Annotated in this window: 110 protein-coding genes (1 of these 110 cut by a window edge); 67 read left to right on the forward strand and 43 right to left on the reverse strand. The window is 67.0% G+C overall.

The window, feature by feature from the left end:
* The 5 genes from EII34_RS04860 to fusA all read left to right on the forward strand — a co-directional run.
* A protein-coding gene (locus EII34_RS04860; RefSeq protein WP_124843506.1) for an LCP family protein crosses the window boundary here: on the forward strand, positions 1-409 show its 3' portion. It extends 494 nt beyond the left edge of the window; the window shows 409 of its 903 coding nt (coding positions 495-903); its start codon lies beyond the left edge, outside the window; it ends in the stop codon at positions 407-409.
* A gap of 87 nt (positions 410-496) precedes the next feature.
* The gene (locus EII34_RS04865) at positions 497-1,255 is read left to right on the forward strand and encodes a hypothetical protein (protein ID WP_124843508.1); all 759 of its coding nucleotides are present in this window, start codon (positions 497-499) and stop codon (positions 1,253-1,255) included.
* A gap of 327 nt (positions 1,256-1,582) precedes the next feature.
* Positions 1,583-1,954, forward strand: a complete 372-nt coding sequence (rpsL, locus tag EII34_RS04870) for a 30S ribosomal protein S12 (RefSeq protein ID WP_124843510.1) — start codon at positions 1,583-1,585, stop codon at positions 1,952-1,954.
* Entirely contained in the window at positions 1,954-2,424 is a 471-nt protein-coding gene (gene rpsG / locus EII34_RS04875; RefSeq protein WP_124843512.1) for a 30S ribosomal protein S7, read from the forward strand. The genes rpsL and rpsG overlap by 1 nt, the downstream gene beginning before the upstream one ends.
* A gap of 72 nt (positions 2,425-2,496) precedes the next feature.
* Positions 2,497-4,596 (forward strand): elongation factor G, encoded by a 2,100-nt coding sequence (gene fusA / locus EII34_RS04880; RefSeq protein ID WP_124843514.1) that lies wholly within the window; start codon positions 2,497-2,499, stop codon positions 4,594-4,596.
* Positions 4,597-4,649: 53 nt separating this feature from the next.
* Here the strand turns inward: fusA and EII34_RS04885 are convergent, their stop codons facing one another.
* Positions 4,650-5,267, reverse strand: coding sequence for a tetratricopeptide repeat protein (locus tag EII34_RS04885; RefSeq protein ID WP_185711181.1), 618 nt, complete (start codon positions 5,265-5,267; stop codon positions 4,650-4,652).
* Positions 5,268-5,310: 43 nt separating this feature from the next.
* Here EII34_RS04885 and rpiB point away from each other — a divergent pair, with 43 nt between their 5' ends.
* Together rpiB and tuf are read left to right on the forward strand one after the other, a co-directional pair.
* Complete coding sequence (gene rpiB, locus EII34_RS04890) at positions 5,311-5,778, forward strand: ribose 5-phosphate isomerase B (RefSeq protein ID WP_124843518.1); 468 nt, start codon at positions 5,311-5,313, stop codon at positions 5,776-5,778.
* A gap of 189 nt (positions 5,779-5,967) precedes the next feature.
* Positions 5,968-7,167: an elongation factor Tu gene (tuf, locus tag EII34_RS04895; protein ID WP_124843520.1), complete on the forward strand. Its 1,200-nt coding sequence runs from the start codon at positions 5,968-5,970 to the stop codon at positions 7,165-7,167.
* A gap of 268 nt (positions 7,168-7,435) precedes the next feature.
* Here the strand turns inward: tuf and EII34_RS04900 are convergent, their stop codons facing one another.
* From EII34_RS04900 to EII34_RS04945, 11 genes are all read right to left on the reverse strand, one after another.
* Positions 7,436-8,692, reverse strand: coding sequence for a mechanosensitive ion channel family protein (locus tag EII34_RS04900; RefSeq protein ID WP_124843522.1), 1,257 nt, complete (start codon positions 8,690-8,692; stop codon positions 7,436-7,438).
* A 2-nt stretch (positions 8,693-8,694) separates the two neighbouring features.
* Positions 8,695-10,377 (reverse strand): glutamine--tRNA ligase/YqeY domain fusion protein, encoded by a 1,683-nt coding sequence (locus EII34_RS04905; protein ID WP_124843524.1) that lies wholly within the window; start codon positions 10,375-10,377, stop codon positions 8,695-8,697.
* A 273-nt stretch (positions 10,378-10,650) separates the two neighbouring features.
* Positions 10,651-12,051: an ABC transporter ATP-binding protein gene (locus tag EII34_RS04910; RefSeq protein WP_124843526.1), complete on the reverse strand. Its 1,401-nt coding sequence runs from the start codon at positions 12,049-12,051 to the stop codon at positions 10,651-10,653.
* Positions 12,048-12,728: an energy-coupling factor transporter transmembrane component T gene (locus EII34_RS04915; RefSeq protein ID WP_124843528.1), complete on the reverse strand. Its 681-nt coding sequence runs from the start codon at positions 12,726-12,728 to the stop codon at positions 12,048-12,050. Before EII34_RS04915 ends, EII34_RS04910 begins: the two co-directional genes overlap by 4 nt.
* Positions 12,729-13,307, reverse strand: coding sequence for an MptD family putative ECF transporter S component (locus EII34_RS04920; RefSeq protein ID WP_185711182.1), 579 nt, complete (start codon positions 13,305-13,307; stop codon positions 12,729-12,731).
* Between the two features lie 31 nt (positions 13,308-13,338).
* Positions 13,339-14,073, reverse strand: a complete 735-nt coding sequence (locus tag EII34_RS04925; protein WP_124843532.1) for a thioesterase II family protein — start codon at positions 14,071-14,073, stop codon at positions 13,339-13,341.
* On the reverse strand, positions 14,070-15,074 hold the full coding sequence (locus EII34_RS15900) for a Gfo/Idh/MocA family oxidoreductase (protein WP_185711183.1): 1,005 nt from the start codon (positions 15,072-15,074) through the stop codon (positions 14,070-14,072). Before EII34_RS15900 ends, EII34_RS04925 begins: the two co-directional genes overlap by 4 nt.
* Positions 15,071-16,156: an NAD(P)H-binding protein gene (locus EII34_RS16690; RefSeq protein ID WP_185711184.1), complete on the reverse strand. Its 1,086-nt coding sequence runs from the start codon at positions 16,154-16,156 to the stop codon at positions 15,071-15,073. Before EII34_RS16690 ends, EII34_RS15900 begins: the two co-directional genes overlap by 4 nt.
* Positions 16,153-21,603: a non-ribosomal peptide synthetase gene (locus tag EII34_RS04935; RefSeq protein WP_124843534.1), complete on the reverse strand. Its 5,451-nt coding sequence runs from the start codon at positions 21,601-21,603 to the stop codon at positions 16,153-16,155. Before EII34_RS04935 ends, EII34_RS16690 begins: the two co-directional genes overlap by 4 nt.
* The gene (locus tag EII34_RS04940; RefSeq protein WP_124843536.1) at positions 21,600-28,517 is read right to left on the reverse strand and encodes a non-ribosomal peptide synthetase; all 6,918 of its coding nucleotides are present in this window, start codon (positions 28,515-28,517) and stop codon (positions 21,600-21,602) included. The genes EII34_RS04935 and EII34_RS04940 overlap by 4 nt, the downstream gene beginning before the upstream one ends.
* Positions 28,518-28,731: 214 nt before the next feature.
* The gene (locus tag EII34_RS04945) at positions 28,732-29,223 is read right to left on the reverse strand and encodes a DUF4112 domain-containing protein (RefSeq protein WP_124843538.1); all 492 of its coding nucleotides are present in this window, start codon (positions 29,221-29,223) and stop codon (positions 28,732-28,734) included.
* Between the two features lie 56 nt (positions 29,224-29,279).
* On the opposite strand from EII34_RS04945, the gene gltX reads away from it, so the two are divergent.
* Complete coding sequence (gltX, locus tag EII34_RS04950) at positions 29,280-30,734, forward strand: glutamate--tRNA ligase (protein WP_124843540.1); 1,455 nt, start codon at positions 29,280-29,282, stop codon at positions 30,732-30,734.
* Positions 30,735-31,178, forward strand: a complete 444-nt coding sequence (locus tag EII34_RS04955) for an SUKH-3 domain-containing protein (protein WP_124843542.1) — start codon at positions 30,735-30,737, stop codon at positions 31,176-31,178.
* Between the two features lie 220 nt (positions 31,179-31,398).
* On the opposite strand, the gene EII34_RS04960 is transcribed toward EII34_RS04955, so the two are convergent.
* Complete coding sequence (locus EII34_RS04960; protein WP_124843544.1) at positions 31,399-31,740, reverse strand: hypothetical protein; 342 nt, start codon at positions 31,738-31,740, stop codon at positions 31,399-31,401.
* Positions 31,737-31,991 carry a hypothetical protein gene (locus EII34_RS04965; RefSeq protein WP_124843546.1) on the reverse strand — a complete coding sequence of 85 codons (255 nt, stop codon included), beginning with the start codon at positions 31,989-31,991 and terminating at the stop codon, positions 31,737-31,739. The genes EII34_RS04960 and EII34_RS04965 overlap by 4 nt, the downstream gene beginning before the upstream one ends.
* A gap of 50 nt (positions 31,992-32,041) precedes the next feature.
* Here EII34_RS04965 and EII34_RS04970 point away from each other — a divergent pair, with 50 nt between their 5' ends.
* Both EII34_RS04970 and EII34_RS04975 read left to right on the forward strand, forming a co-directional pair.
* The gene (locus EII34_RS04970; RefSeq protein ID WP_124843548.1) at positions 32,042-32,797 is read left to right on the forward strand and encodes a MerR family transcriptional regulator; all 756 of its coding nucleotides are present in this window, start codon (positions 32,042-32,044) and stop codon (positions 32,795-32,797) included.
* Between the two features lie 152 nt (positions 32,798-32,949).
* Positions 32,950-33,141, forward strand: a complete 192-nt coding sequence (locus tag EII34_RS04975; RefSeq protein WP_124843550.1) for a hypothetical protein — start codon at positions 32,950-32,952, stop codon at positions 33,139-33,141.
* A 79-nt stretch (positions 33,142-33,220) separates the two neighbouring features.
* Here EII34_RS04975 and EII34_RS04980 read toward each other — a convergent pair whose 3' ends face one another.
* The 4 genes from EII34_RS04980 to EII34_RS04995 are packed head-to-tail and all read right to left on the reverse strand — an operon-like array spanning position 33,221 to position 36,158.
* Complete coding sequence (locus tag EII34_RS04980; protein ID WP_124843552.1) at positions 33,221-33,985, reverse strand: amino acid ABC transporter ATP-binding protein; 765 nt, start codon at positions 33,983-33,985, stop codon at positions 33,221-33,223.
* A complete protein-coding gene (locus tag EII34_RS04985; protein ID WP_124843554.1) occupies positions 33,976-34,650 on the reverse strand; it encodes an amino acid ABC transporter permease in 675 nt (224 codons plus the stop codon). Before EII34_RS04985 ends, EII34_RS04980 begins: the two co-directional genes overlap by 10 nt.
* Entirely contained in the window at positions 34,631-35,290 is a 660-nt protein-coding gene (locus EII34_RS04990) for an amino acid ABC transporter permease (RefSeq protein ID WP_124843556.1), read from the reverse strand. The genes EII34_RS04985 and EII34_RS04990 overlap by 20 nt, the downstream gene beginning before the upstream one ends.
* Before the next feature lie 4 nt (positions 35,291-35,294).
* Positions 35,295-36,158, reverse strand: a complete 864-nt coding sequence (locus tag EII34_RS04995; RefSeq protein ID WP_124843558.1) for a transporter substrate-binding domain-containing protein — start codon at positions 36,156-36,158, stop codon at positions 35,295-35,297.
* A 334-nt stretch (positions 36,159-36,492) separates the two neighbouring features.
* On the opposite strand from EII34_RS04995, the gene EII34_RS05000 reads away from it, so the two are divergent.
* Complete coding sequence (locus EII34_RS05000) at positions 36,493-38,691, forward strand: sialidase family protein (protein WP_221620201.1); 2,199 nt, start codon at positions 36,493-36,495, stop codon at positions 38,689-38,691.
* A gap of 69 nt (positions 38,692-38,760) precedes the next feature.
* Here EII34_RS05000 and EII34_RS05005 read toward each other — a convergent pair whose 3' ends face one another.
* The 9 genes from EII34_RS05005 to uidA all read right to left on the reverse strand — a co-directional run bounded on the left by EII34_RS05005 (position 38,761) and on the right by uidA (position 49,426).
* Positions 38,761-40,182, reverse strand: coding sequence for an FtsX-like permease family protein (locus tag EII34_RS05005; RefSeq protein WP_124843562.1), 1,422 nt, complete (start codon positions 40,180-40,182; stop codon positions 38,761-38,763).
* A complete protein-coding gene (locus EII34_RS05010; RefSeq protein ID WP_185711185.1) occupies positions 40,179-40,877 on the reverse strand; it encodes an ABC transporter ATP-binding protein in 699 nt (232 codons plus the stop codon). The genes EII34_RS05005 and EII34_RS05010 overlap by 4 nt, the downstream gene beginning before the upstream one ends.
* Before the next feature lie 87 nt (positions 40,878-40,964).
* A complete protein-coding gene (locus EII34_RS05015) occupies positions 40,965-42,362 on the reverse strand; it encodes a mannitol dehydrogenase family protein (protein WP_124843564.1) in 1,398 nt (465 codons plus the stop codon).
* Entirely contained in the window at positions 42,359-43,801 is a 1,443-nt protein-coding gene (uxaC, locus tag EII34_RS05020) for a glucuronate isomerase (RefSeq protein ID WP_124843566.1), read from the reverse strand. Before uxaC ends, EII34_RS05015 begins: the two co-directional genes overlap by 4 nt.
* Positions 43,798-44,841: a LacI family DNA-binding transcriptional regulator gene (locus EII34_RS05025; RefSeq protein WP_124843568.1), complete on the reverse strand. Its 1,044-nt coding sequence runs from the start codon at positions 44,839-44,841 to the stop codon at positions 43,798-43,800. The genes uxaC and EII34_RS05025 overlap by 4 nt, the downstream gene beginning before the upstream one ends.
* Entirely contained in the window at positions 44,834-46,159 is a 1,326-nt protein-coding gene (larC, locus tag EII34_RS05030) for a nickel pincer cofactor biosynthesis protein LarC (protein WP_124843570.1), read from the reverse strand. The genes EII34_RS05025 and larC overlap by 8 nt, the downstream gene beginning before the upstream one ends.
* Positions 46,159-46,821: a nickel pincer cofactor biosynthesis protein LarB gene (gene larB, locus EII34_RS05035; RefSeq protein ID WP_124843572.1), complete on the reverse strand. Its 663-nt coding sequence runs from the start codon at positions 46,819-46,821 to the stop codon at positions 46,159-46,161. The genes larC and larB overlap by 1 nt, the downstream gene beginning before the upstream one ends.
* Positions 46,822-46,826: 5 nt before the next feature.
* Positions 46,827-47,657: an ATP-dependent sacrificial sulfur transferase LarE gene (gene larE, locus EII34_RS05040; RefSeq protein ID WP_221620202.1), complete on the reverse strand. Its 831-nt coding sequence runs from the start codon at positions 47,655-47,657 to the stop codon at positions 46,827-46,829.
* Positions 47,658-47,665: 8 nt separating this feature from the next.
* Positions 47,666-49,426, reverse strand: a complete 1,761-nt coding sequence (gene uidA / locus EII34_RS05045; RefSeq protein WP_124843576.1) for a beta-glucuronidase — start codon at positions 49,424-49,426, stop codon at positions 47,666-47,668.
* Between the two features lie 191 nt (positions 49,427-49,617).
* On the opposite strand from uidA, the gene EII34_RS05050 reads away from it, so the two are divergent.
* The gene (locus EII34_RS05050; protein WP_221620203.1) at positions 49,618-51,045 is read left to right on the forward strand and encodes an MFS transporter; all 1,428 of its coding nucleotides are present in this window, start codon (positions 49,618-49,620) and stop codon (positions 51,043-51,045) included.
* Between the two features lie 116 nt (positions 51,046-51,161).
* Here the strand turns inward: EII34_RS05050 and EII34_RS05055 are convergent, their stop codons facing one another.
* Genes EII34_RS05055 through gndA form a run of 3 tightly spaced genes read right to left on the reverse strand, consistent with a single transcriptional unit; the run spans position 51,162 to position 54,998 of the window.
* Positions 51,162-52,460 (reverse strand): lactate racemase domain-containing protein, encoded by a 1,299-nt coding sequence (locus EII34_RS05055; protein WP_124843578.1) that lies wholly within the window; start codon positions 52,458-52,460, stop codon positions 51,162-51,164.
* 10 nt (positions 52,461-52,470) lie between these two features.
* Positions 52,471-53,547: a sugar kinase gene (locus tag EII34_RS05060; RefSeq protein ID WP_124843580.1), complete on the reverse strand. Its 1,077-nt coding sequence runs from the start codon at positions 53,545-53,547 to the stop codon at positions 52,471-52,473.
* A complete protein-coding gene (gene gndA / locus EII34_RS05065; RefSeq protein WP_124843582.1) occupies positions 53,544-54,998 on the reverse strand; it encodes an NADP-dependent phosphogluconate dehydrogenase in 1,455 nt (484 codons plus the stop codon). The genes EII34_RS05060 and gndA overlap by 4 nt, the downstream gene beginning before the upstream one ends.
* Positions 54,999-55,180: 182 nt before the next feature.
* Between gndA and EII34_RS05070 the strand changes: the two genes are divergently transcribed.
* The 17 genes from EII34_RS05070 (at position 55,181) to rpsQ (ending at position 67,054) form a co-directional block, all read left to right on the forward strand.
* Entirely contained in the window at positions 55,181-56,944 is a 1,764-nt protein-coding gene (locus EII34_RS05070) for a glycoside hydrolase family 3 protein (protein ID WP_124843584.1), read from the forward strand.
* A gap of 8 nt (positions 56,945-56,952) precedes the next feature.
* Complete coding sequence (locus EII34_RS05075; RefSeq protein WP_124843586.1) at positions 56,953-57,864, forward strand: HAD family hydrolase; 912 nt, start codon at positions 56,953-56,955, stop codon at positions 57,862-57,864.
* Positions 57,865-57,978: 114 nt separating this feature from the next.
* On the forward strand, positions 57,979-58,692 hold the full coding sequence (locus tag EII34_RS05080) for a sensor histidine kinase (RefSeq protein ID WP_124843588.1): 714 nt from the start codon (positions 57,979-57,981) through the stop codon (positions 58,690-58,692).
* On the forward strand, positions 58,689-59,357 hold the full coding sequence (locus EII34_RS05085) for a response regulator transcription factor (RefSeq protein WP_124843590.1): 669 nt from the start codon (positions 58,689-58,691) through the stop codon (positions 59,355-59,357). Before EII34_RS05080 ends, EII34_RS05085 begins: the two co-directional genes overlap by 4 nt.
* A gap of 236 nt (positions 59,358-59,593) precedes the next feature.
* On the forward strand, positions 59,594-59,986 hold the full coding sequence (locus EII34_RS05090) for a hypothetical protein (protein ID WP_124843592.1): 393 nt from the start codon (positions 59,594-59,596) through the stop codon (positions 59,984-59,986).
* Between the two features lie 45 nt (positions 59,987-60,031).
* Positions 60,032-61,042 carry an SMI1/KNR4 family protein gene (locus EII34_RS05095; RefSeq protein ID WP_124843594.1) on the forward strand — a complete coding sequence of 337 codons (1,011 nt, stop codon included), beginning with the start codon at positions 60,032-60,034 and terminating at the stop codon, positions 61,040-61,042.
* Between the two features lie 435 nt (positions 61,043-61,477).
* Positions 61,478-61,789: a 30S ribosomal protein S10 gene (gene rpsJ / locus EII34_RS05100; protein WP_015071250.1), complete on the forward strand. Its 312-nt coding sequence runs from the start codon at positions 61,478-61,480 to the stop codon at positions 61,787-61,789.
* Between the two features lie 8 nt (positions 61,790-61,797).
* The gene (gene rplC / locus EII34_RS05105; RefSeq protein ID WP_124843596.1) at positions 61,798-62,460 is read left to right on the forward strand and encodes a 50S ribosomal protein L3; all 663 of its coding nucleotides are present in this window, start codon (positions 61,798-61,800) and stop codon (positions 62,458-62,460) included.
* Entirely contained in the window at positions 62,457-63,419 is a 963-nt protein-coding gene (rplD, locus tag EII34_RS05110) for a 50S ribosomal protein L4, sunset domain variant (RefSeq protein ID WP_124843598.1), read from the forward strand. The genes rplC and rplD overlap by 4 nt, the downstream gene beginning before the upstream one ends.
* Complete coding sequence (gene rplW, locus EII34_RS05115) at positions 63,416-63,724, forward strand: 50S ribosomal protein L23 (protein ID WP_185711186.1); 309 nt, start codon at positions 63,416-63,418, stop codon at positions 63,722-63,724. Before rplD ends, rplW begins: the two co-directional genes overlap by 4 nt.
* Positions 63,725-63,741: 17 nt before the next feature.
* Complete coding sequence (rplB, locus tag EII34_RS05120; protein WP_124843600.1) at positions 63,742-64,578, forward strand: 50S ribosomal protein L2; 837 nt, start codon at positions 63,742-63,744, stop codon at positions 64,576-64,578.
* 18 nt (positions 64,579-64,596) lie between these two features.
* Positions 64,597-64,878: a 30S ribosomal protein S19 gene (gene rpsS / locus EII34_RS05125; protein WP_124843602.1), complete on the forward strand. Its 282-nt coding sequence runs from the start codon at positions 64,597-64,599 to the stop codon at positions 64,876-64,878.
* A gap of 25 nt (positions 64,879-64,903) precedes the next feature.
* Entirely contained in the window at positions 64,904-65,305 is a 402-nt protein-coding gene (gene rplV, locus EII34_RS05130) for a 50S ribosomal protein L22 (RefSeq protein WP_124843604.1), read from the forward strand.
* Between the two features lie 2 nt (positions 65,306-65,307).
* Positions 65,308-66,120: a 30S ribosomal protein S3 gene (gene rpsC / locus EII34_RS05135; RefSeq protein ID WP_124843606.1), complete on the forward strand. Its 813-nt coding sequence runs from the start codon at positions 65,308-65,310 to the stop codon at positions 66,118-66,120.
* A 3-nt stretch (positions 66,121-66,123) separates the two neighbouring features.
* The gene (gene rplP / locus EII34_RS05140; protein ID WP_124843608.1) at positions 66,124-66,543 is read left to right on the forward strand and encodes a 50S ribosomal protein L16; all 420 of its coding nucleotides are present in this window, start codon (positions 66,124-66,126) and stop codon (positions 66,541-66,543) included.
* On the forward strand, positions 66,543-66,776 hold the full coding sequence (gene rpmC, locus EII34_RS05145) for a 50S ribosomal protein L29 (RefSeq protein WP_124843610.1): 234 nt from the start codon (positions 66,543-66,545) through the stop codon (positions 66,774-66,776). Before rplP ends, rpmC begins: the two co-directional genes overlap by 1 nt.
* A gap of 2 nt (positions 66,777-66,778) precedes the next feature.
* Entirely contained in the window at positions 66,779-67,054 is a 276-nt protein-coding gene (gene rpsQ, locus EII34_RS05150) for a 30S ribosomal protein S17 (protein ID WP_124843612.1), read from the forward strand.
* Positions 67,055-67,146: 92 nt separating this feature from the next.
* Here rpsQ and EII34_RS05155 read toward each other — a convergent pair whose 3' ends face one another.
* On the reverse strand, positions 67,147-67,650 hold the full coding sequence (locus EII34_RS05155; RefSeq protein WP_124843614.1) for a CinA family protein: 504 nt from the start codon (positions 67,648-67,650) through the stop codon (positions 67,147-67,149).
* Between the two features lie 241 nt (positions 67,651-67,891).
* Positions 67,892-68,398: a ferritin gene (locus EII34_RS05160; protein WP_124843616.1), complete on the reverse strand. Its 507-nt coding sequence runs from the start codon at positions 68,396-68,398 to the stop codon at positions 67,892-67,894.
* A gap of 265 nt (positions 68,399-68,663) precedes the next feature.
* Here EII34_RS05160 and rplN point away from each other — a divergent pair, with 265 nt between their 5' ends.
* The 17 genes from rplN to EII34_RS05245 all read left to right on the forward strand — a co-directional run bounded on the left by rplN (position 68,664) and on the right by EII34_RS05245 (position 79,817).
* A complete protein-coding gene (gene rplN, locus EII34_RS05165) occupies positions 68,664-69,032 on the forward strand; it encodes a 50S ribosomal protein L14 (protein ID WP_124843618.1) in 369 nt (122 codons plus the stop codon).
* 1 nt (position 69,033) lies between these two features.
* On the forward strand, positions 69,034-69,405 hold the full coding sequence (rplX, locus tag EII34_RS05170; RefSeq protein WP_124843620.1) for a 50S ribosomal protein L24: 372 nt from the start codon (positions 69,034-69,036) through the stop codon (positions 69,403-69,405).
* On the forward strand, positions 69,405-70,022 hold the full coding sequence (gene rplE, locus EII34_RS05175) for a 50S ribosomal protein L5 (RefSeq protein WP_124843622.1): 618 nt from the start codon (positions 69,405-69,407) through the stop codon (positions 70,020-70,022). The genes rplX and rplE overlap by 1 nt, the downstream gene beginning before the upstream one ends.
* 9 nt (positions 70,023-70,031) lie before the next feature.
* A complete protein-coding gene (locus EII34_RS05180; protein ID WP_124843624.1) occupies positions 70,032-70,217 on the forward strand; it encodes a type Z 30S ribosomal protein S14 in 186 nt (61 codons plus the stop codon).
* 85 nt (positions 70,218-70,302) lie between these two features.
* Complete coding sequence (rpsH, locus tag EII34_RS05185) at positions 70,303-70,707, forward strand: 30S ribosomal protein S8 (protein ID WP_124843626.1); 405 nt, start codon at positions 70,303-70,305, stop codon at positions 70,705-70,707.
* 28 nt (positions 70,708-70,735) lie between these two features.
* On the forward strand, positions 70,736-71,278 hold the full coding sequence (rplF, locus tag EII34_RS05190) for a 50S ribosomal protein L6 (RefSeq protein WP_124843628.1): 543 nt from the start codon (positions 70,736-70,738) through the stop codon (positions 71,276-71,278).
* On the forward strand, positions 71,278-71,661 hold the full coding sequence (gene rplR, locus EII34_RS05195; RefSeq protein WP_124843630.1) for a 50S ribosomal protein L18: 384 nt from the start codon (positions 71,278-71,280) through the stop codon (positions 71,659-71,661). The genes rplF and rplR overlap by 1 nt, the downstream gene beginning before the upstream one ends.
* Positions 71,662-71,685: 24 nt before the next feature.
* Complete coding sequence (gene rpsE / locus EII34_RS05200; RefSeq protein ID WP_124843632.1) at positions 71,686-72,291, forward strand: 30S ribosomal protein S5; 606 nt, start codon at positions 71,686-71,688, stop codon at positions 72,289-72,291.
* Positions 72,291-72,473, forward strand: a complete 183-nt coding sequence (gene rpmD / locus EII34_RS05205; RefSeq protein WP_124843634.1) for a 50S ribosomal protein L30 — start codon at positions 72,291-72,293, stop codon at positions 72,471-72,473. The genes rpsE and rpmD overlap by 1 nt, the downstream gene beginning before the upstream one ends.
* Entirely contained in the window at positions 72,473-72,913 is a 441-nt protein-coding gene (gene rplO / locus EII34_RS05210) for a 50S ribosomal protein L15 (RefSeq protein ID WP_124843636.1), read from the forward strand. The genes rpmD and rplO overlap by 1 nt, the downstream gene beginning before the upstream one ends.
* A gap of 396 nt (positions 72,914-73,309) precedes the next feature.
* Complete coding sequence (locus EII34_RS05215; RefSeq protein WP_124843638.1) at positions 73,310-73,876, forward strand: arsenate reductase/protein-tyrosine-phosphatase family protein; 567 nt, start codon at positions 73,310-73,312, stop codon at positions 73,874-73,876.
* A gap of 135 nt (positions 73,877-74,011) precedes the next feature.
* On the forward strand, positions 74,012-75,316 hold the full coding sequence (gene secY, locus EII34_RS05220) for a preprotein translocase subunit SecY (RefSeq protein WP_124843640.1): 1,305 nt from the start codon (positions 74,012-74,014) through the stop codon (positions 75,314-75,316).
* Positions 75,313-75,891 (forward strand): adenylate kinase, encoded by a 579-nt coding sequence (locus EII34_RS05225; protein WP_124843642.1) that lies wholly within the window; start codon positions 75,313-75,315, stop codon positions 75,889-75,891. The genes secY and EII34_RS05225 overlap by 4 nt, the downstream gene beginning before the upstream one ends.
* 1 nt (position 75,892) lies before the next feature.
* Positions 75,893-76,720, forward strand: a complete 828-nt coding sequence (gene map, locus EII34_RS05230) for a type I methionyl aminopeptidase (RefSeq protein ID WP_124843644.1) — start codon at positions 75,893-75,895, stop codon at positions 76,718-76,720.
* Positions 76,721-76,744: 24 nt separating this feature from the next.
* Complete coding sequence (locus tag EII34_RS05235) at positions 76,745-77,680, forward strand: neutral zinc metallopeptidase (protein ID WP_124843646.1); 936 nt, start codon at positions 76,745-76,747, stop codon at positions 77,678-77,680.
* A gap of 1 nt (position 77,681) precedes the next feature.
* Positions 77,682-78,878 carry a neutral zinc metallopeptidase gene (locus EII34_RS05240; protein WP_124843648.1) on the forward strand — a complete coding sequence of 399 codons (1,197 nt, stop codon included), beginning with the start codon at positions 77,682-77,684 and terminating at the stop codon, positions 78,876-78,878.
* Between the two features lie 9 nt (positions 78,879-78,887).
* Entirely contained in the window at positions 78,888-79,817 is a 930-nt protein-coding gene (locus tag EII34_RS05245) for an alpha/beta hydrolase (protein ID WP_124843650.1), read from the forward strand.
* Here the strand turns inward: EII34_RS05245 and EII34_RS05250 are convergent.
* On the reverse strand, positions 79,795-80,079 hold the full coding sequence (locus EII34_RS05250) for a YciI family protein (protein WP_124843652.1): 285 nt from the start codon (positions 80,077-80,079) through the stop codon (positions 79,795-79,797). The genes EII34_RS05245 and EII34_RS05250 overlap by 23 nt on opposite strands.
* A gap of 119 nt (positions 80,080-80,198) precedes the next feature.
* Here EII34_RS05250 and infA point away from each other — a divergent pair, with 119 nt between their 5' ends.
* From infA to EII34_RS05290, 8 genes are all read left to right on the forward strand, one after another.
* Complete coding sequence (gene infA, locus EII34_RS05255) at positions 80,199-80,420, forward strand: translation initiation factor IF-1 (RefSeq protein WP_068749455.1); 222 nt, start codon at positions 80,199-80,201, stop codon at positions 80,418-80,420.
* Between the two features lie 217 nt (positions 80,421-80,637).
* Positions 80,638-80,751: a 50S ribosomal protein L36 gene (rpmJ, locus tag EII34_RS05260; RefSeq protein WP_020575560.1), complete on the forward strand. Its 114-nt coding sequence runs from the start codon at positions 80,638-80,640 to the stop codon at positions 80,749-80,751.
* A gap of 249 nt (positions 80,752-81,000) precedes the next feature.
* Entirely contained in the window at positions 81,001-81,375 is a 375-nt protein-coding gene (gene rpsM / locus EII34_RS05265; protein WP_124843654.1) for a 30S ribosomal protein S13, read from the forward strand.
* Between the two features lie 35 nt (positions 81,376-81,410).
* The gene (gene rpsK / locus EII34_RS05270) at positions 81,411-81,818 is read left to right on the forward strand and encodes a 30S ribosomal protein S11 (RefSeq protein ID WP_124843656.1); all 408 of its coding nucleotides are present in this window, start codon (positions 81,411-81,413) and stop codon (positions 81,816-81,818) included.
* 30 nt (positions 81,819-81,848) lie between these two features.
* Positions 81,849-82,454, forward strand: a complete 606-nt coding sequence (rpsD, locus tag EII34_RS05275) for a 30S ribosomal protein S4 (RefSeq protein WP_124843658.1) — start codon at positions 81,849-81,851, stop codon at positions 82,452-82,454.
* A gap of 124 nt (positions 82,455-82,578) precedes the next feature.
* On the forward strand, positions 82,579-83,628 hold the full coding sequence (locus EII34_RS05280; RefSeq protein WP_124843660.1) for a DNA-directed RNA polymerase subunit alpha: 1,050 nt from the start codon (positions 82,579-82,581) through the stop codon (positions 83,626-83,628).
* Between the two features lie 45 nt (positions 83,629-83,673).
* Entirely contained in the window at positions 83,674-84,165 is a 492-nt protein-coding gene (gene rplQ / locus EII34_RS05285; RefSeq protein ID WP_124843662.1) for a 50S ribosomal protein L17, read from the forward strand.
* A gap of 82 nt (positions 84,166-84,247) precedes the next feature.
* Positions 84,248-85,090 (forward strand): metallophosphoesterase family protein, encoded by an 843-nt coding sequence (locus tag EII34_RS05290; RefSeq protein ID WP_124843664.1) that lies wholly within the window; start codon positions 84,248-84,250, stop codon positions 85,088-85,090.
* Positions 85,091-85,388: 298 nt separating this feature from the next.
* Here the strand turns inward: EII34_RS05290 and EII34_RS05295 are convergent, their stop codons facing one another.
* Positions 85,389-85,622 carry a nucleotidyltransferase family protein gene (locus tag EII34_RS05295; RefSeq protein WP_124843666.1) on the reverse strand — a complete coding sequence of 78 codons (234 nt, stop codon included), beginning with the start codon at positions 85,620-85,622 and terminating at the stop codon, positions 85,389-85,391.
* Between the two features lie 35 nt (positions 85,623-85,657).
* On the opposite strand from EII34_RS05295, the gene EII34_RS05300 reads away from it, so the two are divergent.
* Together EII34_RS05300 and EII34_RS05305 are read left to right on the forward strand one after the other, a co-directional pair.
* Positions 85,658-86,794 (forward strand): glycosyltransferase, encoded by a 1,137-nt coding sequence (locus tag EII34_RS05300; protein WP_124843668.1) that lies wholly within the window; start codon positions 85,658-85,660, stop codon positions 86,792-86,794.
* Entirely contained in the window at positions 86,791-87,408 is a 618-nt protein-coding gene (locus EII34_RS05305; protein WP_124843670.1) for a transglutaminase domain-containing protein, read from the forward strand. The genes EII34_RS05300 and EII34_RS05305 overlap by 4 nt, the downstream gene beginning before the upstream one ends.
* Positions 87,409-87,414: 6 nt before the next feature.
* Here the strand turns inward: EII34_RS05305 and EII34_RS05310 are convergent, their stop codons facing one another.
* The 9 genes from EII34_RS05310 to EII34_RS05350 form a co-directional block, all read right to left on the reverse strand.
* A complete protein-coding gene (locus tag EII34_RS05310) occupies positions 87,415-87,882 on the reverse strand; it encodes a hypothetical protein (RefSeq protein ID WP_124843672.1) in 468 nt (155 codons plus the stop codon).
* Complete coding sequence (locus EII34_RS05315; protein WP_124843674.1) at positions 87,879-88,175, reverse strand: hypothetical protein; 297 nt, start codon at positions 88,173-88,175, stop codon at positions 87,879-87,881. Before EII34_RS05315 ends, EII34_RS05310 begins: the two co-directional genes overlap by 4 nt.
* Before the next feature lie 952 nt (positions 88,176-89,127).
* On the reverse strand, positions 89,128-89,487 hold the full coding sequence (locus tag EII34_RS05320; protein ID WP_260425057.1) for a hypothetical protein: 360 nt from the start codon (positions 89,485-89,487) through the stop codon (positions 89,128-89,130).
* Positions 89,488-89,496: 9 nt separating this feature from the next.
* On the reverse strand, positions 89,497-90,741 hold the full coding sequence (locus EII34_RS05325) for a hypothetical protein (protein ID WP_124843676.1): 1,245 nt from the start codon (positions 90,739-90,741) through the stop codon (positions 89,497-89,499).
* 63 nt (positions 90,742-90,804) lie between these two features.
* Positions 90,805-94,749: a type VII secretion protein EccCa gene (gene eccCa / locus EII34_RS05330; RefSeq protein ID WP_124843678.1), complete on the reverse strand. Its 3,945-nt coding sequence runs from the start codon at positions 94,747-94,749 to the stop codon at positions 90,805-90,807.
* Positions 94,746-95,450 (reverse strand): hypothetical protein, encoded by a 705-nt coding sequence (locus EII34_RS05335; protein WP_124843680.1) that lies wholly within the window; start codon positions 95,448-95,450, stop codon positions 94,746-94,748. Before EII34_RS05335 ends, eccCa begins: the two co-directional genes overlap by 4 nt.
* Entirely contained in the window at positions 95,447-96,757 is a 1,311-nt protein-coding gene (gene eccD, locus EII34_RS05340; RefSeq protein WP_185711187.1) for a type VII secretion integral membrane protein EccD, read from the reverse strand. The genes EII34_RS05335 and eccD overlap by 4 nt, the downstream gene beginning before the upstream one ends.
* Position 96,758: 1 nt before the next feature.
* The gene (locus EII34_RS05345) at positions 96,759-97,265 is read right to left on the reverse strand and encodes a hypothetical protein (RefSeq protein ID WP_124843684.1); all 507 of its coding nucleotides are present in this window, start codon (positions 97,263-97,265) and stop codon (positions 96,759-96,761) included.
* Positions 97,262-98,005: an RDD family protein gene (locus EII34_RS05350; RefSeq protein ID WP_185711188.1), complete on the reverse strand. Its 744-nt coding sequence runs from the start codon at positions 98,003-98,005 to the stop codon at positions 97,262-97,264. The genes EII34_RS05345 and EII34_RS05350 overlap by 4 nt, the downstream gene beginning before the upstream one ends.
* A gap of 105 nt (positions 98,006-98,110) precedes the next feature.
* Between EII34_RS05350 and EII34_RS05355 the strand changes: the two genes are divergently transcribed.
* The 10 genes from EII34_RS05355 to EII34_RS05400 all read left to right on the forward strand — a co-directional run bounded on the left by EII34_RS05355 (position 98,111) and on the right by EII34_RS05400 (position 106,472).
* A complete protein-coding gene (locus tag EII34_RS05355) occupies positions 98,111-98,512 on the forward strand; it encodes a hypothetical protein (protein WP_185711189.1) in 402 nt (133 codons plus the stop codon).
* A gap of 43 nt (positions 98,513-98,555) precedes the next feature.
* Entirely contained in the window at positions 98,556-98,861 is a 306-nt protein-coding gene (locus EII34_RS05360; RefSeq protein WP_124843690.1) for a hypothetical protein, read from the forward strand.
* A gap of 2 nt (positions 98,862-98,863) precedes the next feature.
* The gene (locus EII34_RS05365) at positions 98,864-99,925 is read left to right on the forward strand and encodes a DUF6177 family protein (protein ID WP_124843692.1); all 1,062 of its coding nucleotides are present in this window, start codon (positions 98,864-98,866) and stop codon (positions 99,923-99,925) included.
* A 6-nt stretch (positions 99,926-99,931) separates the two neighbouring features.
* Positions 99,932-100,267, forward strand: coding sequence for a hypothetical protein (locus tag EII34_RS05370; protein ID WP_124843694.1), 336 nt, complete (start codon positions 99,932-99,934; stop codon positions 100,265-100,267).
* 2 nt (positions 100,268-100,269) lie between these two features.
* Positions 100,270-100,647 carry a DUF6507 family protein gene (locus tag EII34_RS05375; protein ID WP_124843696.1) on the forward strand — a complete coding sequence of 126 codons (378 nt, stop codon included), beginning with the start codon at positions 100,270-100,272 and terminating at the stop codon, positions 100,645-100,647.
* A gap of 32 nt (positions 100,648-100,679) precedes the next feature.
* Entirely contained in the window at positions 100,680-104,108 is a 3,429-nt protein-coding gene (locus EII34_RS05380; RefSeq protein ID WP_185711190.1) for a hypothetical protein, read from the forward strand.
* A 9-nt stretch (positions 104,109-104,117) separates the two neighbouring features.
* Positions 104,118-104,588 carry a DUF6301 family protein gene (locus EII34_RS05385; RefSeq protein ID WP_124843700.1) on the forward strand — a complete coding sequence of 157 codons (471 nt, stop codon included), beginning with the start codon at positions 104,118-104,120 and terminating at the stop codon, positions 104,586-104,588.
* Between the two features lie 91 nt (positions 104,589-104,679).
* The gene (locus EII34_RS05390) at positions 104,680-105,753 is read left to right on the forward strand and encodes a DUF6177 family protein (RefSeq protein WP_124843702.1); all 1,074 of its coding nucleotides are present in this window, start codon (positions 104,680-104,682) and stop codon (positions 105,751-105,753) included.
* A 4-nt stretch (positions 105,754-105,757) separates the two neighbouring features.
* Positions 105,758-106,093 (forward strand): hypothetical protein, encoded by a 336-nt coding sequence (locus EII34_RS05395; RefSeq protein WP_124843704.1) that lies wholly within the window; start codon positions 105,758-105,760, stop codon positions 106,091-106,093.
* 1 nt (position 106,094) lies between these two features.
* Positions 106,095-106,472, forward strand: coding sequence for a DUF6507 family protein (locus EII34_RS05400; RefSeq protein WP_124843706.1), 378 nt, complete (start codon positions 106,095-106,097; stop codon positions 106,470-106,472).
* The last annotated feature ends 93 nt before the right edge of the window (positions 106,473-106,565 follow it).

Consider the following 106,565-nt stretch of genomic DNA (forward strand, 5'->3'; position numbering starts at 1 on the left):
GGACGGGCCCGCCCACCTGGAACTCGGTGCCGGGGTGCAGCGGGTCGACGGGCGGACCGCGCTGGCGCTGGTGCGGAGTCGGCAGGGTGAACTCCTGGTCGACGGGCAGTGGCAGCCGGAGACCCGGGGGGCCGAGGGACGGCAGCATCGGGCGGGAACGGTCCTGACCCAGGTGGTGCATGCGATGCGGCAGGCGGGACCGGGCCGCGCGTGGGAGGCGGCGGACGTCGCGAGAAGACGACTCGCGGTGGACCCCGGGACCGGGGTGCTGGACGTCCTGTCGCTGCGGGACCTCGAGCTGGTCCCGGAGGTGCTGGTGACCGAACCGGTCGCCGAGGAGGACCTCATGACCGGGATCGAGCCGGAGGGGCAGCAGCAGTTGGACGTCTTCCGGGACGGAAGCTGCTGATCGTCACGGGCGATGAGGGAAACGAGCCCCCGGGCTGTTAGGATCGACAGCGGCTTGGAAGTTCCTGTCCCCGATACGAGGAAACCCATGAAAACGAAGAAGATTCTTGCCACGTTGGCAGCAGCTGCACTGGTGATGGTGGGCGCACAGACCGCAGGTGCCGACGAGGGCACCAAGGCGACGACCCCCACCGTCACCATCGACGTGAAGGGTGGCAACCACCAGGGCGCAGAGCTCACCCAGGGCAAGCCGTTCATCGCCAAGACGGTGTGCTCGAGCGAACACAAGGGCTACCAGCTGCGGCTGGGCGACAAGGTGGTCGGAAGTGGCACCGTCGCCGAGGGTGCTGCCGGGGTGAAGGTCCTGGCAGCGGCCGAGCAGGTCGGCAAGCAGACCCTGACCGCGCTCTGCGTGAGCTACAACGGCTCGGATGCCACCGCGGCGCTGGACGTCACCATCAAGCCGACCCTCCTGTTCTTCGAGCCCACCTCGTGGCGCGCCGGTGACCAGATCACGATCACCGGGTACGGTTTCGAGCCGGGCGAGTCCGTGTCGTTGAACATGGTGCGTGACGCGGACGGCAAGTCCTACTGGAGTGCGGCGAACGTCGGCACCGCGGACGCCAACGGTGTCTTCACCCACAAGCTGGTGCTGAAGAGCGATGTCCCGCTGGGCAACTACACGCTGAGCGCCAAGGGTGAGAAGTCCAACCTCTCCCTGTCCCGGATGTTCTACTGGGGACGTCCTGACTCCGACTCCAAGGCACCGGGCAAGACCGCTCCCGCGCCGGGCGTCGGTGCCAGCAAGGGTGCCAAGAAGGTCGGCCTCCCCAGCACCGGGGCCTGACCCACATCACTGCATGACGGTGGGGTCGAGAGCGTGGTCTCTCGACCCCACCGTCATGTCCGGGACCGGTGTGTGCGGCGTCGTGTTTTGACCCTCCCGGTCTGCTGGAGTACCCTTGCCGGGTGCGTCCGCCTCACGCGGGCGCAGTGTGCGTGCCCTGGCATGACCGGTGGATCCTTGAGTTGCGAAGACGTCCATGGGTCGGTGCGGAGTTCGCACAGCAGCCGCTGACGACGCAGCCGGTACGGAAACGGTGACCCGGAAAGCACGACGACGGCGGCCGCGAGCCAGGGATACCCGTCCAAACTACGAAAGTGATGCCAACAGGTGCCAACAATTCAGCAGCTGGTCCGCAAGGGCCGCACCGACAAGGTCAGCAAGAACAAGACGCCCGCTCTCAAGGGCTCCCCGCAACGTCGTGGGGTGTGCACCCGTGTGTACACCACCACCCCGAAGAAGCCGAACTCCGCCCTGCGCAAGGTGGCGCGTGTGCGTCTGTCCTCCGGCATCGAGGTCACCGCCTACATCCCAGGTGTGGGCCACAACCTGCAGGAGCACTCGATGGTGCTCGTCCGTGGCGGTCGTGTGAAGGACCTGCCCGGTGTCCGTTACAAGATCGTCCGTGGCGCCCTTGACACCCAGGGTGTCAAGAACCGCAAGCAGGCCCGCAGCCGCTACGGCGCGAAGAAGGAGAAGTAATGCCTCGCAAGGGTCCCGCGCCGAAGCGCCCCATTCTCGTCGACCCGGTCTACGGCTCCCCACTGGTGAGCCAGCTGGTCAGCAAGATCCTGCTCGACGGCAAGAAGACCGTCGCCCAGTCGATCGTCTACAACGCCCTCGAGGGCACCCGCGCCAAGACCGGTCAGGACCCCGTCCAGACCCTCAAGCGCGCCCTCGACAACGTCAAGCCCTCCATCGAGGTCAAGTCCCGCCGCGTCGGTGGCGCCACCTACCAGGTGCCGATCGAGGTCAAGCCCGCTCGCCAGACCACGCTGGCCATGCGCTGGCTCGTCTCCTTCTCCCGCGCCCGTCGCGAGAAGACCATGACCGAGCGCCTCATGAACGAGATCCTGGACGCCTCCAACGGTCTCGGCGCCTCCGTCAAGCGTCGCGAGGACACCCACAAGATGGCCGAGGCCAACCGCGCCTTCGCCCACTACCGCTGGTGATCTCCCAGCCCCCGGGGCCTCCCCGGGGGCTGATCACCGTTTTCTCCCACAGACTTCAGCAAAGGACTGACAGTGGCCAAGATTGACCTGTCCAAGGTGCGCAACATCGGCATCATGGCGCACATCGACGCCGGAAAGACCACCACCACCGAGCGCATCCTCTTCTACACCGGCAAGTCCTACAAGATCGGCGAGGTCCACGAGGGTGGCGCGACGATGGACTGGATGGAGCAGGAGCAGGAACGCGGCATCACCATCACGTCGGCCGCCACCACCTGCTTCTGGCACGACACCCAGATCAACATCATCGACACCCCCGGGCACGTCGACTTCACCGTCGAGGTGGAGCGCTCCCTGCGTGTGCTCGACGGTGCCGTGGCCGTGTTCGACGGCGTGGCCGGTGTCGAGCCGCAGTCGCAGACCGTGTGGCGTCAGGCCTCCAAGTACGGCGTGCCGCGCATCTGCTACATCAACAAGCTCGACCGCACCGGTGCCTCCTTCGAGCACTGCGTCAAGACCATCCGGGAGCGGCTCAACGCCACCCCGGTGCTGCTGCAGCTGCCGATCGGGGCCGAGGCCAACTTCCGTGGTCAGGTCGACCTGGTCACCATGAAGGCCAACATCTGGCCCACCGAGGTGACCAAGCCGGACGTCAACGACTACGAGATCGCCGAGATCCCCGAGGACATGGTCGAGGCCGCTGAGCTGGCCCGTGCCGAGATGCTCGAGACCATCGCGGAGCACGACGACGAGTTCATGGAGCTGTGGCTCGAGGATCCCGAGTCGATCACCGTCGAGCAGATCAAGGCTGCGATCCGTCGTGGCGTGCTGGCCAACGCCTTCACCGCTGTGGTCTGCGGCACGTCGTTCAAGAACAAGGGTGTCCAGCCGGTGCTCAACGCCGTGGTGGACTACCTGCCCTCCCCGCTCGACGTGCCGGCCATCGACGGCTTCAAGCCGGGGGACGAGTCCGTCCACCTCGAGCGCAAACCGTCGGAGGACGAGCCGCTGTCGATCCTGGCCTTCAAGATCGCCGCAGACCCGCACCTGGGCAAGCTGACCTTCATCCGTGTCTACTCCGGCGTGCTGCAGGCGGGCTCCCAGGTCCTCAACGCCACCAAGGGCAAGAAGGAGCGCATCGGCAAGATCTACCAGATGCACGCCAACAAGCGTGAGGAGATCGAGTCGATCGGTGCGGGCATGATCTGCGCCGTCATGGGGCTCAAGGACACCACCACCGGTGAGACCCTGTGTGATCCTGCCCACCCGATCATCCTCGAGTCGATGGAGTTCCCGAACCCCGTCATCGAGCAGGCCATCGAGCCGAAGTCGAAGTCGGACCAGGAGAAGCTCTCGGTCGCCATCCAGCGACTCGCCGAGGAGGACCCGACCTTCCGCGTCCACACCGACGAGGAGACCGGCCAGACCATCATCGCCGGGATGGGCGAGCTCCACCTCGAGGTCCTCATCGACCGCATGAAGCGTGAGTTCAAGGTCGAGGCCAACATCGGCAAGCCGCAGGTGGCCTACCGCGAGACCCTGCGCCGCAAGGTGGAGAAGGTCGAGTACACCCACAAGAAGCAGTCCGGTGGTTCCGGCCAGTTCGGCCGCGTCATCATCGATCTCGAGCCCACCGAGCCCGGTTCCGGTTACGAGTTCGTCAACGCCGTCACCGGTGGCCGCATCCCGAAGGAGTACATCCCGGCCGTCGATGCGGGCATCAAGGACGCCATGCAGTTCGGTGTGCTCGCCGGTTACCCGGTCGAGGACATCAAGGTCACCCTCACCGACGGTGCCTACCACGATGTCGACTCCTCCGAGCTCGCCTTCAAGCTGGCTGGTTCCATGGCCTTCAAGGAGGCCGCGAAGAAGGCCGACCCGGCCATCCTGGAGCCGATGATGGCGGTCGAGGTGACCACGCCCGAGGACTACCTCGGCACCGTGATCGGTGACCTCAACGCACGTCGTGGGCACGTGCAGTCGATGGACGAGCAGCACGGCAACCGCATCGTGCGGGCGCTGGTGCCGCTGTCGGAGATGTTCGGCTACGTCGGTGACCTGCGCTCGAAGACCTCAGGCCAGGCCTCCTACTCGATGGAGTTCCACTCCTACGCCGAGACCCCGAAGAACGTCTCGGACGAGATCGTGGCCAAGGCCCGCGGCGGCGAGTGATCCGCTGAGCACCAGAAGGCCCGGCCCCCGGTGGGGGGTCGGGCCTTCGCCGTTCAGCGGAGCGTGGTGTCGGGGACGGCCCACTGCTCCAGGTTGCGACGGATCGGTGGTGGGGCCTTGAGCCCGACCTCGGCCAGCGTGGCCAGGACGAGGTCCGCCAAGGGCGCGGTGCGGGGATCCTCGGCCCGGTGCAGGTCCTCACACTGTGCGGCGAGGTTCTCCAGCGCCTCCTCGACGCCGTGACGCATCGCCTGAAGCCACCAGCGTTCCGCCTCCTCGGCCCGGCCCTCCCGGTCGGCGAGTTGGCCGAGGTTGTACATCGCGTCCGCGTCGCCGTCCCGGGCTGCGGAGTCCCACCACGTCGTGGCCCGCTCGAACGCCCCCTGCTCGGCCAGCAGCGCGCCGGCGTTGACCTTCGCCTCCAGGTGGCCCGCGGTGGCCGCCTGCTCGTACCAGGCCAGGGCGGCCTCGGGGTCGTCGTCCTCCAGCATCGAGCCCAGGTTGAAGGCAGCCTCAGACTCACCCGCCTCTGCTGCGCGTCGCCACCACGACATCGCCTCGTCCTCGAGGTCGGTCTCGTCGTGGAGCCGGTTCGCCAGCTCGAGCATGGCGGCGGAGTCCCCGGACTCGGCCCGGGAGCGCAGCTGCGTGACCAAGGTGTGGGGGTTCATGGTCCAAGGGTAGTCCGACAAGGGCCGGGAGTAGGGTGGTGGCATGAAGATCGGCATCACCAGTGACCATGCTGCCCATGACCTCCGGGTCGACCTCATCCCTCGCCTGCGTGACCTCGGGTACGACATCGTCGATCGCGGCCCGGCGACGGCGGAACGCACCGACTACGCGGCGTGGGGTGCCGGCCTCGCGCAGCAGGTGGCGGCGGGGGAGTTCGATCTCGGGATCGCGATCTGCGGCTCCGGGATCGGGATCTCGATCGCCTGCAACAAGGTGAGGGGCATCCGGGCCGCCTGCGTGTCCGAGAGCTACTCGGCACGCATGTCCCGTGCCCACAACAACGCGAACATCCTCTGCTTCGGGGCACGTGTCGTCGGCCCCGACGTCGCACTGGACCTGTGTCGGGAGTTCCTCACCACCCAGTTCCAGGGCGGCCGTCACACCGGACGCGTGGCCCAGCTGGGGCAGCTCGACGAGGGGGACACCTCGTTCATCCAGGACGTCTGCTGACCCCGTCACGGCCGAGTGCGTGAAGGACACGCACCCGGAGTTTGACTTAGCGGGAGGTCCCGATAGCATTACTTCGGTATGCGCCCGGGAAACACTCCTGAGCGTCGGACCCCTGGTGTACCACTGCGCAGGGGTGCACCAGAAACAGGCCACGCACGGTGCGTGGTGAGACCCAGAAGGAGCCCTTAAGTGGCAAAGGCCAAGTTTGAGCGGACTAAGCCGCACTGCAACATCGGCACCATTGGACACGTCGACCACGGCAAGACCACTCTGACCGCGGCGATCACCAAGGTGCTCCACGACAAGTACCCGGAGCTGAACGAGCTGTCGCCGTTCGACAGCATCGACAAGGCTCCCGAGGAGCGTCAGCGCGGTATCACCATCTCCATCGCGCACGTCGAGTACCAGACCGAGAAGCGTCACTACGCCCACGTCGACTGCCCCGGTCACGCCGACTACGTGAAGAACATGATCACCGGTGCTGCCCAGATGGACGGCGCCATCCTCGTCGTGGCCGCCACCGACGGCCCGATGGCGCAGACCCACGAGCACATCCTCCTGGCCCGCCAGGTCGGCGTGCCGGCCATCGTCGTCGCCCTCAACAAGTGCGACATGATCGCCGAGGAGGACGCCGACCTGATCGACCTCGTCGAGATGGAGCTCCGCGAGATCCTCTCCGCCCAGGAGTTCGACGGCGACAACCTGCCGATCGTCCGCATCGCCGCCTACCCGGCGCTGAACGGCGACGAGAAGTGGGCCAACTCCATCCTCGAGCTCATGGACGCCGTGGACGAGTACATCCCGCAGCCGGAGCGTGACACCGACAAGCCGTTCCTCATGCCCGTCGAGGACGTCTTCACGATCACCGGTCGTGGCACCGTCATCACCGGTCGTATCGAGCGCGGCATCGTCAAGACCGGCGACACCGTCGACATCGTCGGCATCCGCGACGAGAAGCAGACCACCACCGTCACCGGTGTCGAGATGTTCCGCAAGATCCTCGACGAGGGTCGCGCCGGTGAGAACGTCGGCCTGCTGCTGCGTGGCACGAAGAAGGAGGACGTGGAGCGCGGCATGGTCGTGATCAAGCCCGGTTCCACCACCCCGCACACCGACTTCGAGGCCACCGTCTACGTGCTCAACAAGGAGGAGGGTGGCCGTCACAAGCCGTTCTTCTCCAACTACTCCCCGCAGTTCTACTTCCGCACCACCGACGTCACCGGTGTGGTCCAGCTGCCGGAGGGCACCGACATGGTCATGCCCGGTGACAACACCGAGATGACCGTTCACCTCAACAAGCCCATCGCCATGGAGGAGAACCTCAAGTTCGCCATCCGTGAGGGCGGCCGCACCGTCGGCGCCGGCAAGGTCGTGAAGATCCTCAAGTGATCTGAGCAGTCATGTGGAGGGGCCCGCACCAGGAGGTGCGGGCCCCTCTGCTGTGCTCCGTGCCACGACCTGCGATCGGTTCGACCATCGAAACCGGACCGGGCCACGAATCGTCGGGAAGAGACGCTGGGACGGTCGCGACACGACCGAGGGTCTGTCGTCCTTCACCTGCGTTTCGTCCCCGGGAAGGTGCCCTTCAGGACGGTCCACGCTGGTGGATGCCTGCGCCGCACCGAGGCGGTGACCGGGAGAGCCGGGCTCACAGCTCTCAGCTGAGACTGCGACGGAGGGCCTTCAACCAGCTGTGACGCCCCGTCTCCTCCTCCTGCGGGACCGGAGGGCCGTCCTTGGTGGGAGGCAGCACCTGGGTCTCGGTGAGGTCCGCCTGCTCGGCCTCCCACTCGGCTCGGGTCTGCTCCAGGAAGTCCCGGCGCACGTCCTGCGACGGGGCCGTCGTGGTCTCCGGCTCCAACCGGGTGCGGGGCAGGGCGTAGACCGCCTCGGACTGCAGCCAGTGGATCAGCCGCTCCCGGACGTGGCAGCGGAGGTCCCACAGCTTGTCCGCCGCGCTGGCGGAGACCACGGCGCGCAGCCGAACCGTCCCGCCGACGGCATTGGTCACCTGCAGCTGGCACTCCCGCCCGTCCCACAGCGGGCTGGCCTGGAGGATGCGCTGCAGCTCGATCCGCATCGCCTCGACGGGGGCGAGCCAGTCCAGGTCGAACTCCACGACCCCGAGCAGCTTCGGCTCCAGTCTGGTCCAGTTCTCGAAGGTCTGACTGGTGAACAGTGTCGACGGCATGATCCAGCGACGCTCATCCCAGCTCTTGATGACCACGTAGGTCAACGTGATCTCCTCGACCTTTCCCTGGTTGCCGTCGGCCACGACGATGTCACCGACCCGCAGCGCATCGGTCATTGCGATCTGGATGCCGGCGAAGACATTGGTCAGCGACGACTGGGCGGCCAGACCCACGACCAGGGAGAGCACACCGGCCGAGGCCAGCACGGAGGCCCCGATGGCCCGGAACTGGTCGAAGGTCAGCAGGGAGGCAGCACACGCTCCGAGCCACACCACACCGACCCCGACACGGGAGATCACCTGCATCTGGGTGCGTACCCGTCGGAAGTGGGTGGTCTCCACGGCATCGCTGTTGCGGGCGATGATCCCGTCCTGGATGGTGCCGATCACCCCGGAGAGCACGGAGGCGGTGGCGAGGATCATGACGATGAGGAAACCGTGCATGAAGTACGGCCGCCAGCCAGGGGACGGCTGGAACGGCAGCGGACCCGTCGCCACGGCGATGCCGAGACCGGTGCCGAGCAGCAGCAGGAAGACCCGTTGCGGGGTCTTGAGGTTCCTGCTCAGGTAGCTCAGACGGTCGTTGCGTCGCACGAGACGGCCCATCACCACCGAGATGACGATGGAGGCCACGGCCCCGATCAGGAACCCGGCGATGGCGTGGCCGACGACCGAGAGCAGATCCAGCGCCACCTCGGCGGGGGAGTCGTCCTGTGGCCACATGGTCAGCTGCGTTTCTGGATGCTGGCCCACTCGTCCTTCAGCCCGACGGTGCGGTGGAAGGTCATGGGGACCTCGTCGTCGACGGCGAAGTAGCCGAGACGCTCGAACTGAACCACCTGACCGGGCCGGGCGTGCTCGAGCGAGGGCTCCACCTTGGCGTTCGTCAGCAGTTCACGCGAGTTCGGGTTGAGGTCATCGAGGGCCTCACCGGTGCGCTCCCCGGGGGCCTCGGCCGTGAACAACCGGTCGTAGAGGGCCACCGTCGCATCCAGGGCGTGCGGGGCGGAGACCCAGTGCATGGTCGACTTCACCTTGCGGCCATCGGTCGGTGTGCCACCGCGTGACTCCGGGTCGTAGCTGCACCGGACCTCGACGATGTCGCCCGCCGCGTCCTTGACCACCTCCTGGGCGGTCACCAGGTAGGCGCCACGCAGCCTCACCTCACGTCCGGGTGAGAGCCGGAAGTACTTCGGGGGAGGGACCTCGCGGAAGTCGTCCTGCTCGATCCACAGTTCGCCGGTGAAGGGGACCCTGCGGGTACCGTCGGCCTCGTCCTCCGGGTTGTTGACCACGTCGAACCACTCGACCACCGGGGTGCCGTCGGCGTTCGTGGGCCAGCCGTCGAGGACCACCCTGAGGGGGCGCAGCACCGCCATCCGGCGCTGCGCGGTGGCGTTGAGCTCCCGGCGGACGTAGCTCTCCAGTTCCTCGATGGCCTTGCGGGAGTTGGTGCGGGTGGTGCCGACCTCCCGGCAGAACGCCCGCAGCGCGGCAGCCGGGTAGCCGCGACGGCGCAGCCCCCGGATGGTGGGCATCCGGGGATCGTCCCAGCCGTCGACCACGCCGTCGGCGACGAGCTTCTTCAGCCGTCGTTTGGAGGTGACGGTGTGGGTCAGCTCCAGCCGGGCGAACTCGTACTGGCGGGGCGGGGCGGTCTCCAGGTCCAGCTGGGCGAGGAACCAGTCGTAGAGCGGACGGTGGGACTCGAACTCGAGGGTGCAGATGGAGTGGGTCACCCCCTCGAAGGCGTCGGACTGGCCGTGCGCCCAGTCGTAGGTGGGGTAGATGCACCACCGGTCCCCCGTGCGATGGTGGTGGGCGTTGCGGATCCGGTACATCACCGGATCACGAAGCTGCATGTTCTCGTGGGCCATGTCGATCTTCGCCCGGAGCACCCTGGCCCCGTCGGGGAACTCCCCGGAGCGCATCCGCGCGAACAGGTCGAGGTTCTCGGCCACGCTGCGGTCCCGGAACGGCGAGTTGGTGCCGGGCACCCCGAAGGAACCACGGGTGGCGGAGATGGTCTCCCCGTCCTGGTCGTCGACGTAGGCCAGTCCCTTCTCGATGAGCAGCACCGCCCAGTCGTGCAGCTGGTCGAAGTAGTCGGAGGCGTGGCGTACATCCGCGGGCTCGTAGCCCAGCCAGCGGATGTCCTCGATGATGGAGTCGACGTACTCCTCCTCCTCGGTCTCCGGGTTGGTGTCGTCGAGCCGCAGCATGCAGGAGCCGCCGAAGTCCTGGGCGGTGCCGAAGTCCACGACGACGGCCTTGGCATGGCCGATGTGGAGGTAGCCGTTCGGTTCGGGGGGGAACCGGGTCTGCACCCTGCCGCCGTATGTGCCCGCCTCGTTGTCGCGACGGATCGCATCGGTGATGAAGTTGCTGGGGACGACCGGTTCGCTCATGGATGCGAAGGTATCACTTTCTCGAGGACGACTGACCGCCCACCATCCGTTGCGACGCACCGGGGGAGGACCCGTCCTCCCGGCCCCGGTGCACTGCACCGTCGATGGCGCGCGTCACGGGAGTCGTCTCGGTGTCGCCCCGCACGGGATGCCGGCGGAGACGATCACGGCCACCTGTCCTCGCGGCGGCAAAGGGGTGCGGCCCGGCTCCGTTCCACGGGGGAAGCTCCCGGGCCGGGACCGGACACGCCCCGCGAACGGCGACGTGGATGATCATCCCGTCCCCAGGGGAAGCACGACGTCCCCGCACTCCGCAGCGAGTTCCCGGTCGTGGGTGACGACGGCGACGATCCGGTTGTCGGCCGCGAGATCGTGCAGCAGCTCACCGATCGCGTGCATGCCATCGCGGTCGAGGCCGGAGGTGGGTTCGTCGAAGAACACGAGATCGGAGTCAGCCGTCACGGCGGCTGCGACGGCGACGCGCTGACGTTGCCCACCCGAGAGCGCCATCGGGTGATGGTCCTGGAGCCCGGCCAGGCCCAGATCCTGCAGCACGTCGGTGACGTCGGTGGCGGTGACCCCGTTGGTGAGCTCGCCGTGGACCGTGTCGAAGAACAACTGCCGGTTGACGTCCTGCATGACGACATGGCTGCGCTGCAGCAGGGCACGACGGTGGATGGGGCGGCCGTCGAGCAGGATGGTTCCCCGGGTGGGGCGACTCAGTCCCGAGAGCACCCGCACCAGGGTTGACTTCCCGGCGCCGTTGCGGCCGGTGATGACGGTGACCTTCCCGCGGGGCAGCTGGAGGCTCGGGAGGTCGAGGACGGGATCGAGGCCGCGGCCGTGTCTGAAGACCAGATCGGAGACCGACAGCCCCTGCGAGACGTCGTGGTGGGCCGAGGCCGGGGGCATCGACTGCCACCGGGGCTCGTGGAGTTGCCGAAGGCCGAGCCGACGTCGCCGGGACTCGTCCATGGCGTAGAACTCGGCGGCAGGCAGATCCAGCCGGACCCTGCCCTGCTCCAGCACGATGACCCGGTCCACGAGGTGCCGGAGAAAGGCCAGACGGTGCTCCGCGATGAGCACGGTCGCCCCTTCGGTCCGCAGCTGGCCGAGCAACTGCTGCACGGCCAGGACACCGGTGTCGTCGAGGTTGGAGGTGGGTTCGTCGAGGACGTGGATCCGGGGTTCGTTGACAGCAGCGGCGGCGATCGCGATCTGCTGTTTCTGGCCTCCCGAGAGATGGGCCATCCGACGATCCAGCAACTGTGTCATGCCCAACCGCGTGGTGACGGTGCGGATCCGCTCCCGGATGAGCTGTGGCGCCAGCCCTGCGTTCTCGCCGGCGAAGGCCAGCTCAGCGGTGGAATCTGCGCAGAAGAACTGGGTACGGGGGTTCTGGAAGACCGTCGAGACGATCCGCCCCATCGCATGGAGTTCGTGCTCGGCCGGGCGCAGCCCCGTGACCTCGACGATGCCGCGAACGGTCGCCTCGTGCAGGTGGGGGATCAGGCCATTGACCAGTCTGACCAGTGTGGACTTGCCACAGCCGCTACGTCCGGTGACGAGGACGACCTGGCCGGGCTCGAGGGTGAGGTCGACGTCCTGGAGCGCGTCGACCGTGGCCCCGGGGTATCGGACGAAGACCCCGTCGAGGCGTACCGCCGGGCTCATGGGAGGATCCCGAACGCATGGGCGGCCACGACGGCGACCACCACGGCCAGCAACAGGTCGGCGAGGCCGAGCCGCAGGTCGACGATGGTGGTGCGGCCCGACGAGGAGCCGAATCCCCGGCTCAGGGCGGACGCGGTCAGTTCGTCCCCTGCCCTGACCGCGGCCGCGAGAAGAGGGATGACCAGGTGTTCGGAGGTTCTGATGGGGTGTCGGACCATGGACCAAGGCCCTGTGACCAGGCCACGCATGCGCATCGCGTCACCGATGGCCCGGGCCTCGGTCGCCACGGTCGGGATGAACCGGAGCACCACCGCGATCGGGACGAGGAGGAACCGCGGAAGACGCAGCCGCGTCATCGCCGCCACGAACTCGGTGGGACGCACGACGGTGATCAGGAACCAACCGAATGCCCCCGCCAGACAGTAGCGCCACACGAAGGTCACCGCGATGCCGAGAGCACCGGCAACCGGCCCCTGGAGCAGTCGCAGGACCTGGGCGGTGCCCAGCAGCAGGGCGGCGGTGACCAGCAACCAGGCGAACTGACGCCACAACCGGTGCAGGATGAGCAGACCGATCAGCACCAGGGCGGCGATGAGATCGACATGGCGGGGAAGGCTGGCGAGCACCAGGGCGTCCATGAGAACCACGGACACCACCAGGACACGGACGTCGAACACTCAGGCCAGACCAGCCCGCTCGAAGTGCTTCGACAGGGCGCGTCGACCGATGAAACCGCCGACCAGCCCGACGAGGAAGGTGAGCAGGATCATGAGGATGACCACCGGAGGGCTGAACAACGTGGCGAAGGCCTCCGCCCAGTCGGGCCCCATCTGGTCGCGGTAGCTGGCCAACAACTCGTCACGCATGAACAACAGGGGCAGATAGGCCCCGACCACCCACAGGCTGAACACACCGTAGGACGAGATGGTCGCCAAGGGAGCACGGAAGTCGCCACGTGAGGCGAGGGCATCGGCTCCCAGACCGGCCAACAGCGCGGTGATCATGCTCACGGGATGGTGGCCAGTCAGGGTGACCAGGAGACCCAGCAGGACAGCGAACAACGTGATGAGACCGAAGTGTCGGACCCGGGTCAGGAACAGCATGAAGGTGATGCCGTTGACGATGATCCCCAGGTTTCCCCCGATCAGCTGGAGCGCCGGGGTGATGGCACCGAGCATGTTGAACACGTAGTGGATCACGGTGAACACGGCGGTGAAGATGCCCAGGGAGATGAGCTCTTTGGACGTGAATTTCATGGATTCTCCTTCTCGGTGAGGACGTGAGGTCTCAGGGTGTGGCGACGCGTCGCCTCGCGATGTGGTCGCCGACCAGGCGGCAGCACTGCAGCCGTGGTGCCGCATGGTGGAAGTGCCCGCCGTCGACGAGCTGCACCCCGTCGAAACGAGCGGCATGACGACACCAGGCGGCGGCCCCCGTCGCGGTGACCTCTGGATCGTGGTCACCGTTGATCACGAGGATGCGCGGGATGCGTTGTCTGGTGACGGTGCGATGGGTCTCGACCATGCGGTAGTCCTCACGAATGGCGGGAAGGAACAGATCGGCGAGCTCTCGCAGCGCGAAGACCTCGGCGTTGTGATGATCGAGGCGCACCAGGTCGGCGATCAACTCATGGTCCGGACGGTTGTGCAGGATGGAACGGCGAGGAGCGCTGCAGGGGGCGTCATGCCCGGAGACGACCAGCTCCGGAGCACCCCCGGACCCAGTCAGCAGGCCAGCGACCTCGTGCGCGACGAGCGCGCCCATGGAGTGCCCGAACAGCACGGGGTCAGGCAGGTGGCGAAGGTGGTGGGCGACCTCCTCGGCCAACTCCGTCAGGGAGCCGGGATGCGGTTCGTCGATCCTGTGATCGCGCCCGGGATAGGTGACTCCCAGCAGATGGACGCCGGGGATCCTGCCGACCCAGTGGCGGAAGAACCGGGGGCTGCCCCCGGCATGGGGGAACAGGACCAGGGCACGTCCCGCTGGGCAGGCGCCGGGAAGAGTGGCGACGACCCTGCTCATCGGATCGCCGCCAGCAGGTCGATCCTGTCGGTCGGGGGTTCGGCGGTCACCGGCACGGGGGGTGGCAACTCAGCTGAGATCGTCTCCCACAGCCGCAGCACGCCGAGCGTGCGTTGGGTGGGCAGGGCGCGCGGTGCGGTGAGCAGTTTCGAGATCGCCCGGTGGATGGCGCTGGGCCACAACCGGCCCAGCGCGTCCTGGATGCTGGGCTCCTGTTCGGGAGGCAGGACCACGGCTGCAGGAACCGTCAGGGCCGGGGGGAGGTTTCCCGTCATGTGGATCCGGGGCTGCCACCTGGTGGGGCCGTGAGGGTGGTCGATGTGCAACTCGCCGTCGCCACAGCTCACCGTGACGGACATCAGGGGTTGTGCCAGGTTGTCCGGATCGGCGGGGTCGAGCCGGGCCCCGATCACGAGGTCGACCTCCGTGCCCGCCCAGTCCAGTCGTGCCAGGTGACCCTCGACACCGGGAAACACCTCGGCCTGACGTGGGGGCGGACCCTGGAGCAGTTCCGCCAGGACGAACAGGGTGGAATGCATGGTCTGCCCGCAGCTGCGGGCCACCACTCGATGGGCGGGGGAGTGACGCTGCAGTTCCTGTCCTCGGGCGATGAAACGGCGCATCGGGTCCAGGTGGAGATAGAACGGGTTGACGTCGAATCCGGCGTTGCCGCGGCGAGCCGCGCGCAACGACTCGGCCAGATCGCGGGTGTGCACGGGAAGCTCCTGCAGCACGGGAATCCCACGGCTCAGCAACGTGGCCGCGATCTCGTCCCCGGCACCCCCGATCACCGAGGCACGCACGGCCACGACCGCGGCATCGACGTCGGTGACCTCCGCGAGGGGGCGCAACGGTACCCCACACTCATCGGCCAGGTCACGGGAATGACGCCCCCCGGCACCCACGATGCAGGCCAGCTCCGCGGGGGCCGCGGGGTGGCGCAGTGCTCTGGCGTAGTGGGCCCCGAAGGTCGCCCCCACCACCGCCACGCGCGCGCTCACAGCTCCCCCTCCTCGATCGTGGCGGTCTCGCCGAAACCGGGACCGACTCCGAGACTGAGGCGAACCCGTGGGGCGAGCATGTCCGCCAGTCGGTTCCACGATGCGGCAGGGTCGGTGTGGGAGCAGGCGTTGTGGGCGCCGGGAGGTGCGTCGGTGACCAATGCGGTCGCGGCGCAGACGGCTCCGGTCGCGGCGTAGGAGTCGGTGCACGAGACCCTGGCCCAACTGCGTTCCCGACCGTCGGTGGCCTCGACCAGGATGTGGAAGTACGGTTGCCGACCGAACAGGTCGGTACGGGCAGCGGCGATCGCCTCCTGAACGCTGGCATCCCCGCCCAGACAACGTCCCAGGACCGTCGCGGTCACGGCCCCGTCGGTGACATTGGCCCAGTGCAGGTGCTCCGAACCGGATGCCCTGGCCCTGTCCTCCGCCTCCTCGTCGAGGTGGCTGTGTGCGACAGCGCTCGGTGGGAACGGTGCGGGGGGCGGCGGGGTCTGTTCGGGACGCACGGCCACGTGCCGCCCCCTGGCCAGCATCGTGCCCACCCGGTTGCCCTGCTGGGCGGCATGCAGGTACTCCTGGATCCCGGCCAGTGTGAGGGGCTGGAGGCCACCGCACCAGCCATGGACCTGCCGGGGTGGCTGCCCGAGGCGAGCCGTGGCCACGGTGACCGCGAGTCCGACCAGCCCGGGCTGCACCCCGGCACCGAGCAACGCACTCGTCCCCGATGCCGCCGCCAGTGGTGAGAGCACCGGGACGAGCCCCTCCGCTCCGGGATCCACGAAACGCACCCCTGCCTCCAGCACCAGCCGGGCCACGGCCTCGGAGTAGCGGTGTGACGGCCCCGCGCAGCACACCACCACATCGGCATCGACCAACAGGTCGGCGATGGCCCCGGACGACTGGTTCCCAAAGAGCAGGTCCTCCAGGTCCAGACCGGGGTGGATCCTCGCCCCGGGGCAGGCCGCGGCGACCTGTGTGGCGTCACGCCCCACCGCGAGGACCTCGACCCCGGCGGTGAGCAGCTGCGCCACGCAGGAGCGTCCCACGGCTCCTCGTGCCCCCAGGACCACGGCCCTCATCGTTCCCACCTCCGGTTCAGGATCGTGACGACACCGTCGGCGTTGTCGGGGCCGAGACAGTCGAAATGGGTTCCCTCGATGTCCTGCACGTCGAGTTCACCGAGGCAGAACGTCGACCAGAAATCCGTCATGTCCTCGCGAAGGGTGGGCAGGAAGTGCAGGTCGCCACGCTGACGCAGGAAGCAGATGTCGCCCAGGTAGGCGGGGGCGTCCCACTGCGCGACCGCTGCCATCGACTGTCGGAAGACCTCCTTGACCAGTGCCAGGGTCTCGGGGGTCCAGGTGCTCCGGGGATCACTCACGGCCAGACGCCGCAGCCTCTCCCCGGAGTCGGCCGGGGCGCGATCCAGTGCCGCTGCCAGTTCCGGCTCGGCCACCTCCCGGATGGCACCCGGGGCGATCCGCGTGGGGGAGTGCCGACGCACCTCGGTCAGGGCCCGACCCAGGGCGTGTTCGTCGACATCGATGCCGGCATCGGCGGGGTCGAGGTGGAGCAGTTTCGCGAACGAATGATCCAGCATCAGTTCGTCCTCGACGGCGAACGGGATTCGGTAGGAACTCACCACCGTGCAGCCCGTGACCTCGATGTCGGCCTCGGCGAGCCGAGTGGCCACGCCGGCCGCGATCAGGCCACCCATGCAGTAGCCGAACAGCTGCACCCGTGAGACCCCGAGCGAGATCAACTCGGTGGCGTAACGGTCGGAGAGCTGATCCAGGAGCTCGGCGGGAGGGGTCTCCAGGTAACCGTCGTCCGTGGTTCGTCGAAGGCCGAGGACACGGGGCCGAGGTGTGGTGCGCCGCAGGACCTCGATCACGTCCTGATAGGGCGCCAGTCCCCCCGAGCCGTCATGGACCAGCACGAGGACCTCGTCCCCGACACCGTCGGCCGGCAGCAGCTCGGTCACCGCGGACTGTGCGGCCCCACCGGGACCGGTGTCCTCCTCGGAGGTGAACGTTCGGGCACACCCGGCGATGGTCGGGTCCGCGACGATGCGGCGCAACGCGTCGTCCCACGCCACGGCCTCGCCGCCGGGCAACTCCCTGCGGAGCCGCCCGATGCTCCGGGCGAGCAGCAACGAGTCACCCCCGAGGTCGAAGAAGTTCGAGCCCGGGTGAAGCGGGGTTCCGGGCAGCCCCAGCACCTCCTGCCAGATGGCGGCCACGCGCTGCTGGCAGGGATCCAGTTCGGTGGCGGTGCTGCTCGTGGAGAGGGAGAGCCCCGGCTGGTCGGTCAGGGCCGCCACCCTCGCCCGGTCGATCTTGCCGTTGGCCGTCAGCGGCAGTGAATCGAGGATCGCGACGGTGCGGGGCACCATGTAGTGCGGTAGCGTCGAGGCGAGATGGGCGATGATCCGATCGGGATCGAGCGGAGCCTGCCCACCGCCGGTGGTCGCCCAGAGGGCGTGCTGGTTCCCGATCCGCATCGGATGGTCCGGTCCTTCCGGGAAACACCCCGCCAGGGTGAACGGGGACTCGGCCAGGACCTGGACCCACTCCGTGAGATCGAGGAAGGGCTTTCCGGTCTCGTTGCGCAGATCCGTGAAATCGGACAGACCTTCCTTGAACTCCATCGTGGTCATGAGGGTCGGGTTCACCACGGTGGAGTCGATCGCGGCCAGCACGCCCCCGGGGACCAGCAGTCCTGCCAGTCCCTCCAGGACCTGGGGGATGTGACGGGCGTTGTGCAGGACGTTCGCCGAGAGGATGACATCCACCGAGCCGGGGACCACACCGTCGGGTGAATTGATGTCGAACAGGCCGGTGCGCAGGCTCGGCCATCGTGTGGTGACCTCCTCGAAGAAGAACCGCGACACATCGGTGAACAGGTAGTCCACGCCGGTGAGGTCGTTGCCCAGCACGGTGCCGAGGGCTTCGAGCACCGCATCCGTCGTGCCTCCGACACCCCCACCGATCTCCAGCACCCGGAGGGTTCTCCCGGCCTCCTCGGCCCGACGGGCCAGCTCCGCGATCCCGGTGGCGACCACGGTGTTGATCCACCTGGCGAACAGGTTCTCGCCGTAGGCGGCCCGCGCGACATGGGTGTTCCCCTCCGGGAACAGCAGGGCCAGGGGATCGACGTCCCCGCGCAGCAGGCCCGGTAGTTCGTCGAGACAGCGACGGACATAGGCGAGGTGTTCGCTGCCGTACCCGATGTGCCGATCCAGCTGCTGGATCCGGTCCCAGCGTGCCTTCTCCTCGGCCACGTCCGGGGTGCGCAGCAGCTGGACGGTCTGGTCGGCCATGGAGACCCAGCCCCTCTCACAGAGCATGGCGACCCAGCGCTGCACGAGATCGGCATGCCGACCGGCGCCCAGGGTGTCGATCAGCCCGGTCATCCCGTGCCCCTCACCCCGTGCCACCTGGACCGCCATCCGGTGCAGCGCCGACTCCTCGACGAGCGCGGCCAGCTCGAGCATCGATTCGACGTCCAACCCGGCGGTGAAGTCCCGGTCCGCGGCGCTCATCACGCCGGTGACGGCCGCCGCGCGTTCGGCATGGAACAGGGCGTGATGGTCACCGGTCTCCGGCAGGACCGCCGCGACCAGGGTGCCGCTGCCCGAACCCGAACGGTTGACGGCGGCGACGGCCCGGGCGACCCCGGGGATGGCCCCCAGCACGGATTCGATCTCCCCGAGTTCGATCCGGTGGCCACGGATCTTGACCTGCCCGTCGATCCGTCCGAGGAACTCGATCCGGCCATCGGGAAGCATCCGCCCTCGGTCACCGGTGCGGTAGCACCGTTCCCCGGTGGCGGGGTGGGTGAAGAAGGCAGCAGCCGTCAGCCCCGGATCCCCCAGGTAGCCGGCGGCGACACCGTCGCCCCCGATCACGATGTCTCCGATCTGGCCGATCGTCGCCGGTTCGTCCTCGGCGTTGAGGACCCAGATGCCCTGGTCGTCCATCGCTGTCCCGTAGGGCACCGAGCGTGCGGTCTCGGGCAGTGGGGCAGTGACCTCGTTCAGGACCGACCAGATGGCTGCCTCGGTGGCACCACCGAGTGCCCAGAACCGTGTGTTCGGGGCGTGGCGCCATGTCTGGGCGGGCTGCCCGACCGGAACCCAGTCCCCCGAGACCAGAACCACCCGCAGGGCGAGTTCCGCGGTCGGTTGTCGCCCCTCGAGGTGGTCGAGCAGCAGCTGCAACTGGGCGGGGACGGAGTTCCACACGCTCACCCGGTGTTCCACCAGGGAGGCGGCCCAGGCACTCGGATCCGCAGTCGTGCCGCTCGTCGGGATCACCATGCGTCCACCGACGCCGAGGATCCCGAACATGTTGAACACCGACAGGTCGAAGCTGTGCCGGGACACCGCCAGGACGGCATCGGTGGACCCGAGCCCGAGGCGTGCCTCAAGATCAGCGAGAGTCGTGCGGGCCTGCCGGTGCGTGACCACGACTCCCTTGGGGTGCCCCGTCGATCCCGAGGTGAAGATGACGTAGGCCTCGGCGTCGGGAGGGACCGTGCCGGACGGCAACTCCACGGGCCGGTCCGCCCGGCCCCGCAGGACCTCGTGCAGCTCATCCATCAGTTCGGTGCCGGAGTCGATCAGCATCGTCTCGCCCTCGCGTCGCAGGACCTCGAGCACCGCCTGACGTCTCGCCTCGGGCCAGTCGGGCTCCAGGGGGACGTAGCATCCCCCTGCCAGCAGCACACCGAGCTCGACCGCGACCTGCGCCGCACCGGGCGGCAGCACCACCGCCACCCTCGGAGCTCCCCCTGCCGTGAGGACGTGCCGACTCACCGTCGTCGCCGCTGCCATGAGCTGCCCCCGGGACACCACGTGATCGCCGTCGATGACGGCAGGGGCGGTCGGGTCCTCACGCCACCGGGCGATGAGGGGCTCGTGCAGGGTGGCTGGCAGGACGTCCAGACGCCCGGTGCGCTCGATGGCCGCAGGGGCGCGTCGTCGCAGCGGGTCGGTGGCAGGGATCCCGTGGCGGCTGATCGTGTCGACGAGGTCGGAGAAGTCGGCGAAGGCGGCATCCAGCACGGTGGCCGAGATCCCACCGTCCCTGCTGTCCCAGTCGATGCTCACCCCACCCTGTCCGGGGACGGGGGAGAACTGGATGTCCAGGAGCACCTGAGGGGTCTGGCTCAGACCGTGTCCCGGACGTGGGCGCAGCACCGGGTCGGGGAGCACCGCGGCCCCGGCACCGATGGTCGAGGTGATCACCACCGGCACCTGGAAGCGTTCTCCACCCTGCCCGGCCGCGATGAGCCGGGACAGTTCGACACCGGAGAGGGCATTGTGCTGCAGGGCCTCGAAGGTCGCTTCCTGGGCGGTGGCCGCCAGCTCGGTCAACGAGACATCGGCGCGGCCGTCCACCTCGACCAGGAGGGTGCTGGTGAAGTCCCCCACGATCCGGTTCACGTCAGGGACCACGGGCTTGCGATCCGCCAGGGTCATCGCGACGAGACCGCGGTCGGGGCCACCGTGACGGTGCAGCACCCGCGCCACTCCTGCCACCAGCAGCGAGGTCGTCGTGACACCACCGTCCCGGGCTGCGGTCTCGACTCCCTGCCACTGTTCGTCGGACAGGTGGTGACTGCGTCGGGTGAAGCGGATCGTGGCGTCATGGTGTCCTGTCGGGGCCGTCGGGTCCCCGGACTCCGGGGAGAGGGTGATCGGCTCCGCGAGGGTGGTGGCCCGCTCGCTCCAGAATTTCTCTGCCCGGTCGTGCTCGGCCCTTCCCCGGGGTGAGGCGGCCTGTTCCCGGACCGTCGCGAGGTAGTCACGGAATGTCAACGACGGCGGCTGGACCGGGCGTCCCGACAGCACCGAGGCCAGGTCGCCCAGGATGACACCCAGGCCGATGAAATCGGTCAGGAGCAGATCCACGGAGACGTGCAGGACGATGTCCTCCACACCGACGGTGACGACCACGTCGATCAGCGGTTCCAGGGTGCTGACATCGGTGATCGACCCAGTGACGACGGGGTGGGTCCGGGTCTGCAGCTGCTCCCTGACGGTCTCCCTGTCGGATGCGCTCCTGACCCGGAGCGGGACCTCGAGGTCAGGGACCACCTGTTGCCACCCCTCGCTGTGGACGATCGCCCTCAGCATCGGGTGACAGTCGACGACCTGGCGCCAGGCGTCGCGGAGACGGCCGACGGGATCCTCGCCCAGGACCGTGGGGTCGACGTCGAACTCGGCGTAGCCGTGGCAGCCGACACCACCGTCGCTGAAGGCGCTGGTGCGTCCCACCAGGTAGGACCCCTGCACATCGGTGAGGGGGAACGGGTCATGGGCGCCGTCCGGATCACGCCGTACCTGGTCCTGACCCCGGTGCCGCAGCAGATCCATGATCTGGGCCCGGGAGTCCTTGATGCGATTCCTGAGGTCGACGGTGAGCGCCCCTTCGGGAGCACGGAACCGCAGCGTCTCGCCGTCCACCCACAGGGTCACCCCGATGGCGTCGAGATGTTCGATCAGTGCCGTGGGTGTCACAGTGTTCCCTCCTCGATACCGGTGGTGGAGTCGTCAATGGTGGATGGATGGGGGGACAGGCCGCTCACAGCGGTGACGAACCTGTCCAGATCGGGATTGACCAGGAGCATTCGCAGGTCGATCCCCGGATGGATCCGTTCGCGGAGCAACCGGACGCACCGGGTCGCCCGCAGCGAGTCACCACCCGCGGTGAAGAAGTTCAGTCCCTGCCCCCCCGGTGGGAGATCCAGGATCTCCCGCCAGATGTCGTGGATCTGATCGTGCAGCGTTGCCCCGGCCTGGGAGGGGGGCGTGGCGACCGGGGCGACCGAGGCCGCCAGCCGGGTCACGATCCCGGACACGTGGTGCTGCACCTCGGTGCTGCCCAGCAGCTCGGTGACGTGGTCAGCGGTCAGGTGCAGCCCGTGTGCATCGGCCGAGACCTGGAGGTCGAGCATGGTCTGAGGGGTCTGTGAAGCGGCATGGACCAGCCGACCGAAGCCGAAGTCGTCGAGGCGGGTGCCCTCGGGCGCGAGACCCAACCCGCAGGTGAAGACCACGGGGAGGAGCGCGGCCACGGGGTCCCCGGTGCGCTGCAGCACCCGACGTTGCACCCACAGGGTTCCTGCGGTGTCGTGGTCCCCTGCTTCGGCGAGCTGGGTCTGGATGCGGGCAGCCAGGTCCCACAGTTCCTCGTCGGGTCGGACGTGGCAACCGACCGGAACCAGGGAGGTGAAGTCCCCGACGACCCGGTCGATGCCCGGTTGGGTCGGGTCACGATCGAATCGGGTCACGTTGACGGTGAGTTCCTGCTGGCCTGACCAGGCCGCGAGTTCGCCCGCGTAGGCGGCCAGCACCACCGCGGCAGGAGTCACCCCGTTCCTCGCCGCAACCGTGCGGACCTGCTGCCACGTCGAGGGGTCCAGATCAGCTGCGACACGTGCGAAGGTGGGCCCGTCCACCCGGGTGAGTCGTTCCCGGGGCACCAGGTCGGGGGCCGCAGGCAGGCGTTGCGCGACCTGGTCCCAGTACTTCCGGTCCTCCTCGACCCGGTGTCGTGAAGCGGCATCGGTGGGTGACTCACCGGTGACCCAGGGGTGGGCGGCAACGTGATCCGCGAAGGAGGGGCCGGGGGGAAGCGGGCTCGTGTCACCGCCGTAGCGCCGCCCGATGTCTGCGAGCACGAGCAGCATCGATGCGCCGTCGAGCACGGCGTTGTCCATGCCGATCCCGATCGTGGCGGCCTCTCCCGGCTCACGCCGGAAGCGGATCACCAGCGCCGAGTTCCGGCTGAGATCGACCACCTCGGTCCTGGTGGCGCCGCGGGGATCCGGGTGTTCGGTGACCACCGACGGCACGGTGTCGACGATCCGGGCCTCCTGGTCGACGAGGGTGCGCAGCCCCGGATGGTCCCGGACGACGGTCTCGACCGCGGCCGTGAAACGGGCGGCGTCGAAGTCGTCGCACCGGAACTCGTAGTAGCAGTGCGCTGAGACCCCACCCAGCAGCTGTTGGGGAGCTCGCCCGGCCAGATAGGCCTGCTGCACCTCGGTGAGGCGGTGTCCTGGGCGGGGGGTCTCGGGCGAGGGGACCGGTCCCGGTCCAGCAGGGGTGGGTGGACTGCTCGTGTCGCGGGTCGACAGCAGGGCGGCGAGATCTGCCAGGCGCGGGTGGTTGAACAACTCCACCAGCCGTGGCCGATGTCCTGCCGCACGAAGGTCGGCCAGGACACGGGTCGCCGTCAGTGAGTCCCCACCGAGGGCGAAGAAGTCCGAGTCGTCATCCACCCCGGAGACGCCGAGATGACGCTGCCAGAGGTCGCGCAGCAGGTTCCGGACCCCGACGGCCGGTGGACTCGACGGTGCGGGTTCCGGCGCTGCTGCGATGGTCGGGGCCGGTGCTCGTGAGACGGTCGGGGAAGGGGCCTTGGCCCGGGCATGCAGGATCAGGAAGGCGGGGTCGTGTGCAGTCACCGACACCGGACGCCATCCGGCCTCCTCCACCATCCGCCACCAGTGGGGCAGCCCTTTCAACGGACCGTCGGCCTTGACGACGTCCGGGTTCACCAGGGCTGCGGACAGCAGTGAGGTGATCTGGAGGTCGGGGATCTCGAGGACCCAGCAGCGCCCACCGGAGATCCGGGTCAGTTCGGTGCGTAGCCGAGGGTCCCGGTGCAGCGACGCGCAGGCCACCACCAGGTCGACGGGCTCCACCGGAGCACTCTGGAGGGCACGCACACCGCGGTCGAGAGCCAGGTCACGCAGCAGGGCGTCGGGCTCGACGCTGATCCATCGGAGTCGGTCGGCACGTCCCGGGTCCGTGGTCCGCAGCGCGGCGAGAACCACATCGCGGAAGAGACCGATGCCACAGCCGAGCTCGACCACGGTGGCAGGATCGGGCAGCCCCCGGATCACGGAGACCAGGTCCTGCAGCACCGCGTCGATGCCGGGACTGGCCAGCAGGAGGGCCTGAGGCGACAGATCGGGGTGCTCCAGCAGCGTCGTCGCCCGGGAACGCCCGGTGATGCAGTCCGCCAGCAGCCCGGCGAGGTCCGGAGGTACAGGGACGGGGGCGGTGGTGGGCTGGTATGCGTGCCAGGCCGCCGCAACCGCCTCGAGCCCCGGCCGGACTGGATGATCCGCGGCTGCTTCACGGGCACTCACCAGGAGGGATTCCTGCCAGGCCAGGTCACCGGGTCCCGGGGAGGAGGCCTCGGGTGCGGAGGGAGCGACACCGAGGGCTTCGGCCATGCCGTGCAGGAGCAGGTCGATCACGTCGCCGTCGACGATTCCCTCGGGGTGGTCGAGGCGGATCTCGAGGCCGTCGTCGCGGGACTCCACCTGACAGTCGACGAGGACACCGGGGGTGCTGGTCAGGGACCACACCGGCCGGAGGTGACCGACGGTGGCGTCCCGGGCCGTCGCCACCCCGATGGTGCTGGTGAAGACCACCGGGTACGCTGCCCGGCCCGCGTGGACGATGCGGTTCCCATCCGGCGCGATCCCGCCGGCGGCCCGTCCGAGTGCACTGTGCACCTCGGCGAGGTCCACCCCGGGGCCCGCAGCACACAGGGACAGCGTGGTGAAGTTCCCGAGCACCTCGTGGTCGAGATCTGCGGGGCGGTAGGACACGGGCACGATGATCCCCATGCGTTCCTGACCGGTGACCCTGCCCAGCTGCTCGGCGAATGCGTGCAGCAGCAGGGCCGATTCGGTGACCCCGAGTTCGCGGGCACGTCGGGTCAACTGGGCCACCTGGGCGGTCGGGACGTGGAGGCGACGGCTGGCCGCCCACACCGGTTCGCCGGAGGGGTGGCGGTGGGCCAGGGTGGGTGCCGGGGGCAGTGCCGGGGCGTCCTCGGGAACCGGGTCCTCCTCGATGGCCGCCTGCTGGGCGCAGTGTCGCCGGAATGCCGTGAGGTCTGGTGCCACGCTCAGGCGACGGGCAACGCCGGCGGCGTCATCGAGCAGACAGGAGAGGACGCAGGCGAGTGAGCGGGCGTCCAGCGGAAGATAGCTCAGGCGCAGGCCGACGCGTCCTGGGGTCCCGTCGGTCAGCAGCTCCAGCACCGGTGAGTGTTCCAGGTCCAGGACCGGGTCACGGAGCGCCGTGGTGAGGTCCGCCACGTGACGAGGGACCACAGGGCTGCTGGCAGCCACGTCCTGGCAGGTGTCCTCGACCCTGCGACAACGCAGGACGTCGAGTTCGGCGACGAGGTCGGTCGCCGTGGCGGCCAGCCTCGCCAGATCGATCGCGGAGCCGTCGCGGGTCTCCAGGATCGTGGCGAACAGCGGTGAGGTGCGCACCACGCCGACCATGCCGTCGGCTCCCAGGGCGTAGGCCCGCTGCAGGGGGGTCAGCGGGAACGCTCCTGTCGGGGTCACCGTGGTCGTGGTGGTGGGGGAGGGGACACGAGTCCTGCGACAGAGCTGCTCCAGGTCTGTGAACCGAGGTGCTGAGAAAAGATCTGCGACGGTCACGTCCAGGCCATGACGTCGTAGCCTGGAACACAGGTCGGTCGCCATGAGGGAGTCTCCGCCCACTGAGAAGAAGTTCTGTTCCACGTCGACGTGGTCGACACCGAGCACCGCCATCCATTCCTCGGCGACCGGGGAGTCGACGGGGTCGGCGTGGCCGCCAGGACGTCCTGCCTCCAGGAGCTCTCTGGCCCAGCGGCGGTCCGTCTTGCCATTGCTCGTCAGGCGCAGTTCCTCGGCCCGGGCGAACACGGCGGGGATCATGTACCCGGGAAGACGTTCACGAAGTGCCGCGATGATGGTCTCGTCGTCAGGTCCTTCCCCGACGAGGACCGCACCCAGGGCCGACCGGTTCCGGATCGGGGTCACCACGGTCTCCTGCACCCCGGGGAGCTGATGCAGGGCATGCTCGACCTCGCCGCACTCGATACGGTGTCCTCGCACCTTCACCTGGGTGTCGGCACGACCGAGGAAGATCAGCAGTGGGCCAGGGAGCCACATCCCGAGGTCCCCGGTCCGGTACCAACGCTCGCCGTCGACCTCGACGAACCGGTCCGCGGTCAGCTCCTCGGCGGCGTGATATCCGGCCGCCACCCCGACCCCGCCGATCCACAGCTCACCGGTGACCCGGTCGGGACAGTCACGACCCGAGGGATCGGCGACCCGGTAACGCTGGCCGGACAGCGGGATCCCGTAGGGGATCGAGGCCCAGGCCGGGTCAAGGTCCTCCGGAGCGGTGACGACGAACTCGTTCGACCAGATGGCGGCCTCCGTCGCCCCTCCCATGGCCACCAGGCATGCCCCGGGAGCGACATCGGCCAACCGAGCGGGCAGCCCCGGGTCGATCCAGTCCCCCGAGCACAGCACCCGACGCAGTCCAAGCGGCTGGTCCGCGGCCACGCACAGCATCTCCGCCAGGTTCGGCACCGAGTTCCACACGGTGACGGCGTGTCTCCTCACCAGATCCGCCCAGTGGAAGGCGTCGCGGCGAGAAGCCTCGGAGATCAGCACGACCGCGCCACCGACGGAGAGGGGACCGAAGATGTCGTAGACGCTCAGGTCGAAGTCGAGGGCGGAGACCGCGAGGGTTCGGTCCGCGGGGCCCACGTCATTGCGGGAGTTGACGTCGGCCACGGTGTTCGCGGCACTGTGGTGCCGGATCGCCACCCCTTTCGGTTCACCCGTGGAACCTGAGGTGTAGATGATGTACGCCACCTGGTCCTCGTCCACGTCGACCGGGGAGCCCAGCTCGTGGCCGTCCTCGCTCGCGATGACATCCGAGTCGACGAGCAGGGCCATGCCCGATGCGTCACGGATGCGGGCCACCCGCTCCTCGGGTTGGTCGACCCCCAGCGGCAGGTAGCAGCATCCGGCGTACAGCACGGCGAGGACGGCAACCACCTGATCGGGTCCCTTGGGCAGACGGATCCCGACGACGGAGCCCGGGGCGACCGTGGCCGCGATCCGGCCGGCCAGCCCTCTCACCCGGGCCATCAGGTGCCGGTAGGTCATGACGCCCGTGGGGTGGGCCGGGTGCTGTGCGGGGTCCCACAGCAGTGCGGGGGCATCCGGGGTCCGCGTCGCCGCAGCGATGACGGGGGCATGGAGCAGACCTCCAGCGACTCGTGGGACGGAGTTCACCCTCGCTCGGGCATCGAGGGTGTCCTGGGGGAGGGTGATCAAGCTCTCCAGGGTGGGGTCGAGACCGTCGCGCCCGGCGGCTGCCAGCCTCAGCAGGGCGTTGATGAAGGTCGTGAACAGCTGCTCGGCGACATGAGGGTCGAGGGCTCCCCGCCGCACGTCGAAGGAGACGGTGACCCCGGCGTCGGTGATGCGGATGATCTGGCAGTCGATGATGACCTGTGGTGTGGAGGAGCGTGGGGTCTGGGCCTCACCGAGGGTCTCGATCACCTCGGCGGGGAACAGCGGTGTGTCCGGTGCGTAGGTGAAGACGTAGGGCGACATCCCGCTGTGACCTTCCTCAGCGAGCGCACGTCGGAGTTCCTCCGTGGCCTCGACGCCTCGTGAGAGACGGCACCGGAGCTCCTGTCCTGCTTCGGCCGCCAGGGTGGCCAGGTCAGACGCCGGGAGGGAGCGGTGCAGGAAGGTGCGTGTCCGGTCGGCGACGTGGTCCTCGGTGCCTCGGGTGTCCACCCCGGTGACGGTGACGATGAACTCCGGGACCGTCGACCAGCGACGCAGGCACTCCTCGAAGACCCCGAGCACCAGGGCGGTCGGGGAGACCCTCAGCCGACGGGCGTGTCCGGCGATGTGGCGCCAGGTCCCATCAGGGATCAGGTGGAGCAGCCGATCAGTGGTGGCCGTGGGGGTGGGTGTGCCTTCGGGGAGCTCGGGGGCGGGGAGGACCGGTTCGCGTCGTGGGTCAGGGTCACGTCTTGCCGACGGTGCAGGACGTCGTCCCAGCGCTGTGCTCAACTCCGGGAAGGTGTACCGGGTCAGTGGGGACGAGGGGTGGGCGAGACCCGCCGCGAGGTCAGCTGCCATCCGTCCGATCCCGGCGAGATCGGTGACGATGAGTGAGGCCAGGATGTGGACGATCGTCGTGCCATCCGGCAGCAGGGTGGCCTCGACGCTCCAGGTCCGTCCGGTGGTGAGGTCCACGGGGAAGTGGTTGAGCCGATGACGGATGGCCGTGAGTTCTTCCTCAGGCGTGGGACAGGAGCGCAGATCGTTGACCGTCAGGGTGGCGGGAGCAGGCCGACGATCCTTCAGGTGACCCGGGTCGGGCATCGTCGCCCGCAGCGAGGGATGTCGGTGGAGGCCACGTACTGCTGAACCCAGACGGTCGATGTCGATGGTTCGGCCTGCGAATTCCACATATCCCAGACAGTGTTGGCCACCGAGGGGTTGGTGTGGGTCGGCGCCGATGGCGTACGCAGCCTGGATCGGTGAGGTGGGAAGCGTGTCGGTCATGTCAGAGCTGGTCAACGAGGTCATCCGGTGGAGTCGAGGTGTATCAGGTTTGCTTAGGCTTTCAATGGTGTTGATGGGAATCGTAATCGATTGGTGGTCGTGCCTCGCACCGGGGGGTGCATTGGGAGAGGCCCGGCCGACCCAACAGGGTCGACCGGGCCTCTCGGCGTGGTCGGTGTGGAGGTGAACCGCTGCTTCGTCGGTGCGCCTCAGGGGTGTTGTGGCCGGTGGTGGGGGATCATCGGTTGCCCAGCAGCCAACCGAGGAACCAGACCACGAGCGTGATCGAGAGCACCAGGAGGCCGATGAGGCTGCCCACCACCAGGACCAGGGCGGTGATCCAGTACTTCACCGTCGCCCTGCGGACCTGTTCGCGGTCGGCGAGGGTTCGTTCCAGCAGTTTGACGTTCTTCGTGTTCGACCGCCAGGTGAAGTCGAAGATGTTCCCGATCAGGGGGATGGAACCGATGATCCAGTCGATCCCGTAGTTGAGGACCATGCGTGCCAGGACCGGCAGCGGGGCGCGCAGCCGGATGGCGTCGAACAGGATGGTGGAGCCCAGCACGGCCGGGACGGCACTGCCGGCGAGGGGGATCAACGACAGCAGCGGGTCCAGGCCGAACCGGAAGTTCGTGCCCGGGACCTGGAAGGCCTCGTCGAGCCACCGGCTGAGGCCCTTGCTGAGGGAGGAGGGGGCATCCGGCCGGGATGCGGGGTGCGGTGTCGTCACCCGGCCAGCTTGCCATGAGGTGCAGAAGCGAGGCGAACGACTAGGCTTGGAGCACTATGACCGAGCTTCAGCCTGCCCGTACCCGCGTCGCCCCCTCGCCGACCGGTGATCCGCACGTCGGCACCGCCTTCATGGCGCTGTTCGACAAGGCCTGGGCCGCCAGGACGGGCGGCGCCTTCGTGCTCAGGATCGAGGACACCGATCAGAACCGGTTGGTCGAGGGCAGCGAGCAGCAGATCCACGACTCCTTGACCTGGCTGGGACTGGCCCCTGACGAGGGGCCGGGGATCGGTGGTGAGCATGGTCCCTACCGACAGTCGGAGCGGCTGGAGACCTACCGTCCCTTCGTCGAGCAGCTGATCGCCGACGGCCACGCCTACCACTGCTGGTGCTCCTCGGAGCGGTTGGCGGAGCTGCGCAAGGAGCAGGAGGCCGCCAAGTCTGCGAAGACGGGCTACGACCGGCTGTGCCTGGGGAAGACCCGTGAGGAGCGGGCTGAGCTGCCCGGGTTCTCCGAGACCCCGGTGGTACGGATGCTCATCCCCGACGACGCCCCGCTCACCTTCACCGACATCATCCGCGGTGAGGTCAGGGCCCCGTTCCCGGACGACCAGGTGATCCTCAAGGCCGACGGCTTCCCGACCTACCACCTGGCGGTCGTCGTCGACGACCACCTCATGGGGATCACGACGGTGGTGCGAGGGGAGGAGTGGATCAGCTCCACCCCGAAGCACCTGCTGCTGTACCGGTGGCTGGGCTTCCCCGAGCCGCAGTACGCGCACATGCCGTTGCTGCGCAACACCGACAGGTCGAAGATCTCGAAGCGACGCAACCCGGCTGCCCGTCTCATGTGGTTCCGGGAGCAGGGCTACCTGCCGGAGGCGGTGCGCAACTTCCTGCAGCTGTTGGGCTATCCACCCGCTGACGACGGCGCCGAGGTCGCCAGCTTCGAGGAGTTCGTCGCCGATTTCGCCTGGGACAAGGTCGCCACCACCGGCCCGGTCTTCGACGTGAAGAAGCTGGACTGGCTGAACGGGCACCACATCCGCAGTCTCGGCACCGAGGAACTTGCCGACCGGATCATCGCCTTCCACGCCGAGCGGGGGGACTGGGACGGCAGCATCGACCGTGACGTGCTGCGTCAGGCGGTGCCGCTGGTGAGTGAGCGGATGGTGCTGCTGGGCGATGCCCTGCCGAAGCTCCAGTTCCTCTTCACCGACGAGGTGGAGGTCGCCGACGATGCGCGCGCCTCGCTGCCCGACAACGCCGCGGAGGTCCTCGACGCCGGGATCGCGGTGCTGGAGACGGTCCCGTTCGACGCGGAGTCGATCCAGGCGGGGCTTCGTGCCAAGCTCGTCAACGACATGGGCATCAAACCGAAGTTCGCCTTCGGACCACTCCGGGTGGGGCTCACCGGGTCGAAGGTCTCGCCCCCGCTGTTCGAGTCGATGGAGATCCTCGGCCGCGAGGTGACCCTCGCCCGGCTGAAGGCCCTGCGTGGAACGTTGTGAGTGTCCACCGCGATGCACTTTCCCGATGACATCAGACGCATCCTCTCGGGTGCGGGATGGTCACCGAACCGCCGCGTCGATGCCTCCGCGTGGGAGGCCGTCGCCGCGGCCGAGGAGTGGGAGGTGGTCAAGCCGGCCAGGAGTTTCCTGTCCCGGTTCGCAGGACTGACCATCACCTGGCCGGCGCCTGATGGCAGCGACCGTGAGGTGCTCCTCGGCATCGGCCGGGAACTCGAGGATCCGTCGAGGTACGAGGAGGTGGTGGGGGCGAGGTTGACCCCGGTGGGGCTCGGCTTCAACCGTCACCACACCTTCTTCATCGGCGCCGACGGTGCGATGTACGGGGCCTTCGACGGGGATCTCGTTCGTTGGGGAACGGACACCGTGGCAGGACTCACCGTCGTCCTGCGCAACGGCAGACCCGTCCCGCTCGCGGGGTTCTGAGGGTGTTGTTTCTCGATCCCCTCCCCGCTGGCCGAGCCGATGCTGCCTGCCACCTGAGCTCTCGAGACCTCTGGCGCGTGGTGCGAGGACCCACGTGGGGTGGTCATGGTGACCGGGTCCCGATCCCGAGCGGCTCGCGAGTTCGCGCCCCGGTGTGTGCATCGGACAAGCGGACGACCTTCCCGTCAGATCCCAGAGGGAGATGCCTGTGCGTGCCCTCTCAGGGGACCTTGGGGCGAAGTGCGTCTCCCACCGGGGCGTCCAGGGTCTTCAACCGGCCGTGGAGTTCCGGGTGGCCGAAATCGATGTAACGCACCTGAACCTGTGAGCGGCTCGCCTCGACGATCTCAACCGTGACCTCCTGCCCCGCATGGTCCAGGACCCAGCGCTCGGCCAGGAGGGGCAGTCCCATGGTCATGAGGACCTCCGTCGCGTCCTCCCTCGGCAGCGCAGGTCCGATCGGTGCGCCGAACACCGTGTGCGGCTGCCAGCTGTTCTCGTCGTCCGAGGTGATGTACCCGACCGTCTCACCGTCCTCCCGGAACACCTCGAACCCGCTCATCTCCATCCTTTCGAGCTCCCGGGCGCCATGGCGGGCATCCTGTCCGGCACCCGTGCTGTTGGTCCCGGCAGGTAGTGAGGTCCGGTGTTCCCGGCTTCTGGTCCGACGTGCTCGTCGCCGACGAGGTCATCCTGCCGGATGGTGCTCTCGTCGCTGACCGCCACCACGAAGAAGTCCTCGAAGCGGACGGTGGAAGCCGCCGTCAGGTGCTCACCGTCAAAGATGCGGGCATGCGTGATTGTCGTGGTCATGCTCGAACCGTAAGAATTGACATCATGTCAAGGTCAAGCCGAGGAGGAGAATGACAGAGTTGTCGATCAGTGAGGTTGCGGAGCGGGCGGGGGTGTCGGCGCGGATGCTGCGCCACTACGACAAGCTCGGTCTCTTCCGGCCCACGAGGGTGAGCGGCAACGGGTACCGCTGGTATGACAGGCGCTCCTTGCCGCGCCTCCATCGCATCGTCGCCCTCCGTCGTGCCGGACTCGGGCTGGAGGCGATCGCCGAGATCGTCACGGATGAGGAGTCCGAACTGGAGGCGCTGCGTCGACACCTCGTGGGGCTCCGCGCGGAACGTGACCGCATCGACTCCCTCATCGAGTCGATCGCCGGTCTGATCGACGAACTGGATCGGGTGGGGTCCGAGGTCCCGGGACGGGCCCGGTTCGAGCGGGAGAAGGAGGCCTTCGCGCAGCGGCTGGAGCAGAGGTTCGGACCGGAGGCCGGTGCCGCCCTGCGGGACGACCCCCTGGACCCCCTCACGGATGCCGACGTCGCGCACACCACCGCGGTCATGCGCCAGCTGCTGACCCGTTTCGCGGACCTCATGAACGGGGGTCACGCGCCCGATTCCGCGTCGGTTCGGGCGCTCGTGAGGCAGCATCACGACCTGACCACCCGGTACTGGTCCGCGGATCTCGCCTCCTATCGACGTCTGGGGGCGCTGCTCGAGTCGGATCCCTTGCAGTGCGGCATCACGGGGGCGGTGGACCCCGGGCTTCCCGCCTGGATCGCCCGCGCCATCGAGGCCTATGTCGATCGGCGGGAACCGCTGAACTGAGCAGGGTGAGGGATGTCCCGGACAGTCCGCTGAAGAGCTGACTGCGATGTCGTCGGTGAGGTGCGTAATGTTGCCGTGTTGCAGCAGATCGCGACGTGGTGTCTGCACCTGTGATGCTGTGACACACTTCACGAGGTGGTGAGGAGGTTCACATGAAGCGGCCCTTGGTGCGGGTGGGCCTGTCGCGTCTGGTGCTGGAGTTCACACTCGCCGGAGCTGCGCTGGTGCTGTGTGTCCCCTTGGTCCTGACCCAGCCCAGTGTCGAGTCCCTCACGTTGTTGGCGGTGCTGCTGGTGTTGGCGATCCTGCTGGTCGGCACCCTCTCAGGAGGGGCCAGGCCCTGACCCATCCTGGCGACTGCCCCGTCGAGTGCCCGTCCCGGGGGACAGACACCTCACGTCGAGGCGGGTGAGCCGGGTGGTCTCAGGGTCGGTGGGGGCGCTCGGGAAACTCGAACGTGCTCAGGAAGTCCCGGGCCCGTTGTGTCGCCGGGGCGGTGAAGAACTGCTCCGGCGGGGCCTGTTCGACGATCCGGCCGTGGTCCATCAGCACCACGCGATCGGCGATGGCCCGTGCGAAGTTCATCTCGTGGGTGACGATGAGCATGGTCATGCCGTCGGCGGCGAGTTCCAGCACCACGTCGAGCACCTCCCGCACGATCTCCGGGTCCAGGGAGGCCGTGATCTCATCCAGGAGCAGCACCTCCGGGTGCATCATCAGTGCACGCACGATGGCGACCCGTTGTTTCTGCCCGCCGGAGAGCTGGCGTGGCAACGAGCCGTCGCGGCCGGCCAACCCCACCCGTTCCAGCAGGGCCAGGGCCTCAGCCCGTGGTTCCTCGCCCACCCGTTTCTGCACCAGCCTCGGTCCGAGCAGCAGGTTCTCCAGCACGGTGAGGTGCGGGAACAACTCGTAGCTCTGGAACACCATCCCCACCCGGGCGCGGATCTCCCGCCAGTTCGTTCCCGTGCGGGAGACCGGGACGCCGTCGAGCTCCAGGCTTCCCGAGGTCAGTTCCTCCAGCCCGTTGAGGCACCGGAGCAGCGTCGACTTCCCGCAGCCGGAGGGGCCGATGAGGGCGATCACCTCGCCCTCGGCGACGTCGAGACTCACGCCGTCGACGGCACGCACCCCGTTCGGGTACTCCTTGACGATGTCGGTCAACCTGAGAACGGGGGTCACGACCATCTCCTTTCCAGAAGCCGTGCCACCCGGGAGATCGGGAAGCACAGCGCGAAGTAGAGCAGCAGGATGGCGCCGTAGATCCACAGGGCACCATCGGGATGGGTGAAGCGGTTCGGGTCGATGATCTGCTGGCCGGTCTTCAACACCTCCACCACCCCGATCAGGGCCACCAGGGGAGTGGTCATGATCATGCGGTTGGTGAGGTTGATGGTGGTGGGCAGCAGTCGCCGCACCGCCTGGGGCAGGATCACGCTCCGCTGCACCTGCCATGGGCTGAGCCCCAGGGCGCGGGCACTGTGGTACTGGTGGCCCGGGATCGAGGTGATGGCGGCACGCACCAGATCCCCCATCTCGGCCGTCCCCCAGAGGGTGAAGACGATGACCGCAGCCGTCCAGCCGTCGAGATTGATGCCGAAGTAACGGGTGAGGTCGAAGAAGACCACGAACAGCAGCACGATCTGCGGCATGATCCGCATGGTCTCCAGATAGGTGCGGGTGATCAGGCGTACCACCGGGCGCCTGGAGGTCATCACGACCCCCAGGAGCGTCCCCAGCAGGATCGACACCCCCATAGCGACCAGCGCGATGGAGGCGCTCACCCACAGCCCCTCCAACAGGCGCAGGAGGTTGCGGCCCTGGAACAGCAGGTCAATCCCCGAACGTCGCACGACGCATCCTCCTCTCCAGCCATCCGGCGCCCAGGGAGATCGGCAGCAGGATCAGCAGGTAGAACACCACCAGCAACAGCAGGGCCTCCGCCGTGGTGTAGTCCGAACCGATCTGCTCCTTGGCGACGTGGACCAGGTCCGGCAGGGCGATGATGCTCACCACCGAGGTCTCCTTGACGAGGAAGATCACGTTCGCGGTCAGCGCAGGCATCGAGATCGCCGTCGCCTGGGGCAGCACCACGTGGCGCAGGGTCTGGGTGCTGCTCAGCCCCAGGCTCTGCGCGGACTGCCACTGGATGGGCTCAATGGCGTCCAGACCACTGCGCAGCGCCTCCGCCATGAAACTTCCGCCCAGGAAGGTCAGGCCGATGACGGCACACTGCTCGGCCTCCAGCTTCACCCCCAGCTTCGGCAGACCGTAGTAGAGGAAGAACAGCTGCACCAGCAGGGGCGTGTTGCGGGACACGGCGACGTAGCCTGCCACCAGGGTGCGGAGCACCGGAATGCGCAGCTGGGTGATGGCGGCACAGCACGACCCGACGAGCAACGCCCCGACGATGCCGAGGGCCGCCACCCGCAGTGTCAACAGGGCTGCCTCGGCGAAGACCGGCACCGAGGCGTGGACCACGTCCCAGTTCATCCGATCAGACCTGGCCGCCCTCGACGACGAGCTCGTCCGCCGGGACGGCGTCGCCGTAGACGGGGCGCAGGGTCTGTTCGAAGTCGGCGTGGAAGAACTGCTCCTTGCCGAGCTCGACCAGGTGCTGGTTCAGCCACTCCAGCAGCGTCGTGTTGCCCTTGGGGACCGCGCCGGCGATGGTGTCGGGATCACCCAGGCTGGTGATCCCGGCGCTGAATCCCTCGGCGCCGAGCGCCCAGGCCAGGGCCTCGGTGTTGTCCGTGACCCAGGCGTCCCCGCGGCCGTCGGTGAGGGCGCTGGTGGCCTCGGTGTACTGCTCGTACTTGGTGAGCTCCACCTCTGGGTGGTTCTTCTCCAGGAAGGTCTCGGCGGTGGTGCCCTTGACGACGATGACCTTCCTGCCGGCCAGCTCGTCGGCGGTGGTGATCGGGGCGGCATCGGGGGAGACCACTCCGAGGGAGACCTTCATGTACGGGTTCGCGAAGTCCACCTTGGCCTTGCGTTCCTCCGTCACGGTGAAGTTGGCCAGGATGAGGTCGACCTTCGCGGTCTCGAGGAATTCGACGCGGGAGGCGGCCTCCACGGGCACGTACTCCACCTCGAGGGCCAGGTCCTCGGCGATCCGTTCTGCGTAGACGACGTCGTATCCGGCGTAGCCGCCGTCTGCGTCGACGTAGCCGAAGGGGGCCTTGTCACTGAACACGCCGATGCGGATCCTGCCGGAGGACCTGATCTGCTCGAGGGTGCGGAACGACCCGGAGCCTGTCGGGGTGGAGGTCTTGGGCGACGAGGCGCCGGAGCAGGCGGCGAGGCCGAGGGGTGCGGCGGTCAGGGCGGCACCGAGCAGGGTACGACGGGAGATGGGCATGGTGACTCCTGGGTGTGTGGAGTGGTGAAGGGTGCGGCGGAGGACCGCCGGGGCGGTCATGTGGTTCGCGTGGGGCGCGGGGGCGCGGGGCTCGTCAGAACTGACGGCTGCGGCAACACCGGCAGGACGACGCGGTGAAGTGCGCGCCGAGCTGCATCATCCGGGGGTGTTCCATGTCCTTGAACCTATGCGGCCCCGACGGGGGAGTCAACCACCCGCGCCCAAGGTCCACATGCTGAAAAGGTCTGGCCATTGGTCAGGTGTGTCGGCCATGAAGATCATGTAAAGTTCTCAGACGTCTGATGTCTGAGCAATGAAGCTTGAAGGAGAGCTGATGTCTCAACCACTGAAACTGATACGTCTGCTGGTGACCTGCATCGCCGTCACCGCGGCGACCCTCCTGGGGGCCGTCACCGTCCGGGCCGACGAACCGGGACGCACCGGGCTGCAGTCCTTCGACCTGGATCGGGACCTCGACCTGGGGTGGACCAGTCAGAAACTCGCCGACGGTGGGACCGCAGGATTCACCTGCTCCCGCATCCCGGCCCTGACCACGGCCAACAACGGGTGGGTCATCGCCGCGTGGGACGGCCGTCCCGGTACCTGTGCCGACGCGCCCCAGCCGAACTCCATCGTCTACACCGTCTCCAAGGACGACGGGGCCACGTGGAGTGAGGTCAAGGTCATGGCCCAGGGCAACCCCGATCCCGAGCAACGCGGTTTCTCCGACCCCAGTTTCGTCGTGGACCGGGAGACCGGACGGATCTTCGCATTCTTCGTCATGAGCTACGACTGGGGGTGGCCGCAACGTGACCGCACCATCACCGACCCCAGGCACGTCATGCACGCCGTCCACTTCCACTCCGACGACAACGGCGAGACCTGGGAGGGGCCCACGGAGGTGACCGACGCCCTCAACCCGGCCCCGAGGAACGAGGTCTGGACCGGGCGTTTCGCGGCCTCCGGTGAGGGCATCCAGCTGAGGTACGGCACCCATGCCGGACGACTGATCCAGCAGTACACCGTCTACAACACGGTCACCGACGACTACTGGGCGGTCTCGCTGTACTCCGACGACCACGGCGCCACCTGGCAGGCCGGAGCCCCCGTCGGCCCCGGCATGGATGAGAACAAGGTGGTGGAGCTCTCCGACGGCACGGTGATGCTCAACTCCCGCAAGTCCGACGGGACCGGCGGCCGCTACGTCGCCCGGTCCACCGACGGGGGTGAGACCTGGTCCGAGCGCACCACCGACCACACCCTCATCGACCCCCAGAACAACGCCTCCATCATCCGCGCCTTCCCGAACGCCCCCGAGGGATCGGCCGACGCGAAGGTATTGCTGTTCTCGAACTCGGCGGCGTCCTCGCGCACCAACGGCACCATCAGGGTGTCCTTCGACGACGGCCGTACCTGGAGCGATTCCACGGTCTTCGAGCCCGGGGCGATGTCCTACTCCACGATGACCACGCTCGCCGACGGGTCGCTCGGGATCCTCTACGAACGGTCCCATCCCACCATCTGGTTCGGGAAGCTGTCCTGGAAGTCGCTGGGGGCCACCGGCATCACGATGACCTCGCCGACGGTGCTCCACCGTGGTGAGAACCAGGTCGAGATCACCATCGCCAACCCCGTCGGTGAGGCCCTGCCCGCCGGGCAGCTGCACCTGAGCACCCGTGGCGGCCTGACGGGTGATGCCATCCAGGTGCCGACCGTCCCGGCTGGTGGAACGGTCACCGTCATGGTCCCGCTCACCCTGCCCGCCGACGCCAACCCGGGACCCCTCACCCTCCAGGGCAACTACGTGGTGGAGGGCCGCACCGTGGTCAAGGAGATCCCGGTCACGGTCGAGCTGCGCGACGGCGAGGAGATCACCGACAAGCTGCTGGAGGTGCTGATCAATCGCAAGTCGGAGCCGCAGGAGTCCTACCAGGCGGGCGACAAGGTGTCGTTCTGGGTGCGGGTCAGCAACCGGGCCGACCACGCCATCACCGCCTACCCCGTCGGCGACGGCTGGGAGAACCTCTTCCCGACCTGCCGGTGGGCCAACCTGCCCACCCAGCCACGCGGCAACTACAACTGCGGGCTGACCGGCAACTCCGGGAACAACCCGCCCACCTACACCATCACCGCCCAGGACATCGAACGTGGCTGGTTCATCCCCACGATGACCTGGAAGGTGGCGGCGGCGAACGACCGGGAGGCCAGGAACCCGATCCAGACCCTCACCTTCACCGGTGAGAAGGTGCTGTTGCCCACGTCTCCGCAGGAGACCCCGGAGCCGAAGCTGGAGCTCTCCACCGCGGTGGTGCCGTACCGCACGATCCTGATCGCCAGGCTGAGCGGTTTCCAGCCCGAGGAGCAGGTGGCCCTCCAGGTCGGCACCCGTCGGGCCCGCACCGTGACGGCGGACGCCGAGGGCAGGGCCACCCTGCACCAGGCCATCGACCGCCGCAGCTGCCCTGAGACCTGCACGGTCACGGCGACCGGGGAGGCCTCCGGCCAGGTCAGCGCCGAGTTCCGTCGAGGCTGAGCAGCACGCAGTGGTCGTGAACCGTCATTTCTGCGACGGTTCACGACCACTGTGCTGTCCGGTTGGGGATCAGTCGTTGCGACGGCGCTGCGTCCCCAACACCTGACGCTGCAGGGGCTGGACGGCCACCAGGCTGAGCATGGCCAACAGGAAGCCGCCGGCCAGCACCCCGATCATCACCCAGTTGCTGCTCAGATCCGACTCGAGCCCCAAGCTGTTGGCCAGATGCATCACCGGGTAGGCCATGCCGAAGCCCAGCAGGTAACCGACGCCGAGGACCACCACCAGCGGGCCGAGGTTCTGGACCCACATCACGCGGGTGTGGAGGGAGGCCGGGGCGCCGATGCGATGCAGGGCACGACTCAGCTCGGCCCGCTCGAACACCTCGGAGGCCTGGGAGATGAGCACCGACGTCGCCGTGAGGATCAGTCCCGCGGTGAGCATCACGATCACCCCCTTGGTGAAGTCCCACCGGGTGGCATCGGCGAAGTTCAGCTCGGCTCCCGTGGTGTCGACGTTCACCTCGATGGGCATGGTGGCGATGTACCCGCCGATCAGGGCCAGGAAGCCGAGCCCGCCGACCTGCCGCCACGTGGCGCGGGCATCGGCCTGGATGCGCCGGGAGGCCAACAGCACCGAGGTGCCGGGCAGCATCGCATAGCCCCTGGCCAAGGTCTGCAGCACCCATGGACCGGCCAGGTTGAACACCGTCACCACCATCAGGCAGGCCCCGGCCACCAGCAGGAAACCCCAGAGGTCGCGGCCGAGCTTGACGTGCTGCAGCCCGAACCGCAGACCGACGATGACGATGACGAAGACGACGGCACGCAACCAGGTGACCTTCGGCTTCGCGGCCTGTCGGGCCACACCGAGCGGGGAGATGCGCACCTGACGCAGACCCCACCAGGTGGCGAGCAGCGCGATGGCCACGTTCGCCAGACACACCGCGGCCGCCATCCACCACGGCAGGAAGAGATCGGTGTCGGTCAGGGCCACGCCCTGGAGCTCCGCACCCGCCCACAGGGGTACCGTCGCCAGGTACAGGACCAGCCCGCACGCGGTACCGATCACCGACTGGATCAGGGAGTCGAGCAGCGACATCCGGGTGATGTCGCCGGAGCTCAGCCCCAGCAACCGCAGCGCCGACAGTCGCTGTTCGCGGCCCCGGGCCCCCAGCACGGCGGCCGAGGCCGACAGCGAGACCATCGCGGGCAGCAGCAGGGCCATGGCCACCACCCCCAGGACGAAGTAGACCATGAGGATGGTCTCGAGGTCAGGGGCGATGGCCCGGGCCTCGGCCAGCAACGGGGGCGGTGCGACCCAGCGGCCGTGCAGCATCACGGTGCCGCCGAGGACGGTGAGCGCCAGCACGGAGGAGACCGCACAGGCCAGGATCGAGGCGAAGTAGAGCAGGGTCTCACCCTGTCGGGAGGCGAACCGTCCCCGGGTGAGCTGCATGGTCAGGGAACCGAGACCGGTGACGGCACTCATCGCGCCACCTCCACATCGAGCATCCGGTCGGCGTGGATCAGGCCGTCGCGGATCTCCACCAACCGGGAGCACCAGCGGGCGACGGTGGAGTCGTGGGTGACCATCACCAGCGAGGCCCCGGACTGGGCGGTGACGGTGGTCAGCAGCTGCATCATCCCATGGCCGGTGGCCTGGTCGAGGGCGCCACTCGGCTCGTCGGCGAAGATGACCTTCGGGTTTCCTGCGAGCGCCCGGGCGATGGCGACACGCTGCGCCTGACCTCCGGACATCTCCGGTGGGCGTCGGCGCGCCAGATTCGGCAGACCCAGACGCTCCAGCAACTCGTCGGCCCGACGCAGCGCGGCCGGGCGGCGGGTCCCGGTCAGCAGCAGCGGCAGGGCGATGTTCTCCCTGGCCGGGAGTTCAGGGATGAGCTGGCCGTCCTGGAACACGAAGCCGAACTCGGTGAGACGCAGGTGCGAGCGTTCCGTGTCGGAGAGCCGGGTCAGGTCGCGCCCGTCGAAGGTGACCGTCCCGGCCTCCGGGGTGAGCACCCCGGACAGGCAGTGCAGCAGTGTCGACTTGCCGGACCCGGAGGGGCCCATGATGGCCACGCTCTGTCCGGCGGGGATGGTGAGCGAGACCCCGGCCAGAGCCTGGACCGAGCCGTAGCTCTTGGTGATGTCGTGCGTGGTCAGTATGGCTGAATTCATCATGTCTCCATTCCACCCCGGAGCCATTCGACACAACACAGCGCAGGCACCCGAACCGGGGTAGTGCCAGCACTACCCTCCATCGCATGGTCAGGGCTGGTCAGCGACCAGGGCCTCGGCGGTGTGGGCGATCGTCTCGACGAGCTCCCGGTCGTTCCGCAGATCGGGGGCCAACCAGCCGAGCACCCGGGCGGCGTCCTCGACGAAGGAACCACCCACCAAGGCCCGCACCTCTGGCTCCGCGCTGTCCTTCAGCGGGGCACCGTGGCCTCGCAGATGCAGCAGCCACGCGGCGAGTGCCGTCACAGCGGCCCGGGGAAGCTGTCCCCGCTCCCGCCAGGCACGCACCGTCGGCATGATCCGCACCGGGAGCTTCTGAGATCCGTCGGCAGCGATCTGGGCCAGCAGATGCCGGATGTTGGGGTTCTCGTACCGGGAGACCAGAGCCCTGGTGTACTCCTCGTGGGGAACCCGAAGTCCCGGTGCGGCCTCTTCCCACCAGCTGTGGACCAGATCCCGCAGCCGGGGGTGAGCGATCGCCTCCGCGACGGTGGTCACCCCGAGCAGCGGACCCGTGTAGGCGAGCAGGGTGTGGGAACCATTGAGCAGCCACAGTTTGCGTTGCTCATAGGGCTCGACGTCGTCGACGATCATCGCCCCAGCCGACTCCCAGTCCGGGCGACCGGCAGGGAAATCACCGGAGATCACCCATTCACTGAACGGCTCGGTCGGCACCGGTGCACGGTCCAGGTATCCCTGCGTGGTCTGCACGGCAGTGATCTCCGCATCCGTGGTGGCAGGGGTGATCCGATCCACCATGCAGGTCGCCCAGCTGACGTTCTCCGCCAGCCAGGGCAGTACATCCGGTGCCGCAACGGCCGCGGCATCGGTGACCACACGGGCGAACGACGGCCCGTTGTCCGGCAGGTTGTCGCAGGGCAGGATCGTGATGGCACCGGCATCCGCGGTGGCACGTGCCACGAGTCCGGCCAGGAGCCGAACCGGTGCGGTCCCGAGCGTCAGGGAACCCAGCCGGGCCGGATCAACACCTCCCGTGAGAGCCGTGGCCAGCACCTCCAGGTCCGTGGCCACCGGGACGGCGGAGACATCGAGTCCTCCATCCGGGCGACGCCAGTACCCGGCCTCCGTCACCGTCGAGGTCACCACCGTCACGTCGGGGTCGGCCAGGTACCGCACCAGGGCCTCCAGGTCGTCCGCCGGATGGACCCGTGAGATCGAGGAGATCACCTCGAAGCCGTCCCCGTCGGCCCGTTTCGTGATGAGTGTGTAGAGCCCGTCCTGCGGGGTCAGCCACTCCGCGACGGTGGGGCGACGGCCTGTGAAGGCGGCGATGCCCCACCGGTCACGATCCGAGGCGTGCTCGGTGTACCAGGCCTGATGGGCACGGGTGAAGTTCCCGAGACCGAGGTGGACCATGCGGATGGGTCCGGCCGGTCGGCCATGGGTGTCACGGGTGAGTTCAGTCATGGGAGTTCTCCTTGCTGGTCCAGTTTGAAGACGTGTCGGGGTTGGGTGGTCACGAGGTCGATGGCGGTCTCCAGGGCCTCTGCCTCCTCCAGACGGTGCTCGGTCACCAGGCCCGCCAGGAAGGCGCAGTCGACACGACGTGCCGCGTCGTGCCTGGCGGGGATGGAACAGAACGCGCGGGTGTCGTCGATGAATCCGGATCCCTTGCGGAGGCTGCCGTATCCCGTGACGGCACGGCGATGGCGCATCATCGCGTCGTTCTCATCGATGAACCACCAGGGTGCTCCGATGAACAACCCCCGGTACCAGCCCGCCAGGGGGGCGAGTTCACGGGAGAACACGGTCTCGTCCATGGTGAACACCACGAGGTGGAAACCGTCAGCATTGCCGTAGGTGTCCAGGATGGGGTGCAGCGCATTCGCGAACTCGACGGCGATGGGGACATCCCCGCCGACATCGGCTCCGTAGCGCTCGAGTGTCGCCGTGTCGTGATTGCGGAACACCGCAGGATGGAGGGTCATCACGAGCCCGTCCTCGACGGCCAGGCGAGCCTGGTCATTGACCATGTGGCGTCGCAGCGCATCGGCCTCATCGGTGGTGATGACACCGCCGAGGGCACGGCGGAACAAGATCTCGGCGGTTCCCTCGTCGAGTCTCTCGCAACGGGCGTCGCGGTGTGAATGATCCGAGGAGACGGCGCCGTGCTCCCGGAAGTACTGCCGACGTCGACGCATCGCCTCCAGGTGCTCGGCGTAGCCGGTGATCTCGATCCCGGCGCTCTCACCCAGCCGTTGGGTGAGCTGCACCCAGTCGGCGCGGGCCGGCTCCAGGTAGCGGTCAGGACGGAAGGTCGGCATCACCCGCGAGGTCCACGACGGGTCATCAGCCAACCGGTCGTGTCCATGAAGGTCATCACACGGATCGTCGGTGGTGGCCAGGGCCTCGATGTTGAACCTTTCGTAGAGGGCGCGAGGACGGTACTCCGGGCGCTCCAGACAGGCGGCGATGTGGTCGTAGATCAGGTCTGCGGTCTCGGCGCTCGGGACAGCCGTGATGCCGAAGACCTCGACGAACTGCGACGCGAACCAGTAGGCGACCTGGGTGCCGCGGAAGATCGGCCAGTGGGTGCAGAACTGCCGGAACGCCTCGCGGGCCCGGGTGGGCGACAGTGGTGTCCCGACCGGGACCCCGAGCTGCGACAGCTCGATGCCGGCGATGCCGTGGAGCAGCCTGTTGGTGTAGTGGTCCGGGGTGAGCAGCAACGATGTCGGATCCTGGAACGGTCGGTCCTCGGACAGCCATTCCACGGGGACGTGGCCGTGCGGGGAGATGATCGGCAGGTCCTTGACCGCTGCGTAGAGCTCGCGTGCCACGGCACGGGTGGTCGGGTCGGCGGGGAGGAGCCGATCGGGATGGATGGACAGGGTGGCAGGGGTCATCTTTGGGCCTTCCGTCTCGTGGTTCTCGTTCCAGCAGGGGCGATGCTGTCCCTGAAATGGGCATGCATGGGGACGACGATCCGTTCCGCCCGTGAGGAGGAACGGTGACGGAGTTGATTGACCAGGGCCCGGGCCGCGCGGGAGCCCAGATCGTGCAGCAGGGGAGCCACACTGCTCAGCTTCGGTGTGGTGATGACCGAGGAGATGGAGTTGTCGATGCCGACCACGGAGACGTCAGCGGGGATGTTCCACCCCGATCGTTGGGCAGCGTGCATGAAGCCGATCGCCATGAGGTCGTTGTAGGCGATGACCGCCGTGGTCGGACTGGACTCCCAGTCGTTGTGGGCCGCCACCCCACCTTCCAGGGTGGGAGGGTACGCCTTGACCCTCCGGATGCTCAGCTGCAGCTCATGGCAGGCCTCCGAGATGGCCCGCCAACGCATCCCGTCAGCCCAGGAGGCAGGTGGGCCGGAGAGGTAGGCGAAGCTGACGTGTCCCAGCGAGGCCAGGTGTTCCACGACACGTCGCATGCCACGACCGGTGTCGGCGACCACGCTCGTCAACCCTGAGACGATCCGGTTGATCGAGACCACGGGACGCACCTTGGCCAGTTGCAGGATCGCCTGGTCACTGAGTCGTGACGCGGCGAGGGACAGGCCATCGACGAAGGGTGAGATCCGGGTGATGTGCTCCCTCTCGATCTCAGCGCTCTCCCGGGTGTCGATCGCGATGACGGCGAAGCCGTACAGCTCCGCCTCAGCCTCGAAGCCGCGGAGCACGTGTGCGAAGACCGGGTTCGCCGCATCGGCGATGGACATCCCCAGCACCTGTGTCGCCGTGCCCGGTTCCCCGGTCCTGACCGCCTTGGCGCGGTAGCCGAGTTCGTCGGCCACCCGCCGAACGTGCTCCGCCGTGTCCTGGTTGACCCGACCGGGACGGGCGAAGGTCCGGGACACGGTTGACGGGGCGACTCCCGCAGCCCTGGCGATGTCGTAGATGGTGACCCGCTTGCGGCGTGACCCCTCGGGGTCGTCAGTCATGGTCGACCTCCTCGGGCCAGTGCTCCCCCGGCCGGAGCCCTGCCCGCTGTGCCTGTCGTTGCGCGGTGGCCAGGGCGATGCGCTGCGACCAACCGGTCAGCTCGGCCAGCCGTTCGACATCCTTGAACTCGATGGTGGCGTGTCGGATCAGGTGCCCGTCCCCGGCGATCTTCACCTGCACGTCGAGTCCCTCGACCTGGATCCGGCGGAAATCACGACGCAGCAGCCGACGCTGCTGCGGGGGGCTGATGCGCACTCCCAGGGTGCTGGTGTGCTCGAGCATCGCCCGGGTGAGATCGTCGACGTCGCGGGGATGGGCGAGGACGCACAGTGTGTGGGCGGGGCGGCCCTTCTTCATCACGATGGGCACCAGCCAGGCGTCGAGTGCGCCTGCACCGAGAAGTGTCTCGAGCACCCCCGGCCACAGCCTGGGGTCGAGGTCATCCACGTTGGCGGCGATCTCCTGCACCTCGTCCATCAGGTGCACGTCCCGCAGGGGTGTTCCGAGGACAGCTCTCAGCACTCCTGCCCGATCGGTCCGTTCCCTGCTGCCCGCGCCGACCCCGGTGGCATCGACGCGCATCGGGGGCAGGTCCGTGACCCCGGAACACAGTGCCCGGATCAGGGCCATCCCGGTGGGGGTGCACAGCTCACCGACCTCGGCAGGGCCACCGGCGTCGACCAGCCATCCGGTCGCGAGTTCCAGCACGGCCGGCGGAGGCACGCTCATCACCCCGTGCTGGGTGCGGACCGTTCCGGCCCCCAGGGCCGTGACCGAGGACGTGGCACGAATGACCCCGAGGGTGCGCACCGCCTCGCACACGGCGACGATGTCACCGATCGAGTCGAGGGCGCCGACCTCGTGGAAGTGGACCTCCTCGACGGTGACCCCGTGCACCTTCGCCTCGGCCTCCGCCAGCAGGGTGAAGGCCAGCGTGGCCGTCTCGCGGGTCGTCCCAGGGATCGCGGAATCCTCGAGAAGCTCCAGGACGTCACCCAGGTGTCGTACCGGAGGATGGGGCTCGTCCGCCAGCACGTCGACCTTGCAGGCGGTGAAGGGGCCCCGTCGGAGTTGCCGTCGTTGGAGACGGAGCCGTCCCGGGGCGACGAGCTCGAGAACCGCAGCGACGCTGCCGGCGTCGGCCCCGGCGCCCAGCAGGGCAGCGAGCAGCATGTCCCCGGAGGCTCCCTGGGAGGTGTCCAGCCACAGCAGTCGCTGAGGTGTCGGCGATGGTCGGATGACGCCCGGAAGGATCGCCTCTCCTCGGGGCACCTGCTGTCCGTCCGCCGTGGGCAGGGTGGTCAGGTGGTCGTGCATCAGGACTTCCTGTCCGCGGCGATCTGAGCCGCCAGGTGACCGGCACCGTAGCCGTTGTCGATGTTGACCACCCCCACCCCGGGGGCGCAGGAGCTGAGCATCGCCAGGAGGGCAGCGACCCCGGAGAACGTGGCACCGTAGCCGACGGAGGTGGGAACCGCGACGACGGGGCACCGGCTCAGTCCTGCCACCACGGGGACCAGTGCCCCGTCCATGCCCGCGACGACGATGATGACCGTGGCCTCCTCCAGCGCCCCACGGTGGGCCAGGATGCGGTGCAGACCAGCCACTCCGACATCGGAGATCTCCTGCACCGGTCTTCCCAGGTGGGAGGCGGTCAGGGCCGCCTCCCGGGCGACCGGCAGGTCGGAGGTGCCGGCACACACCACGAGGACCTGCCCACCGGTGGGCGGGGGTGGGGCGGGTGGCCACACGACCATGCGGGCATCGAGATGATGAGCCGCCTCGGGAAGGATGTCCGCGATCCCGGCGGCCTGTTCCTCCTCGACCCGGGTGAACAGCAGCGGACCGAGCTCTTCGGTTGCCGCACGCTCCCGCCAGAGGGTGGCGATCTGCCGGAGTTGTGCCACGGACTTGCCACTGCACAGCACTGCCTCGGGAAAGCCTCGACGCTCGAACCGGTCGAAGTCCAGATTGGGCATGTGGGTCACGGTGTTCCCCCTGACTGCAGCTGGAGCGTGAACACCCCGGAGCGGATCCCGGCCAGATCCACGGTGACATGGGTGAACCCGACCTCCCGCACGGAGCGGAGCACGGAGCTTCGCACCTGTGGGTCGGCGAGACGGTGGAGTTCTCCCTCGGGGACCTCGATGCGTGCGGTCTCCCCGTGGTGTCGAACCCGACAATCGGTGAAACCGGCGGTGAGCACCGCATCCTCGGCGTGGTCGATCTGGGCGAGCTTCTCGGGGGTCACTGGGTCGCCGTGGGGGATCCGGCTCGCCAGGCAGGGTGATGCGGGTTTGTCGGCGCTCGGTACCCCGAGAGCGCGTCCCAGTTCCCGGATCTGGGCCTTGGTCAGGCCGGCATCCGCCAAGGGGTGGCAGACGGCGTGTTCGATCGCGGCCCGACGGCCGGGGCGGTCCGGGCGGGCCAGGTCGTCGGCGTTCTCCCCGTAGGCCACGGCCTGGATCCCGAACTCCGCCAGGCGGTTCCCGATGTCCACGAACAGGGTGTTCTTGCAGTGGTAGCAACGGTCCAGGTCGTTTCGGGCGTAGCGGGGATCCGTGACCTCCTGCGTCGCCAGCTCCACCAGCTCGAGCCCGAGATGGCGGGCCTGCCGCACGGCGAGGGTGTGTTCACGTCGTGCCAGGGACGGGGAGACCGCCAGCAGCAGGAGCACGGCATCGGCACCCCGAAGCCGTGCGATGACGGTGGCCAGGACACTCGAGTCCACGCCGCCGGAGTAGGCCACGCCGATCCTGCCGTGGGGCAGGGCCTGCTCGACGTCGTGCACCCATCGGCGTTGCTCAGAGGTCAAGGGAGTGCTCATCCGTTTTGCCCACCGAGCCAGCGTTCGCGCACCTTGTACGCGGCGGCCTTCGGGGTCCTGTCCCGGGTGAACATGCCCTTGCGATTGCCTCCCACACGCATGATGCCAGGGATGGTCTGGAAGTCCGCGAAGTTCCACGTCTGCTCTCCGACCACCTCCGGGAACTCGTCGAAGACCCGGTGATACATGTCGAAGAACTTCTCCTGGTAGTCCTCCGACCAGGGACGCGCCTGGAGGTCACGCATCCCGGCGAGGGTGTCCGGACCGTACTCGGTGAAGATGACCGGTTTGCCGGGACACAGGCTGATCCACCCCTGGATCTCCTGTCGCAGGAGGGACTCGGCCAGGACGAGGTCGTTGTTCTGCCAGTACCAGCCGTAGTAGCGGTTGAGCATCACGACGTCGAACAGGTCGATGATGCGCTCCTTGTCCGGGGTGGAGATCATGACGTTGACATAGCCGACGGGTCGGCTCGGGTCCGCCTCCCGGGCAGCGGCCGCGAGGGGCTCGAAGTAGCTGCGTGAGGCATCCGTGTGGGACTCCGGCTCATTGGCGATGGACCACAGCACCACGCTGGGGTGGTTCTTGTCTCGCGCAATCAGTTCCCGGATGTGGGCCTCGTGGACCCGCTGGGTCTCGGCGTTGATCGTGTCCTGGCTGAAGGTCACGGTCGGTTGGTTCGGGCTGCCGAAGATGCCTCCGCTGATGCCGATGTTGAGGCCGACGGCGGCGGTCTCGTCGATGACGACGATGCCCTGCTGGTCCGCGAAGTCCATGACCTCATCGGCGTACGGGTAGTGGGAGGTGCGGAACGAGTTGGCCCCCTGCCAGCGCATCAGCTCGAAGTCGTGGACCATCATCACGTCGTCGTGGCCCTTGCCCCGCACGAGGTTGTCCTCGTGCCTGCCGTAGCCCTTGAAGTGGAACGGGCGGCCGTTGATGAGGAACTGGGAGTCCCTCACCTCGACGGTACGGACCCCGAAGGGTTGGGGGTAGAGGTCGTCATCGGCGATGACCTCGAGGGTGTACAGGTAGCCCCGGCCGGGCTCCCACAAGGTGACCTCCGGGATCTTCACACGCCCCTCGGCCCCCTCGGCCCGGGCCACGACCTGCTGCTGTGCGTCGAGGATCCTGACCCCGATCTGCCGGGCACCGTCGGCGACCACCCGATAGTTGACGGTGCCATCCAGCTCAGTGGTGATCGTGACGTCACTGACGGCGACGGCCGGGCGGGTGATGAGTTTCACGCCGCGGTGCAGGCCCGCGTAGTTGTAGAAGTCGTGGAAGTAGCGTTGGTGGATTCCGGACTCCTCAACCTCGAGGTAGCCGGGAGGAATGCTCTGCCAGGACAGCCGGTTGTCCACGGCGACCGTGAGCAGGAAGGATTCTCCCGGGACCACGTGGTCGGTGATGTCGGCCTCGAAGGGCAGGTATCCGCCGACGTGCCGTGCGACCTCCTGGCCGTTGACCCACACCGTCGCGGCATGGGTGGCGGCCCCGAACCAGAGGTGCAGTCGGTCCCCGTCATGGAGCCGGGGAGCCTGGACGCGACGCTGGTACCAGACCTCCCCGACGTGGTCGTGGACGTGAGGCGAGACCGTCACGTCGTTGTACGAGGAGGGGACGGGCATCGGTCGCGGCTCGGGCAGGGGATTCCCGGCCCAACCGGCCTCGCGACCATCCGCGTCGAGTTGGAACTCCCACACGCCGTCCAGTGGGGTCACGGTTCGAGACGGAGAGGTACGGGGGAACAGCATGGCACTCCTTCGGGTCCGGTGGGCTGTTTTCATTGGATCAAGTCCGGCGATCCACCCCGCCAGATTGCCATTTGTTGCCGGCCTGGTCCGGGGAGCGCGGCAACATTCGGCAAGTCAGGGGATCCGAGTCGCCGGGGTGGGAGGGTGGGCACCACGCCGCGACGCTGCGGCAGCCGCGAGAGGAACCACAGATGACACCCACCACGTCGGGGACCACCAGACGCCCCTTCGGAATGCGCGACAAGATCGGGTACATGTTCGGTGATTTCGGCAACGATTTCACCTTCATCCTGCAGTCGGCGTTCTTCATGCTCTTCTACACCAACGTCGTCGGGATCAATCCCGGCCACGTCGGGCTCCTGCTGCTGACGGCACGGGTGCTCGACGGCTTCACTGATGTCGGCATGGGAATCCTCGTCGATCGCCTACCGGTCAAGGCCGGCGGGGCGAAGTTCAAGCGGTGGATCAAGTTCATCGCCATCCCGGTGGCGGTTGCCTCTGCGCTGATGTACATGGCCTTCGTCGCCGACTTCGACTCCTACACCGCGAAGTTGGTGTGGATGTGCGCCACCTACATGTTGTGGGGGTCGGTGTGCTACACCGCGGTCAACATCCCCTACGGTTCGATGGCCTCGGTGGTCTCCGACAATCCCGACCACCGCGCAGAGTTGTCGGTGTTCCGTTCCACCGGTGCCACCCTTGCGCAGCTCATCATCATGGGGGCGCTTCCCCTGCTGGTCTACACCACGAACGAGGCTGGGGTCTCCGTCCTGTCCGGGCCTCGGATGAGCATCGCGGCCGCCGTGTGCGCGGTCCTCGCGGTCGGATGCTACGCCCTGTGCTATCGGCTGGTCGAGGAGCGCGTCCCCTCCGGCTCGGGCAAGGACGGGACCAGCCCCGGGATCGCGACGATGCTGCGCGCGGTCTTCACCAACCGTGCGTTGCTGGGGCTCATCGTCGCAGCCATGCTCCTGCTGCTGTCGATGCTCTTCCTGGGCCAGATGGTCAGCTACCTGTTCCTCAACTACTTCGGGGACGGCAAACTGTCCTCTCCCGCCTCGATCGCGGGCATCGCCCCGGCGTTGCTGCTGATCGTGCTCGCACCGATGCTGTCCAGGCGGTTCGGCAAGGCCGAGACCGGGATGGTCGCGATGTTCGGTGCCGGGGCCCTGTTCGTGCTGGCCTTCTTCATCAAGATCCAGAACCCGGTGTGGTGGATCGTCGTCTATGCCGTCGGGATGTTCGCCATCTCGGTGTTCAACTACCTGGTGTGGGCCTTCATCACCGATGTGATCGACTTCCAGGAGGTCCGCAGCGGCTCCCGTGACGACGGGACCGTCTATGCGATCTACTCCTGGGCACGCAAGCTCGGTCAGGCACTGGCCGGCGGTCTCACCGGATGGTCGCTCGGACTCATCGGCTTCGACGCGCAGGCCGCGAAGCAGGGGATGGCCCAGACGCCGGAGGTCAACGAGGGGATCTACATGCTGGCCAACCTCGTCCCCGGTGTCGGGTGCCTGCTGGTCGGGGCAGCCCTGTTGTTGCTCTACCCGCTGAAGAAGTCCGTGGTCGAGGAGAACACCAGGACCCTGCGGGAGCGTCGTGCCGCCAAGGCCTGATCCGGACCGCTGTGTGGCCCGCCCCGGCTCCGGGGCGGGCTACACCATGTGTGCCGGGAGCACACGTCGTTGTCGGGCGGGTTCTCGCAACCACGTGCTGAGCCTCGCGGCCCGGCTCAACCCTGGGCCCCGGACCGGACCCGGTGCAGCAGTTCCCCGGCGTTCGGCACGACGAGGGTGTCGGGATCGGCCTCGAGAGCGAGGAGGTCGACCTCCTCGGGGTCCAGGTGTCTCAGGCCCAAGGACTCGACGACCTCACGCGGGATCCCCGTGGCCAGGGTCACCGTCACCCGGTTGGTCTCCACCCCCGTGACCGGGTCGTAGTCCCCGAGCCCACGGAGATGGGTCGAATGGGCCAGTTCACCCCACGGATGGTTCTTGAACCGGTCCCACTGCTCGACGTAGTACTGCCGGTTGTGGTAGCCGATCTCCAGGATTCCCGGATGCATCACCGACACCTCGGTGATGTGGGGTGCGTAGATGATGAGCTCGCCGCCGTCGGCCACCACGGGCTCCAGCTTGTAGAACCCCTTGGCCCCGGTCCACATGTCCTCGTACATCGTCGGGATGAGCGAGACCACCCGCGGGTAGGTGCGGTCGACATGGCGCACGTGGACCTGGCTGGAGACCTCCGCGCATGCCTCCCATGCGGTCCGGGAATCACCGAAGGCCAGGAAGTTCAGGGAATCGCTGCCCGGGGCCACGATCATGCCGAGGAGCAGTTTCGTCGCGGGGATCAGTTCGGTGGCGGCGTCGATCATCTGCCTCACCGGCGTGATCCCGGTGGCACCGATCATCTCGTGGGAGGTGATGAGCGCACCCACCCAGTGCGACATGTCGATCACGTCATGACCCGACAGCCCGGGGTAGAAGTACTTGTTGCCACCCGAGATGCCCACCACCTCGTGTGGGAGGACCGGGCCGAGGATCAGGCAGATGTCGGTCTCGACCGCCATCCTGTTCACCAGTACCCGCATCGGACGATCCCGCAGCCTGCCGGAGGTCAGCTCCTCGATCCGTGCGGCAGGGATGGTGCCGAGGTCGGCAAAGGTGTCCTCGTCACGCCACCGGTGGTTGTGGATGCTCCAGCCGGGGTAGGTCTGCTCGAACCTCCCGGGCTCGCACCCCATGAGACGGGCGATGGCCTCGTCACCCATGTAGTCGTGGGTACCGAGGGCGATGACCACCCGCACCGAAGCCGGACGTGACCCGAGGGCGTCACGGATGTGTTTCGACAGCTGGGCGACGGGAGCATGGCGGGTGCCGTCCGGGACGATGAGGGTGATGTGTCTGCCGTCAAGATCGTGGGTGCTGAGACAGCGGTGGACGAAGTCCCGGATCTCCTCATCGGTCAGGGTCCGCTCGGGGCCACCGACGGACTCGGCCTCGGCGACCCCCGGGTAGAGTCTGGTCATCGTCGCCTCCTCACCTGACGACCCTCGCGTTGCCCTCCCACACCGACCAGACCTGGGCCTCGTCCGCGGGAAGGGCATGGTCGCGCAGGGTGGTCGCAGCCATGGCCCCGGTGGCCCAGCCGAACTGCATGCAGCGTTCGGGGGACCAGCCGTTGAGGATCCCGTGGAGCACGCCGCCGACGGAGGCGTCGCCACCACCGATCCGATCGAGCACCTCGATCTCACGCAACGCGGCGACGGCGAACTCTCCCTGTGACCACAGGATCATTCCCCACCGGTGTCGATTGGCCGAGATCACCTCTCGCAGGGAGGTGCCGATGCACAGGGCATCAGGGTACTGCTGCCGGATCGTGAGGATCATCTCCCGGTACTGCTCGATCTGCTCGTCGATGTCAGTGCCTCCCGCCCGGGGACCCGAGATGCCGAGGGTCAGCTGGAAGTCCTCCTCGTTGCCGTAGAGGATGTCGCAGTGGGAGGCGATGGCCGTGAAGGCCGAGGACAGCTCCTCCTCGCGTCCCTTCCAGAACGAGGCGCGGTGGTTGAGGTCGAATGAGACCCGGGTGCCGTGTTCCTTCGCCCGTGCCGCCAGCTCGACACAGAACTCGCTGGTTCTGGGTGACAGCGCGGCGACCAGGCCGGACATGTGCAGGATCTTCACCCCTTCGTCCCGGAACAGCCGATCGAGGTCGAAGTCGGCGATGGCCAGGTCGCGTCCCACCTCGCCGGCCCGGTCGTTCCAGACCCGTGGGGCGCGACCTCCGAAGCCTGAGTCCGCGATGTTGAACTGGTGACGGTAGCCCCAGGCGTCGCCCTGAGCCTTGTCAGGTCCTTCGTAGGCCATGCCGCGGGCCCGCAGGTCGGCCTTGATCAGTGAGGAGATGGGCGAACCTGCCACGAAGTTGGTCAGCACCTTGGTCGGGAGCCCCAGCGCAGCCACGACGGAGGCCACGTTGGTCTCGGCCGAGGTGGCCTGCATCAGGAAACGACTCGAGACGTGCACCGCCTCCCGGTTCTCCGGCGTGAGGCGTACTCCCATCGAGGTGGGGACCACCAGTGCCCAGCGGGCGTCATCGCGCAATTCCATCATGCTTTCACCTCCGGTCGTCCGGGTTCGGCCCACCGGGTGTGGAACGTACCCTCGTCATCGATGCGTCGATACGTGTGCGCACCGAAGAAGTCCCGTTGCCCCTGGATCAGGCAGGCCGGCAGGCGGCTGGTGCGGATGCCGTCGTAGTAGGCCAGCGACGATGAGAACACCGGGGTGGGGACACCGTGCAGGGCTGCGTCCGAGACGACACGGCGCCACGACGGCAGTGCTGCCGCCACGCGTGTGGCGAAGAAGTCGTCGGCCAGCAGCAGGGGCAGATCCGGGTCGGTATCGCAGGCACGGGCGATCTCACCCAGGAATCGTGCCCGGATGATGCAGCCGCCCCGCCAGATCCGTGCCAGTGCCGCCAGATCGATCTCCCAGCCGTACTCGAGCGCTGCCGCGCGGATCTCGCCCAGTCCCTGGGAGTAGGCGATGAGCTTCGAGGCGTAGAGGGCCTGCCGGACGTCCTCGATGAAGGTGTCGGCATCGGTGACCCGCCACGACCGGGAGCCGGCCGCGAAGGTCTGTGCGGCGACCCGCTGGGGCAGGGAGCTGGACAGTGCCCGGGCGAAGGTGGCCTCGGCGATCCCGGTCACGGGGACCCCGAGGTCGAGGGCGACCTGGGTGGTCCAGACCCCGGTTCCCTTCTGACCGGCCGCGTCGAGGATCACGTCGACCAGTGGTCTGCCGGTGCGCGGGTCCACCTGACGCAGCACCTCGACGGTGATCTCCAGGAGGTAGGAGTCGAGCTCACCGGAGTTCCACTGCGCGAAGACGTCCGCGATCGCGGCGGGTTCGAGTCCGAGCGCCGAACGCAACAGGTGGTACGCCTCCCCGATGACCTGCATGTCGGCGTATTCGATGCCGTTGTGGACCATCTTGACGAAATGACCCGCACCGTCAGCCCCGATGCGGGTGCAGCAGGGCTCGCCATCGACCTTCGCGGCGATCTTCTCGAACATGGGACCCAGCCGGTCATATGACTCCTGGGAGCCACCGGGCATGATCGAGGGGCCCCACAGGGCTCCCTCCTCACCACCCGAGACGCCACACCCGACGAAGTGCAGCCCTTGCTCACGCAGACGTGCCTCGCGGCGTCGCGTGTCGGTGAACAGGGAGTTCCCGCAGTCGACGATGATGTCACCGGGTTCCATCCGGGAGGCCAGGTCGTCGATGACGTCGTCGGTGGCCTGCCCTGCCTGGACCATGACGAGGGCGACGCGCGGTCTCTCCAGACAGGCCACGAACTCCTCCATCGATGTGGTCGGAAGGAACCGGGCCTGCGCACCGTGGGCGGCCATGACCTGTTCGGTTCGTTCGACGGAGCGGTTGTGGATGGCGACACGGTGGCCGTTGCGGGCCAGGTTGCGGGCGAGGTTCGAACCCATCACACCCATACCGGTGACACCGATGTCAGCGGAGGCGTTTCCTGGGGCGGGCAGAGACATGGGGGTCCTTCGTGGTCGTGACTTGGTTCCCCCAGCATGCTCAGCCCGGACGTGTGGGATCGCTGGTTGCCGAATCTTGCCACGGGTTTCGTGACAATTCACGGCAACCACACCGCCACGGGGAGAGCCGGTGGTTGTCTCGAGGGAAACCACTGGAAGACAGCCGCGAAGGAGTGGACGAGATGGTGGATCTGAGAGCGACACCGTTCAATCTCGATGAGGGCGGCGTCGCCTGGGTCGAGGCGACGATCGCTGGGATGACCGATGAGGAGAAGATCGGTCAGCTCTTCGTCAACATGGGGTCGGAGCGGTCCGAGGAGTACCTCACAGCGGTGTTGGACGAGTTCCACATCGGGGCGGTGCGCTACAACCCGGGCACCGCGGAGGAGGTGTGGGAGCAGAACCGCATCCTCCAGGAGAGGTCGAAGCTGCCGATGTTGATCGCGGCGAACACCGAGGCCGGCGGCAACGGTGCCTGCACTGATGGCACCTATGTCGGTCACGGGGCCAAGATCGGCTGCACCCATGAGGTGCGCTACGCCTACGAACTGGGTCGCATCTCGGGGATCGAGGCCGCTGCGGTCGGGTGCAACTGGTCCTTCGCCCCGATCGTCGACATCTACCGCAACTGGCGCAACCCCGTCGTGTCGAGACGATCCTTCGGCGGGGACGTCGATCTGGTCATCGAGATGTCCTTGGCCTACATGCGCGGCATCCGGGAATCCGGGATCGCTCCGGCCGCCAAGCACTGGCCCGGTGATGGCATCGACGAACGGGACCACCACCTGTCCCACGCCCCCAACTGGTTGACCACGGATGAATGGGACGAGACCTTCGGAAGGTTGTACCAGACCCTGATCGATGCCGGGTTGCCGTCGATCATGGCCGGCCACATCGCTCTGCCGAGCTATCAGCGGCACTTCAATCCAGCCATGGCAGACGATGACATCCTGCCGGCCTCGTTGTGCAAGGAGATCACCACGGATCTGCTGCGTGGCAAGCTGGGTTTCAACGGTGTGGTGGTCACCGATGCCTCACACATGGTCGCGATGACCGGTGCCATGAAGCGCAGCGAGTTGCTGCCGGCCGCCATCGAGGCCGGGTGTGACATGTTCCTGTTCTTCAACGATCCCGAGGAGGATTTCCGATGGATGATGGAGGGGTGGCGTTCCGGCAGACTGAGTGACAATCGCCTCGACGATGCCCTGCATCGCATCCTCGGGCTCAAGGCGATGCTCGGGCTCCACGAACGTCCCCGTGAGGAACTGCTGCCGCCGAAGCAGGAGGCCCTGGCCCGGATCGGACTCCCGGAGTCGAAGGCCGTGGCTGTGGAGATCGCCGATCGTGCGATCACCCTGGTCAAGAACAAGGATCCGCAGGTCCTGCCGTTGTCGGTGGAGCGCTACCCCCGGGTGCTCGTCGTGCCCATCTCCTCACCCCCCAGCCCCTTCGCGATGATGGTCGACAGCGGCGCGGGACATCCGGCGGACAAGGTGGTCGCGAAGCTGAACGAACGTGGCTACCGGGCTGAGCGGTACGTCAGCCAACTGGAGCAGGTGCAGGGCAGGTCTCCCGAGGAGGTCAGGCAGATCCTGCGTGACGCCTATGCCGGCAAGTCACCGATCTCAGGGCTCACCGACAACCATGACCTGGTGGTGTCCGTGGCCGAGGTCAACGGCCTGGGGCAGCCCGTGGAACGGCCCTACTGGCCGGGTACGAAAGGAACCCTGGACATGCCGTGGTACGTCCATGAGGTTCCCACCATCGTGATCTCCACGGCCTCGCCGAACCTGTTGGCCGACATGCCCCAGGTCAAGACCTTCATCACAGCATTCGACGACCAGGACTTCACCCTCGATGCGGTGCTGGACAAGCTGGAGGGTCGAAGTGAGTTCCGCGGCCGTCCCGCCACCGAGATGTTCCCGTTCGCCGACACCCGGATCTAGGGGAGAACATGACCAGCCAGCTGATTCCCGAGCACGCCCGGGCGTTGCGTGACTTCCAGCCGGGGCACGACTTCTTCGTCGGGATCGACTCCGACGGGTGTGCCATGGATGCGATGGACATCAAGCACCAGGAGTGCTTCACCCCTGCCTACATCAAGTACTTCAACCTGCAGGCCGCATCCGGGCTGGTACGGGAGACCGCGTTGTTCGTCAACCTGTACTCCAGCACCCGCGGCCAGAACCGGTGGGTCGCGTTGGACAGGCTCTTCGAGCTGCTGAGACAACGCCCTGAGGTGCTGAGCAGGGGAGTGCAGATCCCCGAGGGTGGTGAGTTGCGGCGTTTTCTCGACTCCGGATTCCCCAGGTCGGATGCCGGGATCGCAGCCTTCGCGGCCGAGCACCCGTCCGCGGAGATCGAGACCTGCATCGAATGGGGTCGGGGGGTCAACGAGTTGATCGCCTGGATGGTCCACGGCTGCGCTCCCTTCGACGGGGTTCGGGAGGCGATCCGGGCGATGCAGGACCTCGTCGACTGCATGGTGGTCTCGGCAACCCCCGTCGAGGCCCTGCAACGGGAGTGGGCCGAGCATGACCTCGCCCGCCACATGAGGGTGATCGCCGGTCAGGAGATGGGGTCCAAGGCGGAACACCTGCGATGGGCGGCGAAGGGCAGGTATCGCCTCGATCGCATCATGCTGATCGGTGATGCCCCGGGGGATCGCGACACCGCAGCCGAGGAGGGGGTGCTGTTCTACCCGATCCTGCCCGGGGACGAGGTGAGCAGCTGGAGGCGGTTCAAGGACGAGGCCCTGTCGAGGTTCCTCGACGGAACGTTCGCCGGGAGCTATCAGGAACAGTTGTTGGCGCAGTACGACCAGCTGCTTCCCGAGGTACCCCCGTGGAGTCGGCCCGTGGGCTGAGTCGTTGCCCTCCCCGCTGCACCGACACGGCCTGTTCCCGTCGGGCTCACCCGTCCCGGGTCGGAGCAGGGTGGGTGAAACGGATGTGGTGGTCAACGGGCTAGGCTCGGACACGTGTGGTGGCGCAGGAGGAGTTCCGGGAACAACGAGGCGGAGGCGGCCCGGCGGATCGCGGAGCTGACCGATTCCCGGCGCGCCATCGCCCTGGCCTACGAGGTGGAGCGGCGGCGCATCGAACGTGACCTGCACGACGGTGCCCAGCAGTATCTCGTGGCGGCGGCGATGAAGCTGGGGGAGGCACAGCTCTCCCCGGCGTTGGCGGGGGATCCCGGGGCCGTGCAGCTGCTCAAGGACGCGGCAGCCGCGATCCAGGAGGGGCTGCAGGCGTTGCGCCGCACCATCCAGGGCATCCATCCGCAGCTGTTGGCGCAGCAGGGCCTGGTCTCCGCACTGGAGGAGGTGGCGGCGACGGCGGCGAACCGGGTGCGGATCGTCGCTCCCCACCCGCTGCCGGAGCTGTCCGAGGAGGTGCTCGCGGTGGGGTACTTCTTCGCCTGTGAGGCCATCGGCAATGCGGCGAAGCACGCCCCTGACGCAGGTGTGAGCGTGCTGGTGGCCAGTGATCGCAACCTGTTGGTCTCGGTGGTGGACTCCGGGCCGGGTGGGGCCGAGTTCGTCCCCGGGCGCGGGTTGGTCGGGATGCGTGAGCGACTGGCGGCGGTCGGTGGGAGACTGGAGCTGTCGTCCCCGTCGGGTGGGCCGACGAGATTGTCCGCGACGATCCCGCTGCTGCTCGCGCGGGGAGAATCAGGGGTGGTGCTGGCATGAGCCACAGGGTGCTGATCGCCGACGACTCTGCCCTGTTGCGGGAGGGGCTCGCCGGGCTGTTGGAACGTCAGGGGCATGAGGTGGTGGGGCAGGAGGCCAGAGCTGATGCCCTGGAGGCCGCCGCCCGGGAGCTGGCCGCGAAGGGCGAGCTCCCGGATGTCCTCATCACGGATGTCCGGATGCCCCCGACGATGACCAACGACGGGCTCGCCGCAGCCATCCGCATCAAGACCGCCCACCCGGGGATCGCGGTGCTGGTGGTCAGCCAGTACGTCTCCGCGCGGCACGCCCAGGACCTGTTCGCCCTGCCCACTCCGCCCGGAGCCGGGGGGTCCGGTTACCTGTTGAAGGACCGGATCGCGCAGGTCGCGGACTTCCTGGCGGCCCTGTCCGTGGTGATCTCCGGGGGAGTGGTGATCGATCCCGAGGTGACCCGCGCCATGATGCAGACCTCGCGATCCGGTCTGGGTGAACTCAGCCCGCGCGAACTGGAGGTGCTGGAACTGATGGCGCAGGGCCTGTCCAACGGGCAGATCGGTGAGCGCTTGTTCCTCTCCGGTGCCGCCGTCGCCAAGCACGTCTCGTCGATCTTCGTCAAGCTGGGCTTCGAACCGGGCGACGAGAACCGCAGGGTCCGAGCCATCCTCACCTTCCTCAACTCATGAAAGGTGCGGCCAAGGGGTGTACCCGAACTGGCGGGCTGCTTGCGTGAACCCGGGATGTCAGCGCTGCCATCGAAGCAGAACGGCGATTCGTGCTTGCGAATCGTCGCGTCACCTGTTTGTCAATCCATAAAAAGCCGAAAAGCTGACGGAACTCTGGCCCTTCGTCGGCTGGTCGGCTCAACTTTCGTCCCGCTACGGTCCCGGGCGTTTGAGAACCGACCCCGTAGGAGGGACTGATGAATCCTGTGAAACTGACCCTGGCCCGCACGGCGGCAGCGATGCTGACCGCCGCAGCGCTCGTGGTTCCTGCGACCGCACATGCCGCTGCCCCTCGGATGGCGCACCCGATGGTGCCGATGCCCGCGCAGCCGACGGTGGAGCTCTCCACCAGCGCGGTGCCGCACCGCACCCTGCTCGTGGTCAAGGTGAGCGGCTTCCAGCCCGGTGAGCGCATCCAGGTCCGGGTGGGTGGGCGTTCCGCACGCACCGTCGTCGCCGATCAGGGCGGCCGGGCCAGCACTCATCGCGTGATCGACCGTCGGACCTGCGGCGCCGGCTGTGCCGTCACCGCTACCGGGGCGACGTCCGGGCAGGTCAGCGCCGAGTTCCAGGGCCTGCGCCGACGCTGAGCGTGAGGATACGCTTGGGGCAGTCCATGACGAAGGAGCCGATCCGTGACGATGTCCGAGCGCCAGCAGGATCTTCTCGGTGCCCCGCGATGGCAGCAGGCCGGGCGGGTGATCGACTGGCACATGGAGACCCTGGGGGCGGCCGACGGCTGTTCCCCCGAGGAGATCGACCGGATCGAGGAACGTCTTGGGCAGCCCCTGCCGACTGCCCTCAGGGAGTGGTTCGAGCTGCTGGGACACCGCCTGCAGGCGGTGCGGGACATCCCGGCGACCCCGCAGGACATCCAGCTGCGCGACGGCCTGGTCGAGGTGTGGCGTGCTGCCGCGGGGGAGTGGTCCCTGGCCGCGCCCTCCGGTGAGGACCCGACGCTGCACCTGGGCGGGAACGAGGCCCCGCTCAGCACCTGGCTGGTCGCCATGCTGATGTCGGAGACCCTGGTGGGGGCGTGTCGGGGCGAGCTGCAGGGTCCTCTCGGGCTGCTGTACTTCAGCATCATGGGTGGTGAGGTCGACCATGCCGCGCCCGACGTCCTGGCGACCGTCCGGGAGGACTACACGCCCTTCGCCCTTCCCCTGCCGACCCCGGAGGAGTCCTGGTACTTCGACGGGGGAAGCGTGATTCGTCTTGGTGCCTCCGGGCGGCTCGAGTGGGCCATCGCCACGCACCAGGCCTACCATCGCATCGATGCACTCCTCGGTCTGGCTGCGGGCGTGACCCAGGTGCTCGCCCGGGTCACCACCCCCACCCCCGAGGAGATCCAGCTCATCCTCGAGACCGAGGAGGAGGGCCGGGTCCACTTCTTCGGCGGTCAGGAGGTCCTGGACGCCGTGTGGGAGCTGGGCGACATCGAGCACATGATGCAGCGAACCGTCGAACCGACCTCGATCGAGGTCCTGCTGGTCGCCGACGCCGGCCACGAGGCCCTGTGTGATCTGCTCGTCGAGAAGTTGGCCCCGATCTGGGGAGAACGCCTGGTCATCGCATGGCGCAGTGGCACCGAGGGAGAGTTCACCGTGGTCCACCCCGACGGCGTGACCGACGTCGTCGAGCACTGACCCCTCGTCCGGTCCCCGGGAGGGCCTGCGAACAGGGGTGTGTGAACCCGGACCTCCGGGTTGCGTGCGCGAACCATGGAGGTCAACGGTGCCGGACGAGCAGAACGAGGATTCCTGCAGGGTGGGCGACGGCTCGCCGCGGGTGACCCGTCGGTGCACCCGATGAGCCGTCGATTTGGTCCCTCCCGGCGCTCGTGCAAGAATGAGCAAGTTGCTCCGCGGGGAGTGGTGTGTCCGGACCGGGTCCGGCGGTGCCCTCCTCGTCGAGGTCGAGCAGGTGGCCCAAGCGCGAGATGTGACCTCCAGCCCCCTGGAGGTGGTCTTTCCTTGCGGCTTCGGGCGCGACACTCCCGACCTCGGGGGTCGGAGCAGCAGGGGCCCAGGCCCCAACCTGTTCATGAGAACTCCATCAGGGACGAGTAGAAGGAACGAACTGTGGCGGGACAAAAGATCCGCATCCGGTTGCGGGCGTATGACCATGAGGTCATCGACAGCTCGGCGCGCAAGATCGTCGACACCGTGACTCGCACCGGTGCCAAGGTGGCAGGCCCCGTGCCGCTGCCGACCGAGAAGAACGTGTTCTGTGTGATCCGTTCGCCCCACAAGTACAAGGACAGCCGCGAGCACTTCGAGATGCGCACCCACAAGCGGCTGATTGACATCCTCGACCCCACGCCGAAGACCGTCGACTCGCTCATGCGTCTCGACCTCCCGGCCGGTGTCGACATCGAGATCAAGCTTCCGTGAGGTTCGAGATGAGCAACAGCGAACGAATCGTCAAGGGCATCCTGGGCACCAAGCTCGGCATGACCCAGCTCTGGGACGAGAACAACAAGGTCGTCCCCGTCACCGTCATCCAGGCCGGTCCCTGCGTCGTGACGCAGGTCCGCACCCCGGAGACCGACGGCTACAACGCCGTCCAGCTCGGCTTCGGTGCCATCGCCTCCCGCAAGGTCACCAAGCCGGCCCAGGGCCACTTCGACAAGGCCGACGTCACCCCCCGCAAGCACCTGCTGGAGCTGCGCACCGCCAACGCCTCCGAGTTCACCCTCGGCCAGGAGCTGACGGCCGAGCTGTTCGAGGGCGGCGAGTTCGTCGACGTCACCGGTACCACCAAGGGCAAGGGCACCGCCGGTGTCATGAAGCGTCACGGCTTCGGTGGTCTGAAGGCCTCGCACGGTGTGCACCGCAAGCACCGTGCCCCCGGCTCCATCGGTGGCTGCGCCACCCCCGGCCGCGTGTTCAAGGGCCTCCGCATGGCGGGTCGCATGGGTAACGCCAAGGTGACCGTCCAGAACCTCAAGATCCACGCCGTCGACACCGAGCGCGGTCTGCTGCTCGTGCGCGGCGCCGTTCCCGGCAACAACGGCTCGCTCGTCGTCGTGCGCAGCGCTGCCAAGAAGGGTGGTCAGGCATGAGCTCCATCACCGTTGACGTCCACGCCCCCAGCGGCAAGAAGGCCGGCAAGGCCGAGCTGCCCGGTGAGTACTTCGACGTCCAGACCAACGTCCCGCTGATCCACCAGGTCGTCGTCGCGCAGCTTGCGGCGGCCCGCCAGGGCACCCACTCCACCAAGACCCGCGGCCAGGTCCGCGGCGGTGGCATCAAGCCATGGCGCCAGAAGGGCACCGGACGCGCCCGTCACGGCTCGCGTCGTTCCCCGATCTGGACCGGCGGCGGCACCGTCCACGGCCCGAAGCCGCGTGACTACTCGCAGCGCACCCCGAAGAAGATGATCGCCGCGGCCCTGCGCGGTGCCCTCTCGGACCGCGCCCGCGACGGCCAGATCTTCGTCGTCTCGGAGGTCGTCTCCGGCCAGACCCCCTCCACGAAGCAGGCGCTGGCCACCCTGGCCCAGCTCGGTGAGCTGAAGAAGGTCCTCGTGGTGCTGGACCGGTTCGAGGAGGTCGCCTGGCTGAGCCTGCGCAACGTCCCGACCGTCCACGTGCTGGCCGTCGACCAGCTCAACACCTACGACGTGCTGGTGGCCGACACCGTCGTGTTCACCTCCGCCGCGCTGGCCGCGTTCACCAACCGTGGCACCGAGGCGATCGCCACCGAGACCGAGGCCGAGGTCGAGGTCGAGCCCACGGTGAAGGCCAAGGCCGAGGGACCCAGGGCGAAGGCACCCGCCAAGAAGACCGAGGAGAAGGCCGAGGCCCCCGAGGCCGAGGTGAAGGACTACGGCAAGAACTCCTACCGCGGTGACAAGCCGCCGGCCGGGTTCGACATCAAGGGCAACGAGGACTCCATGAAGTTCCACACCCCCGAGTCGCCGTGGTACTCCCGCACCATCGCCGAGGTCTGGTTCAACTCCGCCGAGGCCGCTGAGGCCGCCGGTTTCGTGAACGTGATGGAAGGCAAGGAGAAGAAGTGAGCGAGCTGAAGATCCGCGATCACCGCGACATCATCCTGCGTCCCGTCGTCTCGGAGAAGTCCTACAACCTCCTCGACGAGAACAAGTACACCTTCATCGTGGCTCCGCACGCCAACAAGACCGAGATCAAGATCGCGATCGAGAAGATCTTCGATGTCTCCGTCACCGCCGTCAACACCCAGAACCGCAAGGGGAAGCGTCGTCGCACCCGCTTCGGCATCGGCAAGAGGGCCGACGTCAAGCGCGCCATCGTGACCGTTGCCGAGGGTGATCGCATCGACATCTTCGCCGGCCAGGGCGAGTGAAGAAGGACTGATTCGTCATGGGTATCCGTAAGTACAAGCCGACGACGCCGGGCCGTCGTGGCGCCAGCGTCTCCGACTTCGTCGAGCTGACCCGCTCCACCCCGGAGAAGTCGCTGCTCGCCCCGAAGCCGAAGACCGGTGGTCGCAACAACACCGGCCGCATCACCACCCGCCACATCGGTGGTGGTCACAAGCAGGCGTACCGCATCATCGACTTCAAGCGCTACGACAAGGACGGTGTTCCCGCGAAGGTCGCTCACATCGAGTACGACCCGAACCGCACCGCCCGCATCGCGCTGCTGCACTACTTCGACGGTGAGAAGCGCTACATCATCGCCCCCAACGGCCTGACCCAGGGCACCGTCGTCGTCTCCGGCGAGGGCTCCGACATCAAGCCGGGCAACAACCTGGAACTGCGTCAGATCCCGGTCGGCACCACGGTCCACGCCGTGGAGCTTCGCCCCGGCGGTGGCGCCAAGCTGGGCCGCTCCGCCGGTGCGGCCATCCAGCTGGTGGCCCGTGAGGGTCGTTACGCCACGCTGCGCATGCCCTCGGGTGAGATGCGCATGGTGGATGTCCGCTGCCGCGCCACCATCGGCACCGTCGGCAACGCCGAGCAGTCCAACATCAACTGGGGCAAGGCGGGCCGCAACCGCTGGAAGGGCATCCGTCCGACCGTGCGCGGTGTCGTGATGAACCCCGTCGACCACCCGCACGGTGGTGGCGAGGGTCGCACCTCGGGTGGTCGCCACCCGGTGTCCCCGTGGGGCAAGCCCGAGGGCCGCACCCGCGACAAGAACAAGGCGAGCAGCCGTCTCATCGTGCGCCGCCGCAAGACCGGCAAGAAGCGCTGATAGGGAAGGCCTGAGGAAATGCCACGCAGCCTGAAGAAGGGTCCCTTCGTCGACGACCACCTGATCAAGAAGGTGGACGCCCAGAACGAGAAGGGCACCAAGAACGTCATCAAGACCTGGTCCCGCCGTTCGATGATCGTGCCGGACATGCTGGGTCACACCATCGCCGTCCACGACGGCCGCAAGCATGTCCCGGTGTTCATCACCGAGGCGATGATCGGTCACAAGCTGGGCGAGTTCGCCCCCACGCGCACCTTCAAGGGGCACGTGAAGGAAGACAAGAAGGCCCGTCGCCGTTGAGGCGCGAGATGAGGAATTCGAAACGATGAGCAACGAAAATGGCAACAGCGCCCGTCGCGAGGCCCTGCTCGGTGATCGTCCCGGGTCCTACGCCATCGCGCGTCACGTCCGGATGAGCCCGACCAAGGTGCGTCGCGTCGTGGACCTGGTCCGCGGTATGGACGTCACCGAGGCCCTGACCGCCCTGAAGTTCGCCCCCCAGGCGGCTTCCGAGCCCGTCTACAAGGTGGTGGCCTCGGCCATCGCCAACGCGGAGAACACCGAGGACCTGGACCGCGAGGACCTGTACATCTCCAAGGCGTTCGTCGACGAGGGGGTCACCCTGCGTCGGATCCGTCCCCGTGCGAAGGGTTCCGCTTCCCGGATCCTGAAGCGTGGCGCCCACATCACCGTGGTCGTCGAACCCCGTGAGTCGAAGGAGGCCTGAGCATGGGGCAGAAGATCAACCCGAACGGCTTCCGTCTCGGCATCACCACCGACCACGTGACCCGCTGGTACGCGGAGAAGAACTACGCGGACTACGTGGCTGAGGACGTGAAGATCCGCAACTACCTGACCAAGTCGCTGGAGCGCGCCGGGATCTCGTCCATCGAGATCGAGCGCCGCTCCGAGCGGGTCACCATCTTCCTGCACGCGGCCCGTCCGGGCATCGTCATCGGTCGCAACGGGGCCGAGGCGGAGCGGGTGCGCGCCGAGCTGGAGAAGCTGACCGGCAAGCAGGTGCAGCTGAACATCCTCGAGGTGAAGAATCCCGAGATCGATGCCCAGCTCGTCGCCCAGGGCGTCGCCGAGCAGCTGGGGGCGCGAGTCGCCTTCCGCCGTGCGATGCGCAAGGCTCAGCAGACGGCGATGCGTGCCGGTGCCAAGGGCATCCGCATCAAGTGCTCCGGCCGTCTCGGCGGTGCCGAGATGTCCCGCTCCGAGGGCTACCGCGACGGCCAGGTGCCGCTGCACACCCTTCGCGCCGACATCGACTACGGCTTCTACGAGGCCCGCACCACCTTCGGTCGGATCGGTGTGAAGGTGTGGATCTACAAGGGTGACGTCACCGGCACCCGCGCCGAGCGTGCCGCCCAGAAGGCCGCCCGCAACGCCGCGCCGTCCGGTCGTCAGCGTCCGGGCCGTCGTCCCGGCCGCGGCGAGGGCCGCGGTGATCGTCCCGAGCGCGGTGGTCGTCGTCGCGCCGACGCAGCCCAGGCTGAGGCCCCGGTTGCGGCTGAAACCTCGAACGCAGGAGAGTGACCCATGCTGATCCCTCGTCGCGTGAAGTTCCGCAAGCAGCACCACCCGAAGCGTGACGGTGCTGCCAAGGGTGCCACCAAGCTCGCCTTCGGTGAGTACGGCATCCAGGCGCTGGAGCCGTCCTACCTGACGAACCGTCAGATCGAGGCCGCTCGTATCGCCATGACCCGCCACATCAAGCGTGGCGGCAAGGTCTGGATCAACGTGTACCCGGACCGTCCCCTGACCAAGAAGCCGGCCGAGACCCGGATGGGTTCCGGCAAGGGTTCCCCCGAGTGGTGGGTGGCCAACGTCAAGCCGGGCCGCGTGCTGTTCGAGCTGTCGGGTGTGAACGAGGAGCTGGCCCGTGAGGCCATGCGTCTGGCCATCCACAAGCTGCCCTTCAAGGCTCGTTTCATCAAGCGCGAAGCAGGTGAGAACTGATGAGCAAGTCCCTGACTGCCAATGACCTGCGCGGCCTTTCCCGCGAGCAGCTGAACGCCAAGGTGGTGGAGCTGAAGGAGGAGCTGTTCGGGCTCCGGTTCCAGGCCGCCACCGGACAGCTGGAGTCCCACGGCCGTCTCCGCGAGGTCCGCAAGGACATCGCCCGCGTCTACACCGTGCTGCAGGAGCGCAACCTCGGCATCGTCGATGAGCCCACGATCGAGGAGAAGTGAGCATGAGCGAGAACACCAACACTGAGGAGCGCGGCCGCCGCAAGGTGCTCCAGGGCGTCGTCGTCAGCGACAAGATGGACAAGACCATCGTCGTCCTGGTCGAGGACCGCGTGAAGCACCCGCTCTACGGCAAGGTCATGACCAAGTCGTCGCGGGTCAAGGCCCACGACGAGGAGAACACCGCCGGTATCGGCGACCGTGTCCGCGTCATGGAGACCCGCCCGCTGTCGGCGCAGAAGCGCTGGCGTCTCGTCGAGATCGTCGAGCGCGCCAAGTGATCTGACCCAGGTCATGACGAATGGCCCGGCCCCTCGGGGTCGGGCCATTCGTCTGTGTCCGGGACGTTCGGCGGCGGCTGTGTCCCAGCTCCTCACGGTGTCCACGACATCCGCGCCCACATGTGTGCGATCTCGACGGTGGCCCAGGTGAGGATCTCGTCGACGACCTTGGCCCGGATCTCGTTGCGTGATCCCGTGAGGGTGAAGGGACGCGCCAAGGTCTCGTCCGAGGGCAGGGCAAGGGCGATGAAGCCGGTGCCCGGTGGGTGCCCCTCGGCGGGGCCGGGTCCGGCGACCCCCGTCGTGGCCAGGGCCAGGTCCGCGCCGAGACGCCGCTGCGCTCCTCGGGCCATCTGGCGGGCCACCTCGGCATGCACGGTGCCATGGGTCTCCAGCACCTCGCGGCTCACCCCGAGCAGCTCCCTCTTGAGTGCGGGACTGTAGGCGACGACTCCGCCCAGCAGGACCGTCGAGGCACCACTGATGTCGGCCAGGGTGGCGCTGACCAGGCCCGCGGTCAGGCTCTCCGCGGTGGCGACGCTGAAGCAGTGGCGGCGCAGCACCTCGATCAGGGCAGTGGCAGGGGAGTCGTTCATGGTCAGAGGACAGGCGGAAGGGTCGCATGACCGACCAGGCCAGGGTTGCTGGCCCAGCGGGTCAGTTCGCGACCGCGGGGGCGTGGTGGTGGCGACACCTCGGAAACCGACGGTTGAGGACCGCTGGGGTGCGGTGATCGCGAGGTGTCGTGGCGGTCCCTGTTCGCGTCCTCGACACGAGACGCCGGTTCGTGCCCATCGGGAGGGGAAACGAACCGGCGTCTCATGGAATCAGCTCAGGTCACTCGGTCTCGCCGCTGCGGCGGGCCCCCAGTTCCTCGTCGAGGCGGAGCAGCCCGTTGCCGTCGTTGCCGATCAGTTTGATCCGCGAGATGATCGCACCGACGCTCGCCTCCTCCTCGACCTGCTCCTCGACGAACCAGTTGAGCAGCGGCATCGCGTCGATGTCGCCGGTGGACTGGGCCAGGCGGTAGAGGGTGCGGATCTGCTCCGAGACCTTCTGCTCGTGGGCGAGAGCCGCCTCGAAGGCGGCCAGCACGTTGTCGACGTGGCCTGCCTGGGCGTTGATCTGGCCGACCAACGGCACGGCACCACGGTCCAGCATGTGGGCGCTGAACTTGTCGGCGTGGACCAGTTCCTCCTCGGCCTGCGCCTTGAACCAGCCGGCGATACCCGGAAGATCGAGGGCCTCCATGTCGAGCGACAGCTGGCGGTACACGACCGCGGCGCCGATCTCGTGGGTGACCTGGGCGTTGATGGCGTCCTTCAGTTCTCCAGTGAGTTCCATGCCGAAAGCATAGGCGTGACATTGTGATCCACCAAGGTGCGTTGCGCGATGCATCGGACAGTTTCACTTGACAGGGGCACCTGGGGTACTCTTGGGCAGTTGCCTTGGGTCTGTGCCCTCCGCACGACGGGTTGGGGACCTCTCCCGGGCAGCGCCACCCCATGCCCTCAGGGTCTGGGGCGCCTCCTGGCAAAATCCAGGGGGTTCATCAGTTGAGTTCCGGACAGGCCCGACACCTGGGAACCAGCCGGACGAAGGAGAACCAATGATCCAGCAGGAGTCGCGACTCAAGGTCGCCGACAACACTGGTGCCAAGGAGATCTTGTGCATCCGTGTTCTCGGTGGCTCGAAGCGTCGTTACGCCTACCTCGGTGACACCATCGTCGCCACGGTCAAGGACGCGATCCCCGGCGGCAACGTCAAGAAGGGCGATGTCGTCAAGGCAGTCGTAGTGCGTACAGTCAAGGAACGTCGCCGCGCCGACGGTTCCTACATCAAGTTCGACGAGAACGCCGCCGTCATCCTGAAGAACGACGGGGAGCCCCGTGGCACCCGCATCTTCGGCCCGGTGGCCCGTGAGCTGCGTGAGAAGAAGTTCATGCGCATCGTCTCGCTCGCGGCGGAGGTGATCTGAGATGAAATCGCTCCACGTCAAGAAGGGTGACCGCGTCAAGGTCATCGCGGGGAAGGACAAGGGCACGATCGCCGAGATCATCTCCGTCGACCCGCGCAACCAGAAGGTCACCGTCGCGGGCGTCAACGTCGTCAAGCGTCACAAGCGTGAGTCGCAGGGTGCGAATGGTCGTCGCATCGAGGGTGGCGTCATCAGCGTGGAGGCACCCATCCACGTGTCCAACGTCCAGCTGGTCACCAAGGTGGACGGCAAGGAGGTCGTGACCCGCGTCGGCTACGAGCGCGTCACGGTCACCAAGCGCCGTTCCGACGGCTCCGAGTACCAGGCCGAGCGCAGCAGGCGCATCGCACGCAAGACCGGGAAGGAGATCTGATGAGCGAGGTCGAGATCCCGCGTCTGAAGAAGAAGTACCGCGAGCAGATCGTCCCGGCCCTCCAGGAGGAGTTCAAGTACGCCAACGTCATGCAGATCCCCGGTCTCACCAAGATCGTGGTGAACATGGGTGTCGGTGAGGCTGCCCGCGACTCGAAGATCATCGACGGTGCGGTCCGTGACCTGACCGCCATCACCGGTCAGAAGCCCGCGGTGACCAAGGCCCGCAAGTCCATCGCCCAGTTCAAACTGCGCGAGGGCATGCCGATCGGCTGCCACGTCACCCTGCGTGGGGACCGGATGTGGGAGTTCGCCGATCGTCTGCTGACCCTGGCCCTGCCCCGTATCCGCGACTTCCGTGGCCTCAACGGCCGCCAGTTCGACGGCAAGGGCAACTACACCTTCGGTCTGAACGAGCAGGTCATGTTCCTCGAGATCGACCAGGACAAGATCGACCGGGTCCGGGGCATGGACATCACCTTCGTGACCTCCGCGACCAACGACACGGAGGGGCGGGCGCTGCTGAAGCACCTCGGCTTCCCGTTCAAGGCTGTCGACGACCCGAAGAAGGTCAAGTCCAAGCGCGGACCCGCCTTCTACGCCAAGAAGAAGAAGTGAGCGTGAACCATGGCTAAGACAGCACTCAAGGTCAAGCAGTCCCGCAAGCCGAAGTTCGGTGTGCGCGCCTACACCCGTTGCAACCGCTGCGGACGTCCCAAGTCGGTCTACCGCAAGTTCGGTCTGTGCCGTGTCTGCCTGCGCGAACTGGCCCATGCCGGTCAGCTCCCCGGCGTGACCAAGTCCTCCTGGTGAACCCGGGTCACGAATAGAACTTCCAGATTCAATTTGCCCCAGGTCCTGATCCCGGAAACCGGGGCGAGAAAGAAGCCAAACAGCCATGACAATGACTGATCCCATCGCAGACATGCTCACGCGTCTGCGTAACGCCAACCAGGCGTACCAGGAGTCGACGACCATGCCGTCGTCGAAGATCAAGGTCGGCATCGCGGAGATTCTGAAGGCCGAGGGTTACATCTCGAACTTCGAGCTGACCGAGGTCGAAGGACAGGTCGGCAAGGTGCTCAAGGTGACGCTCAAGTACGGGGACTCCCGTGAGCGCTCCATCGCCGGGCTCCGCCGTATCAGCAAGCCCGGTCTTCGTGTCTACGCGAAGGCCAACGCCCTCCCGAAGGTGCTCGGCGGTCTCGGCATCGCCATCATCTCCACCTCGCAGGGCCTGCTGACCGACAAGCAAGCAAATGCCAAGTCCGTCGGCGGGGAAGTCCTCGCCTACGTCTGGTGATTCGACGAGACTGACAAGGAGATAAGAGATGTCACGAATTGGCAGGCTCCCCATCGCGGTCCCGTCGAACGTCGAGGTGAAGATCGACGGGCAGGACGTGGCGGTCAAGGGCCCCAAGGGTGAGCTGAGGTTCACCGTCCGTGAACCCATCACCGTCGCGAAGAACGACCAGGGGCAGCTCGAGGTCACCCGCCCCGACGACGAGCGCCTGTCGCGTTCGCTCCACGGGCTGACCCGCACCCTGGTCAACAACATGGTCGTCGGTGTGACCGAGGGCTACGAGAAGAAGCTCGAGATCGTCGGTGTCGGTTACCGTGTGGTCGCCAAGGGTCCGACGCAGCTGGAGTTCGCACTCGGTTTCTCGCACCCCGTCGTGGTGAACGCCCCCGAGGGCATCACCTTCACGGTCGACACCCCGACCAAGTTCTCGGTCTCCGGCATCGACAAGCAGCTTGTCGGTGAGGTGGCCGCGAACATCCGCAAGATCCGCAAGCCCGAGCCCTACAAGGGCAAGGGTGTCCGCTACGCGGGCGAGCACGTCCGCCGCAAGGCCGGAAAGGCTGGTAAGTAATGGCTATCTCGCTTGGCATGCGCAAGGGCCTCGCGGCGAAGGCCGCTTCCCGGGCTCGCCGCCAGCTGCGCGGTCGCAAGAAGATCAACGGCACCACGGCGCGTCCGCGCATGGTGGTCACCCGTTCCGCACGTCACCTGTTCGTCCAGGTGATCGACGACACCGTGGGGCACACCCTGGCCTCCGCCTCCACCATGGAGGCGGACCTGCGTGTGCTCGAGGGCACCAAGTCCGACAAGGCGCGCAAGGTCGGTGAGCTGATCGCCGAGCGCGCGAAGAAGGCCGGTGTCGAGAACGTGGTCTTCGACCGCGCCGGGAACAAGTACCACGGCCGGATCGCGGCGCTCGCTGACGCGGCGCGCGAGGCCGGTCTCGGATTCTGACACGACGAGAGGATAGGGAACACGATGAGTGAGACCCAGCAGCGCGGCGATCGCCGCGGTGGGGAGCGTCGTGGCCGTGACGATCGTCGTGGCCAGGCGTCCAAGGAAGAGAAGAACCAGTACCTCGAGCGCGTGGTTGCCATCAACCGCGTTGCGAAGGTCGTCCAGGGTGGTCGGCGTTTCAGCTTCACCGCGCTGGTCGTCGTCGGTGACGGTGAGGGCATGGTCGGTGTCGGCTACGGCAAGGCGAAGGAGGTGCCGGCTGCCATCGCCAAGGGCGTGGAGGAGGCCAAGAAGCACTTCTTCCGGGTGCCGCTGATCCAGCGCACCATCCCGCACCCGGTGCAGGGCGAGAAGGCGGCAGGCATCGTGCTGCTGCGTCCGGCCTCCCCGGGTACCGGTGTCATCGCTGGCGGCTCGGCCCGTGCGGTGCTCGAGTGCGCGGGTGTGCAGGACGTGCTCGCGAAGTCGCTCGGCTCCTCCAACGCCATCAATGTCGTGCACGCGACGGTGGCGGCCCTTCAGGGCCTCGAGGAGCCGGAGGCCGTCGCGAAGCGTCGTGGCCTGCCCGTCGAGGACGTTGCCCCGGCAGCCCTGCTGCGGGCACGCAAGGAAGAGGTGGCTCGCTGATGGCTGACCTGAAGATCACCCAGATCAAGTCCGGGATCGGCGGCAAGGACTACCAGAAGGCGACGCTTCGCACTCTGGGCCTGAAGCGCATCGGTGACTCCGTCGTGCGTGAGGATCGTCCCGAGGTGCTCGGCATGATCCGTACCGTCGCCCACCTCGTGGAAGTGGAAGAGGTCAAGTAATGGCTCTCAAGATTCATCACCTGCGCCCCGCCCCGGGGGCCAACACCCCCAAGACCCGTGTCGGTCGCGGTGAGGCCTCCAAGGGCAAGACCGCTGGTCGCGGCACGAAGGGGACCGGCGCCCGCAAGAACGTCCCGGCGAACTTCGAGGGCGGCCAGATGCCGATGCACATGCGGATCCCGAAGCTCAAGGGCTTCAAGAACCCGTTCCGTGTCGAGTACCAGGTCGTCAACGTCGGCCGGCTGGCCGAGCTGTTCCCCAAGGGGGGCGCGGTCACCGTCGAGGACCTGGTCGAGGCCGGTGCCGTGCGTCGTGGCCAGCTCGTCAAGGTGCTCGGCAACGGTGACATCGCCGTGGCGCTGAACGTCACCGCCCACTCGTTCTCGAACTCCGCCAAGGAGAAGCTGGCAGCTGCCGGTGGCTCCGCCGTGGAGGCCTGAGACATCACGTCAACCACGTGGCCGATCCCTCTCAGGGATCGGCCACGTGGTTTTCTGCACTGCCCCACTTTTGGCCACATTCATCCCGGACTACGGGGACCGAGCCGTGATGTGCCGCCGCCGTCCCCAGGGAGAATCCGGTGTCTGTCCAGGGTTTCGGCCATGCAGCACAGGAGTTTCGTGGTGAATCGCACACACCGGTCGTGGGTGCACGTCGGCTTGCTGGCCGAAGGTGAGTGACCTTTCGGACGGCTTGGCAAGGCGGGGGGGACGGCTAGTCTGAGGGCATTGGGTTTGCGACAGCGCAGGTCCGGCTGGTGCAGCCGGATGTGCTGAGCGTGATGAGTGTGGAGTCGATGAGGTGGGGTGGTCCCGTGAACGTGAGGACTCAGGCAGATGGTGACGCCTGAGGCACCCGCGCAGATCTGGTTCGTCTGCACCGGGAACGTCTGTCGCTCCGCCTATGCGGAGGCGGCCCTGAGACAGCGCCTCGGCCCCGATGCGGTCGTCGGGGTGGAGTCGGCGGGCACCCAGGCCATGATCGGTCGGGGCATGGATGAGACGATGGCCACCGCTGCCATCTCGAAGGGGCTCCAGAACACCTCCCACCGGGCCAAACAGCTGTGCCCGAAGGGACTCGAGGAGGCCTGTCTGGTCTTCGTGTTCTCCCCGGAACACCGGCAGTGGGTGGCCGAGAACTGCCCGGAGGTGTTGCCACGGACGCTGTCACTGGGACAGACCCATGCCGCGTTGGCGACCCTGCCCGAAGGGGAGCGGATCTCGATCAGCCAGCTCGCCGACGCCGTGCAGTCGGTCCGTCCCGAGTCCGAGGAGGCGGACTGGATCCCGGACCCGTACAAACTCGGACTCGACGCTGCGTTGACGGCGGTCGCACGGATCTCTGCGGCACTGGACACCTTCCTGGCCCGGGTCGTGCTGGAGGAGGCCGCGGTCCTGGCCTGAGTGGTGGACGGGCTGGCGTGTGACCTGCCCAGATCGTGTGCGCGTTGGGGATACCGCGTTCCACTTGCTACGCTTCCTAGGTTGCCTGATCTGGGCGCACCATCGAAGAAGTAGAGACATTGAAAGAGGGGCCGGATGCTCTCCGCCTTCGCAAGCGCATTCAAGACGCCTGAGCTGCGCAAGAAGATCTTTTTCACGCTGGGGGTCCTCCTGGTGTTCCGCCTCGGGTCCTCCATCCCGGCGCCGAACGTGAACATGCAGCAGCTCCAGTTCTGTGTGACCTACGCCCAGTCCGGGGCCCAGGCCGGCATCTACTCGATGATCAACCTGTTCTCCGGCGGTGCCCTGCTGAGGCTGTCGATCTTCGCCCTCGGCGTGATGCCCTACATCACGGCCTCGATCATCCTGCAACTGCTCACCGTCGTGATCCCGCGTCTCGAGGCGTTGAAGAAGGAGGGCGCGGCCGGTCAGGCCAAGATCACCCAGTACACCCGCTACCTCACCCTGGTGCTGGCACTGCTGCAGTCCGCCGGGTTCGTCACCATGGCGCGGTCCGGACAGCTGCTCAACGACTGCACGGGGATCCTCCACACCCAGGAGATCTTCCCCCTGGTCACGATGGTGCTCACCATGACCGCCGGCACCGTCGTCATCATGTGGCTCGGCGAGCTCATCACCGAGCGTGGTGTGGGCAACGGCATGTCCGTGCTGATCTTCACCCAGATCGCCGCATCCTTCCCGGCCGGGCTGTGGTCGATCAAGCAGGCCCGCCCCGGCGCCACCGGCTGGTTCCTGCTCGCCATCGTCATCGCCATCGGTCTGCTCGTGATGCTGGGCATCCTGTTCATCGAGCAGGGGCAGCGCCGGGTCCCCGTCCAGTACGCCAAGCGGATGGTCGGCAGACGTCTGGTCGGTGGCTCGACCACCTACATCCCGCTCAAGGTGAACCAGTCCGGCGTCATCCCGGTGATCTTCGCCAGCTCCATCCTCTACCTGCCCACGCTGATCGCCCTGTTCCGTCCGGAGTCCGCCTTCGGACAGTGGGTCGGGGTGAACTTCAACCCCAACGGGTGGCTCTACGGCGTGATGCAGTTCTTCCTCATCATCGCGTTCTGTTACTTCTACGTGGCGATCTCCTTCAACTCGCAGGAGGTCTCCGACAACATGAAGAAGTACGGCGGCTTCATCCCGGGCATCCGGGCAGGCAAGCCGACGGAGCGCTACCTCAACTACGTGCTCAACCGGCTGACCGCCCCCGGATCGCTGTACCTGGCCTCGATCGCGCTGCTGCCCACCCTGGCGTTCATCGCGGTCCAGGCCAACGAGAACTTCCCGTTCGGTGGAACCTCGATCCTCATCATCGTCGGCGTCGGACTCGACACCGTGAAGCGGATCGAGAGCCAGCTGCAGCAACGCAACTATGAGGGCTTCCTGCGATGAGACTGCTGATCATGGGGGCCCCTGGTGCAGGCAAGGGGACCCAGGCCACGGCGCTCGCCGCGGCCTACGGCATCCCGGCCATCTCCACCGGGGACATCTTCCGGGCCCACATCAAGGGTGAGACCGAGCTGGGACTCCAGGTCAAGGCCCTGATCGATGCGGGGGAGTACGTGCCCGACGACGTGACCGAGGCCATCGTCGCGGAGCGCATCGCCGAGGATGACTGTGCTCCCGGTTTCCTGCTCGACGGGTTCCCGCGCACCATGCACCAGGTCCACTTCCTGGACCGCCACCTGGCGGGGCAGGGCCTCAGGCTCGACGCCGTCGTCTCACTCATGGTGGAGCCCGACGTCCTGGTCTCACGTCTGCTGGACCGAGCGGCCAAGGAGGGCCGGGCAGACGACAACGAGGAGACCATCCGGCGTCGGATGGAGGTCTACGCCGGGCAGACCGCGCCGCTGCTGTTCCACTACGAGAACCACGGGATGCTCATCGAGGTGGAAGGGACCGGAACCGTCGAGGAGGTGCGGGAGCGGATGCTCGCCGCCGTCGCCGAACGAATCCCCGAGGCCTGAGGTGACGATCGAGGTCAAGACCGCCGCGCAGTTGCTGAAGATGCGCCAGGCGGGGCTTGTCGTGGCCGAAGGGTTGCGGCAGATGCGTCAGGCCGCGGTCCCCGGGGTCACCACCGCTGACATCGACGCGGTGGGACGGCGAGTGCTGGCCGAGGCCGGGGCACAGTCCAACTTCGACGGCTACGGGGCCGAGTACGGCACTCCCTTCAAGGGGGTGGCCTGCATCTCCGTCAATGACGAACTGGTGCACGGCATGCCGGGCAGACGTGTCATCCGTGAAGGAGACCTGGTCTCCGTGGACTTCGGTGCCGTCGTGGACGGCTGGCACGGTGATGCGGCACGTACCTTCATCGTCGGGGAAGGGCGCCCGGAGGACGAGCAGCTCAACCAGGCCACCCGGGAGGCCCTGTGGGCCGGGATCGCGGCGGTACGTGACGGCTGTCGGGTGGTGGACATCTCCCGGGCCATCGAGCGCAGCGTCACGTCGCAGCCACGTCGTTACGGTTCGCTCAAGGAGTACACCGGTCACGGCATCGGCTCCCAGATGCACATGGACCCCGACGTGCCCAACCAGGCCCGCAGGTCTCCCAGCACACGACTCCGTGTCGGCATGGCGATCGCCATCGAGCCGATGCTGACTCTGGGGCTGCACCAGACGGTGCTGGGCGATGACGAGTGGACGGTGCTGAGCCGGGATGGATCCCGTGGCTCGCACTGGGAGAACACGGTGGCCATCACCGAGCACGGTGTGTGGGTGCTCACCGAGCCCGACGGGGGGCGTGCCGAGCTCGAGGCCAGGGGAGTACCGTTCGGGCCGCTGGGTGAGTGAGCCGGACATCCTTAGAATGACGGCATGACCGGTCCTGATCCCAGACGTGGCTCCCGAACCAGGAGCCAGCGATCCGATCTCCGGGAGCGTGGGGTCATCGTCCTGCTGAGCGTGCTCCTCGTGGTCGTCGTGGCCGCGATCGGCTGGAACCTCACCTCCTCGACCACGGGTGCGCGACCGACACCGGCGACGCAGGTCTCGACACCGCCTGCCCGGGAGCACTCGGCGTCCGACAGCAGCCGTGCTGCCGACCACGAGCAGCTTGACAGCTCCGTCGACACGGGGGAGACGGTGACGCAGTATCAGCGGGCACTCGAGGAGTCCCCTCTCTATGATCACCCGGCCCCGAGGCTGACCGCCTGTCCGGAACCTGTCGTCGTGGACACCCGGGAACAGTACGAGGCCGCGGTCATCGCCCAGGTGACCTGTCTCCACCAGGCCTGGTCGCCCGTACTGGCGGAGCTGGGTCTGTCGCAGGACAGGCCGGACGTGGTGTTCTTCCGGGGGAGCGGGACCGATTCGGCCTGCGGAGCCCTCGATGCACCGGCCTTCTACTGCTCCCTCGAGGGCGGCACCCTGCACTTCGGCGATGGCCATCTCGAGATGGCCAGGGAATGGAGCCACTCGATCAACGAGATGGTCAACCACGAGTACGGTCATCACCTGCAGGCCGTGGCCGGGATGACACTGGCCAGGACCAGGTTGGGGGACACGGTGGAACTGGAACGACGCTCCGAGCTGCAGGCGATCTGCTGGTCGGCGATGATGACCGTCCACAATGACGCGGTCCAGCTGGACCGGGCTGCTCGTGCCGGGTGGCAGAACCGATTGGAGACCATGCTCGCCGATGAGCGGCACGGCACCCAGGAATCCTTGATCCGCTGGGGTCAGCGTGGTCTCGACGCCAGGAGCATCGGTGACTGCAACACTTGGACCGTGTCCGAGAAGGAGGTGGCCTGAGATGAGCCTGACCCCGCAGTGGCGTCCGAACCATCCTCCGCGACCACCACTGCAACCGGCGTGGCGGCCCCAGCCGTGGGTCGGGAACCATCAGAGCTCGGGTTTCGGCCAGCAGGGTGGCTGGGTGCCACCTCGAGCACCGATGCCCCCGCGAAGCGGTCCTTCACGCAACCCGCTGTGGGTGGTGCTGGTGGTGCTGCTGCTGGTCGCCGTCGGCCTCTTCGGGCGCCTGTGGGGGACGGTGCTGGACGGTCAGCGTCGTGCTGCCGCGGAGGCCTCCCCGGGTCACTCCACCCAACAGGCCAGACCCACTCGGTCGACGCAGAGCCCGGGGCCGAGCACGAGCAGTCCTGCCACCTCGACGGCGACCCCCACCCGGACCCGAAGCGCCTCCCCCACACCGACACCGACCCCCACCCCCACTCCGGAGACGGCGCCGGAGCCGACCGATTCGAATCCTGAGCCCACGACCGGGTGGCGGTTGCCAAAGGTGGTCAACGAGGAACTCCCGGCCCCGAGTGCGACCAGTGGGCCGTGGGCGAGGCTGCAGCAGTCCCCGTTGTACGACCAGTTCTGGCCGGGGATGCCGGGCTGCGCCGAGGCGACCCACATCGAGACCGTCGAGGAACTGGAAACCGTGGCGCGCACCGAGCTCGACTGCCTGGAGGCCAACTGGAGGCCACTGCTGGAGCGGCTGGGCCTGCCCACCCACCCCGTCCCGCTGCACGTCTTCGAGGGAGACAGCATCAACACGCCGTGCGGTGAGTCCAGCTCGACCCAGGGCTTCTACTGCTCGGCCAACGGTGGTGCCATCTACATCAGCACGAAGGCGATGGACCCGTCCCAGTACTCCAAGCTCTGGGTCAAGCGGATGATGTTCCACGAGTACGCGCATCACCTGCAGAGCCTGATCGGGGTGTTCTACAACATGGCTGACGTCGAGGACCAGGCTGATGCCACCCGTCGGCTGGAGGTGCAGGCCGAGTGCATGGCGATGGGGATCCTGCGTCGGGACCCCACCTGGCCCATCACGAAGAAGAACTACCGGGAGATCGAGGAGCTCCTGGTCAACTTCGTCGACGACGGTGTCCACGGCACCCCGGAGACCCTCAGCCGATGGGGCATCCGGGCCTACCACTCCCGGACCATCGGTGAGGGCTGCAACACCTGGCTCGTGGCGGACGGCGAGATCAAGTAGCCTCGGGTCATGAGCACTCCTGCCGTGGTGAGCGTCACCAGCCCGGATGGCCATCGCATCCCGACCCGGCAGTGGTTGCCCGTGGGGGAGATCGGGGCGGTTGTGGTGATCTCCCATGGTCTGGCGGAACACGGCGGGCGTTATCACGCGCTCGCCGAGGCGCTGGTCGCGACAGGTGCCGCGGTCTACGCGGCGGATCATCGCGGACACGGACCGTGGACCCCGGAGCCCGACCTCGGGTTCTTCGCGGACTGGCAGGGCTGGCACCGGGTGGTCGGTGACCTCGGGACGGTCATCGCCACGGTCCGCACCACCCATCCCGGGCCACCGGTGTTCCTGCTCGGCCACTCGATGGGTTCCTTCATCGCCCGGTGTCATGCCGCTTCGCACTCCGAGGAGCTCGACGGGATGATCCTCACCGGCACGGTCGGGGACCAGGGGCCGGCGGTTCGTGCCCTGCTGCCGTTGGCCCGCCTGTTCGCGGTGCTCCGTGGCCGCACCAGCCGCAGTCGGCTGCTCCATCAGGTGGTCTTCGGCAACCACAACCGGTCCTTCCGGCCGGCACGCACCGATGTCGACTGGTTGAGCCGGGACGAGGAGGCGGTCGATGCCTACATCGCTGATCCGCTGTGTGGGTTCGTCTCCACCGTCTCCCTGTACGTCGACCTCATCGCTGGCAACATCCTGGCCAACGAGGCCGGGACCATCGCCGGGATCCGGCGGGGACTGCCGATCCTCATCGCCTCCGGTGCCATGGACCCGCTGGTGCCGGGGGTTCCCCGGCTGGCGGAACGGTTGCGCCGCGCCGGTGTCGTCGACGTGACGCTGCGGCTCTATCCCGGGGCCAGGCACGAGCTGTTCCACGAGACCAATCGCGACGAGGTGTTCTCCGACGTCGTCGGATGGGTGGAACAGGTCAGGACCCGAGCGAGCCGATGACGGGGGTCCAGGCGACCACCCGGTGGTCCGCCAGCACCCCGTGGTGCCGGAACGGATCATCGGCCAGCAGGTCGTCCACGGCCTCCGGGGAGTCGGCCTGGACGATCAGGAGGGCGGACGGGGGAGTGGTGCCGGGACACGCCCCGGCCACGACGACCCCTTTCCCGACCAGGGAACTGAGGAATTGGCGGTGATCCGGGCGGTGCCGGGCGATCAGATCGGCGTCGTCGACGTAGGTGTAGTGCACGGCGTAGTGGTTCATGACTCCACGGTACGCCCCGGTTTGGGGGCGCGGGAAGCAGGAACTAGACTGATGGATCGAAGTTGCGCGGCAGCATGCCGCCCCACCAGCCCCGTCAGGGGCCGAAGAATCGGGAGCCAATGGCGAAGAAAGAAGGAGCCCTCGAACTCGAGGGAACCGTGGTCGAGGCACTGCCGAACGCGATGTTCCGCGTGGAGCTGGCCAACGGCCACAAGGTACTGACCACCATCAGTGGAAAGATGCGGCAGCACTACATCCGCATCCTGCCCGCGGACCGCGTCGTCGTGGAGCTGTCGCCCTACGACCTGACCCGTGGCCGTATCGTCTACCGCCACAAGTGACCCGAACCACGACGGACTCATCGAACACCCGGCCCGGCGCCGGGTGTTCCTGCATCTGGGGAGGTCGTCGTTTTGGTCAACACCCCGTCGTCACGTAAGCTTGGTCGTCGGTCGTCCCCGACCGGGCGCTGGTGTGCGTCCACATCGGGGTGGCCGGAATCATCCACCACTGATTGGGCAGTCCGCTGCCCAGTCGCTGATTGAAAAGGTTGCTCGAATGAAGGTTCAGCCGAGCGTCAAGAAGATCTGCGACAAGTGCAAGGTCATCCGCCGGCACGGTCGTGTGATGGTGATCTGCGAGAACCCGCGCCACAAGCAGCGCCAGGGCTGACAGCCCAGCCAGGGAACTCCGGAACATCGCGGAACGGGTCAGGTCGCCCAGGCCGCCAGACAACTCAACAACAACGTGAGCGCAAGGGCCACCAGCAGGTGACTCCCTACCCTTGGACGAAGGCCAAGGCCCCTCGACGACGGTGAGTCGCCGTCATGTGCCGGAGGGGACGCGCCACGCCACACACCTTCGCGGTCCATCGACCTGTGTGGGCACACCCCACCCGGACCGGCTACAGAAAGGGACAACATGGCACGCCTCGTTGGTGTCGACCTGCCGCGCGACAAGCGTCTGGAGGTCGCCCTCACCTACATCTTCGGCGTCGGCAAGACCCGCGCCGCCGAAACCCTCGCCGCCACCGGTATCAGTGGCGATCTCCGGGTCCACCAGCTGACCGACGAGCACCTCGTCGCGCTGCGTGACCACATCGAAGGCAACTACGAGATCGAGGGTGACCTCCGTCGTACCGTTGCCGCCGACATCCGCCGCAAGGTCGAGATCGGCAACTACCAGGGGCGTCGCCACCGCAGCGGCCTCCCGGTCCGGGGCCAGCGCACCCGCACCAATGCGCGTACCCGCAAGGGCAAGAAGAAGGCTGTGGCCGGCAAGAAGAAGGCACGCTGACCCCCGGGGACGCGAAGACAGGAGATTGACTACTGATGGCAACCGCTAGCCGCAAGCAGGCCGCCAAGACCAAGGTGCGCCGCAAGGAGAAGAAGAACGTCCTCGCCGGACAGGCTCACATCAAGAGCACCTTCAACAACACGATCATCTCGATCACCGACCCCAACGGGGCCGTGATCTCCTGGGCCTCCGCCGGCACCGTCGGCTTCAAGGGGTCCCGCAAGTCGACGCCGTTCGCCGCCCAGATGGCCGCCGAGGCCGCGGGACGTCGTGCCATGGAGCACGGCATGAAGCGCGTCGACGTGTTCGTCAAGGGCCCGGGATCGGGCCGTGAGACCGCGATCCGTTCGCTGGGTGCCGTGGGGCTCGAGGTCGGGGCCATCTCCGACGTGACCCCCGTGCCGCACAACGGGTGCCGCCCGCCGAAGCGTCGTCGCGTCTGATCGGCACGAGAAGCAAAGGACTGATACACAATGGCTCGTTACACCGGCCCCATGACCAAGAAGTCCCGTCGTCTCGGGACCGACCTGGTTGGCAACGACAAGGCGTTTGAGCGCCGCCCCTACCCTCCGGGCGTCCACGGCCGTGGCCGCACGAAGGATTCCGAGTACTCCCTGCAGCTCAAGGAGAAGCAGAAGGCGCGTTTCGCGTACGGAGTGCTGGAGAAGCAGTTCCGTCGCTACTACGAGGAGGCTGACCGCCACCCCGGCAAGACCGGCGACAAGCTGCTGCAGATCCTCGAGTCCCGTCTCGACAACGTGGTCTACCGTGCCGGCTTCGCGGCCACCCGCCGCCAGGCCCGCCAGCTCGTGGTGCACGGGCACTTCCTGGTCAACGGCCAGAAGGTGAACATCCCGTCGTACCGCGTCAAGGCTCACGACATCATCGACGTCGCCGAGAAGTCCCTCAACCTCCACCCGCTGGTGGTGGCGCGTGAGACCCACGGTGAGCGCTCCGTCCCCGGTTGGCTCGAGGCCCGCCCGAACCGGATGCGCATCCTCGTCCACCAGCTCCCCGTCCGCGAGCAGATCGTCGTGGACGTGGCTGAGCAGATGATCGTCGAGCTCTACTCCAAGTGATCGACGACCCCGGGCTGGTCGGCATCCGTCGACCAGCCCTGCTCGGGTAACCGGGCCAGGCCGGGGGAAAGGTCCCCGGGCACGATTCGCGTCATCAAATGGCGGGTGACGCGGGAAGGAAGAAATGCTCATCGCACAGCGTCCGATCCTGTCGGAAGAAGTTGTCTCCGAGTTCCGCTCACGGTTCATCATCGAGCCGCTGGAGCCCGGCTTCGGCTATACCCTCGGCAACTCGATGCGTCGCACCCTGCTGTCGTCCATCCCGGGCGCGGCCGTGACGTCGATCAAGATCGAGGGCAATCCCCACGAGTTCTCCACCCTGGAGGGTGTCGTGGAGGACGTCACCGAGATCATCCTCAACCTCAAGGGCCTGGTCCTGTCCTCCGAGGAGGACGAACCCGTCGTGATGTACCTGCGCAAGACAGGGGCCGGCGAGGTCACGGCAGCCGACATCCAGCCTCCGGCCGGTGTCGAGGTGCACAACCCGGAGCTGCACATCGCGACCCTCTCCGAGGGCGGTCGCCTCGAGATGGAGCTCGTGGTGGAGCGTGGCCGTGGTTACGTCTCCAGCGTGCTCAACAAGGATCCCGACGCGGAGATCGGCCGGATCCCCGTGGACTCCATCTACTCCCCGGTGCTCAAGGTCAGCTACAAGGTGGAGGCCACCCGAGTGGCCCAGCGCACCGACTTCGATCGCCTGATCATCGACGTGGAGACCAAACCGTGCCTGGCCCCGCGTGACGCCGTCGCCTCAGCCGGTCGCACCCTGGTGGAGCTGTTCGGTCTGGCCCGTGAGCTCAACGCCAACGCCGAGGGCATCGAGATGGGACCGTCCCCCATCGACGAGCAGGTCGCCGAGTCGCTGAGCATGCCGGTGGAGGACCTCAACCTGTCGGTGCGTTCCTACAACTGCCTCAAGCGTGAGGGGATCCACACCGTCGGTGAACTCGTCGCCCGCTCCGAGGAGGACCTGCTGGACATCCGCAACTTCGGGTCCAAGTCCATCCTCGAGGTGAAGGTGACCCTCCACAACCTCGGCCTGTCGCTGCGTGACGCCGCCCCGGGCTTCGACCCGATGGAGGCCATCGAGCGCTACGACGAGGACCATGAGGGCGACGAGGACGAGGACGACGTGGACGGCGACGAGGACTTCGCCGAGACCGAGCAGTACTGAGAACCCCCACCGAGCGCTGCTCGGGACGAGACTGAAGGAAACAACATGCCCAAGCCGACGAAGGGACCCCGCCTCGGCGGTAGCCCGACCCATGAGCGCATCATCCTGCGCAACCTGGCGACCCAGCTCTTCGAGCACGGCCGCATCACCACCACCGAGACCAAGGCGCGCCGTCTCCAGCCGGTGGCGGAGAAGCTCATCACCAAGGCCAAGCGTGGCGATCTGCACTCCCGGCGTCTGGTGCTGCAGTCCGTGACGGACAAGGACGTCGTGGCCAAGCTGTTCGAGGAGATCGCTCCCGGGCTGCAGGGTCGTGACGGTGGCTGCACCCGCATCACCAAGATCGGTCTCCGCAAGGGTGATTCGGCGCCGATGGCGATCATCGAGCTCGTGACCGAGCCGGTGGTCAAGAAGGAGCAGCCGAAGGTCGAGAAGAAGTCGGCCCCGAAGCCCGCCGAGGCCGAGGAGAAGGCCGCTGAGGCCGAGGAGAAGGCGGACGAGGTCGTCGAGGTCGAGGAGACCGACGAGGCCAAGTGAGCCCGCGCTCGTGTTCTCGGGGAGGTACCCATGGGGTGCCTCCCCGAACTGCGTCGTCAGAGGGACCTGATAGCTTGGCCGGATGCGGGTTGCAGTGTTCTCGGACATCCATGGCAAGTTCTTGTTGCCGTTCAAGCTGGTCCACCACTACCAGCAGGAGACCGGGCGTGTGGTGGATGCGATCCTGCAGTGCGGCGACATGGGTGCCTTCCCTGATCCCGATGCCCTGGACAAGGCGACGTCGCGTCATGCGGCACGGGACCGGGACGAGTTGGGATTCCACGACGACTTCCTCACGGTCAGACCCGGGATTGCACAGTTCCTCGCTGCTGTCGACGTCGACATGATCTGCGTCCGGGGCAACCACGAGGATCATGAATTCCTCGATCGCCTGGAGAATTCCAATGACGAGCCGCGATTCCCGATCGATGCCTACGCTCGGGTGTTCGTCTGCAGGTCAGGGGTCCGGCAGGAGCTGCGGGTGGGGGACGAGACGTTGAGCTTCGTCGGGGTCGGTCGGATCGGGGACCGCAAGGGACGGGGTCATGCGCCGTTCATCCAGCCCCATGAACGAGCCGCGCTGCGGAGACTCCACAAACTGAAAGGGGATGTGGACGTGTTGATCTCCCATGACCAGGAGACCGACGACCCTGAGGGACATGGGATGGTGGAGCTGGGGGAACTGCTGAACCACGTCTCCTTCGGCTTCCATTTCCACGGTCACACCGGCGCCCCGTTCTCCCGGTCGATCGCCAGCAATGGGGTCACCGAGTCGGTGAAGGTCAAGGAGCTGGAGTTCGACAGGACCGGAGTGCTGCCACCCGGCTGCATGGTGATCCTGGAGAAGAGCGGTGGGAGGCTGGACCTGGAGGTGGTGGACCAGCACCTGACCCATCGGTTCACCAAGCACACCTGGAAGCTGTGACCTCGACGGTGCGCGGGTGGGAGGAACCACCAGGGTGACCACAGGAGACACGGCCCATGCGCGCACACCGGTCAGGGCGGCATCAGGTGAGTTTCTCGAGGTAGGTGGCAACGGCTGTCACGTACTCCGTGTGATCCGCCCGGGTGTCCTTGCAGCTGCCGGAGCCAGTCGGTCTCCATGTATTTGCACATGGCGCGGAGGTTCCGTGTCGAGAAGGCCTGGGGTGATGCCTGGTACAGGATCTCTCCCCGGTTCAGTGCACGTTGCCGGGCCACCGGGCCGGCCCGGTCGATGTCCATCACGTCCAGGTCGTCCGTGCTGAACGTCTCACTGAGGGCGTTGATGGCATCCAGCAGGTTCCCATCGCCCCTGGAACGAAACCGAGGGCCAGGTCGATGTCACGGGGTGAGCAGGTGCCAGTGGCGCTGCCGAACAACACGACGAGTTCGATGGCGTGGTCCCGGCGCAGTTCGGCCAGGGAGCCGTCGGCAGATGACCGGCGGATCGCCCGCAATGCGTCATGCACCTCCATGCCCGCAAGTGCAGAACTGCTGGCAGAATCGGGGCATGCGGATTGCTCAGCTGGCCAACTTCGTCGGTCCCACGTCGGGGGGCATGAAGGTGGTCATCGACCAGCTCGGGGCCGGGTATGCCGCCGCGGGCCACGAGCGGATCTTCGTGCGGCCCGGACCGCGTGATGCCATCATCGAGACCGAGCAGGGGATCGAGGTGGAGGTCAGGGCACCGAGGTTGACCAAGCAGTACCGGATGATCGCCAGGCCGTGGCGTGCCCTGGACGTCCTGGACCGGTTCCGCCCCGATGTGGTGGAGGTCTCGGACAAGTGGACGTTGTCCCCGGTGGGGCGATGGGCGGCGAGACGCAATGTCGGGTCCGTGCTGTTCAGCCATGAGCGGCTCTCGGACATGTTGGCGATGTGGATCAGGCGTGGGTTCGGTGTGGAGACCGTCGTCGGGGCATTGAACCGCCGATTGTCGAAGGAGTTCGACGCGGTGGTGGTGACCAGCCGGTTCGCGGCCGACGAGTTCGACAACACCGGGGCGAGGCTGGAGCTGGTGCCGTTGGGGGTGGACCTGGAGACCTTCCACCCGGACAAGGGACATCCCGTCGACGACGGTGTGCTGAAGCTGGTCTACGTGGGGCGGCTCAGCCACGAGAAGAGTCCACAGCTGGCGGTGGCGGTGGCGGCGGAGCTGCACCGCCGCGGGCACCGGATCAGGATGGACTGCTACGGCACCGGCCCGGATCAGGCGGAGCTGGAGCAGATCGCCGGAGAGGCCCCGGTCCATTTCCGGGGTTTCGTCGCGAGTCGTGATGAGTTGGCCCGACGCATCGCGGAGGCCGACCTGTCCTTGTCCGTGTGTCCGGCGGAGACCTTCGGGCTGGCGGTGCTGGAGGCCTTGGCCTGCGGTACCCCGGTGCTGACCTCGAACCGTGGCGGGGCCTTCGAGCTGGTGGATGCGTCCTCCGGCATCTCGGCACCGCCGGATCCTGCACTGCTGGCGGATGCCGTCGAGGAACTGATGCCCAGGCTGGGTGAGGGGATGCGTGCCTCGGCCAGGTCCAGGGCGGAGGAGTATCCGTGGTCGGCGGCGGTGACGCGGATGTTGCGGCTGCATGAGCGCCTGGCTGGTGAGGTGCCGTATCGCTCACTCAGGGGATTCGTGAGGAAGGGACGCAGATGAGGCTGAGGAAGAGGATCGGGCTCGCCCTGGGGCTGGTGACCGTCGTCGCCCCGGTGGTCGTCGCCGCCCCGGCGTCGGTGAAGGGCAACCGGGACCGGAGCGTCGCTGACCTGGTCGCGGAGTTGCAGGCGACCGGGTTGCTGGGTCGTGACCTGGCGGATGCAGCCATCGCGAAGGTGGCGGGGGAGTTCACCCATGAGTCCTCCTGGCACCTGTGGGAGACCCCGGAGGTGGCACTTCGGCAGGGGAGGGGGTGGTCTCACCAGTACAACACGGTGCTGCTGCTGGTGCTGCGGCAGCTGGGGTTCCGGGCGAAACTGGTCCATGCGGCCCGGGTGCGTGGATGGGGCAACCCGTGGTGGCACGTCGGGCATGCCTGGGTCAAGGTGGTCATCGACGGCCGAACCCACGATGCCTGTGCCTCCCGGGTGGGGAACCGGCTCGATGACATCGGCTTCACACCGGTCACGGTGGAGCTGCCGATGCGGAAGGTCTCCCGCTGGGCGGTGGGCCTGTGCCTGGCTCCGTTCGTCGTCGCGACGGTGTGGCGAAGCTGGTTGACCGGCAGGCCAGTCCCGGCGTGGCTCCATCGGAGACGCCGGGACGCAGCCTGAACGAGGTCAGGCACCCCTTCGAGCTGCTGCTCTCTGCTGGTCCAAGGGAAGGGCTTTGAAGGCACCCATGGCGTTGGGGTCGTGTCGGTCGATTCCTGCTTTGCGGGCTCGTCGGTACCAGGGTGGAACCAAGAAGGGCGGGAACCAGAAGAAGAATCCGAGAAGGAAAGTGACGCCGCTGAACGTCCAGGTCAGGCCGATGATTCCCAGGATGGGATCGGGGATGGTGGCTTGCAATCTCTCCAGCTTGGTGACGGGGCCAAGGCCACCCATGATCAGCATGGCGATTCCGCCGTAGAGCATGGCCAAGGGTGGGCAGGACCAGCCGGTGTAGTGGAGGACGAACCGTGGTGTGCGTTCGGTGTAGGCCACCCAGCCGACCCGTAGGCAGACGAATCCGATGAGACCGAGAGCGATGAAAAGTACGGTAGTTTCGGTCGTGAGTCCCTCCAAGAGGGTGATGCTGTCTGTCATCCTCCGAAGAGCTTCTTTCCGAAATTCCAAGCAGATTCTCCCACATCGGCGATGTTGTCGCCGACGCTCTTGCCGTCGCCGTCAGAGTCCCATGACATGGCCAGGCCGACTCCGAAGCCGATGGCGAGGCCGACTGCTGTTCCGCCGACGGGAAGGAGTGAGCCGATCGCGGCTCCTGCCGCAGCTGAAGCGAGTACTTGTGATCCGGTTCGTACCGCGGCGGTCTCGACGACTCGGCTCTGGCGTTCGTCGGCTGTGAGTTCGGGGTGCTGCTCGCGGAAGCGTTTGTCCATCTTCTCGTGCTCGCTGGCGTAGGTGAGTCCGACGCCGAGGACGAGAGGCCCCTCCCGGCTGCTCTGCCGACTCCCGTGACTCCGGTGTAGGTGCGTGAGGTGTGTTCTGTGCCTTTGCCGAACCATGTGACGGGGTTGTACCACTTGACGGGTCTCATGCCATGGGGTTTGGTGACAGTCGTGGGTCCCCAGCTTCCTTTGGGTGGTCCGAGGAAGGTCTCGCGCATACTTGCTGAGAAGCGACTCAGGAAACTGCCTCCTTGGTTTGGTTGAGGTTTCCATGATTTCCAGTCCCAGAAGTTGGTGCGATGGTAAGAGCTACTGTACTTGAAATCAAACTCCACGCCGAAGATGCGTACGTAGAATCGTTTGACGACGTGTTCGATGTTGAACTTGTAGCTTTCTGCTGAAGCTGCGATGGCGGCGATGATTGTGTCACCGGCCAGGCCCTGCCAGGCTGGGGCTCCTTCCTCGGGGAGGCCGTCATCCCCGACTGAGGACAGTTGGTTGGCGCAGTTGTTGATCGCTGTCTCGTATTTGTTCACGAGCTCGTTGATCTTTCGCTCGAGTTCTGTTCCCTCAAGCTCGTACTTGGCGTGCTCGGCGGCATCCTCAGGGGGTACTTTGGCGTTGTAGGTGTCGGCTTCTGTCTTGAGGGTGTCGCGTTCTGTTTTGAGGGTGCTGATCTGGTCGGAGAACAGGGTCATGGCCGTCTTGACGCTGATGCAGCCGTTCATGGCGTGTTGGGCCGTGGTGAGGGCGGGGTCCAGGGATGAATAGAGGAGGTCGCTGTGTGGGGTGACGTAGTTGTCCCCGGCTGCGAGTCCTTTCCAGGTGCTGTGGGCGCCCTCGATGTTGGTGTGGAACTCGGCGCCGCGGGCCATCAGGCTGGAGGCGGAGTTGAAGATGGTCTCCGGGTCAGGCCAGTTCTCGAGTTCGCTGGTGTCGATCTTCATGCTTTCTTCCCATCTGTGATGCGTACTTCGTCGACGTTGTTGGCCTGGCGTTCGGCGTTTTCTGTCGTGGCGGCCATCTCGGCATCGGCTCGTTGGATCGCGGCCACGGCCTGTCTGCCGCCGGCGACAGCGCTGCTGACCTGCTGTTCGGAGCCGGTCATCGCTGTGGTGAGGACGCGGTTGTAGACGGCGTTCAACGACGAGGCGAGTTTGGCGCTCTTCCCGGTGCAGGCCGAGCCCAAGGTGTCGATGTCGTTCGAGACGCTGGTGTGGGAGTTCTTCGCGTTCTGGTTCTCCTGATCCACCTTGGTGAAGATCTGGAGGCAGGTCGGGGCGTTCACCTTGTGGTAGGTCATCGAGTCTCCTCAGTTGTTCTCGGTGATGATCTTGGTCAGCGACAGCCAGAACGTGCCATCGCTGGGGCGGTGGATGGTGAGCAGGTCACTGGTGTTGCGTAGCGTGGGTTCGTACCACGTGGTGGCTTGGCCTCGTGTTGGGGTGTGGATCCAGTTCAAAGCGGTCCTTGAGCTGCTGTCTGTCAGGGACAGCAGGGTCCAGGGCTGGTTCGCGAACTCGGCTGCGTCACCACTGGGGGTGAAGGTGACCTGATCGCGCTCAAGCTTGTCCTGCAGTTGTTCCGGGCTCAACTCGAGTTGCACATCCAGCGGCCATGCCGGGGTGGTGTTGGTCCAGGCGAGGAGGATGCGGAACAGGTCGTTGGTCGGGCAGTAGGCCAGCAGGGTGGTGTCGTCCTGGTCCGGGTTGGGGGTGGTGAAGATGGTGGTGGAGTCGGTGATCCAGAATCGGAACTCGCGGGATCGTGGGGTGGCGGCGGTGATGGTCCAGCCGGTGCCGCTGAGGAGATGGTCGATGTACCAGTACCCGGCTGGGCTGGGGGAGCCGTCTGGTTCGAGGAGTCCGGCAGTGGTGAGCTCGTCCTTGACCGCTCCGGTGACGGGGGTGAAGATCCGCTGGGCGGCGTGGGTGAAGAAGGTGTGGGTGGCGTCGTGGCTGAGGACCAAGGGGTCGGCCTGGAGGACCAGCTCGGGTGGGCTCACCACGGTGAGGTCCTCGCGGGGGGCGCCGTCGCGGGTGGTGGCCCACTCATCGAGGGTGACCTCGGGGATGGTGGCGGTGGTCGGTGGGGTCTGCTGCTCCGCGGGTGGGAGGGCCTGGAGGGTGTCGAGGATCATCTGGTGGTGGTCGCCCGGGCTCCAGGTGACCAGGGGCAGGGTGAGGGTCAGCTCGGCGATCACACCGTCGGTGATCGTGAGGTCCTGGATGCTGAGCAGGCAGAGGATGTTGCCGTGGAGTTCCTCCGGGGTGACGGGGGAGAGCAGCCAGGTACGGCGGTGCTCGACCCCATGCAGGTGGAGGGCCTCGACCTGGATCACCAGAGTACCGGGATGGTCCGTGGTTGAGCGGAGGTTGGCCTGACTGATCGCGGCCAGCGCGTCGGGGCGTGGTTCGACCACGGATTCCCGTAACACCACGTTCGGTGTGAAGCCCAACGACGACGCGGGCGCGACGGCGATGACACAGCCGGGTTCCCTGACCTCACGCCACCCGTCGGGGACCTCACAACAGAAGGCCGATCCCACCAGCTGCATGACTGTGTCCTCTCGTCGTTGCGAGGCTTCAGTAAAACATCTGCAGGGGTCACGCGGAAGTGGTCAGGAGGAACCAGTGAAGCGTTTCGTGTCGGCTATTTGGATGATGTGAGGTGTCTCGCCGCGTCGGATGTAGCGGCCGCGGCCGGGCTGGAGCCGTTCCGGTGTCACCCGGGGCAGGATCTGTCCCTCGGTGCGGTCCCCGGACATCAGCAACACAGCACCTCCGGTGTCACGTACCGCCTGCAGGAACGGGCTGTACATGGCGCGGGAGGAACCGGCCACCGGACGGGCGACCACCAGATGGAGCCGCAGGTCCCGGGCCGCAGGCAGATGGGGCAGCAACGCGGCGAGTGGTTCGGTGCCACCAGCCGAGACGATGTCGTGGTCATCCACCAGCACCACGACCCGAGGGGAACGGAGCTGCTCCTCAGGGCTGCGCGACGGCCGTTGCTCCAGCTCGCTGGCGATGGAGGCGGCCAGCCCACTGGCCTGCTGGAGCGACCGGGCGTGGGCAGCCAGGTAGTCCTCCGGGATGCTGTCCGGCACGTGCCCTCGGGGATCGATGACGGCGATGGCCAGCTCCTCCGGGGTGAACCGGGCCACCAGACCCTGCGCGATGGTGCGCAAGGTGGTGGACTTCCCGCACTTCGCATCGCCCAGGACGAGCAGGTGCTGATCGGCGTCGGAGAAGTCCCACAGCGCATTGCCCATCGTGTCCTGCCGGATACCGAGGGGGACGGCGGTCGGCTCCAGGATGGGGTCGGGGAGCGAACTCGGATCGATGTGGTTGGGCAGCAGCCGGATCGGAGCCGCCGACGGACCGGACCAGGACTCGGAGACCTGCCGGACCAGCTCGTCGAGGGCCTCGCCCTGATCGGCACCCTCGGCTCCCTCCAGCGACGGCAACGCGACCTGGGCGAGCGTCTTGTTGTCGGTGAGCACCCGGCCCGGGGTGTCGTTGGGAATGGTCGCCGCGAGTTTCCGGTCGATGTTCGAATCACTCGGATCGTTCAGCCGGAACTCCACCCGGGTGCCGAACAGGTTCTGGTGGGCCATCCGCAGGTCACCCCAACGCCCCATCGTCAACACCAGGTGGAGGCCGTAGCTGGAGGCCTGCAGCATCAATCGGTTGAAGGCCTCGTCCAAGGAGTCGAAGTCACTGCGGAGCAACCCGTAGCCGTCGACGAGCAGCACGATGTCCGCGCTCGTCAACTGGGGCAGCTGTCCTTGGGCATGCATGGTGCGCAGGTGGGACATCGAGTCGATGCCGTGACTCTTGAACAGCTGCTCGCGCGCCTGGACCATCACGGTCAGTTCCTCGAGGAGCCGACGGATCCGGTCCGAGTCGCCACGGGTGGCGACACCACCGACATGAGGGAACCCCTCGATCCGGCGCAGGCCGCCACCGGACAGGTCCAGACCGTAGACGGTGACCTCACGCGGCGTGGAGGTCAGGGCCAGGGATGCCGCGATGGTGCGCAGCAGCGTCGTGCGTCCGCTCTGCGGGCTGCCGACGATGGCGACATGGCCGCCACTGCTGGTCAGGTCCAGCACCCACGGTTTCTGGCGCTGGTGGGAGGGGTCGTCCTCCAGGCCGACGATGACCCGCAACGGGTCGGTGTTCGCCTCATCCAGCACCCGCCCCAGGGTGAGCCGGGAGGACAGGGGCGGCAGCCAGACCGGCCTGACCGCGGTGTCCTCGGAGCGCAGTGCCGAGACGACCTCGTCGACGAGGGTGCGGTTCGTGTCGGGACGGTGCAGCACCGGCACCTCGGGGTTGTGCTGGTCGGTGTCGATGCCGTTGTAGATCGGCAGTCTGTGGGCCTGTGGACCCATCTGGGTCACCTCACGACGCACGCCCGAGGGCATCGGACCCGAGACGTAGCCGGCACGGAAACGTTGGTAGACGGAGGTGTCCACCTTGAGGTAGCCGTAGCCGGGTTGTGGGGGCAGGTGGAAGGCGTCGGCGGTGCTCAGCACCACCTGCGACTCCGACTCGCTGAAGGTGCGAAGCCCCAACCGGTACGACAGATAGGTGTCGAGGCCACGTAGTTTCCCGCCCTCGATGCGCTGGCTGGACAGCAGCAGGTGAACCCCGATGGAACGTCCGATACGGCCGATCTGCAGGAACAGGTCGATGAAGTCGGGTTCGGCCGTGAGCAGCTCACCGAACTCGTCGATGACCACGAACAGGTGCGGCATCGGAGGGAGGTCGGGTTGGCTCCGGCGCAGTTCACGGTAGTGGGTGATCGACGGTGAGGAGTCGGCATCCTTCAGTTGCTGCTGTCGCCGCACCACCTCACCCTGCAGCGAGGCCCGCGCGCGGACGGTGAGCTGTGGGTCGTCGGCGAGGTTGTCGATGAGCCCGGCCAGGTGGGGCAGGGGCTGGAACGGGGCGAAGGCCGCGCCACCCTTGTAGTCGACGAGGATCATCGACAGGTCCTCGGGGGAGTGGGCGACCGCGAGCGACAGGATCAGGGTCCGCAGCATCTCGGACTTGCCGGAGCCGGTGGCCCCGATGCAGATGCCGTGAGGTCCCATGCCCTGCTGGGCGCTCTCCTTCAGGTCCAGGTGGATCAGCCGTCCGGCGTCGTCCACCCCGAAGGCGACCCGCAGGAAATCAGCCGGGGTGCGTGGCGTCCACAGGTCCTCCACACGGATGGGACGGGTCAGGTCCAGTCCCAGCATCTCGGAGATGTCGGCCTGGTGACCCTCCACGATCTCCTGGTGCAGGGCGGTGAAGGTGCGCCTGGCTGCCAGGGTGCGGGCCACGGCCTCGAACACCCAGCCCGTGGTCTCCTCAGGGGTGAAGGTGATGGTGGTGGGATCGTTGCTGCGGGCCTCCTCGGTGAGGGTGGCCTCCTCCCGCAGATCGATGCGGACGTCGACGTCGTCGGGCTCGTCCAGACGGTCATCGAGGAGGTGGATCACCGTGATGCCGAGGTCGCGGGTCTGCAGGGTCTGGTCGGGGCGACGCAGGGCACCGGCGGCCTGACCGTGCTCATCGGCCACCACCACCATGCGGGAAAGTTCATCGGCGCTGACCCCTCGGCGTCTGGCCGCAGTGGCCTTGGCGGAGCGGTCCACCATCTCACTGCTGAGGATCTCGCTGAGGTCGGCCAGCGTCGGGGCGACGCGCCGGGCGGGCACGGGGCCGTCGAACAGGTCCGGGTTGTGGACGTGGGGCAGCAGGTCGAAGCCGCGCCAGTCAGCGGCGTGGTCCCGCGGGAAGGCGAGCGCCAGGTCCAGGTCCTCCGGGATCTGGTGGGTCGCGAGGTTGAGGATGATGCCCCTGGCCAGGGGAACGGTGCGTTCCCGCGGCCCGATGATCGCGACGACGGCGGCGTCCTTCAACCGGAGCAGGGCCGGCATCCCCTCGATGCTGCTGTAGGTGTCGGCGACGAGTTTCGCCTCCTTCTCCAGGATGGGGTCCGCCGGTTCGATGGGGGAGCCTGCCGAGGGCAACCTGAATGTGAACCACGGGGTGCGTGCCACACCGATGCGGGCCTGGAGGTGGTCGCTGTCACCTCGTCGTCGTTCCCACAGCCGTTCCGGGTCGTGGATGAAGGTGATGAGTCCCTCCGGCGTGGGGTGGAGGGTCTCGGCGGCGAGTCGGGTGGTCTCGGCACGTTCCCTGACGTCGAGTCGCAGACGTTCCAGGTAGTCGAGGTAGCGGGTACGTTGCAGCCGCAGCTTCTTGGCCTCACGGCCCTGGCTCGAGATGGCGAAACCGACCCCGCTGACCAGCGCGACGACGAAGACCACGCCGGCGAGCAGCATGAACAGTGGCTGGCCGTTGCGCATCACCACCATCATCGTCACGGAGGTCAGCGCCCCGACGACGGGCAGCAGGAACTGGAAGGGGGTGGTGGCGACGTTGGAGGAGAGTGTCGGTGGCGGTGTGACCTCGATGGGGTCCGGATCCGGCAACGGTGTGCTGGTACGGGTCGGGCGGTGCAGCCGCCTGACCGGCAGTGTCGTCTCGGGGGTTCGGGTCTCACTCATACGGCTCGCTCCTTGTAGCCCCGGCTCAGGTCCTGGATCAGTCCGACCGCCAGCCGGTACAGTCCCAACGCGTCAGGCTCACGGAGTTTCGGTGGGGTCGCCTCGCCGCGGGCCAGCCGGGGATCGTGACGCAGCAGTGTCGCGGGCAGGGGCAGGTTGCCCACCAGCTGGCGGATGCTCGGCCCGACCTCTCCCTTGACATCGACGACGGCGAGCCGAACGGCCTGCTGTTTCGCCAGCTCGGCGCCGACGTCGAGGGTGGACTGGATGAGCCGTCGTACGGCCGGGGTGACCAGACACAGTGCATGGCTGTGGGAGGCGATGGCCCGCATGTGTGACAGCGGTGCCGAGCCCCAGTCGGTGAGGGTCATGTCGTGGGTGAGCTGGTGGCCACGGGTGGACTCCGTCCACGTCCTGAGCGGGTCCTCCGTGCGGTTGCCGCCCAGCCGTTTCACGGTGCCGCTCCAACGGTAGCGGGGACTGTCGGCATCGGCCCGGGTGACGAGCAGGATGCGGTCGGTGCGGTGCAGGGAGAACATGCGGGCGATCTCCGTCGTCACCGTGGTGGCACCGCAGCCGTCCGTGACGGAGACGAAGCTGATCCGGCGACGTACCGGCAGCGGTGTCCCCATCTGTTCCGCGAGCACCGTCAACTCCCGGGCGCGGCCGCTGGCGGCTGCACGGAGCCAGGCCGGACTCATCGGAAGACCTCCAACAGATCGGCGAAGATCCCGAGGGCGGCCAGGGCCAGCGGGATGACGGCGATCATCAGCAGCAGTTCGAGGATCTCCGCGGCGCGACGGAGCTTGGCCGCCACCACGGCACTCGGCCGGGTCAGGGAGAGCGCCAGCAGGATCGCGACGACACCACCGAGCACCGCAGCCCGCTGCATCGAGGTGAGATCGGGATGGTTCAGCAGCACGGAGAGCAGCGGTGCGGCACCGGTGATGAACAGTGCCACCTTCTGGGGGGTCAGGGGCAGGATGCGGGCCCGCAGGAGGACGATGACCCCGGCGACGGTCGCCATCACCATCGCCCACTGCTCACCGGTGCCCACCAGGATCAGCAGGGCCAGCAGCATCGGCAGGGCCACCGCGATGATCGTCCAGGTCAGCGTGGCGAATCCTTCCAGGATGGCCCGCTGCACCTGGCCACGCTGAGGGTGTTCCCCCTGGACTGACTGGTCGTCGTAGCGCGTCAGGCCCGAGAAGGACAGGGCCAGGCCGGGGAGCAGACCCAGGGTGAGCAGCCCGGCCAGCACGGTGCTCACCGCCAGGATGAGCGGGTCCCATCGCAGGAGGGAGGCCGTGACGAAGACCGCGGCGACGACGATCCCGACAATGGCGGCGATGAGGGCGGATCGTCGTCGCATGCCCCACCCCAGCACCGCCCCGAGGAGCAGCCAGCCGATGGCAGCTGCGACGAGGATCATGGCCTGCGGGGACAGCTTCCCGGTGGCCTGGAGCAGCGGCAGCATCGCACCCAGGGTGGCCCCGGAGAACACGAGGGCGGGCAGTGGCTGATCGCGGCGGGCCAGGAACACCGCCCCACCGAGCAGCACCACGATGCCGATCAGCTGGTAGCGGCCCTCCAGCAGGTCATCGGTGATCCTGGGAGGCAGGGTCAGACCACAGATGATGAAGCTGAGGATGCCGGCTGCGACGGCGCTGACCGTTGCGGCGGCCCGGGGGGTCCAGCGGTCACGCAGGTCGTCGCGGGTCAGCGCCACGGCGTCGGTGACATCGGTCACCTCGGGGGCGTGGGGGGCCTCGTCGATGGCGGTGAGCCGCAGCATCGCCCCGTGGGCGACGTCCTGCTCCGACATCGAGGTCCCGAGGTCGAGGCGGTCGCCGGAAAGGGTGCTGAGGGCGAGTTCCTGCCCACCGGGGACGTTCTCCTGGAGCAGCTGCAGCAGCTGGGGCAGCAGCGTGCCGAGCGGCTCGTCATCGGGCAGGACCAGATCGGCCTTGTGGGTGTTGCCCAGCACGGTGACTCGTGTGTATCCCACGTCACTTCTCCTCGACGACTTGGAGGGTTTCCGGGTCGATCCTGAGCCCCGAGGCGGGGTCGGTGTAGTAGCCCGTCTCGGGGTCGAAGTACCAGCCGAGGCGCACATCGATGGTCCGACCCTGCGGGTCGGTGGCGAGCATCGTCTCGGGGTCGACGTGGAAACCGGTGCGCGAATCGATGTAGATGCCGGTTTCCGGGTTGTGGAGCAGCACGGTGTCCTCCACCTCGACCCAGCCGTCGCCGGGTTTGATGGGGTTGGAGCTCATCGCCTGCATGAAGGCGGTGATCGCCTGGGTCTGCTTCTGACGTTGGAGCAGACCGAGGACGAATCCGGTACCGAGGCAGGCCATCCCGATCACGGCGGCGAGGATGAAGGAGCCGAGGAGTCGGTTGACGTTGCTGTTGACCTTGTGGCGTTCCTGCAGGCGGCCGTGGATGAAGGCGGAGGTGAGACGTTCCCGGTGGGATTTCGTGGTCTCGATGAGTGTGCGGTCGTACTCGTTCATGCTGCTCCCGTGTGGCTGGGGATCGCCTCGATGTCGAGTGTGCGTGCGCCCAGGCGGAGTGTCGTCGGGTGGTCGGTGGGCAGGGGGAGCCGGAAGGGTTCGTGCGGGGTGATGGGTACCTCAGCGGTGGGGGTGAGGTGGGCACTGCCGCTGCGGCTGCCGAGATCCTGGACGATGAGCTGACCACCGTCGAGCCACATCGCGAGGTGGGTGCGGGAGATGCTGCGTCGGATGTCGGTGACGGCCACCTTGGTGAAGGCGTCCGATGCCTTGGGGAAGCGTCCGATGACGCAGGGCAGCGGAAGCTGGAAGATGGAACCGTCGTCCAAGGTGCCGACCAGCTTCGGAGGTGAGGTCGGCACGGGTTCGGGGCGCTCCCAGTCGAGGATGACGGGGCGGGGTGACAGGTGCAGTGGGTCCGTTCCCCGTCGGATCCGAACCGCACGGAGTCCTGGCCGACGCCCGGGCAGTTGGGTGTGCGGATCAATGGCGCGTAAACCGAGGACAACGTGCCCGAGGCTGCTCCCTTGTCGTCTTCTTGGCCAAACTTGCAGAATGAAAGTCACAGTGACAACAACTGCGGTCAGGATCCACGACAAGGTGTCGGGAAGCTGGACCTCGATGGTGAGCCAGCGGGTCGCGTAACCTGCTCCGACTAGGGCCGTGAGGTCGATCACGAGGGATGTCAGGGCCAGCCACGCGGGGGCCGGGACGTCGACGAGTGCCTTGTCCTGTGCCAAGGTGAACCTCCTTTCTGCCAACCACAGTGAATCATGCCGCTGCGGTCAACGTGGTCGGGAGGGGCTGCGGGTGAACCATCACTCACCTAGGGTGGGGGCTGCCCGGTGAACAGCGCCGGGAATCCTCAAGGCACATGGATGTCGACCGGAAAGGACGTGGACATGAAATTTTCAATGGAAGAAGGGACTCTGGTTCAGCTGGGCCAGCGCACTCAGGTGGAGGCCGAGGACCTGGGCGTGCTCGTGAAGCGGTTGGCTGAAGCAGCCGAGCCCTTGGAGGGCCAGATGAACGGGCCGGCGCGTGCGGCCGTCGACAAGTTCAAGGCCAACACGGATGACATCGCTGCCGCTCTGACCAGTGCTGCCTTCGGTCTCCTCGGGTCCGTCATAGGACAGAACAACGCGTTCGTGACCGCTGCTGAGGAGGGTGCTGCAGCGCACCAGGCAGCTGAAGGCTCCGCCGACTTCAGCTCCGCCGAGCTCCTGAACCGCATCGGCCCCCGCTGAACCCGGCCCTGACCTGTTGGTGATCTAGGAAGGAATTTGAAGCATGGGAAATCAGTTGGATCGCAACGACTACAACGTCGCGGCATCTCAGGCCGCCCAGGCAAACTTCGAGACCGTCGCCACCCAGTTGGAGGCGGCGCTGGACCGTCGTGATGCGGATGTGAAGAGGGCGATGGCGGAATACCAGGCTGATGGGGTCTCGGAGGAGTACGCCCATCTGGAGAGGCAGTGGAACGACTCCGGCCATGAGGTGCGGCAGACCATCTCCTTGATGCGTCAGTCGCTGTCGGACAACGACGACATCGCGGTGCGCGCCGGTTCCACCGCCAGGTCCCACATCCCGACCTGACCATGAAGGTCCTGCACCCCTTGGCCGATGAGTGGGCCGACGACTATCTGCTGCTCACGACATCGAGTGAGCGGGTGGTGCTGACCGCTGCCATTCGGGGTTTCCTGATCGAGGCTCGATCCAGCCAGTGCACACCGGTGCTCTTGACGAGTTCCACGGCGCATCTGGCGTGGACGGTGATGGATGAGCTGCGGGTCTCGGGAGGTTGCTGGGCGGTGCAGGACGATCAAGGCCGCGTGTTCGACGGGGGGACCGGACGACGTATCCGGTCCTTCCGCGAACTGTGGTCACCACAACCGAACAGTGATCCCGGGTTGCCCGCCTATGACGGGGTCTGCTCCTCGGGGCCGGGAGCCTTCCTCTTCGATGTGTTCACCCGCGAGGAGGCAGCCATCGAGACCCGGGCCGGTGGTGTCGCTGAGCACATGGTGGCAGAGCTGGGGGGAGGCAGGCTGGTGCGTTGGGACACCTGTGAGCCACTGGCCAGGCCGTGGTCACGGGATGACCTGACCGAACATCTGCGGCTCCAGATGCCCGCCACTGAGCATCATTTCGCGCGTAGCGACATGGACGTGCCGGTGAGCATCACGATGGCGCGGACCCGGCACGGGTTGCTGGAGCACACCAGGGGGATAGTCCCGGTGGGCACCTACGGTCGGCCAACCGGGTTGTCGGCGCGGGCCCCGGTTGGTTCGCACCCGGCGCTGACCAGCGCCCTGCTGGGGCTTGCGGAACGCTTCAGGGTGAACGTCGCGCTGATCACCTATTGCCAGGTGACCGAGCGGGACGGCTCCTTGGGGCAGCTGCCGGAGCGACGGCACATGGATGCCCCGGCTGCGCTGTTGATCGGGCCGATCGCCGCCCGCACCCTGAAGCTCGATGTCCGGGAGTTGGAGCAGCGGCATGATGTGGAGCTTGCCGGTCCGCGGAAGATACCGAGTGTGCTGGTCCGGTTCAGTGGACCTGATGACCTCTGGTTCCAGGCCATCAACTTCTGTCGTGACCTGGACCAGGAACGACTGGCCGGGTTGCTGGGGATGTCCGCATCCAGCGGAAAGGAGTGACCCATCATGGCGACGGAACTGGTGTTGCTGAGTGAGGTCCCCGTCAGCATGGAGGTGATGCAGAACGCACTGCTTCGAGCACAGGGGGACGGGCGTCTGATCGAGTTCAGGGGTGGTGAGTTCACCAGCCTGTTGGGAGCTGATGACAATCACCTGCTGACCGTCCACGCCACCAGGCTGGTCCAGCGTCCGGAAGAGGTGGCCAAGGCGATTGTCGCACCACCACAACACTTCAGGCTCTGGACCGAGATCACGGTGCCGTTCGGAGTGCTCGCCGCTGGACGCGCTCTTGCGGAGGAGATCGCCGCTGAGGTCGGTGGTGAGCTCAAGGAAAGGATTTGACGATGACAGCATGGAGTATCGAACCATCGGGGCTTCAGACCCTGTTGACCAATGCGGAGACTGAGAAGGACCTGCTGTATGGTGCGCTGGAGGACAGCGACTTCGAGACGATCTATACCAATTTGCAGTCTGCAGGGGACATCAGGGGTGACGTTTTCACAGCCCTTAGTGGTCTGTTCGAGGACAACAAAGAGGCGTTGAAGACGATCTGTTCCTCGGTGACTGCCGGGATCGTCGGTACCACCTATGCGTCGAGGGCCTACATGCAGGGCAATGAGGACATGGCGACCTCGGTGGAGGCCGAGATGATGAACGCTGCTGACACCGGTGACTTCACATACTTCGAACAGCTGGCTCAACAGGAAGAAGGTGTCTCATGAGTGATCAGCCGCAATCCGAGGACGGCTTGGTGATGCCGTCGGCCTTCCCGGTCCAGTCCTCCACCATCAACGTCGACAACGTCAACACTGCTGCATCGGATCTGCGCTCGATGGGCAAGGACGTGGACACCCACATGGACAACATCGTGACCCACTGGAACGGGTTGCCCGCGGTCTACGTGTCCCCTGAATCCGCTCAGGTCTACACGATGATGGACTCGGCCGCCACCTCGTCGGAGAGTCTGAAGAACACCCTGGACAAGGCAGCTGACGCCATCGAGACCTACGCCACCGAACTGAAGCCCATCAAGACGACGTTGGAGACCTTGGAGAAGGACGCCGCTGCGTTCCGCGAGGAAGCGTTGGCCGGGTACGACGGGAAACCATGGAAGGAAGACAAAGGAGCGATCAAGCGCAACACGGAGTTGCTCAGGCGCTATGCAAATGTTTATGAATCGCTGACCACAGCTTCGTCGAACTGCGCCAACAGCATCAATGGGTTGTACACTCAGTCAACGCCTGAACAAGTTGTCCCTGTTTCCGCGGATGCTGTCATGGCTCACCCTGAGATGCTGCCTTGGGGTTCCCCAGTGAAAAAGGATCGGACCTGTACCGAGGAGGCTGTTGACACTGCATCTTATCTTAGTTTTCCTGGTAATCCGGTTGGTGGCATTGCTGATGCGCTTGTGCTGTCTGGCTTCGGGTCGCAAACGGCCGGTGATGCATGGCGTTCATATGGCACAGGTCTGTGGAACTTTTTCTACAACAACTGGGATGCCTCGGCATCGTTGCTGGGTTTCGGTTCTGTCCCTCTAGGGCAAGCTTGGTGGGGATTTGGTAACGTCGTGGTGTCTACGATGTTCTCTGGAGTAGTTCCTCAGGTCATCCTCAGAAACTCGGGGAACGATGAGACTGCTGCTTGGGCGCAAGAGCGTCTTGATGTCACCAATACTGCGGTCGCCAGCTTTGTTGGGTATGACTACATGGCTGCGAAAAATGGTGGGGATGGCTGGCACCTTCACAAGGAAGATCCGATCGCTGCCAAGACTGAGGCGCAACTCAACATCGCGACCTTGCTGATTCCCAGTCCAAGCGGAGCCGCAGCAGGAGGGACGCGCGCAGCAGTGGCGGGTGGCTCACGCGCGGCTGTCATCGCCTCCCGGGCGGGCCGAGCGGCGATGCTGGCTGCCGATTTCATGGTTCCTGGTGGCGGATGGGCAGTCAAGGGCGTCACCACAGTGACCGGAATGGGGATCAACGGAGTCCGGACCGGGTTGAAGGGGGTGACCGCGCACTTCGGGAAGCCCCTTCCCACTCCCGCTGGAGCCGCAGCAGCGGCTGCACCCCACACTCCCGTCTCCGGTTCCTTGGGGCTCGACGATGCACCCACGCCACCCGCCAAGGGTGGGGGCGGCTCTGGGGGTACAGCTCCCGATCTGGGTGATCTTCCAGGGGCGGCGGACGCCACACCGTCGAAACCCCCGACCAAGCCGGACAACGTGCTCCCTGACGAGGTCATGGACACCAACCTGCCTCCCAGGGATCCGGGAGGATCTGGCTCCGGTGCCCCGCAGGGGCCGAGCAACCCGGCCCCGGACCCCGTCGACGTGTCCTCCGCGACCCCGCCGAATTCCGGTGTGGGCACCCCCTCGCGGATGCCGGATCTGGAGACCCGGATTGGAAACGCTGCTCCGGAGAAGGTGCCCGCGATGGCTGGCGCTCCTGCTGCAGAGGCAACCGCGCAGGCCACCAGGGCGGCTGAACCGACCGTGGTCAATGTCGCCGGTGAAGGACAGCCGAAGGTCGGTGGAGCAGCTGAGAGCATCGGCACGAAGGATGCTGGGGCCGGTGCATCGCCCGAGATCACCGGACCGAAGGCTCCGGAACCGGTCAGGACGACGGCTCCTGAGCCATCGGCCCCCCAGATGCCGGAACCGGTGGGTGCGAACGCCCCAGAGCCGGTCGGGACGAGGACCCCTGAGACCTCTGCTCCCCAGATGCCGGAACCGGTGGGTGCGAACGCCCCAGAGCCGGTCGGGACGAGGACCCCTGAGACCTCTGCTCCCCAGGCGCCGGAACCGGTGGGTGAGAACGCCCCAGAGCCGGTCGGGACGAGGACCCCTGAGACCACTGCTCCCCAGGCGCCGGAACCGGTGGGTGAGAACGCCCCAGAGCCGGTCGGGACGAGGACCCCTGAGACCACTGCTCCCCAGATGCCAGAACCGGTGGGTGAGAACGCTCCGAAGACTGTGGGGAGCAGAAGTGGGGCCGGGACGACCACACCATCCGACACATCGCGGCCGTGGCTGCCTGACATGGAGCCAGACCATCGGCATGACATCGACGGTAGGGGTGGCATAGATACCTGGGATCCGGAACCACCAGTGGGCGAGCCCAGGAAGGCACCGGATGCAGGTGACCCGGTGACCCCTGACATAGGTGATGGTCACCTCCCTGACGTCGAGGCGAAAGCCACGGACGGGCCAGCTGCTGAGACAGGGAGCCAGACCACTCGTCCGGTTCCAGAGGGAGACCGTGACTGGAGGCTGGGCGAGGACGGGTACTACCACGAAGCGGGTGACCCTGACTGGGAGAACACCTTCCGGGACAGAGCCGGCAACTTGCAGTACAAGACAGGCGGTTTCGCCCCTGACCCGAACCCTGCTGAGCCCGCAGACCTTGTCAAGGCGGAGCACACCCATGTGGAGAACCCCGAGGGACTTGATGACTCACTGCATCGTGCCAACGAGGACGGGGTCACCTATGGGGAAGATCTTGCGGAGCGCAACGCTCTGCGGGAGAAGCACATGGGGGACAAGGCAACACTTGACCAGCTCGTCGATGAAATGGGCATCACCCCGGAGGACCTGAAGGAGGTCAAGGAGAAGGGCCTTGAGACAACTGTTCAGAAGAAGGAATCCGAGGGTGGGATCACTCCTGCCCAGGGCAAGGAGTTCAAGGAGGCCTTTGTTGCTGAGAAACAATCCTCGGCTGATCTCAAGAAGGCCTCGGAAAAGCTGGGAGAGCGCGCGGGCGAAGCGGTGATCGACGCCCGTCAGGAGACGTCCTTGTTCAAGGGTGACTCGCAACCCGGTGCTCATCGCCTGGATGATGTCGGAGTGGATCTCGACACCCAGACCATCAACATCTATGAGGACAAGTGGGACAACTCCCGGCTTGGTTCCTCGAAGGTTGACGGGGTGCCGCACCAGCAGGGCACGGCTGGCTACCTGGACAAGCTCATGCGAGAGGATCCCAGGTTCGCCCAGGCACTCTCGGATCTCATCGACAGCTCCGGAGCCAAGGGGCAGGCGCTCAAGGAAGCGATCGAGAACGGAACCGTCGAGATCAACTACTACGTGGTCAGGGCCCGCCCTGACGGTACGGTGGACATCTACAAGTTCACCCTTGACCACAAGCCAGAACTTCCGGAGCTGCCCCCACCATCAGAGAAGGAGTGATGTGTTGCCATGAAGTCGATCCCTGCTGATGAGGTTGTCCGTATCGCGGACTTCTGGGTCAATCGTTCGTGGCCTCTCACCGAGGAGGAGGCGTTCGAGTGCTGCCGTGAGCTGGGCTGGACCCAGGATGGTGAGGGTTTCTTCCACGTGCCCTACGGTCTGAAGCCCTCCCATGTCTCGATCGTCGTTGGACATGCTGAGAAAGGTGTGGCAACCATCGATTTCAGCATCACTGACTACGTGGGTGAGGACTCCGCTCAGCGTGGCGTCTTCATCAACGACGTGCTGGCGGAGGTTTCTGCCAAGCTTTCTGAGCTCTGGGGAAAACCGAGGACGAAGAAGCAGAAAACGTCCCAGCAGGTGCAATGGGATCTGGAGAACAGCTGCCGGGTGCGACTGACCAGCGGTGGTGCCTCTGTGATTCTCGTGATCCTCAGCCCTTCCTACGCTGATACCGAGCGCTACTTGGAGCAGAGGTGACGTGAACCATGGTGAACCTGGGGTGTGACCGCCACGTCGTGACCTCTCGGGTGACAGAGGCGAACCCGGCGGATGTGGGGTACTGCTGAGCATGAAGGTCCTGCACCCCTTGGCCGACGAGTGGGCCGATGACTACCTGCTGCTGGCGTGCTTCACGGAGCGGGTGACGCTCTCGGCGCCGATTCGCAGTTTTCTGCTGGAGGCTCGCAAGAGCCAGTTGAAACCGGTTCTGTTGACCTCGGCGACGGCGCATCTGAGCTGGTTCGTGGTGGATGAGCTGCGGCTGGCGGGTGGCTACTGGGCGGTGCGGGATCTTGATGGGAAGGTCTACGACGGGAGGACCGGCGTCCGGATTCATGCGATCTCCGAGCTGTGGGGACCGGTGTATCGGGGCGAGCCGCTCCTCCCGTCGTTCAACAATGTGACCTCTGCCGCGCAGGGAGCCTTCTTCTTCGATGTCTTCACCCGCGCCGAGGCCACGGAGCGGACCACCGCCGGGACGGTGGCCGAGCACATGGTTGTCGGCCTTGGTGGCGGGCCGATGGCGCGGTGGGACACCTGTGAGCCGTTGGCCCAGCCGTGGGAACCGGCGGCGCTCACGGCTTCGATGCGTACCCAGATGCCTGCCTCCGAGCGTCATTTCGGGCGCAGCGCAGCGGGTGGGCCGGTGAATGTGACGCTTGCGCGTACCCGTGGCGGGGTGTTGGAGCACACCCGGGGATTGGTGCCGGTGGGTGACTACTGGCGTCCCGCCGGGCAGCCTGCCAGGGCTCCGATCGGGGCGCATCCAGCACTGACCAGCACATTGACGGGGTTGGCCGAGCGCTGGAAGGTCAATGTCGCGCTGATCTCGTACTGTCAGGTGGCTGAGCGGACCGGGTCGTTCGGCCAGATGGCGGAGCGACGACATGCGGATGCCCCGGCAGCGGTGCTGATCGGCCCCGCGGCGGCGCGAAGCCTGGGGATCGACGTCGCGGACCTGGCCTCGCGCTACGACGTGGAGCCGGTGGGGCTCACCCGGGCCCCGAGTGTGCTGGTGCGGTTCAGTACTGCCGATGAGCTGTGGCGACAGTTCGTGAGTTTTGGGCACGACTTGGACCAGGAACGTCTGGCCGCACTGCTGGCCACCGAGTTCGAGGAGCTGCGCTCCTTCGGGGGAGGATGAGGCCATGGCCACGGAGCTCGTGTTGTTGAGTGATGTCCCGGTGAGCATGGAGGCACAGCGTCGCGCTCTGCTGCGCACCGAGGGTGAGGGCCAGATCCTTGAGTTCAGGGGCGGTGAGATCAGCACTCTGATCGGAGCCGACGAGAAGCACCTGCTGACGGTGCACGCCCCCAAGGTGATCCGCGTGGCGGACGAGGCGGCTCCGGCGCTGGTGTCACCGCCGCGGAGTTTTGGGCTGTGGACCGAGATGACCGTTCCCTTCGGTGCGTTTGAGGCCGGACGCGCTCTTGCAGATGCGATTGCCGCAGAGGTCGGCGGTCAGATTGAGGAGAGGATTTGAGATGACTTCCTGGAGAATTGATCCGGCTGGGCTGGAGGGCCTGCTGACCAGCGTCGAGACCGAGCAGATGGCTCTCAACGGTGCCTTGGAGGAGGGCGACTTCACGTCGATCTTCACCGGGCTGGAGTCCGCCGGTGACATGCGCGGGGATGTCGCGACGGCCTTGAGCGGGCTGTTCGAGGACAACAAGGAGGTGCTGCAGACGATCACCTCCTCGGTCGCTGCGGGAGCGAACGGGGTGGCCTTTGCCGCGCGTTCCTGTGCGGAGGGCAACGAGAGCATGGCGGCGGCGGTGCAGACGGAGATGGTGCGTGCCGCGGACACCGGTGATTTCAGCTACTTCGAGCAGCTGGCACAGCAGGCAGGAGAAGGGTCATGAGCGAGCAGCCGCTGTCGGGGGATGGGTTGGTGTTGCCGGAGGCGTTTCCGGTGAAGTCGTCGAAGATGAATGTGGAGACGGTGCGGACTGCGG

Source organism: Arachnia propionica (assembly GCF_003859805.1).
Taxonomy (GTDB): Bacteria; Actinomycetota; Actinomycetes; order Propionibacteriales; family Propionibacteriaceae; genus Arachnia; species Arachnia propionica_C.

Coding starts and splice junctions, on each gene's coding strand:
- EII34_RS04865 (WP_124843508.1), top strand. CDS start 497: ATGAAAACGAAGAAGATTCTTGCCACGTTGGCAGCAGCTGCACTGGTG.
- rpsG (WP_124843512.1), top strand. CDS start 1,954: ATGCCTCGCAAGGGTCCCGCGCCGAAGCGCCCCATTCTCGTCGACCCG.
- EII34_RS04885 (WP_185711181.1), bottom strand. CDS start 5,267: ATGAACCCCCACACCTTGGTCACGCAGCTGCGCTCCCGGGCCGAGTCC.
- rpiB (WP_124843518.1), top strand. CDS start 5,311: ATGAAGATCGGCATCACCAGTGACCATGCTGCCCATGACCTCCGGGTC.
- EII34_RS04900 (WP_124843522.1), bottom strand. CDS start 8,692: ATGTGGCCACAGGACGACTCCCCCGCCGAGGTGGCGCTGGATCTGCTC.
- EII34_RS04905 (WP_124843524.1), bottom strand. CDS start 10,377: ATGAGCGAACCGGTCGTCCCCAGCAACTTCATCACCGATGCGATCCGT.
- EII34_RS04910 (WP_124843526.1), bottom strand. CDS start 12,051: ATGAGCCCGGCGGTACGCCTCGACGGGGTCTTCGTCCGATACCCCGGG.
- EII34_RS04920 (WP_185711182.1), bottom strand. CDS start 13,307: ATGAAATTCACGTCCAAAGAGCTCATCTCCCTGGGCATCTTCACCGCC.
- EII34_RS04925 (WP_124843532.1), bottom strand. CDS start 14,073: ATGAGCAGGGTCGTCGCCACTCTTCCCGGCGCCTGCCCAGCGGGACGT.
- EII34_RS16690 (WP_185711184.1), bottom strand. CDS start 16,156: ATGAGGGCCGTGGTCCTGGGGGCACGAGGAGCCGTGGGACGCTCCTGC.
- EII34_RS04940 (WP_124843536.1), bottom strand. CDS start 28,517: ATGACCTCGTTGACCAGCTCTGACATGACCGACACGCTTCCCACCTCA.
- gltX (WP_124843540.1), top strand. CDS start 29,280: ATGACCGAGCTTCAGCCTGCCCGTACCCGCGTCGCCCCCTCGCCGACC.
- EII34_RS04960 (WP_124843544.1), bottom strand. CDS start 31,740: ATGAGCGGGTTCGAGGTGTTCCGGGAGGACGGTGAGACGGTCGGGTAC.
- EII34_RS04965 (WP_124843546.1), bottom strand. CDS start 31,991: ATGACCACGACAATCACGCATGCCCGCATCTTTGACGGTGAGCACCTG.
- EII34_RS04970 (WP_124843548.1), top strand. CDS start 32,042: ATGACAGAGTTGTCGATCAGTGAGGTTGCGGAGCGGGCGGGGGTGTCG.
- EII34_RS04975 (WP_124843550.1), top strand. CDS start 32,950: ATGAAGCGGCCCTTGGTGCGGGTGGGCCTGTCGCGTCTGGTGCTGGAG.
- EII34_RS04980 (WP_124843552.1), bottom strand. CDS start 33,985: ATGGTCGTGACCCCCGTTCTCAGGTTGACCGACATCGTCAAGGAGTAC.
- EII34_RS04990 (WP_124843556.1), bottom strand. CDS start 35,290: ATGAACTGGGACGTGGTCCACGCCTCGGTGCCGGTCTTCGCCGAGGCA.
- EII34_RS04995 (WP_124843558.1), bottom strand. CDS start 36,158: ATGCCCATCTCCCGTCGTACCCTGCTCGGTGCCGCCCTGACCGCCGCA.
- EII34_RS05000 (WP_221620201.1), top strand. CDS start 36,493: ATGTCTCAACCACTGAAACTGATACGTCTGCTGGTGACCTGCATCGCC.
- EII34_RS05005 (WP_124843562.1), bottom strand. CDS start 40,182: ATGAGTGCCGTCACCGGTCTCGGTTCCCTGACCATGCAGCTCACCCGG.
- EII34_RS05010 (WP_185711185.1), bottom strand. CDS start 40,877: ATGATGAATTCAGCCATACTGACCACGCACGACATCACCAAGAGCTAC.
- EII34_RS05015 (WP_124843564.1), bottom strand. CDS start 42,362: ATGACTGAACTCACCCGTGACACCCATGGCCGACCGGCCGGACCCATC.
- uxaC (WP_124843566.1), bottom strand. CDS start 43,801: ATGACCCCTGCCACCCTGTCCATCCATCCCGATCGGCTCCTCCCCGCC.
- EII34_RS05025 (WP_124843568.1), bottom strand. CDS start 44,841: ATGACTGACGACCCCGAGGGGTCACGCCGCAAGCGGGTCACCATCTAC.
- larC (WP_124843570.1), bottom strand. CDS start 46,159: ATGCACGACCACCTGACCACCCTGCCCACGGCGGACGGACAGCAGGTG.
- larB (WP_124843572.1), bottom strand. CDS start 46,821: ATGCCCAATCTGGACTTCGACCGGTTCGAGCGTCGAGGCTTTCCCGAG.
- uidA (WP_124843576.1), bottom strand. CDS start 49,426: ATGCTGTTCCCCCGTACCTCTCCGTCTCGAACCGTGACCCCACTGGAC.
- EII34_RS05050 (WP_221620203.1), top strand. CDS start 49,618: ATGACACCCACCACGTCGGGGACCACCAGACGCCCCTTCGGAATGCGC.
- EII34_RS05055 (WP_124843578.1), bottom strand. CDS start 52,460: ATGACCAGACTCTACCCGGGGGTCGCCGAGGCCGAGTCCGTCGGTGGC.
- EII34_RS05060 (WP_124843580.1), bottom strand. CDS start 53,547: ATGATGGAATTGCGCGATGACGCCCGCTGGGCACTGGTGGTCCCCACC.
- gndA (WP_124843582.1), bottom strand. CDS start 54,998: ATGTCTCTGCCCGCCCCAGGAAACGCCTCCGCTGACATCGGTGTCACC.
- EII34_RS05070 (WP_124843584.1), top strand. CDS start 55,181: ATGGTGGATCTGAGAGCGACACCGTTCAATCTCGATGAGGGCGGCGTC.
- EII34_RS05075 (WP_124843586.1), top strand. CDS start 56,953: ATGACCAGCCAGCTGATTCCCGAGCACGCCCGGGCGTTGCGTGACTTC.
- EII34_RS05085 (WP_124843590.1), top strand. CDS start 58,689: ATGAGCCACAGGGTGCTGATCGCCGACGACTCTGCCCTGTTGCGGGAG.
- EII34_RS05090 (WP_124843592.1), top strand. CDS start 59,594: ATGAATCCTGTGAAACTGACCCTGGCCCGCACGGCGGCAGCGATGCTG.
- rplC (WP_124843596.1), top strand. CDS start 61,798: ATGAGCAACAGCGAACGAATCGTCAAGGGCATCCTGGGCACCAAGCTC.
- rplD (WP_124843598.1), top strand. CDS start 62,457: ATGAGCTCCATCACCGTTGACGTCCACGCCCCCAGCGGCAAGAAGGCC.
- rplB (WP_124843600.1), top strand. CDS start 63,742: ATGGGTATCCGTAAGTACAAGCCGACGACGCCGGGCCGTCGTGGCGCC.
- rpsS (WP_124843602.1), top strand. CDS start 64,597: ATGCCACGCAGCCTGAAGAAGGGTCCCTTCGTCGACGACCACCTGATC.
- rplV (WP_124843604.1), top strand. CDS start 64,904: ATGAGCAACGAAAATGGCAACAGCGCCCGTCGCGAGGCCCTGCTCGGT.
- rpsC (WP_124843606.1), top strand. CDS start 65,308: ATGGGGCAGAAGATCAACCCGAACGGCTTCCGTCTCGGCATCACCACC.
- rplP (WP_124843608.1), top strand. CDS start 66,124: ATGCTGATCCCTCGTCGCGTGAAGTTCCGCAAGCAGCACCACCCGAAG.
- rpmC (WP_124843610.1), top strand. CDS start 66,543: ATGAGCAAGTCCCTGACTGCCAATGACCTGCGCGGCCTTTCCCGCGAG.
- rpsQ (WP_124843612.1), top strand. CDS start 66,779: ATGAGCGAGAACACCAACACTGAGGAGCGCGGCCGCCGCAAGGTGCTC.
- EII34_RS05155 (WP_124843614.1), bottom strand. CDS start 67,650: ATGAACGACTCCCCTGCCACTGCCCTGATCGAGGTGCTGCGCCGCCAC.
- EII34_RS05160 (WP_124843616.1), bottom strand. CDS start 68,398: ATGGAACTCACTGGAGAACTGAAGGACGCCATCAACGCCCAGGTCACC.
- rplN (WP_124843618.1), top strand. CDS start 68,664: ATGATCCAGCAGGAGTCGCGACTCAAGGTCGCCGACAACACTGGTGCC.
- rplX (WP_124843620.1), top strand. CDS start 69,034: ATGAAATCGCTCCACGTCAAGAAGGGTGACCGCGTCAAGGTCATCGCG.
- rplE (WP_124843622.1), top strand. CDS start 69,405: ATGAGCGAGGTCGAGATCCCGCGTCTGAAGAAGAAGTACCGCGAGCAG.
- EII34_RS05180 (WP_124843624.1), top strand. CDS start 70,032: ATGGCTAAGACAGCACTCAAGGTCAAGCAGTCCCGCAAGCCGAAGTTC.
- rpsH (WP_124843626.1), top strand. CDS start 70,303: ATGACAATGACTGATCCCATCGCAGACATGCTCACGCGTCTGCGTAAC.
- rplF (WP_124843628.1), top strand. CDS start 70,736: ATGTCACGAATTGGCAGGCTCCCCATCGCGGTCCCGTCGAACGTCGAG.
- rplR (WP_124843630.1), top strand. CDS start 71,278: ATGGCTATCTCGCTTGGCATGCGCAAGGGCCTCGCGGCGAAGGCCGCT.
- rpsE (WP_124843632.1), top strand. CDS start 71,686: ATGAGTGAGACCCAGCAGCGCGGCGATCGCCGCGGTGGGGAGCGTCGT.
- rpmD (WP_124843634.1), top strand. CDS start 72,291: ATGGCTGACCTGAAGATCACCCAGATCAAGTCCGGGATCGGCGGCAAG.
- rplO (WP_124843636.1), top strand. CDS start 72,473: ATGGCTCTCAAGATTCATCACCTGCGCCCCGCCCCGGGGGCCAACACC.
- EII34_RS05215 (WP_124843638.1), top strand. CDS start 73,310: ATGGTGACGCCTGAGGCACCCGCGCAGATCTGGTTCGTCTGCACCGGG.
- secY (WP_124843640.1), top strand. CDS start 74,012: ATGCTCTCCGCCTTCGCAAGCGCATTCAAGACGCCTGAGCTGCGCAAG.
- EII34_RS05225 (WP_124843642.1), top strand. CDS start 75,313: ATGAGACTGCTGATCATGGGGGCCCCTGGTGCAGGCAAGGGGACCCAG.
- EII34_RS05235 (WP_124843646.1), top strand. CDS start 76,745: ATGACCGGTCCTGATCCCAGACGTGGCTCCCGAACCAGGAGCCAGCGA.
- EII34_RS05240 (WP_124843648.1), top strand. CDS start 77,682: ATGAGCCTGACCCCGCAGTGGCGTCCGAACCATCCTCCGCGACCACCA.
- EII34_RS05245 (WP_124843650.1), top strand. CDS start 78,888: ATGAGCACTCCTGCCGTGGTGAGCGTCACCAGCCCGGATGGCCATCGC.
- EII34_RS05250 (WP_124843652.1), bottom strand. CDS start 80,079: ATGAACCACTACGCCGTGCACTACACCTACGTCGACGACGCCGATCTG.
- infA (WP_068749455.1), top strand. CDS start 80,199: ATGGCGAAGAAAGAAGGAGCCCTCGAACTCGAGGGAACCGTGGTCGAG.
- rpmJ (WP_020575560.1), top strand. CDS start 80,638: ATGAAGGTTCAGCCGAGCGTCAAGAAGATCTGCGACAAGTGCAAGGTC.
- rpsM (WP_124843654.1), top strand. CDS start 81,001: ATGGCACGCCTCGTTGGTGTCGACCTGCCGCGCGACAAGCGTCTGGAG.
- rpsK (WP_124843656.1), top strand. CDS start 81,411: ATGGCAACCGCTAGCCGCAAGCAGGCCGCCAAGACCAAGGTGCGCCGC.
- rpsD (WP_124843658.1), top strand. CDS start 81,849: ATGGCTCGTTACACCGGCCCCATGACCAAGAAGTCCCGTCGTCTCGGG.
- EII34_RS05280 (WP_124843660.1), top strand. CDS start 82,579: ATGCTCATCGCACAGCGTCCGATCCTGTCGGAAGAAGTTGTCTCCGAG.
- rplQ (WP_124843662.1), top strand. CDS start 83,674: ATGCCCAAGCCGACGAAGGGACCCCGCCTCGGCGGTAGCCCGACCCAT.
- EII34_RS05290 (WP_124843664.1), top strand. CDS start 84,248: ATGCGGGTTGCAGTGTTCTCGGACATCCATGGCAAGTTCTTGTTGCCG.
- EII34_RS05295 (WP_124843666.1), bottom strand. CDS start 85,622: ATGGAGGTGCATGACGCATTGCGGGCGATCCGCCGGTCATCTGCCGAC.
- EII34_RS05300 (WP_124843668.1), top strand. CDS start 85,658: ATGCGGATTGCTCAGCTGGCCAACTTCGTCGGTCCCACGTCGGGGGGC.
- EII34_RS05305 (WP_124843670.1), top strand. CDS start 86,791: ATGAGGCTGAGGAAGAGGATCGGGCTCGCCCTGGGGCTGGTGACCGTC.
- EII34_RS05310 (WP_124843672.1), bottom strand. CDS start 87,882: ATGACAGACAGCATCACCCTCTTGGAGGGACTCACGACCGAAACTACC.
- EII34_RS05315 (WP_124843674.1), bottom strand. CDS start 88,175: ATGGACAAACGCTTCCGCGAGCAGCACCCCGAACTCACAGCCGACGAA.
- EII34_RS05320 (WP_260425057.1), bottom strand. CDS start 89,487: ATGACCTACCACAAGGTGAACGCCCCGACCTGCCTCCAGATCTTCACC.
- EII34_RS05325 (WP_124843676.1), bottom strand. CDS start 90,741: ATGCAGCTGGTGGGATCGGCCTTCTGTTGTGAGGTCCCCGACGGGTGG.
- eccCa (WP_124843678.1), bottom strand. CDS start 94,749: ATGAGTGAGACCCGAACCCCCGAGACGACACTGCCGGTCAGGCGGCTG.
- EII34_RS05335 (WP_124843680.1), bottom strand. CDS start 95,450: ATGAGTCCGGCCTGGCTCCGTGCAGCCGCCAGCGGCCGCGCCCGGGAG.
- EII34_RS05345 (WP_124843684.1), bottom strand. CDS start 97,265: ATGAACGAGTACGACCGCACACTCATCGAGACCACGAAATCCCACCGG.
- EII34_RS05360 (WP_124843690.1), top strand. CDS start 98,556: ATGGGAAATCAGTTGGATCGCAACGACTACAACGTCGCGGCATCTCAG.
- EII34_RS05365 (WP_124843692.1), top strand. CDS start 98,864: ATGAAGGTCCTGCACCCCTTGGCCGATGAGTGGGCCGACGACTATCTG.
- EII34_RS05370 (WP_124843694.1), top strand. CDS start 99,932: ATGGCGACGGAACTGGTGTTGCTGAGTGAGGTCCCCGTCAGCATGGAG.
- EII34_RS05375 (WP_124843696.1), top strand. CDS start 100,270: ATGACAGCATGGAGTATCGAACCATCGGGGCTTCAGACCCTGTTGACC.
- EII34_RS05380 (WP_185711190.1), top strand. CDS start 100,680: ATGCCGTCGGCCTTCCCGGTCCAGTCCTCCACCATCAACGTCGACAAC.
- EII34_RS05385 (WP_124843700.1), top strand. CDS start 104,118: ATGAAGTCGATCCCTGCTGATGAGGTTGTCCGTATCGCGGACTTCTGG.
- EII34_RS05390 (WP_124843702.1), top strand. CDS start 104,680: ATGAAGGTCCTGCACCCCTTGGCCGACGAGTGGGCCGATGACTACCTG.
- EII34_RS05395 (WP_124843704.1), top strand. CDS start 105,758: ATGGCCACGGAGCTCGTGTTGTTGAGTGATGTCCCGGTGAGCATGGAG.
- EII34_RS05400 (WP_124843706.1), top strand. CDS start 106,095: ATGACTTCCTGGAGAATTGATCCGGCTGGGCTGGAGGGCCTGCTGACC.